Genomic DNA, 115,343 nt, shown 5'->3' with positions numbered 1-115,343 from the left:
GTGATTACTACGGCCCTGGTGGCTTTCTGGAGATTGGCGGCAAACCGGCTAAAGCCAGGATCAACAAAGTGGCTAAAGATAGTGAGCTGGCCAAGCAGCTATGGCAGAAATCGGAAGCGATGACCGATGTGAGCTTTTTAAGCGAAGCAAAATAGAACACCGGCAATGGATGAGAGCAGAGGTAGGCTATGCGCATTTTTTTAGTGGTTGTATTAATCATTCATGCAGTATTGGAGACGCTGATGGGAGGATTGTTGGCGTTCTCTCCCAAGCTGATTAACGCCGCCGCCAGTGAGTTTGCTTTGCAGCAGTTAAACACCTTGGGCATGTTAGCCCTGGCATCGGTGGCCGTGGTGATTTTTCTGTGGCCAAACCGAACCGACAAAGCCGCGCTTTCGGTTGGCCTGGGTGCGCTGGCTGCGTTTCACAGTGCAGTGATTATTGCCAGTTTGATCTCCGGTGCCCTGCTGCAGGCCGCAGCAGGCTATACCCACCATATCTTGTTGGCGGTTAGCTTCTGGGTGCTTTGGTTCCAACGCGGTAAATTGATGGCCGCATAAATGAACAGCGGGGGCAGAGATGGTTACCAAACAGTGGATAAGGCTGACGGCCAGTGATGGATTCGACACCGATGCCTATCTGATCGAACCAGGTGCTAATGCCCAGGCTGCCATAATCCTTGCGCAGGAAGCCTTCGGATTAAACAGTCACATTTTAGCCCTTGCGGAGCAGTTCGCCGCGCAGGGTTATCTGGTGTTGGCGCCCGCCTTATACGATCGAATCGGGCGTAATTTAATCTACGCCTACGATGACGTTAGCAGTGCGGTGACGGCATTAACCGAAAACGGCTTCGATAACCCGATCAGTGATGTCATGGGTGCGATCGACTACCTGCAAGCGCGAGGTATTAAAAAGATTGGCATTATCGGCTACTGCTATGGGGGTGCCGTGGCCTGGTTGGCGGCGGCTAAAGTACCGGCGCTCAGTTGCGCCGTCAGCTACTACGGCACCGGTATTTTAAATTTTCCCGCAGTAAAACCCCTCTGCCCGACCATCGCCCACTGGGGGCAGCAAGACCCAACCACGCCAGCGGAGCGAGTGGCAGAGGTGGCCGAGAATAATCCCGAAGTCACCATGTACTGGTATGAGGCCAACCACGGTTTTAATTCCGACCGCCCTCAATTCGACCGCGCTGCCGCAGAGCTGGCTTTGCAAAGAACAGTTAAATTCTTTGCCGAGCATTTGGGCTGATTATTGCGAGTGGTTGTTTGCTCGGTTATTGGCGCGGGCCCTTGGCAAACAGCCGTTCGCTAAAGAAGCCCACACCTGGGTCGCTATTTTCCGGTAGGGTAACTTGAGTGGGCTGTTGTTGCCGAACATCGTAATTCACCACCCGCTGGGCAAAGCGCCAGCGGCCATCGGTGCAACGCTGGTATTTGTCCAGGTAGCGCACACACATAAAATCTTCAATTTGCCCACCCTTGCCGTCCGGCAAAATATGGTAGGCGAGGGCGTATATTTCGCCTTCCGCTGTATCGCCATTGACGGCGATCAGATGGTTACAAATATGGTGGCCGCTGTAGGTCATGTAGGGGAAGGCTTTTTCCAGGAAGTCGACATAAGCAGCAGCGCCGCCATCGAAGGTGTCACCGTGGGTGTCGGTGGCCTCTTCGGTGTAGAGGGTGCGCAACAGGTCGCCATCTTTGCGGTCGACACCACGGCAATAGAGCAGTGCCAACTCCCGAATAGACTCCTTGTCGATTAACTCCGCTAGATTTTTTTCCAGATCAGACATAAAAAACTCCTCAAGAAACTAACCAACGGTAATACCGTTGTCGATATTGATAACCGCTCCGTGATAACCCCGGGCAGCATCGCTGGCCAGGAAAGCGACCATCTCGGCAATATCGTCTATTTCGTTCAAGCCGCGCAGTGGCGCTATGCGGCTCAGTAAGCTTGGGTCTGGGTTTTCCAGGTTGCGCAAGCCGGCGGCTAAGGCAGTCATCATGCCGCCGGGAGCCACCGCATTAAAGCGAATCGGCTGATGCATATACTCCATGGCCAGGGACTTGGTGAGGTGCGTCAAGGCGGCCTTGGTGGACGAGTAGGCGGCCAGATAGGCCTGGCCCATATGCGCTGCGCAGGAGGTGACATTGACCACCGCCCCCTGGTTGCGAATCAGCTCCGGTATAGCGGCTCGTATTAATTTAAAGGGAGCCGTGTAATTGACGGCCAGGGTTCTCTCCCAATCGGCGTCGCTCATCTCTGTGGTGTGGCTGGGTATGAAAACCGCCGCGACATTGCAGAGCGCATCGAGTCGGCCGAGCTCGGTTATGGCGTTTTTGACGAGTGTTGCACATTGGCTGGTTTCAGCGAGGTCTGCCGCCTGTATTAACGCTCGGCGTCCGAGCGATTCTATCTCCCGGGCGGTGGCCTGGAGGCCGGCCAGGTTGATATCCACCAGGCAGATATCGGCTCCGGCACGGGCCAGGCAGAGCGCGGTCGCTTGGCCGAGCCCGGCTGCGGCGCCGGTGACCAGCGCCACCTTGCCACTCATGTCACTAATGGTTGGCATTGAATACTCTCCTAAACAGCAAAGGTGTAACCGCCATTGACCGGGTAGGTTTGCCCGGTAATCCAACTGGCGGCTTCTGAACATAAAAACAGTGTCATACCGGCAACGTCGTCGGGTTTACCAAAGCGGCGAATAACATAACGGGAGACATGCATTTTGGCGTGTTCGCTGGCTAGGAATTCAGATTTTTGTGGCTCCGGCAGGGGCGGTTCCAAGGTTGACAGTGAAATACTGTTACAGGTGATGCCGAAGCGGCCCGCCTCTTTCGCCAATGAGCGCATGAAACCATTAGCGCCGGCTTTGGCCGCGGAGTAGGTGGTGAGGCGGGCTTCACCAATACGGCCGGCATCGGAAACGATGGTCACCACCCGGCCGCGGCCGACCTTGACCATACTGGGCAGTGCCCGATGACAGCAGTTCATTACGCCGTAGAGGTTGGTTTGGAAGTAGCGCTCCCACTCATCGGGGGCGGTCTCCCAAAATAGCGGCGATGACTGCATGGTGGCGTTGGGACCGGCGTTACCGGCGTTATTGACTAAAATGGTGATTGGCCCCAGTGCCGCTTCGGCGCTATCCATGGCGGCTGTTACCGAGTTGATATCACTGACGTCGGCGGGTGTGGCCACTGCCGGTATGCCCAGGGCCTTAATCTCATCGGCAACGGCCTGGGCCCGCTCGGCAACAAAATCGTTTACGGCAACACCGCCGGCGTTGTGTTTGGCCAGGGCCAGGGCAATCGCCCGCCCGGCACCCTGTCCGGCACCGGTTACGAAGGCGATTTGGCCATCAAGATCAAGCAGGTCTTCACCTATCATTTTTTCTACCTCTAAAACTATGCTCACAAAATGGGTTACGGCGATTATTTATGGGGATTGCCAAACGAGGGGCAGGGATTCAATCGCCAGGATATTGCCACCGCGGTAGGTCACCGGTTGGTTGGGGTCTAATGCAAAACTGGGCAGCTGTTGCAGCACCGCCTGGTAGACCAGGGTTAATTCCAGGCGCGCCAGGTGCGACCCCAAACAGCGATGGGGGCCAACACCAAAGGCGATATGGCCGCTCTCTTTGCGCTTCAATTGGAACTCGGCGGGATTGTTAAATGCTTTGGGATCGAGATCAGCCGCCGGCAGGTAGAGGCAGAGCAGGTCACCCGCCTGCAATTGTTGCCCGCCCAACTCACACGCCTCGGTTACCCGGCGCATGGGAATGGTGAAGGTGTAGCGACGCAACAACTCTTCAACAGCGTCCGGAATCAACTCTGGCTGGGCACGCAACTGGCATTGCAGTGGCTGGTTACCGGCCAGGTGTTTGATGCCGTAGCCGATGCCGTTGATAACGGTATCCAGGCCGGCAATAAAGAGTAGGGTGCAGTAGTCCTCCATCAGCTCCAGGGTCATCGGTTGGCCGTCAATGGTTGCAGACCATAACAGGCTGATCAGGTCATCCTCGGGCTTGAACCGGCGCGCTTGGATTACCTCCGCCATGGCGTTGGCCACCATTCGCTGGCGGGCAAACACTTCCATGGGGTCATTCATGCCCGGAGCCAGGAATTTATGCACGATTTCGCGAAACTCACTCAAGCGCTCCAATGGTAACCCCATCATCTTCATAAAGATGGTGACGGGCAGTGGCTCGGCGATGGCGGAGATGAACTCGCACTGGCCCTTATCAACCACGGCCGCGATAAGCTGCTCGGCCAACTGGGTGATCTCCAACTTGCGCTCGGCTACAGCCTTGGGCGAAAAGGGCTTTAACAACGGGCTGCGCAGTTTGGTGTGCGCGGGTGGGTCAACATTGATGGGAATGGTCTGAATCAGCCGCCCGGAGCCTGGCGGTTGCATGGATTCCAGCACCGACATCATCTCGCTGGTCATTATTTCGCTGGAGAAACGCTGGGTATTTTGTGATGCGCTAAAAACGGCGTCGTGGCTTAGTACCACCCAATGCCCAAAATTGTGAGGCGTCCAGAAGACTGGGGGGTACTCCCGCAACATTTTCTCAACTTTTTGGTGGGGGTCGTGCAGCAGTTCCTGGTCGAGGTAGATATCAAATTCCACCACAGCGGAATCGGGTATGTGGGCAGGCTTGGCTACCGGTGGGATAGCGGCGGTCATTGTTAGCTCCTGATTGTCATTATTGTTGAGCTGATGAGTAGCATAATTTATAACCGGTTTATCGTATCGCCGATACTGGCCTTTATAATGTGGGCGAGTTGTCACGGCGGTTTCGTGATTGACCCTTACCTTTAATTTCACTATATTCGGTTTATGTCGAATATATCAAAACAAAAAACCACCACCGAGCAGCTGCGCTTTATCGATGATCTGTCGGCGGCACTGTTGCCTTGGGGGATGCCCACCGGGGTGGGTCGTCTGTACGGCTATCTGCTGTTGCAGGAGCAGCCGGTCAGCCTGGATGAGATGTGTGAAGAGCTCGAGATTGCAAAAAGTACGGCCAGCGTCTCAGCTCGCGAGCTGGAGCGAACCCAACTGGTGACCCGCCACAGTGTGCGCGGCAGCAAGCGCGTACTCTACAGTGTGAGTGAGGGCAACACCTCGCTGATGCACGATAAGGTGGCCATGCTCGGCTACCTGGCCAGCACACTGCTCAAACGCCAGAATGTCGCCACCAACACCACTGCGTCCACCCGGTTGAATGATATGGCCGGCTACTGCCTGGCATTGCAGAAGGTATTGGCCAACGCACTGGACGAGCTGGAAACGGATTGGAACTCTGTAGCGCGGCCGGATGATACCCCTAAAAAACAATAAGGCGCTCATATGAAAACCTTTCGTACCGATACCTATGGAGGTATCGATTCCTTAATTTTGCAGCACGCCGAGCCGCCCGGAGCGCTGGCCGCCGGCCAGGTGCGCGTTGGCATGCGTGCGGCTTCACTCAATTATCGGGATCTGATGGCGCTTGCGGGCCAACTGCGCGGGCCAAAGGAGGGGCTGATAGCGCTCTCCGATGGCGCTGGCGAGGTGCTGGAAGTTGCCCCGGATGTAACCCATATCGCCGTCGGCGACCGGGTAGCCCTGACCTTCAATACCGGTTGGCTGGGTGGTCCCTGGCGACCAGATCCAACCTGTTTGACCACCCGCTGTTGCCCGCTGCAAGGGGTGATGCAGGAGCAGATGGTGGTACAGCACAGCGAATTGGTGCTGCTGCCTGAGCAGCTGAGTTTTGCCGAAGGGGCCTGTTTGCCCTGCGCTGGGGTAACGGCGTGGCATGCGCTCTGTGGCGAGCGACCGCTCTTACCTGGCATGGTGGTTCTATTACAGGGGGCCGGGGGTGTGGCGACTCTGGGCCTGCAGCTGGCTAAATTATTCGGAGCCCGCGTCATTATGATCTCCTCCAGTGATGAGCGCTGCCAGCGCTTGCGGGCACTGGGTGCTGACGAAACCATCAATTATAAAACTGTGCCCGAATGGCAAGCCGCCGTGCGTGATCTGACCGGAGGCCGGGGTGTGGATCTGGCCATCGACCTGGGCGGTGCCGAGACCATCGACCGTTCTATTGCCGCTACGGCCATGGGAGGGCGGCTGGCGCCGGTTGGCTTGGTCACCGGTTGGCCCAACACTGTCTCCTCGATATTTACCGCCAGTGTTGATATCACGCCGGTGCGGGTTGGCAGCCGGGATGATTTTCAAAATCTGTTACGGGCGATGGCGTTCCACGGGGTGCAACCGGTGATCGACCGCCATTTCTCTTTTGAACAGCTGCCCGAAGCGCTGCGCTATTTGGAGAGCGGTAAGCACTTCGGCAAGATTGTTATCGATTTTTAATCTTTTCCACAATCACAATCGCTGTGCAGTAACCTCTACCTGGGTTCACCAACGGTTGGCTGGTGAAACCTACTTTCTGAAGCGAATGGCCCAAACCTAAAAGTCGCTTTTACGCGGCAGCCTATTGCAATTTCATCACGTAATTATCTGCTCTTGCCTTACCCATACGAGTTATCTCAGGCATTTTAGCGCTGGCTATCTGAGAGCGGCGGCCATCTACACTCTCCCATCCAATTTCTCGGCTTGGTCCCCGATCCGGAAACGGGTAGCTAAATACCGTTGGTACAGCCTAACTGGTTGGTCTGTTCACAATGCCGTTACTGGGGGTATCGATTACGTTGGTTGCAGAGCTGAATGGGAGCGCCTAGTATGTGCAAAATAATTAAATGTGCCGATAGATTAATAGGTTGTTAAATCTGTAAAACGCACAGGTAGGTTAGTTGTTTTCCTTCATTTATTGTATGTATCCGATCGCTTATTTCTTTTTCTAATTTAGTGTTGAGATTTATTTCAAGTGCTGCGCACTGTATTAACGCAATCGCTATTTTGGCCAGTGTTTGTGCGCAGCTTGAGCGTTGATTTAACTCTAGTCACAATCCTCACTAAGCCGTAGATAGTTACCTGCTTTTTACTGCCAATAATAAAAACCAGTACAGAGGGGATTTATCGGAATGGAAGACCTTTTCTCACAGGTGTTGGTTAGCTTAACGGTTGCTGCCGGAGGGTCGCTGCTTATTGAGCGCTTTCTGGAGATATTAAAACACGTTGTCGAAAATGTTGGTGCTGGAGCAAGTTCCACGGCGGCTAAACGGGTGCAACAGATTAAAGAGAGTGTCAAGCTTGCCAAAGCCACGCTCGATGCCTTTAAAAGTGCAGAGAATTCTGTCGATGAGTCTGCCAATGACCACACCTTGCAATTTGCCGAGGCCCTGAAATCAGCGTTGGATAATGCGCAGAGTTCCGATGACCAAGCATCGGCTATGAACAATAACCTAGCGCCTTCCGCCCGTGTCGAGCAGGATGACTCGGAGATGGATGAGCGGACCTTCGAGCACCACTCTCACATCGCCTTTAAATCCATGGCGGCAGTTGGCGATGAGGATAGAGGCTGGATAAACCTGCAACTCTTCTATCACCTTACTGCACTGGGCTTGGGTATTATTTTTGCCAGTAGCATGGATATTCATCTGCTCTCCCAGCTCTTTATGAAAACAGAGCTGCTTGCCGATGGGCAGAGCGTTCAGCTCTTTTTTGACGAGATATTCTCCGGTCTGGTGATCGCCGGTGGCAGCCAGCCGGTGCACATTCTGCTGCGTTTTATCACTACCCGCAAAGTGAGTGGCGACCTGTTGCCAGTGCCGGAAGATGATGCTGAAGAGAGTAAACCGCCGTCACCTATGTCGCCGTTGTTAACCACTGCGCCTTGCGAAGAACCAATGGCTACCCCGGCTGCGTCTGCTCCCGCAAGTGAAGTTCCACCACAGGCGCCGGTAGTGGCCAATGTGCCCATGGTAAAAAACCGTTGGCAACCCATCACCTATAAAGGGGGCGTTAATCCTGCGCAGTTGGAGCAGCGCAACCATCGCACTGGTAACCCCAATTTAATTGTTTTTCACCATACGGCAATGTCGAGTAATTTAGGCTTTCAGGCTGTGGTGGATGAGTTTCTCATTAATAAAGGTTGGTCTACGGGTTACCACTGCGTGATTATGCCCGATGGTGCCATCCGACCTTTTTGCCGTTGGGATAGGGTGGGTAATCACACCAAGGACTTTAACGACCGTAGTTTGGGGGTCGCCTTCCACGGTAATTTTCATCTCGACCCTACTGATAAATACTCCAACGCTTCCGGCCGTTATGGTATTCAGACTCCAACCAAAGAGCAGCTTGACGCCGGTGCGCGTTTGATCGCCTTATGGGTGCATCTATATGACGACATCGCGTTGGATTTCCATACCCATATTTTAGGGCATGGTGAAGTCAAACCCGGTTACACCGTCTGTCCTGGCTCCAACTTTCCCAAAGCAGTATTGCAACAACAGGTGAGTGATTACTTTCACGCCTGGCAGGAGTCGCCGATGGCGCAGGAGGCCCTGCGGGCATTCCGACAAAAATCATACCTCTATATTTAGGAGATTGAACAATGGATGGTAGCAATGCGGCGCTGTTGCTATTGGCTGGCGCAATTTTTATCTCTCTGATCATTGAACGATTTCTGGAAATTGTTAAATCGTGTTACGACGTTTTGGAAGCCAAATACAACTTCTATAAGTTTTGGAATCGTCAAGCGGCTAATTTGCAGGAAAATCTGGAAGCGTTAATTGAAAAGTCAACGGTACTGAATCTGGCCAATCAGTTGGGCGCGGACCGGGTAAAAATAAAAGAGGTGGCCTACGAGAAGTGCAGCTCTATCTCCGTGGCGCAGTTGCGAACGTTTGTCGTGAAGTATGCCGCTAAAGTGTTGGGTATTATTATCGGTATCGTCGTTGCTTGGGTTGCCAACATCGATATGTTTCTCTTGATCGATAACTTGATGAGCGGCGTGGAAAAATCAGCCAGCAGTTACCCCTGGTTGACCATTACCTTAACGGGTGTCTCCATGGGGATGGGTTCCGGCCCGTTACATAAAATCATAGCCAGTATGGAAAAAGCCAAACAGACGCGGGTCTCCCGTTCTGAATAGGAGCGAACAAAGATATGCCCGATTTTGATTTTATCCATTTTCTCACCACCTATGGTGGCGTCATTCTTGGGGCGATACTGCTGATAGGTGCCAGCCTGGTCTTGCCGGGAAGCGTACGCAAATATGTGCTCACGGCCGGTATTGCGGTTCTGCTCTATCGTGCGTATCAGTTGTGGACAAACAGGAAACGGTTGGCGGAGGCCGATGCCGAGCGCGATCAATTACGGAAGGTTAATGCCGAGCTTAATTCGCGCTTAACAGGGCTGCAGGCTGAATCAGAAGCTATGCGCCAGAAAAAAATCGCCATTGAGGCAGAGCAGGCTCGCTTAAAGGCCGAGAGCGATAAACTGGCAGTCAACAGTGCCGATACCATTGCCAAAAAAGCGGAGCTGGATCAGAAGGTCGGTGAATTACAAAGCGAGGGTGAACAGTTGCAGAACCGTCGGGATGCCTATGCCGCAGCCTTAAATAAAGCGGCTGAGCTTGGCAAAAAATACGCTATCGAGTAAGGAGTTGTTATGTACGCCAAATTATTTGGGGCCTGCGTACTATTTACGGCTACGCAGGTTGCTATGGCCGACTGTTTGGTGCCAGTCGATAAAGCAGCCATGGCAGTGCGTGCAGTGGAGGGCATGACGGTCTATATCGTAAAAAAAGAGTATGTCGATCAGCTCGACTGTTTGGATACCCGTTTGGTTGATGATCAAGCTGCGTATATCCAAAAATTGGAGCAGTCACTTAAGCAGTATCAAACGGTCGCCAATGAACTGGAAGAGAATTTAAAGCAATACCAGACGGTCACTTCCGATTTGAACAGCACCTTGGCCAATTCAACCTCGTTAACTGATCGTTATGATCAGCTGGTGATTAAATACGATCAACTGTCGGTCGACTACTCCGCCTTGGCTGACCGCTACGACGATCTGGCTGGTAAGTATCGCAGCATAGCGCTCGACAGCGGTGGTTTGTTCTCATTTGATACCGGAGTCGGTATTACCGATGATGGCGATTTTATGGGGCTTTTGGGCGTCGGCTTGAAACGTTACCGTTTGTGGGGCGTGGTGCAGGAAGAGAACACAGGCGTGGTTTTGGGAGTCTCCCTCCCATTTTAGTGCCGGTTGATCAATGTGCTCTTGACTTCCGGCGCCTGTTGTTTGCCGAGCGCTACAGCGCTCAACCAACGCCTGATAATCACCCCGTTGCACCGGGTTTTATTTAACGCAGTAATCGCGCTCGAAAATTCCGGCCTTTTAATTTTCCCTGGGTAATTTTTGCAAGCGCCTGCTTGGCGACCGCGCGGTAAACAGCCACAAACGCCTTGTTGGGGGTAATGTGAATTTTACCCAGCTGGTCACCACCTATCCCCTGCTCGCCGGTGAGGCCGCCAACAATATCCCCCGGCCTTAGTTTATCTTTTTTACCGCCATCAATTTGCAAGGTTTGCCATTTAGGTCGGGGCGGGGTGGTGCTCAGCAGCTGCTGTTGGGGGAGGGGGCTGAGGGTAGGCTGCTCGGAGAGCTGATCCTCAAGGCGATCCAATTTAAACTGCTCATTTTTATTGACCAGGCTACAGGCCAAGCCACTACTGCCGGCGCGCCCGGTTCGCCCAACCCGATGCACGTGCACCTCGCTGTCCCGGGCCAAGTGGTAGTTGATCACCAAGTCGACCGCTTCTATATCCAAACCGCGTGCCGCGACATCTGTGGCAACCAGCACCGTTAAGCTTTTATTGGCAAAGCGGACCAGCGTTTCGTCGCGCTCTTTCTGTTCCATGTCGCCGTGCAGGGCGGCGGCATAAAAGCCAGCGGCGTTTAGTTGGTCGCAAACGGCCTGGGTTTCACGCTTGGTGTTGGCGAAAACAATCGCGGATTCGGGGGCTTGCTCCAATAACAGTAATTCAGTGGCGGTTATCCGTTGGCTCTCATCATCAAGTAGAAAAAAGCGTTGTTGGATCAGATTGTTCACCGGTTCACTGGCGATCACGATTCGAACCGGATCCTGCAACACGCGGCCGGCAATTTGTTCTATCTCCTTGGGGTAGGTTGCACTAAAAAGCACGGTTTGGCGTTTGCTTGGCAGGTACTCAACTATCTCGTCCATTGCGCTTTGGAAACCCATGTCCAGCATGCGGTCGGCTTCGTCCAGTACAAAATAGTCTGTGGCGGAAAGATCAAGTGAGCCTTTCTGCAGATGCTCCAATAGTCGACCCGGTGTGCCCACCACAATATGGGCCCCATGCTGCAGTGAACCCAGCTGGGGGCCGAAGGGTTGCCCGCCGCACAGAGTCAACACCTTGATATTGTGCGTGCCGCGGCCCAGCCTGCGTATTTCGTTGGCCACCTGATCGGCCAGCTCCCGGGTGGGGCAGAGCACCAGCGACTGCACACAAAAGCGTTTTACCTCCAGGTGATGCAGCAGACCCAAGCCAAAGGCTGCGGTTTTGCCAGAGCCGGTTTTTGCCTGGGCAATGACATCGCGGCCATTGAGTATGGCCGGAAGACTCTCTGCTTGTATGGGGGTCATGGTTTGGTAACCCAGTTCTCCCAGGGTGACTAACAGCGATGGGGCAAGGGGCAGGGTGGAGAAAGCAGGCAAGCGGGAGTCCTCTCAGGGGTGTGGCCCGGCATTGTACCCTTAAGTTGGCACCAGCACGCGCTTTTATTGCTGTACGCCAACGCTTTGGGCGTTAATACTGGCGGCTGTTTGGGTAACCCTTGGGGTGGTTTTATCGTGGCAGAGCAATGGCATCTGTTTTGTCGGGTGGTGGATAACTTTGGCGATATCGGTACCTGCTGGCAGCTTGCCCGCACTTTGGTAAGCCACCACGGCAAAGCGGTGACGCTTTGGTTGGATGATCTACCCAGTTTGGCCGCCCTGTGGCCGGGGGTGGATACTGCTAATGCCCAACAGTCGTTAGAGGGGGTGAGCATTCGCCACTGGTGTGATCCTTTGCCTTTGGTAACCCCCGGTGATGTCGTCATTGAGGCCTACGGCTGTGAACTGCCGGCGCTGTATATCGAGTCGATGGCTGGCCATACGACTCATTGGCTTAACCTGGAATATTTAAGTGCAGAAACCTGGGTGGCCGATTTTCATTTGGGGCGATCACCTGTGCATGGGCTTAATAAAACTTTTTTCTTTCCCGGTTTTGATAATCATTCGGGTGGCCTGCTTTGGGAGCCGGAATTACTAGCCCTGTCTGAGCGGTTCCGAGAGCCCAGTGTGCGTAAGCAGTGGCGCCAGCAGATGGGCATTCCCGAAGTCGCCGATGTCGTTACCCTAAGCCTGTTTGCCTATGCCAACGTCGCCTTGCCTATACTGCTCGATAGTTTGAGTAAGGCACCCTTTGCCAGCCATCTGCTGGTCCCCGAAGGAAAGGTTTCCAAGCCCATCAGTAACTGGTTGGGGCAGAGTTTTGTTGCCAGCAACTCCTACAGTCGTGGCAATTTGCAGCTGACCGCGCTGCCCTTTTTAGCACAGGATCAATACGACCGTTTACTCGCCTACTGTGACTTTAACTTTGTCCGTGGTGAGGCGTCATTTATGCGGACGCAAATGCTGGGTAAACCATTTCTTTGGCAGATTTATCCTCAGGAGGAGGGGGCTCACTATATAAAGCTTAACGCTTTTCTGGAGCGCTATTTGGCAGGGGCCCCGACGGCGTTGGTCGAGCCGGCAAAGGCGTTACACGGTACCTGGAATGGCGCAGGAGGTGACGCTTTTCGGGCGGATTTATCACCGTTGCTGAGCACTTGGCAATCGCACTCTCTTAACTGGCAAAAAAAGATGATCTCTTTAGGGGATCTCGCATCAAATCTCGTGCTTTTTTGCGGCCTTCAGGTATAGTACCGCGCGCTCAAATCTCCCTCCATTTTTTGGATACCTAAACTATGAAAACCGCACAAGAGTTCCGCGCTGGCCAGGTCATCAATCTGGATGGCCAAGCCTGGATTGTTCTTAAAAGTGAATTTAACAAATCTGGCCGTAATGCTGCTGTCTGTAAAATGAAGTTAAAAAACCTGATCACCGGTGCCTCCCAAGAGCCGGTGTTTAAGGCCGATGATAAATTGGAGCCCATTATTCTGGATCGTAAAGAGGTAACCTACTCCTACTTTGCCGACCCTCTCTACGTTTTTATGGACGAAGAGTACAACCAGATTGAAGTTGAAGCAGAAAACCTGGGTAACACCCTCGACTTTATAGTGGATGGCATGCCCGAAGTATGTGCCGCGATATTTTATCAGGGCAAGGCCATATCGGTAGAGCTGCCAACCACCATTGTGCGTACTGTTGATTACACCGAACCCGCTGCCCGTGGTGATACCTCTGGCAAGGTGATGAAGTTGGCTAAGTTAGCCAACGGTTATGAACTGCAGGTAGCCGCCTTTATCGAGACCGGAGAGGCGATTGAAATCGATACCCGTACCGGTGACTTTAAAGGTCGAGCCAAGGCTTAATCCGATTCGCTTTTTCTATAGTTCTAATAACCACATCCCAAGCTCTGGAAATATCTCAGCTATATTCTTCAGAGCTTTTTGCGACTGCCATAGGCTATCACCGATGGTAGCACTCCTCCCCCTAATTACCCGCCCCATATTCTGAGTCTCCGCTACTGTGGCTTATGCTTGAAGCCATTGCGTGGGCTAGCGCGTGCCGGTTTAGGCTGCCGTTAAATATTACCGGCTGTACTAAGCGTTAAATAACGGTACAGTGTCTGTCCCTGTTAACGTTAATTGGTATAGCTGCAAGAACCGTTTTAGTTATGTTTATAAAAAGGCTCCCTGGCTTCTACTGGCTGGTGTCGCTGCTGATGGCACAGTCTCTGTTCGCCTATGCTCAGCCGTTGATGGTCAATCCCTGGTTGGCGCAAATAGAGTACTTTGAACAGCTGGATAGTGTGCATCCACCGCCAACCAATGCGGTGCTCTTTTTAGGCAGTTCCAGTATTCGGCTCTGGTCAAGCTTGCAGCTGGACTTTCCCAATGCGGTGGTCATCAATCGTGGTTTTGGTGGCTCGGAAATTAGCGATAGTGTCTTCTTCTTTGAGCAAATTGTGGCCCCTTACCAGCCCCGCTTAATTATCTTTTATGCCGGTGAAAACGACATTGCCCATGGCAAAACACCGCAACAGGTTTTGGATGATTTCAAAGCGCTGGTGCAGAAGGTGCAAACCGAGTTGCCCAACACTACACTGGCCTTTATCAGCATAAAACCAAGCCCGGCACGCGCAGGTGTTCGGCCGGCAGTGGCGTTGGCTAACCAGTTGATTGCTGAGTTTATAGAGACTCAAGAGCGGCTGGTTTATGTGGATGTGTTTACCCCTATGTTGGCTGCCGATGGCTCACCGCGTATCGAGTTGTTTATTGATGATGGTTTGCATATGAACTCGCTGGGTTATCAGCTGTGGGTAGAGCAGTTACGACCCTTATTTCAGTGATTAAAAAAATTGTTTCAGCAATCAGCTGTTGTGCATTTTAAAAATATAACGTCAAAGGTTTTTGGGCGTAATTAGGGAGAGCAATGCAATGGACGAAAATATCTACGCTACACCACAAGCAACACTGGCAAACGAAGAGGTGGTGTCGACTGAACGGGCCAGTCGTTGGGCCAGGTTGGCTGCATCGCTGGTCGACACCATACTCCTCTTTCCCGTGATGATTGCCTGCTATTTTGCGATTGTGGCTTACGCCGATGAAATAATCGGTGGGCTGAACAGGTTGTGGTTCGAGGTTGCCTATGTGGTGTTATCAATTGTTTACTTCTTTATTGTTAATGGCTGGCTGCTGGTTAAAAGAGGCCAAACGTTGGGGAAAAAGTTGTTGGGTATTAGAGCAATCAAGCTCAATGGCGATGCTATGGATATGCCAACGATTGCCAAACGCTATGCTTGGTATTGGTTAGTGCCGCAGGTGCCCTATATTGGTGGCGTGGTCGCTGTTATCGGCACCCTGATGATATTTGGCCGTGAAAAGCGATGCCTGCACGATCACATAGCCGATACCAAAGTGGTGAAGGTGGGTTAATGGGCAGTGCCAGGCGCCGGCGATGGTGGTATTCGGCGGCAATCAGCTCGGCCTAAGGTATGCCTGTAATTGCCACACAATTGGACTAAAATAGCACTTTCTTAAGGGGGCGATTAGATTACCATTCCCCCTTTTTGTGTGTTGCTCTCTTCACCAGTAATCCATTCAGCTCGCCGAGGAGTCTTTATGATCAGCAGCTTTCATCCTCCCGTTCGCACTCTCATGGGGCCCGGTCCCTCGGATGTTCACCCGCGCATTTTATCCGCCTTGGGGCGGCCAACCATCGGTCATCTGGACCCGGCGTTTATTCAGATGATGGATGAGGTGAAGGAGCTGCTGCAGTACGCCTTCCAAACCAAGAATCCACTGACGCTACCTATCTCTGCACCGGGCTCTGCCGGTATGGAAGCCTGCTTCGTCAATCTGATTGAGCCGGGCGATAAAGTGGTGGTGTGTGTGAACGGTGTCTTCGGTATTCGCATGCTGGAGAATGTCACCCGCACCGGCGGTGTCGCTGTCCGGGTCGATGATGAGTGGGGCAAACCTGTCGACCCGGCCAAGCTAGCCGCGGCGCTTGAGGCCAACCCGGATACCAAAATTATGGCGTTTGTCCACGCCGAAACCTCCACCGGTGTCTGCTCGGATGCCGCAACCCTTTGTGCACTGGGGCGTAAACACGATTGTCTGGTGATTATGGATACCGTCACCGGCCTGGGTGGAGTACCGGTTCTGGTGGACGAGTGGGGAGCCGATGCCGTCTATTCAGGCTCACAGAAGTGCCTCTCCTGTACGCCGGGCCTCTCTCCGGTCACCTTCAGCGAGCGCGCAGTCGAGGTGATACGCAACCGCAAAACTCCAGTACAGAGCTGGTTTTTGGATATGAACCTGGTGATGGGCTACTGGGGTGAAGGTGCTAAGCGCGCCTACCACCACACGGCGCCCATCAACGCCCTCTACGGGTTGCATGAATCCCTGGTGATGTTGCAGGAGGAGGGGCTATCTGCCGCCTTCGCCCGGCATCGCGTCATGCATGAGAAGCTCTACGCCGGCCTCACGGAGTTGGGCATTCGCTTTGTGGTTGACGAAGAGTACCGCCTACCCCAGCTCAATGCCGTTTGGATTCCGGAAGGCGTGGACGACGCCGTCGCGCGCACGCGTCTGTTGAATGAATTTAACCTGGAGATTGGTGCCGGCTTGGGTGCCTATGCTGGTAAGGTATGGCGCATTGGCTTAATGGGTTACTCCGCCAAGCAGGAGAATATCGATCTTTGCCTCAAGGCATTGTCTGCGGTTATTGCTCAATAAGTTCGGTCGGTTAAAAACAGAGGCAGTGGGCTAGGGAGTTCATATGGATGTCGATAGCGAGGCCACCATGTCAACCACTCGACCGGTGGTGAGTGGCTGGCGGCAAGGTACCGTTGCGGGTAATGGTGTTGATCTTGTTTATGAGGAGCGCGGTCCAGCCGATGGCCCGGTGGTGTTATTAATTACCGGTCTCTCCTGGCAACTGATCCATTGGCCAGAAGAGTTTTGCCAGCCACTGCTCGATGCCGGGTATCGGGTTATCCGCTTTGATAACCGCGATGCGGGCTTATCGTCCAAAATTCCCGGCCGGGTAAAGTTCGATGTTATGCAGTCGGCCATTATGCGCCATTTTGGCCTGCCTGCCAGTGCCGACTATACCCTGCACCACATGGTGGACGATGTAATCGCACTGCTCGATGGCTTGCAGGTCTCCCGGGCACATCTGGTGGGCGCCTCAATGGGGGGAATGATTGCCCAACTGTGCGCGGTGAAAGTGCCTGGGCGGGTGGCCAGCCTGACATCAATGATGTCGTCTACCAACCACCCGTCGCTACCTACCGCCGAACCCGAGGTGTTAAAAGCACTGTTTGCCAAGTCTGTGGAACATTCGACGGAGGCCATCGTTGAGCGCTCTTTTCTGTTTCATCAATTAATCGGTAGCCCCGCTTACCCGACGCCTGACTCTGAATTGCGTGAATTGTGCCGCACGGCGTTCGAGCGCTCCTATCGCCCGGGCGGGGTGATGCGGCAACTGCATGCCATCATTGCCACGGGCAGTTTTGAGCACAAACTGCTACGGGTAAAGGCGCCGACCCAAATTATTCATGGTGATGCCGACCGAATGGTGCCCCTTAAGTGTGGCCGGCGCACGGCGCGCGCTATCGATGGGGCGAAACTCGAGGTTATTCCCGGTATGGGGCACGATTTTCCGTCACAACTGCTGCCTAAATTAGCTGACTTATGCCTGCAAAATTTTCAGTGTGCCTGAAAGCAGTTTTTATGGCTGACCGAAGAGATTATTGGGGTTGGTTTTACCCCTTTATTTTGAGTGTTGGAATCTGTGGCCAGGTCGGGGCGGAAGAGTTAACGGCGGACGCATTGAAGGCAGAGGATATCTGTCTGTTAGAAGCGCTCAAGCAGGCCAGCGATGAGGCCAGTGTCGCTTCGGTGCGTGAGGCCTGCCATCTGTTATCGCTACCAGAGAAAATCGAGAAGGCGGCCGCCTCGGAAGAGGCGACTGTCGATGAAACTCTGGTCGGGGATCGCCCGGTCGACGCCTCTTTGGATGAGGCTTTAAGTGCGGCGGGCCGTCGTCGATTGCTGGAAGAGGCTGCTTACCAAAACCGGTTTGCCCTGGAACCTCACCGGCCCAACTATTTTTTACCTCTGGTCTTTTTGGCTGATGTTAACGATCAGCCGTTTATCAATGATTACGACGATAAACTGGATCGTTTTGAGATGCAGTTTCAGCTCAGCATTAAGGCGACCCTGGCCAAGGGCGTACTGTTCGACCACGGTACCCTCTACGCCGCATACACCAATCGCTCCTATTGGCAGGCCTATAATGCCGATGTGTCCCGGCCGTTTAGGGAGACCAATCACGAGCCTGAAATGTGGCTCGCTTTTGGCTCGCCCCTGCACGCCTTTGGTTGGCAGAATATTACCAACAGCCTCGGCGTTAACCATCAATCCAATGGCCGTGGTGGCGAAGCTTCACGTAGCTGGAACCGGGTCATCGCCAGCTCTGTGTGGTCGAAGGGCAATTTGGCGGTTGGTCTGCGTGCCTGGTATCGGCTGAGTGAAGATGAAAAAGAGTATGAGGGTGATCCGAGAGGGGATGACAACCCCGATATCGACGACTACCTGGGCTACTCTGACCTACAGTTGGCCTACACTCGCGACAAGCATACGGTTGGCCTCAATATTCGCAATTTTGTTACCGGTGCCAACCGGGGCTCCGTGGAGCTTACCTGGAGTTTTCCAATGGGCAAACGCTTTGGTGGCTACTTCAAATATTTTAACGGCTACGGCGAGAGCCTGATCGACTACAACGTGCAAACGGAAAGTGTGGGAATCGGCTTTCAGTTAAATGATTGGCTGTAAAATAATCCACTCAATTATTCCTCTTTTGCGCATATTCCTCCCTCCTCAGCTTTATTTGCGCATGGCCCACCAATTGCCCGCCAAAATTAATAGCAGTCCAAAACTGCCGGCTAAGGTCCATTGATACTCCTCAAACAGCGCCGATAGTTGCAGTGCAATGAAGGGAATCAGCATACTCATGTAGGCGGCTTTATCCGGCCCCAGGGTTTTGATCAGCCGTAGGTAACCGGCGAAGGTAATGATTGAGCCAAACAGCACCAGGTAGGCGAGGGCACCCAGGTAGGTGATACTGGTATCGAATTGCAACTGAGTGCCAAGTAACAGGGCGATAACAGCCATAGTTACAGTTCCGTAGCACATGGCCCAGGCGTTGATAGCCAATACAGAGAGCCCGGTATTGGTGTTGTGGGCAGCGGTGATATTCCCCAGCGAGGCGAGCAGGGTTGCGAAGAGGGCGAGCGCCAGGCCGGTAGTGGTAGTGTCTGCAAAAGTGAAATTTTGCAGCTCTTTGGCAAACAGCAGCAGCACGCCAACCAAGCCCAGGCAGCCACCGACGATGACCTGGCTTCGTATCGCCATTTTTAAGAAAATACGGCCGTTAAGCGCATTAAAAAAGACGATGGTGGAGAAGGTGGCGGCGATCAGGCCACTGGTGAGATGCTGGGTTGCCAAATACAAAATCCAGTAGTTGAGGCCAAACAGAAAACTGCCTTGCACAATCATCAAGCCATGCTGTTTTAAACTTAATTTCAGGGGCTGGCCCCGGATAAAACACCAGGCAAACAGCAAGCTGCTCGCCAAAGCAAAGCGGTAAATCACTGAAGCCAGTGGGTCTACCGTGCCAAGTTGTAAGGTGATGACAATCCAGGTGGAGCCCCATATCAGGGCAACTAAAAGATAGAGAGCGGTTGTGGCTAACGGCATGGGTGTCCTTACTTTTATAATTTTTGCCGGGCTGGCTGAGTTGGCCGTCTGGCGCTGCGGCAGCATTATTGGCACCCCAGTGGGTTTGCGTCCATAAAAAATTAAAGGTGTTCCTGGTTATGCAACATAGAATTCGGGCAGCGGGTATTTTGGTGCGCGGTGAGACTATCCTGTTGGTACACCACATCGATGGCAATAGCGAATATTGGATTCCGCCGGGTGGTGGTTTTGAAGCGGGTGATGGCTCAACCCGGGAGACGGTGCGCCGGGAAATTTTTGAGGAGACCAACCTGCAGGCGGAAATCGGTGAGCTGGTTTATGTGCGTGAATTTTATGAACCCATTAAAGATACCTACCACGTCGAGCTTTTTTATTGGGTAGAGAATTGGAAGGGGGAGCTCAGTACCGATAACCTGGCGGGCTTGGGGGGCGATGAGCATCTTATTCAGACGGTGCGTTGGGTACACCGCAGTGAACTGGAGCACCTAAAAATTTACCCCGATGAACTGCTCGATGATGTCTGGTTGTTAGCCTCAGCACCTATTCGCAATGCCCGGCATCTCGGGAGTTTTCGCTAACGATTTTCTTCCGCGTTTAATTGGCGTCGACAATGGCCTGCACGGTACCGGCTAACCATTCGTTTACACTCCTGCCTTTATGCTCACTTTTGCCAATGACCGGTATCTGCCGGGAATACATAACAAAACTGGTGGCCAGCATAAAAATCTCGGTGGCTCGTGCGACTTTATCCGTACCGTCCAGCCACTCGGCCACCGGTTGAATCACATACTCACTGACCACGCGTGTGGCGATCTCCTGAGCATCCGGGTGGCCCACGGAGAGGGCAATGATCGCCGGTGGTGTGATATTGATTTCGGAATCGGTGAAGAGCATCGCCAGGCGTTCGCCAAAGCCCGCTTTGGTGGGGGTTAATACTGTTTCAATGCGTACGGCATCAATCAGGGCGGCTTCAAACAGTCCGGCCTTGGAGCCAAAGTAGCGCATAAGCAGCGGTGAGCTGATGCCCGCCCGGGCGGCGATATCGCGAATACCGGTCTGGCTGAAACCCTGTTCGGCAAACAGTTGTTGTGCGGCCAGCAAAATGCTGGCCTTGGTTTTCTCGGCGTTACGTCGTTTCGGTTCTGGGCTCATGGCGCGTGCGTTTGTATTTTTTGGCAAGACTAACCAGCGTTTGACAAAAGGGCAATCCAGGCATAAGTTACCAGGTGATAACTTATAATAAAAGGCGGAGAAAATATGGCTACATTTGTATTGGTGCATGGCGGCGGGCATGGTGGTTGGTGTTATCAGCTGGTGGCGAAAATTCTGCGTGCCGGAGGCCATGAGGTTTACTGTCCCACTCTCACTGGCCTGGCGGAGCGGGAACATCTGCTGAGTGACCAGGTGAATCTCGATTTGCATATCACCGATGTGGTGAAGCTGCTGCAGTTTGAGGATTTGTCTCAAGTTATTCTGGTCGGCCACAGCTATGGCGGCATGGTGATTACCGGTGTTGCCGACCGTGCTACCGACCGCATTGGCAATGTGGTTTACCTGGATGCCGCTTATCCAATGAACAATCAATCCCTGGCCGATGTGGCGGAACCGCTAATGACCGCCGCTCATCGGGACGCGGAGGTGGTGGATGGGGTTGAGCTGGTGCTCTTCCCGGGTAAATTCCCCATGACGGAAAGCGACTACTACGGCGTCACCGATCCAGAATTGATAGCCTGGATGAAACCCAAATTAACACCGCACCCCTGGGCCTGTTTTACTCAAAAACTGGCGCTCTCTAACGAAGAGGCGATGCGCAAGCTGCCACAGTCGTTCATCGTCTGCAGTGCCAATGTGCAGGAGGAGTATCGGGAAATTCTCAACAGCCTCTGTGAGGGACGGTTTTGGGAGATTGATACCGGCCATGATCTGATGATCACCGAGCCGGAATTTGTCGCCGGGGCACTACAGCAGATCGCTGATCAGCTGTAGTACCGTCAGTAGTGTCTGGGTAAGTAGCAAATAAGCGCCCCGTGTTTTGGGGCGTTGACGTAGACGATTAAAGTGATTGGCAACCCCACTTATTAGCTGAAAAGTGCTTTTACCGCCGGACGGTGCACTTTAAAAGAGGGGGTTTTGGGCAGGGCATCGACAAAGCGCCAATGCACTGGCACGTGGGTGGCAAGTAATCGATCGCGAATATGTTTTTCGAGCGCTTCTATACTCGGTTGTTGGTGGCCTGAACGCACCTGAATGGCCGCACCGGGAACCTCAGTTAAACGCTGGTCGGGTATGCCCACGACACTGACAGCAGCGATATCGGGGTGTTGCAGCAGCGCCTTCTCAATGGTTTCGGGCAGTACCTTAAAGCCGCCGCGCATGATGGCGCCGTCGGCCCGGCCGCAGATAAACAGAAAGCCATCGGCGTCGATCAGACCAATATCCGAGGTGCGAATCCAGTGCTCGCCAATGCGCGGCGAGACCACCTCCAACAACCCCTCCTCGCCGATAGGCAGTTCATCGTAGCTCTCTGGGTGCACGACGCGGATCTTAAAGCCGCCGGGCAGCACTCGCCCGACACTGCCAAATTTGCTCTTGCCAAACTCTTCGTACAGGGCCCCGGTCATCGCGGTCACCGGGCCGGCAAACTCGGTGGCGCCGTAAGAGAGCAGAATGGGAATCTGGTAGCGTTCCTCAAAGTTGCGCTGCACGGTTGGGTCCAGTGGCGCGGCACCCACGCCCATGGTTTTCAGTGAGGCCAGATCCTCTTTGGGAATTTTTGCATCCAGCAGCATCTGCAACGCGGCTGGCGCCATACCGCCGGCACTGGGGCGGTAACGCACCACATAGTCGTGCCAGCGCTCAAGGTTGAAGCGGTCGAGCAGGACAATACGTTGATCTTTCACCAGCGCCGGTACCGTTGTGTAGATACCGGTGATATTGCCAATGGGAAAGAACAGGATTGTCGGTGTGTCATCGGCTTTATCGAAAATCTGGCCCGACAACAGGTTTTCACCCACCATCCATTTGCCAATCAGGGCGTAGGTGATGGGGAACTGTTTGGGGGTTCCGGTGGTGCCGCTGGTGAGGATCTGGATGTAGGGCTCATCGCCCTTGCTGTGGCTGGTGATTGTGCTGCGCTCACACTTGTCCACTGGTTGTGCCTGCATCTCGTCAATGGCGATGCCGGCAATGCCCAGCCGCTGTAGGGTTTCGGTGACCTCTGGCGAAAAGTCGTTAGTGCCCGCCACCACCACTGCTGGTTTTTGCTCTTCAATCTGCCGTGCCAGGCTGGCCGGTGATTGAAAGGCATAGAGCATATGGATATTGCGGCCTTTGGACATTAACGCCATCAGGGCCGCCAGTGCCGATGGCCGGTTGCGGGGCACAAAGGTGACCGGGGCATCGTCGGGCACGCCACTATCGGTCAGCAGTGCCAGCAGTTGCTCGCTAACCTTACGCATCTCGCCCCAGGTAAACCAGTTGCCTTCAAATTCAACGACAGGACGGTTGACGTCCCGCAGCAAGGTTTCGGCGCACAATTGTTGCAGTGTTTTCATCGTTTTTATTTCACTATAACCGTTGTTTTTCCAACGAGCGGGGCTCGCGCTTTTGTATCTGAAGGCAAATTGTCGGGGCGAACTAGGGTTCGGTCGAATTGCCGTGGTCGATACTTGGTTTTGGCAAGGGTTAAATTCCCACTGGCTATAGCCGTTTTAGGATAAAGTGCTTTAGACTGGACAACATTACCGTAATCTTATCCAAATATCTTGGTCTATCTTCCAGCTAGTCCGGACATTCTTTGTTGCTTTCGTCCAACTCTCGGCCCATGGAAAGCAGATCACTCGGGGGCTAGAATACACCGCTTGTTATCATTTGTTAACTGCTGTTATCATCCGGTTACATTTGGATCAGTTGATCACATTGGGCCAGCGGGGGCCTCTCGGTGACCAACGGGTACCTCTGTAATCAGCGCGCAACATTTGAAAGAAAATATGGATGAACAGGCCATAACCAATTTGATCTATCGCTGTGCCAGCCTCCAGGATCAGGGTGAATGGGGGGCCGCGGCAGAGCTCTTCGCCAACGCTCAGGTGGCGCTTTCAGCTGGTGGTCAGCCTTTGGATGCCGGTCAGTTGATCGCACTTTGGCGCAGCGAGGCGACGGGTCTAACTCAAGCTGGCGGTAGGCAGCGGTTGATCACCAATCCGGTGGTGGCGGTTGATCAAACAACACGAACCGCCAAGTGCCGGAGTTGTTACACCTTGCTAGAACAGGCTGGCTCGGCGCCGCCACATATGCTCGCTACTGGTGTGTATGAAGATGAATTTGAGTATGTCGCTGGTCAGTGGCGTTTTTCCCGCCGTCAGCGTCTGCCGCTGGCGGAGGCTAAGCGGGTAACAGATGAGCAGGCAGCCGCACCGACTTTAGATGTTACCGAGGATATGTCGCCCACCAAGCGCAGGATATTGGCGGCGGCACAACAGGTCTTCTCCACGGTGGGTTACTCCGAGGCAGGCATTCGCCGAATTGCTGAGTTGGTGGGGCTGTCACCCACTATACTCTTCCGCCATTTTGGTACTAAAGCAGCGCTTTTTGAGGCTGCCATGATTGATGCGATTGTCAAACCCAGGGCGCCGGTGGAGCGTACAAAATTTGGCGAACACATTGCGAGCTTGTTGTCTGACCCCTACCTGGAGAACTGCCCCCACGCCATGACGGTGCTTGCCACCGGCAATGAGGAGTCGCGGGAAATTGCCATTCGGGTTTTGGAGCAGTACGCCATTGGCCCCATGGTTGAGTGGTTGGGTGCGCCCAATAGTATCAGCCGGGCGCGGGAGATTATGGCGTTGTGTGCAGGCTTTGCTCTGTACCACTCGCAATTGAATGCGACCCAACCCAGGCAGGTCGACTCGCATATGGTGAAGTGGCTGGCGCGGAGTATTCAAGCCGTGGTCGACGGGGCCGAGTGAGTTTAATTTAACAGCTGCAGTGCGGCTTTAGTGAATAAAAATACGCGTATGCGAATAATGAAAGTGGGGTGAGGTGATGATTTCTCATATCAATCTGGGTAGCAACGATCTGCCACGGGCAGAGGCGTTCTATAACGAATTTCTCAAACTCTATAGTGGCCAACTGGGGTTTAAGAATGAGCGCACACTGTTCTACCTGCTCGGTGATGGCAGTGGCGCCAAGCTGGCGATCAACCTACCCTTTAATGGTGAACCCGCAACTGTTGGTAATGGCACTATGGTGGCGTTGGCGGCTGCCAATCCCGAGGAAGTGAAAGCCGTTTACAGCAAAGCGATGGCGTTAGGGGCGAGTTGTGATGGCGAGCCGGGGGAGCGTATGGATGGCGCCCTTTATGCGGCTTACTTCCGGGATTTGGACGGCAACAAATTCGGTGTCTTTTGCCAAATGGTTTCCTAGTTAAATCGGTTTGCTGACCGTTTGCACCGACGACAGATGACGCAGGAAGAGGGCCAGTAAACGCAGTTTCTGCAATATGGCTGGCAATAAAGGCCAATTCTGTCAGAATGCGGGGTTTGGCACTTTTTGTCATATGGGCACCGCTGGCCTATGAGTTTGAAAACTACAACAACATTAAATGCTGTTAAGAAATTCTAATTAGAGAGGAGATAAATAATGGCAGCTGACATCAAGTCAATTGATCCAGGCACGCTCACGGAGATCTACCGCCAGATGTCGCGGATTCGTGAGGTGGATAAAGCCATCCAGGCGGGGCTGTCCAGTGGTAAATTTATGTTCACCTATTGGCCCATGACCGGCCAGGAAGCCATTCCCGCGTCAATCGCTCCTCTGATCTCCAGCAAAGACCACATGGTGACTATTTATCGTGGTATCCACGACCAGGTTGCCAAGGGTGTGCCGCTGAAAGGTCTGTTTGCTGAAGCGCTGGGCCGAGAAGGCGGTGTTAACAAGGGTAAGGGTGGTTCACCGCATATCTCCGATCCAAGTTCCGGCTCCATGCTTACCACCGCCATTGTTGGCGCGGGCGCGCCTATTGCCAACGGTTTGGCGCTAGCCGAGAAGATGCGCGGCACCGACGCGGTAACCATTGTTAACTTTGGTGATGGTGCCACCAGTATCGGTGCGGTACACGAAGCCATGAACCTGGCCGGTGTTTGGAAACTGCCAGTAATCTTCCTCTGCCAAAACAACCAGATTGGTGAGTACACTGCCATCCCTGACTACACCGCCAGCGAGGGCTTCACCGCCCGGGCAGAGGCGCTTGGCTTCCGCGGCGTTACCCTGGATGGCAACGATCCAGTTGCCTTCCACAATGGCATGAAAGAGATTATCGACAGTGTCCGTAGCGGTAAGGGCCCGGTATTTGTTGAGGCCATGACTCTGCGTCTTGGGCCCCACGCCGGTGTCGGCTGGAGCCACCTGCTGAAAGGCGACGAGCTGGCGGCTGCGAAAGAGGCCTGGCCAGTACCGGCAACCCGTAAGGCGTTGTTGGAAGCGGGTATCTGCACCGAGGAGCAGCTGGCCGCCATCGACTCAGAAGCCGTAGCCGAAGTGTCCGACGCCGTTGAGTGGGCCATGAACAGCAAGGTCACCGGCGAAGACGAAATGCTGCTTGACGTCTACGGCGACCCAGATACTGTGCCGCGTCGAGGTCAGCGTGTGAAGCGTGAGGCGGAGCCAGCGTTCACCGGTGAAACCAAAGAGATGGCTATGTTCGAAGCGGTGCAGGATGCACTGGACCTCTCCATGCAGCTGGACGATCAGGTCTACTGTTTGGGTGAAGACATCGGCGACGACCCAGGTGGTGTATTCAAATGTTTTAAAGGTATGCAGACCAAGTGGGGTGAGCGTATCCGCCCAACGCCGATCGCCGAGCAGGCCATTATTGGTTGTGCCACCGGTTCGGCGCTGGTGGGCATGCGTCCGGTTGCGGAAATTATGTTTGCCGATTTTATTGGCGTCTGTATGGATCAGCTGACCAACCACGCGGCCAAGCAGCGCTATATGTCTGGTGCGACCACCAACGTCCCCATGACCGTGCGTATGATTGCCGGTGGTGGCATCGGCGGCTTTGGTGCCCAGCACTCACAATCCACCGAGGCGATGCTGTTGCATCAACCCGGTTTGAAAGTGGTCTACCCAAGTACCCCAACCGAAGCCAAAGGTTTGTTGATGAGCTGTATCTTCGACGACGACCCCTGTATTCAGTTGGAATCGATGATGCTTACCTACGCATTGAAAGAGCAGGTGCCGGTAGGGGACTACCGTATTCCGTTAGGCGTGGCTAAAGTTAAACGCGAAGGCACCGACATTACCCTGGTCACCTATGGTTGGCAGGTCATGCAGTGTTTGCTGGCTGCGGAGGAGCTCGCCAAAGAGGGAATCAACGCCGAGGTGCTCGATCTGCGTACCTTGCTGCCGTTGGATTATGATCGTATTCTCTCCTCCGTCGAGAAAACCGGCAGAGCTTTGGTTGTACATGCTGCTGTGGAATTCTGTGGCCTGGGCTCAGAGATTGCGACCACCATCAATGAGGAGCTGTTTACCAAGTTGAAGGGGCCTGCTACCAGATTTGGTGCAGCTTACGCTCCGATAGCGTATTCAAAAACCATTGAAACCGCGCAAGTGCCCAACGTTGCCAGCATCGTTACACGCGTTCGCGAAATGTTTAAATAAAAGAAAGTAAGGGGATCTTAATGTCAACATCATTAACCATACCAAAGCTTCAGATGTCCAGCACTGAAGGAACCTTAGCTGAGTGGCTGGTAGAGGACGGTGCAACTGTTGAAGAGGGGCAGGCCATCTACTCCTTGGAAACCGATAAATCCGTGCAAGAGATCGAAGCCCCTGCTTCGGGTAAGCTGGTGCAGAAGATGGCGGCCGGTGAAACCTACCCAGTGGGAACCGAGATTGGCGAAATCGTTTAAGCTTGTCGCCAAACTCAGGTAAGTCAAATAACTGGCCCTAAATGGGCCAGTTATTTTTTGGGTGTCAGACCGCCTTTTTCAGCAGTTCCTCTGTTCTATACAAATAGCTTTGTTTTGCAAAGTTACTCTTCCGCTTCCCCTCCGTGCAATACACCACAAACTGCCTGATTTTCGATGGCAAAATCATATCTATCTGAAATATAAGAATATTTTAAAATTTTACGAGGAGATTGGTGTCAGCTTTCCAACAGGGGTGTTGAGTTGATGTTTAACACCACTGTTGTATACTTCCCGCTCCCGTTAGCCACTCTTCAAGGGTGTTGGGGCTCGGCATCTAGCGCTCGGGCGACGGATCATTCGCCACCGATTTACGGGGTAACACGCCACGGAAAATGACGCGCTGCCGAAAACGAATCGCACAGTCGAAAGCGAATAGTGGCGTTGTTTAATGGGCGGTCGAGTGGCGAGCTGAGCCTATGGCTAAGCGCCAGAGAAGTGATTGACGGGTGACGGGAAGGGGTATTCCCACTGCTACTCAAGCTGGACAAGGTTAAGCAGGCCCGAATACCTGTGCGGGCCGGTTGCAAACAATAACGATTAAAAACTATTAAAACTTGAAAGATGCGTTCGCCGGGAGCAGGAGATATGTCCAATACAGATACGGAATGGCCAGAGAGTTGGCAAGTGTATGCCCATGGTTTGGCCACTGGGCGTTATACCGACCCGGCTTTTTCACAGCTGGAGTTCGATAAGCTCTGGAATCAGGTATGGCAGGTCGCCTGCCGCCTCGACGAAATCCCCACTGCCGGTGACTACACCACCTACGACATCGGGCGCCAGTCGGCCACAGTAGTGCGGGTCGATGACAATACCGTCAAAGCCTACTTCAATGCCTGCCCACACCGGGGCACCGCTCTGTCAGAAGGGTGCGGCGCCTTTGAGCAGAACCGTATCATGTGCCCTTTTCATGGTTGGAAGTGGGATCTTAACGGCAACAACTTCTTCATCATGGAGCCCCAGGAGTTCAAGGACGGTAAGTTAACCTCTGAGGACGTGCCCCTGAAAGAGGTTCATAGCCGGGTCTATGCCGGGTTTGTCTTCATCAGCTTTGCGCCAACCCCGGAAGATTTCGACGAGTTTATCGCACCGGTAAAAGGCTTCCTTGAGGACCTCGCCGTTGGCGATATGCGCCACTACTGGTGGCGCCGAATTGAGGGCGACTGCAACTGGAAAGTTGCGCAGGAGGCCTTCTTCGAGACCTACCACGTACCCTGCACCCATCCCCAGTTGGACCCGTTGGGCAAAAAGGTGATCTACGAAGATCTCCACAACCCCGGCGCACCTCTGCAGCACGCCCATGTGCAGTACGAGGGGTTGGAGCAGGGCCACGGCCGCTTCTACGCTGGCGAAAAGCCCATGTCCAGTAGCGACACCACGGCCAAGCCGGAGCAGCTGGAATACATGATCGAACACATGCAACACCTGGTCGACGAGATGGATGCCATGGTGCTGCAGCGGGATGTGGATGTGGCGGTCGGCTTGCGTGGCAAACCGGTTGCGGAGGGCTCCTCCTACGGTGCCGAGTTCATTAAAGCTATCTATGCCGATGCGGCAGGAGAGCAGCGGCCAATGCCGGTGCCCAAGCCGGAGACCGCCGCCATGTGGGGTGGTGAAGTGTTTATCTTCCCCAACCTACTGATATTGCCAAATTTGGGTAATGTGATGATGTATCGCATCCGCCCGAATGGCGACGACCCCAATAAATGTATTTTCGAGATCTTCTCTACCACCACCTACTCACCCGCTACCGACGTGCCGCGGGCGGAGCCAATGATTGTGACCGATGCCACCGACCCGGAACAGCTCTTGCTGATACCGCGGCAGGATTTTGGCAATGTTGCTAGAATCCAGCGCGGACTACACTCATTAGGGTTGAAGAAGATCTGGCTAGCGAAGCACCACGAGGTGATGATTCTTAACATGCACCGATGGTTGGACAAATACCTCGGCGCGCCAGAAGCTTAAAAAACAAGGTAATCTTATGGATTTGAATGGAAAGGTCATTGTAGTAACCGGCGGTTTGGGTACCCTGGGCCGGGCAGCCACCGCCGCCGCAGTTGCCGCCGGAGCCACCACCGTGTGTGTTGACTTTGTTGACGGCACCCCTGCCGATGGCGTTATTGCGACCCCGGCGGTTGATCTGGGTAATGCCGAAGCTGCTAAAGCTGCGTTGGCGGCGATCGCGGAAAAATATGGCAAAATTGACGGCCTGGTTAACATCGCCGGCGGTTTCGCCTGGGAGACAGTTACCGATGGCGCCATCGATACCTGGGACAGCATGTACCAGATGAACGTACGCACCGCTGTTAACGCCTGTAAAGGTGCTATACCCTTCTTCCCGGAAGCGGGAGGACGCATTATTAATATCAGTGCTGCCGGCTCTATCAAGGCCGATATGGGTATGGGTGCTTACGCTGCTTCCAAAGCGGGTGTCGCTAAATTGACCGAAGCACTGGCACAAGAACTAAAAGCACGTAATATTACGGTCAACGCTCTGCTGCCGAGTATCATTGATACCAAACCCAACCGGGACTCCATGCCCGATGCGGATGTCTCTACCTGGGTTAGCCCGGCAGCACTGGCTGATGTGATCCTATTCTTACTTAGCAAAGCCTCCGAACCTGTCACTGGTGCTCTGATACCAGTCATGGGTCGGGTTTAAATTTTCAAGGGAGTTAGTACCTAGATGCCAAAAGTTGTATATATCGACCACCAGGACAACGAGTACGTGGTAGAAGTCGAGAACGGTGAGAGTTTAATGCAAGCCGCACTGGACAATGATGTACCAAGTATTTTGGGTGACTGCGGCGGCGCCTGTGCCTGTGCCACTTGCCATGTCTATGTCGATCCAAGTTGGATGGAGAAAGCCGGTGAGCCCAGCGAGACCGAAACTGAAATGCTGGATGGTCTGATTGATCCGCAGCCCACCAGCCGCTTGTGTTGTCAGATCTTCATGAGCGACGAGCTGGACGGTATCACCGTCCGTCTGCCGGAATCTCAGTTCTAAATCTCCTCCCAAAGCCCGGCAGACGCTGGGCTTTACCCTTCTGCGCCCCGGTTTTTCCGCACTTTTCCCATATCGGCACTCCTGTCTGAAGTGCGACCTTGGCAAAGCGTATACTTATGGCCCACCACCCCAGCCAGCCGCCATCCTCCAGCCAGCCAATGGTCACGCCGTGGCAATACGCCAGTTCGCTGATGAAAAGTCTACCGCGCCAGGCACCGCTGCTTAGCCGGGATGAGCGGTCAGCGGCGGTACTTTGGGCGGGCTCGGGTGCTATGTGGTTAACCGGCCATCCGGGACAGGAGTGCGGCCAACGGTCGTTACCGCTGGCCGCCTGTGCCGTCGGTGCCTGGCAGGCCCTGGATGCTCTCAGTGGCGGGCGTTTGGGTGGTGGTGAGCAGGCGCATCAACTGTTGGGTGAGCGGGCAGCTATCGCCGGCCTCTCCCGCCAGGGGCGGGTCTCTGCCGGCGGTGCTTGTCATTTACTCGACTGCCGCGATGGCGTACTGGCCGTCAATCTGGCGCGCAGCGATGACTGGGAGTTGCTGCCCGCCTGGCTGGAGAGTGATGTCCATGATCTGCCTGCACTTAGCGGGCGGGTGGCAGAGCTTGCGCTCGACTACCTGGTTGAGCGCGCCCGGTTGCTGGGCCTGGCCGTAGCAGCCGTTGTGCCGCCCACGCCCCGCAACCACTGGTTCAACTGTCAACGCCTGCATACGCCCTCCACAACACCCACGCGGCCACCGTTGGTTATCGACTTGAGCGCGCTCTGGGCCGGCCCTCTCTGTGGCAGTCTGTTGGCTCAAACGGGTGCGCGCGTCATTAAGGTGGAGAGCAGTCATCGCCCGGATGGAGCCCGGCGGGGGCCCAAGGCGTTCTATGACCTGCTCAACAGTGGTAAACAGAGCGTATGTCTGGACTTCCGCAGTGAGCAGGGACGGTCGCAGTTGCGGCGGTTGTTATCGGCGGCGGATATCGTTATTGAGGCGGCCCGGCCGAGAGCGCTGCGCCAATTGGGAATCGACGCGGAACAGCTGATCGCCGAGCAGCCGGGTAAGGTGTGGCTCAGTATTACCGGTTATGGCCGCCCCGAGCCTCAGGGGCACTGGATAGCCTATGGCGATGACGCCGGCGTGGCCGCTGGGCTGAGCTGGCTGTGCGGCGGTGATAGCGGCGACCCGGTCTTTTGTGGCGATGCCATTGCCGATCCGCTCACCGGCCTCCATTCGGCGCTGCTGGCCTTGGCCTATTGGCAGGCCGGGGGCGGCGTGCTGTTGGATGTCGCTTTAAGTGAGGTGGTAGGCTACTGTATAACGGCCGGTAATCGGCAATCGAGCGAGCTGCTGGCAGCGCTTACGGTCAGCCCCCCATCGGCCAGAACGCTTTCGGCTGGAACCCCTTTGGCTGGAACCCCTTTGGTTAGTACTCCTTTGGCTAGAACAACAGCGACAACGGCAGCCGATCTGGGCGCTGATACAGAACAGGTTTTAAGGGAATTGACGTGAATCAGGGAGAATCGGCACCAGTGGTGCAATCACAGGCTACCCTTTTGCGGCGGGTCGAACTGCTGGAGCGGGGCGTCTTTGACCTGCGCATCCGCGCGGGGTTGATTGCCGATATCGCCCCGGTGTTAGCGGAAGAGAATACCGACCGTGTGCTTGATGGCGGCGGTAATCTGCTGCTGCCCAGTCTGCACGAACACCATATGCACCTGTTTGCCACGGCGGCGGCGAAGAGTTCTGTTGAGTGCGGCCCGCCCAAGGTGAACAACGCCCGCGAGTTGGCAGCGGCACTGGTTGCGGCCACGCCCGGCGCTGGTGGCTGGATCCGGGGTACCGGCTTTTACGATTCGGTTTACCCGGAACTCGATCGCCACTGGCTCGACTCGGTATGCCCCAATACACCGGTGCGCATTCAGCATCGAACCGGCATGCTGTGGGTCTTCAATAGCGCCGGTTTGGCATTGCTGTCGCACACAGGTCAGGAGCCCGAAGGTGCGGAACGGGACCGACAGGGCCGATTGACGGGGCGCTTTTACAATCTGGATCAGTGGTTGGCGGCGCGGCTGCCATCGCGCTGGCCTGATCTGACCGAGCTTTCGGCCAATTTGGCGGCCTGCGGCATTACCCATGTCACCGATACCGGTGTCAATAACGACGAGCAGGTGTGGCAGGCCTTGCACGCCGCGGTTGCGCAACGGGCGCTGCGCCAGTCGGTGCTGGTCATGGGCCAGGCTAGCCTGGCCGAGGCCAGCTTACCCGCCAGTACCCGGTTGAGCCTCGGGCCGCTCAAACTCTATCTGCGGGAGGTCGCACTACCCGAACTGGAGGCTTTTAGCGGCCAGATTGCCAACTCCCATACCCGGCAACGCCCGGTGGCGATTCACTGCGCCACGCTGGTGGAGTTGCACTTTGCGCTGGCCGCTTTTGAGATGGCTGGAAGTATTACTGGTGACCGTGTTGAGCACGCCTCGGTGGCCGATGACGCCGCTATCGAAAAACTGGCTGGTCTGGGTATTACCGTGGTCACCCAGCCCAACTTTATCGCCGAGCGTGGCGATTACTACTTGCGTGAGGTCGAGCCCATCGACCAACCCTGGCTCTATCGCGGCCAATCCTTTCTGAAGGCGGGGGTACCCTTGGCGCTGGGCAGTGATGCCCCCTACGGCGAGATCGACCCCTGGGCGGCGATGCAGGCCGCAGTGGAGCGAACCACCCTGGGCGGCCAGGTAATTGGTGAGGGTGAACAGCTAACGCCGCATCAGGCGCTCAATCTAGTGGGAGGCTCTCCACTTGCCCCGGGCAGCGGCTTGCGCGATCTGGCGGTTGGCCAGATGGCCGACCTGGTGCTGTTGGATCTGCCCTGGCGTCAGCTGCGCCGCCAGTTTAGTCGCCGCCATGTGCGGCTGACCTTCAGCGCCGGTGAATTTATCTATCAACGACGGTAACCATTAGCTCCATTACCGGCTTTAAACTTAACCAATCCGTGGGCCGAGCATGCCAACAGCCTCTGATGTTCAGATCCTAGCGGTCGCAGATCTACCGGCCGAGCCAGAGTGGTTGGCTCTGCAATCCACACCCGTTGTTGCCTATGGCGATCAAGCGCACATTAATGCCGATGTGATTGTGGCCGATGAACAGGCCGCTGTTGGCCTGGCCGAGAAGATTGCCACCCAGCCCCAGGCGTCACTGGTGCTGGTACAGGTGTTGCGCGCCGGTGAGCATCTATCGGCCAACTTGGCGTTGGACCTGGAGTCCTTGGCTTTCGCCACGCTGCAAGGGGGTGGTGAGTTTGCCGCCTGGTTGGCTGGCCGTAACGAAGCGCCTGCCCAAGTGCGCGGTGAAGGGCCAGCGGTGCTACTGGCGCGCAGCAACAATGAGCTCTTTGCCTGCCTAAATCGCCCGCAGCTGCGCAACTCCATCACGGTGGAGATGCGTGAAGCGCTGGTGGAGGCGCTGGAGCTGCTCCTGCTGGATGACTCCCTCACCAAGATGATTCTCTCAGGCCTTGGCGACTGCTTCAGCGTGGGTGGTGAATTGCGGGAGTTTGGCACCGCGCTGGACCCAGCTACGGCCCACTGGGTGCGCACGGTGCAAAGCCCGGCCCGCTTGCTGGCGCGCGCCAGTGAGCGTCTGGAGTGCTGGCTGCACGGTGCCTGTATCGGCTCCGGGCTGGAGCTGCCGGCTTTTGCCAAGCGGGTAGTGGCCCACCCCAAAACCTTTTTCCAACTGCCGGAATTGCAGTTGGGCTTGATTCCGGGCGCAGGGGGAACGGTTAGTATCAGCCGCCGTATCGGCCGCCAACGCACCGCCTGGATGGCGCTGAGTGGTCGCCGGGTGAATGCCAAAACCGCGCTGGCGTGGGGGCTGGTCGATGAGTTGACTAGCCCGGATTGGGTGCCACCTGCACCTTAGTCTCCCGATGGGGGCGGCGCAGTAGGGCAAAGGTGGCAGGCAGGTCATCCAGGCCGACCACCTTGCTGATCAACAATTTTGGGTCGACATGGCCGTTATCCATGGTACGGGCGACATGCTCAAAATCGCGCAGGGTATAGCCCACGGGAAATAACAGCGAGACCCCTTTCATACCAGCAATAGCCGGGATAAAACTGTCTGGTGCGGTGCAAAATCCCAGGGAGACCAGTTTGCCCAGTGGTCGCACCAGTGCCAAGCCATGGGCCAGAAAACCCTCGGCCCCCACACACTCCAGGACGATATCCGCCGGCCCGCCCAGTGCCTGTGCAATACGCTCGGCTTCATGCTCGCCGCTGCAGACAAAGCCATCACCGCCCATCTGGCCCACCAGCTCTGCCCGTCGGGGGGAGCGGGAAACCGCGACAATGCGCCCGGCACCCAGCCGCTTGGCCCAGTAGATGGCACACAAGGCGACAGTGCCAGCGCCTAACACCACCACCCGGTCACCCACCTGCATGCCTGACTGCTGAATGCCGTATAAACCGACCGCCATGGGCTCGATCAGGGCACCGTCGGCCTGACTGAGGGTGTTGGGCAGTTTCACGGCCACCGCGGCCGGGACTCGCAGCAGTTCGGCAAAACCACCCACCACACCAGGTGCAGCTCGACAGAGGGTGAGGTTACCCTCGCGGCAGGCGGGGCAATTTACCTGGCCACAACCGGTGGAGGGGAGGGCGGTTATCAGGTCGCCAATTTTGAAGTTGGTGACGGCACTGCCCACGGCCACCACTTCACCGGCGTACTCGTGGCCGAGCACCGAGTTGGCGGGAAAGTCGAAGTGGTGGCCGGAGGTGAGGTGCAGGTCGGTGCCGCAGATACCACAACGGTGGACTCGAATAATCAGGTCGGTGGCGCCGGGGGTTGGGTCTGGCAGGTTTTGTATGGTGATCGTCTGGCCTTGGCCTGGGTAGACAGCTGCTCGCATAGGGGTGTACCGCTCTTCTTTGGTTCTTCTTTTTGTTGTTTAGTAGCCGGTGCCGGAGTTCGTTATCAGCGATCCGAACCGTGGCCACAGCCTTCGCTGCTATCAAACAGTGGCAGCAGTCGCTCAACCGTCGACGGCGAAGCCTCTAGTTAGCTGGAACCTTAGCAAAATAGGCCAGGCCCGCCGCCTCGGGCCAGATAAACTCCAGGTAGTGGCCAAGTGGTGGGATATCGACAAAGCAGTGGCGCATAAAGCCGTGATCTATGTTCTCCGACAGCAGCGGCCAACCCTGCTTGGCAACCGTTGTTTGCAACGTCAGCCATTGTGCCTTGGTGTAAATCAGGAAGCCCAGATGGTGTAAGCGAAAAGCAAAGTCGGCGTCTGGCAGGGCTTTCATATAGAGGTCCGACCCCGGCCCCTCGGCCGTGATCAGTTCATAGAGGGTGTTGCCCATCCAGGCCAGCTCTACCCGGATATAACCACCGGCCGCCATTTTGCCCTCCAGTCGCCGAATCTGGTGGATGCCCAGTTCCTTAAACTGAGCGAGCGCGCGTTCGATATCGTTGGTGGCATAGGCGATTTGGAAGTGGTCGTTGGTCAGTAGTCCCTGGGCGTTGGTGAGGTTCAGTTCGGGCCGGCGTATTCTGCTGGTCATGGTCGTGCTTACAGAGCTGCGGCGCACCGCGTTGGTGGCGTCATTATTATTCCCTTAATTGATAGTAGAAACGATTTTTTAGAGTCGCAACTTCTGGGGGAGGCGAGTGGTGATGGGGGGGTAGCGGCGACTAACGATCGCTAGCTGTGATCAGCGGTAGCGTTCGAGCACGGGTTCGTTGATTTCTATTGCATTTTGGCTTGGGATTTAAGATAGTGAGCGCTATCTATATTGGTCAGTCCATATATTGTTGGCCTCCTACGTGAACTGCTAGGGCGCTAGCTGATTGGTTGATCCGATGGTCAGGAGTAATTAAAAAGTTTTTTGTGGCGTTTGTGCGCCAGCAATTTTGCTGGCGTTTTTTTTCGCCCCAGCTTCTGTATAGGGAACACGCTGCTAGCTCCCGGGGTTGATGTCACACCTTGCCGAGGTGGTAAGTTAGCCTGTGTTGGTGTGGCTGGGTATCATGCAACCAACGTGATTGAAGCCGTTGGAGAGATAGAGATGGCAAAGGATTCCACCCGTAGCGGCACTACTTCCCGGACAGCCGGCGAAGCGCTACCAACAGGCCGACGAAAACGCCGCACACCGGAAGAGATTATGGAGCGGCTGCTGTCGGCGGCGAGCGAAGAGTTTATGCAATTTGGTTTTGCCGGTGCCACCACCGCAGCCATTGCCCGAAGGGCAGATGTCACCGAAGCGCAGCTGTTTCGTTACTTTAACTCCAAGGGGGATATCTTTCAGGCGGCCATCTTTGCCCCGCTGGGCAGGCTTCTGGAATCCTTTACCGAGCGCTACGCGGTGCATATTAAACCGACGGACAACATTCGTAGTGTGGTGCGCAGTTACATCATGGATCTGCTCGCGTTTATTCGGCAGCACTCCAAAATGTTTTTGTCGTTAATCGTCGCGGAGGCCTACGCCTCGGATAAGGCCCAGGGGGTGAGTGGCCTACAGGGGTTGCACCTCTATTTCGAGCGCGGCGCCAAAGCGATGGAGTCGCGTTTGGGGGAGCAGACCCCGGTCAATGCCCAGCTGATGGTACGCGTCTCGTTTGCGGCAGTGCTGGCTTGTGTGCTGTTTAAGGATTGGATATTTCCGGAAAATTTAGCCACTGCCGAGCAGATTGATAACGCCATCATCGCTTTTGTGATCGATGGTATTAACGCCAACCCAGACCCGGGTTTAAGTGAGCTATAGCGGTGTCCGGTTTACGCTCGTTGAGTGCGGTTAAGCACAACAATCTATGAACAACTCGATAAAGGTTGGCCTGCTGAACGACCTGGCCAGCACTCCGCCCAGCCCATCCGACCTGGAAAGCTGGCTACAGCGAGTGGCCGATGACTATTGGGCTGCGGGTCGTCTGCCGGCACCGGTGCAGTTTATCAATGGTTGGGGGCTGGGCTTGCCCGAGGGCTCCGCCGCTAACGTACTGGCGGCTTATCAGCAGTTGGTTGCAGAGCCGGTGGTGATGGTAGTGGGGCCGGCCATTGGTGATAACGCCCTGGCAGTGACGCCACTGGTAACTGAATTGCAGGTGCCGACCATCAACTGGGCCGGTTCCGAGCGAGCCCGCAGTGAGTGGATGTTCCAGTTGCAGATTGGCTCCCACGAAGATGAATCAATCCTGTTGGCGCGCTTTCTCGAGCAACAACAGGCCCGCTCGGTGGCAGTGGTTTACGACCAGTCGCCGATTGGTGATGGTTATCGACACTTTTTTCTGGCCGAGGCGAATCGTCTGGGGTGCTCCCCAAGATTGCAACTGGGGGTGCCGCCGGTAGCGGAGGCGCTGGCTGAGGATGCCTTTGTGGCGCTCGCCAGCACGCCGGTTGATGCCGTGGTCTATCTGGGCCTCGGCCATGTGTTGCCGACCCTGGCGCTGGCCTTGGCCGGGGCTCAGTTCAGCGGTTTGACGCTGGCTACCAGTGCCGGTATTCGCGGCTATCAGCCTGGCGTCGGCGCGGCACTGGAGGGGTGGATCTACGCCGACCTGGTCAGCGAACACAACAGCACGCTTGTGGCTTATCGCCAACGGCTGAATCTGCCGGCCCGGCAAAGCTTGGCGGCGGCCAAGGGTTACGATATGGGGCGCCTGGTGATGGAGGGGCTGGCCAGGGCACCGGCTCTCACTCCGGCCGGTGTGCGCCAGGGGTTGGAGCTGATCAAATGGCTGCCAGCGAGCCTGGGGGAAGAGGGCACCCTGTTGGGTTTTGGGCAATGGCAGCGGGGCGCTTTGCAGGGCCGATACCTGGTGTTGCGCCAGTGGTTGGCGGGAGACTCCTGTTTGCTTAAATACTCCTCTGGTAATTGACCAGGCTCCGCCTGAGATGTACTCTGCATTGCAAAGTGAAATCTCTGCCTGAGTTCGATAACAATAATTTAAGAGGCTAACGGCCGTGAAAGATGTCGATCAAGCGTTACTACAAATCGCCAACATTCGAGCACAGTTGGCGGCCAATACCCGTTTTTTGGGAATCTCCCCCGAATTCAATCTGGTCATGGCGGGCCTCGCCGCAGTGATTGCCATGACTCAACACCAGTTCCTCTCCGCCGGTGACGACCTGGGAATCATCACCCTCTGGGCGACCGTGCTGTTGGCCTCCGGTGGCATAGTCTCCGTCGATGCACTCACCCGGGCCAAGCGCCTGCACGGTCGCTGGGGCAACACCATGTTGGCGGCACTGCTATTGAAAATTCTGCCCTTTCTGGTGGCGGCGGTGGTGTTTACCACGGTAATCGTCAACTACCTGCCGGAGCAGATATGGTTGGTGCCGGGTATGTGGCAGCTGTTAATCGGGTTGACCGGCTTTGCCGTGTTGGCCAGCGTGCCGCGGGCCATGATTGTGGTGGCGGCCTGGTTTTTTTTGATGGGAAGTTTTGTCCTGGTGGCCGCGGCTGAACAGCAGAGCCTTTCACCCTGGATGATGGGTGTCCCTTTTACTTTAGGGCAGTTGGCGGTGGCCTATATTCTTTTTCAAGCAAGGGAGCGTGGTTGTGAGTAATGAGAAAGCGGATGCGCCATTTGCGTATCATGGGTTGGATCGTGTTTTTCATGAAAAAGCTCGACTTGGCATTGTCAGTTCCCTGGTTACCCAGGCTAAGGGGCTGGCATTTTCCGAATTGAAAGCATTGGTTGGTTTAACCGATGGCAATTTGAGCCGGCACCTGCAAGTGTTGGAAGAGGCGGGGTTTATTGCTATCCAGAAGGGATTCGAAGGCAAGCGTCCGGTGACTCACTGCACCCTGACCGCCCTGGGTCGCAATCAGTTTTTGGATTATCTGGATGTGTTGGAAGAGGTGCTGCGCACAGCGTCTGTTGCCCGCGAAGTCACGCCCGATTCCATTCCCTAGAATCAGCCCGTGAGGGTTGATTTTTTTTGGCAATTAGCTTTGCAATGTAAAGTAAAAATAATAACAAACAGGCCCACCGTACAGTGATAGCGAGTCGGGTCTTAATCTGAGCATCAAAGAGGTTTCAGTCAATGACACAATCCCAGCAGGCAGAGCAGCCTATTCCCGATCACGTGCCCGAGGAGTTGTTCAGAGATTTTAATATCGATGACTACACCCACGAATTGGATGACCCTTATCTGGCCGGCGCCAGACTGTTGGATGGGCCGGATATTTTTTGGGCCACCACCGCTTGTAACGGCCACCCGGGTTGGGTGTTAACCCGCCACCAGCTGGTGGCGGAGGCCTACGCTGATCCTGAGCACTTCTCCAGCGAACGGGCCGACTTGGCCGCCATGGGGGTGACCTGGAAATTAAATCCGCTGGAATACGATCCACCTGTGCACCAAACCTACCGCCGGCTGCTTAACCCCATGTTTACCCCCAAGGCAGTAATGGCGATGGGCGAGCCGGTGAGCCAGGTTTGTAACGAGCTGCTGGATGCCATTGCCGAGCGTGGTCAATGTGAATTTATCGCTGATTTTGCCGAGAAATTTCCCTCCTATATTTTTCTGGATCTGATGGGCATGCCGCGTGAAATGCTCAATCAATTTATGGAGTGGGAGCGCCTGATTTTACGCGCGCAAGACCCACGCCATAAGGCCGGCGCGTTGCTGAGTGTGATTGCCTATCTGGATGGCTTTGTCGATCAGCAGATGCAAGATCCCACTTCGGAGGTGATGAAGGGCATAGTCAACGCCCAGTACGAAGGCGAGCGCTGCCTCAACAAAGGCGAAATTATGGGTATGGTCACACTGCTCTATATCGGTGGCCTGGATACCGTCTACAGCACGTTGGGTTGGATATTTCAGCACCTGGCGCGCGACCAGGCGCTGCAGGAGCGGCTGCGCAATAATCTCGATCTGGTCCCCCAGGCGGTGGATGAATTTCTGCGCGCCTATCCGGTGGCTATGCCGCATCGCAAGGTGAAACAGGATTTCGAATTCCACGGTGTACAGATGCGCAAAGGCGACCATGTGTTAATGGCCACCTTTGCCGCCCATCGCGACCCCCAGGCCTACGCCAATCCCCATCAGGTGGATATCGATCGCAAGCCCCGGCACATGGCCTTTGCCGCCGGGCCACACAACTGTTTGGGTATGCACTTGGCCAAGCGCGAATTGCGCACCGTGGTCGAGGCGGTGGTCTCCCGCTTTAAAAATATCCGCTTGCCGGAGGGCGAAAAGCCTGAATTCCATACCGGTGGTACCTGGGGACTGGATCGCCTGGTGCTGGCCTGGGACAAGATTTAATTCAACCTACATTGCTGCGCAGATAATTTTAATAAGCAGAGGTTAAGCGCGTGTCTGAAATACGTTTTGATAATCAAGTGGTGGTGGTGACCGGCGCCGGCGGCGGTTTGGGGCGCGGTTATGCCTTGGAGATAGCCCGCCGCGGTGGCCAGGTGGTCGTCAATGATTTGGGCGGCGCGGTGGAAGGTGGTCGTGGTAGCTCGACCATGGCCGATCAGGTGGTTGCGGAAATTATTGCCGCCGGCGGCAAAGCGGTGGCCAGTTACGACTCGGTGGCCTCCGAGAGCGGTGCCCAAAATATTATTGCCACGGCACTAAACACCTTCGGCCGGGTAGATGCCCTGATCAATAACGCCGGCAATATGCGCATGGGCTTGTTGGTCGATTCGAAAGTGGAAGATCTGCAAGCGCTGCTGAATGTGCACCTGCTGGGCAGTTACCACACCAGCAAAGCGGCCTGGCAGGTGATGCAGCAACAGGGTTACGGCCGAATTGTCTTTACCGCCTCCAGTGCCGGTATTTTTGGCAATCCCACCCAGGGCTGTTACGGCGCTGCCAAGGCCGGGGTTTTCGGTTTAATGAATACCTTGGCCCACGAAGGCCGCGAGTTGGGCATCCTGTGTAATGCGGTAATGCCGGTGGCCTTCAGCCGGATGACCGACAAAGCCAGTGAAGCCATTGATGAAAAAGTATTGGCCAAGGCTGCGGAATTTTTAAAGCGCGCAGAGAACGCCATGCAGCCGGAGTTTGTCAGCGGCTTGGTGACTTATCTGGCGAGTAATCAATGCCAGGTAAGCCACAGTGTCTACTCCTCCTGTGCCGGTCGGGTGGCGCGGGTGTTTGTCGGTGTGGCCAGCGGCTGGCAGGGGTCGCGCTCAACACCGCCCAGCGCCGAGCAGATTGCCGATAACTTCGCACAAATTAACGACTTGAGTAGCGGCTACTCGACACCCTCAACCCCTACCGAAGAGTTGGGCACTGTGCTCGGTGCCAGTTGAAATTTATTACCTGCTTTTTTCCGTTTTCTCAAAAGTAAGGAAGCGCCTGCTGATCTTTACTTAGCGGTAGGCGGGCGATGATTACCGAAGCCTCCGACATTTGAGGTTTTCACACTACATAACTATAAAAATTGAGGTTTTCAGATGTCACACAAACAATTCGTTGACCCTATTCAACGTCCACCGGTGGCGGCCGCCAGTGCCGCTTTAATGGCTGGTTTCGCTTTAGCGCAACTGCCCTCGGCCATGGCTGAGGAGGCATTTGTTATGGAGGAGATTGTGGTTACGGCGCAACGCCGCGAAGAGAGTTTGCAAGAGGTGCCGATTTCGGTGGTGGCCATGTCGCAAGCGGCATTGGATAACGCCGGTATCCGTTCCACTCGGGAGTTATCGGCGGTGGTACCCAGTATTCAGATGGCGGTCTCTGGGCCATCGGCGATTTTCTTTGTGCGCGGGGTCGGTAATACCAGCGCCGGTACCGGAGAAGAGGGCACCAACGCCTTTTATGTGGATGGTGTCTTTATGCCATCACTGAAACAGGTGGCGATGAAGTTCAACAATATTGAGCGCATCGAGGTGCTGAAAGGGCCCCAGGGTACTCTGTTTGGCCGTAACTCCAGTGGCGGTTTGGTGAACATCATTACCCGCGAACCGGGGCAGGAGTTCACCGGCAACGTTAAACTCGGCTACGACAACTACGACACCTCCCTGGCCCAAGCCTATTTGGCGGGACCACTTACCGATACCTTGGCGGCCGATATTGCACTGACCTCCAGCTCCCAGGAGAAAGGCTGGGGTGAGAATCTCGCCACCGGTGACGAAATCGGCAGAGGTTGGGATTGGGGTGCGCGCAGTAAATGGGTCTGGACGCCTAGCGATAAAGCCAAATTTACGCTCGCCGGTGAATATGCCAAATCGTCGGATACCTACTCCCTTGGGTTCCGCCTGGATCAGGACTCCATTGGCCTGCTCGGTACGCAACCACTGGACGACCCCTACGATATCAACACCACATCGCGGCCGTACATTAATCTGCAGAGTTACGGCGTAAATTTAACCGCTGACATTGACCTCGACTGGGCCACGTTAACCAGCATCACTGGCCATCGTCACGGCGAAAACGACAGCTATTTCGATACCGATTTAACGCCGTTGGATCTATTTAATATTCGGGTGGAAGATACCGAAGAGTCCTATCAGCAGGAGTTTCGTCTGGCCTCCAACAGTAGCGGTCGTTTGAACTGGCAGACCGGTATTTTCCTGCTGCGTTTAAACGCTGATCTGGATCCGCAATCGCACACCGGTTTGGCCTTGGGCGGTGCCGATTACGCCGTCTACTCCAAACTGGAAACCACCTCTTACGCACTGTTTGGTGAAGCCTCTTACGATATCACCGAAAAAACCATTCTCACCCTGGGCGGGCGCTACACGCGTGATAAGTTGGATTTTGAAGGACGCCAGGCACTCATCGCCAACGACTTTACCCTGGCCACCGCAGATGAATCGGTGAAAGAGAATGAGCCCACTTATCGGTTGTCGCTGCGCCAGATTATTAACGACAACGTGAATGTCTACGCCTCTTACAATCGTGGCTATAAGGCGGGTACCTTTTCCATGTCGGCCATAACCCAGGCGCCGGTAAAACCACAAACCATCGATGCCTTCGAAGTGGGTGTGAAGTCGGAGCTGTTTGAACGGCGACTGCGTTTTAACGCCTCTCTGTTCCATTATGAGATCAGTGATTATCAAGTCCGTTCGGCGGCCGGTGATAACCCGGTGCCGACTTTGCTCAACGCAGCCGCGGTGGATTTGGATGGCCTGGAGGTGGAATTTGAAGCGGTGCCCACCAATAACCTGCGGTTGTTTGGTGCGCTCTCCTGGTTGGATTCGGAATTTACCGATTTCCCCTATGCCCCCATCACCTCGTTAAACCCGAACTTCCCTTTCGGTGCCAGCGAAACCTTGGCTGATGCCTCGGGCAATAAAACACCACTGGCCCCGGAATTTGCCGGTAACCTGGGGGTGAATTATTCCCTGCCGTTGAGAGACAGCTCCGTCATCGATCTGACAGTGGTCTACAGCTACAACGATGGTTATTTCTTTGAGCCGGATAATCGCCTGGAGCAGCCATCCTTTGAGCTGTTGAACTCCTCCATCACCTATCGGGCGGCTGAGCAGTGGCGGGTGGAGTTGTGGGGGCGCAACCTGTTGGATGAGGAGTATTACACACAGAAACTGACCGTTGGCCCATTTGCCGATAACGCCATTCCAGCGGCGCCACGCAGTTATGGTGTTACCATTGCGTTCGATTTTTAATTAAACTTTCCAATCGGAGCGACACGGCACCACGTCAGTGGTGCCGAATTATTTCGGGCTTTGGATAAAAATAATATGAACAATTTTGATGAGGTTTTCGACTTTGTAGTGGTGGGCAGTGGCGCTGGCGGCATGAGCGCGGCACTGTTTGCCGCCACTCGCAATAGCCAAGTGGTTATGTTGGAAAAGTCGGATTTGATTGGTGGGTCAACCGCCCGCTCTGGCGGTGTGATGTGGATTCCCAATAACCGCTTCCTGAAACGTGATGGCATCGAAGAGAGCTACGATAAAGCCAAAACCTACCTCGATAATCTCACGGCTGCAAACTACGACACCCCGGGTTCCACTGAAATCCGCAAACAGACCTACCTCCAGGAGGCGCCCCAGATGCTCGATTTTCTGGTCGAGCAGGGCATTAAGATTGACCGCTATAAATATTGGCCGGACTACTACGATGAGCGCCCCGGCGGGCTTGAGTGTGGCCGCAGTGTCGGTGCGGAACTGTTTAATATTAATGAGCTGGGTGAGTGGAAAGCGAAGATGCGCCCCGGTTTTCTCGATCTGCCGGCCAGAGTGGATGAGGCGTTACTGCTACCTAACTTTAAACGCTGCTGGCTGTCGTTCAGCTTGCTGTTAAAGGTAATGGCGCGGGCCATTGGTGCAAAGTTAACGGGCAAGGAGTATGTCGGTGCGGGCGCGGCGCTGCAGGCGCGCATGCTGCAAGCCAACCTTAAGGCGGGGGTCGATGTTCGCACCGAGAGCCCGGTAACCGAGTTGATTATTGAAGAGCAGAAAGTGGTTGGTGTGGTCACCACCAAAGATGGCCAACCCTGGCGTATCGCTGGCAAAAAAGGGGTGCTGATTAATGCCGGCGGTTTTGCGCACAATCAGGCCATGCGTGACCAATATCTGCCAGGCACCCAGGAGTTATGGACCAGTGCCGCCCCCACCGATACCGGTGAGATGTTGCAGGAGATGGTGCAAAAGGGGGCGGCTATCGCGCAGATGGATGAGATGGTCGGCAACCAGTGCACGCTACCTCCCGGCAGCCGTAACGGTGATATCCGTGTCTCCATACAGAGTTCAGTGGCCAAGCCACACGCAATTTTGGTGGACCAGTCGGGCCTGCGCTATATGAATGAGGGTGGCTCCTACATGGCCTTCTGCAAAGGCATGCTGGAGCGCAATAAAAGCGTGCCGGCGGTACCGAGCTGGATGATTTTCGATAGCCAATACATGAAAAAATATATGTTGGCCGGCACCATGCCCGGCTCGAAAAAACCCCAGCAGTGGTACGACAGTGGCTATTTGCAAAAGGCGGAAAGCCTTGAGCAGTTGGCGCAACTACTGGAGGTGGATGCCACTAACCTGCAGTTGACGGTTGAACGTTTTAACGGCTTTGTACACAACAACGACGATAAAGACTTCCAGCGCGGTCAGCGCGCCTATGACCGCTGGTTGGGTGATTTTCTGCACAAGCCCAACGGTACCCTGGGCACCATTGAAAAAGGGCCATTCTACGCCATCCCGGTGGTGCCGGGGGATGTGAGTACCTACGGTGGCGTGGTAACCGATGAGCACGCGCGGGTGTTGCGTGGCGATGGCTCAGTCATTGAAGGGCTGTACGCCTCCGGGGTATCGACCGCTTCGGTAATGGGGCGTGTCTACCCCGGTGCTGGTGCCAGTATCGGCCCGGCCTACACCTTCGGCTACCTGGCGGCAAAACATGCCCTTACCGGTGCTTAAACTTTCCTCTAGCGGCGTTTGAGCAATCTCGCCATTGGCTTGCCGCCGCTTTCTTCATAAAGTCCTCCTGCCTAATCGCCTCGCTTCAATTTCGGAGCGGGTCGCTCGTTACCGGCGTTGTTTAGTCAACCGACTTTCTTCCGCCGGTACGAGCTTGCCACTGGTCGTTACTGCTCGGTAACGGCCAGTTTTTTCATAATAAAAACGATAAAAAACGACAGAAACGCCACTCTGAAAAAGCACGCAAAGTTCCGATAACAATAATTTTCTGTGTTGCCATTGAGAGTCCCAACCTATGACCAGCTATGTAAAATCGGCCGTCGCGGTTTTAGCCGCTGCTGCCAGCGTCACCACTCTGCCCGTACACGCACAGGGCAATGAATTAGAAGAGATTGTGGTTACCGCCCGTAAGCGGGCCGAATCGATAATGAAAGTTCCGGTCGTGGCTACCGTTCTCAGCCAGGAGCAAATATCCCGTTTTGCCACTAACGACATTCAAGCCATCTCCGACCGTGTTCCGGGCCTGGTAACCGGTTCAGCCACCTTGAGCTTTGGTTCGCAGTTGTCGCTGCGTGGCGTGGGCACCAGTACCCTCAATGCCACTATTGATCAGTCGGTATCACTCAACATCGACGGTATGCAGATGACCCAGGGGCTGGCCTACAAGGCCGGTCTATTCGACATGGCGCAGGTGGAGGTGTTTAAAGGGCCCCAGGCACTCTTCTACGGTAAGGCCAGCCCCGGCGGTGTTATCGCCATTACCACCGCCGGCCCCAGCGATGAGTTCGAGTTGTTGTTGCGCCAGGGGCGGGAGTTTGAAGCCGAGCAGGACGTCACCGATTTTATTGTCTCCGGGCCAATTACCGATACCTTCGGCGTGCGCCTGGCCACCACCTATAGTGAGCGTCAGGGCTACTTCCGCAATGAGGCAGAGGCCTTTGCCGGTTTTGATACCGGGGCTCAGAACCCTCAAGAGCGGGATTTCGCTCCCCAACGGGAGTGGTTGGTGCGCGGTACTGCCAAATGGCAGCCCAGTGCAGTGCTCTCCGCCCAGTTAAAGGTGAACATCGCCGAGGCCCATACCGAGGGCGACGCCGGCGCGCTGCAGTTGGCCTCCTGCCCGGATGGCTTGGCGGCACCGCAGCCTTTGCCGATTCCGTTTATCGGCGGTGGTGACGACTGCCGGATCGATGACACCGTGCACATTGTCGATGTCAGCCCTAACGCCTTTATCGGTGTGCGCAACAATGGCGTGCAGTTTTTTGATCAGCAGCAGAACTTCGGCACCCTGGAGTTGAATTACGATTTGCACGAGGCGCTGACGCTCACCTCGGTATCGGGTTACTACGATCTGCAGCAGGAGTCGATGATCAACGGCACTGCTACCACGTCGGCGGCACCGGCGCTGGTGGCCGACCCAGACTTCGACCGCACCGATTTCACTCAGGAGATTCGTCTCACCTCCGACTACAGCAGCGCGCCGCTCAACTATCTGTTGGGGGCTTTCTACCACGACGGCGAGATGTTCTATCGCAACAACGTTATCGGTAACACCTTTTACGGCCTGCCGCCGGCGCTTAACCGGGGGGAGCAGACCATCGATATTGAATCCATCTCACTCTTTGGTCAGCTGATTTGGGCGGTCTCGCCCAGCGTCGAGGTGGCGATTGGTGCCCGCTGGACCGACGAGGAGCGCAGCATTGATATCCTCAACACCATCACCGGCACGCCGACGCCGGTGGCGGTCGCCCGGCCGAAGCTCTCTTCGGATAACGTATCGCCGGAGTTGAGTGTCAGCTATTTTGCCAGCGACGATCTGACCCTGTTTGGCTCGGTGAAACAGGCCTATAAGTCGGGCTCGTTCGATACGGTGACCATCCCCACTGCCGGTGAAGATCCCTCTTTTGACGATGAAAAGGTCACCGGCTACGAGTTGGGTCTGAAGTCGCAGCTGCTGGAGCGTCATTTAAGCCTCAATCTGGCCGCCTACTACAACCAGTACCAAGATATGCAGGTGGGGGCCAATGAGAACCGCAACGGCGAGATTGTTATTCGTACCCTTAATGCCGCTTCGGCCGATATCTACGGGATCGATTTCGACTTCAACTATCTGCCGGCGGCGCTGGCTGGGGTGAGCGTTTACGGGGGCTTCAACTACAACCAGGCGGAGTACGATAAGTTTGATAACGCCAACTGCTGGGGTGGCCAGATGATCTCCGAAGGGTGTAACCGGGGCTTCGATGCCAATACCGGCCTCTACACCGCCCAGGATCTCTCCGGTGGCGATCTGGTGCGGGCGCCGGACCTGACCGCCAACCTCGGTGTCGATTACGAGCTGGCATTTAACAACGGTTTGTCCCTGACGCTGGGCGTGAATGGCTCCTACTCGGACGACTACTACACCAACCTGCTGCTGCGCGATGACATGATTCAGGATGCTTACACCAAGCTTAATGTCAGTGCCATTCTGGCTGGCCGAGACAACAGCTGGGAGGTGGCGTTGATTGGCAAAAACGTCACCGACGAGCTGGTCAGCGGTAACTGCGTTAACGCCAACCTGGCCAATGCGGCGGTGTTCAGCGGCGTGATTACCGGCGGTGACAGCCGTGGTCCGGCGGGGATAGATGAGTTGGGCTGTAATGTTGAACCGGGGCGGGAGGTGATTCTGCGCTTAAACGTCCGCCTGGATAGCTTCCTCTAATTTTCACATCACCACTGCCACACCCTGTGGGTGAGTGAGAGCCGCCTGCTAAGTCAGCCGGCTCTTGCACAGTCAACTCAGCACTGTTGCAGCCGCTCAATTTCGGCCAGGCACTGCCGGGCCAGCGCTTTTCTATCGTCAACGGTTTTCATGACGGTGGCGGTCGCCAGGCAGCGCCGGTCGCCGGCCACCAGCTCGGCATCGGCGTTATCCACCAGAGTGAGGTCGACAAAGTCGTGGTAGAGCTCGGCGATGGTGTTGGCCTTGGGCTCGACACCCAGCTCGGCCATGATTTTTGCAGCCGGACCCTTCAAAGCCATTCCGGCCACGATGGGGGAGACGGCAACTACCGGTACCGTTAACGTCTGCAGCCGCTCTTTAAGCTCGGCCACGGCCAGCATCGGCATAATACTGAGGTAGGGGTTGGAGGGGCAGAGGATCACGCCGGCAAGGCCGGGGTGGGTTAGCGCCTCGCGAACACCCGGTGCCAGCTGGGCCTGTTGGGCACCTTTAAACTGCAGGCTCTGCAGGGTGGGCTCTGCCCGGCGACCAACAAAGTAGCGCTGAAACTCCAGCCACCCCTCGTCGGTTTCGACCAGGGTGCGCAGGGGGTCGTTGCTGACCGGCAACACCCGCTGGTGTATACCCAGACGCTTGGCCAGGCTTTGCGCGACGGTGCTGGCATCTAACCCCTGGTCGAGCAGATGGCGGCGCGCCAGGTGCAGGGCGATATCTTTGTCGCCCAGTAAAAACCAACTGGGGCCGGCCAGCTGTTTAAGCTCGTCCAGTACCTGCCAGCTCTCATCGGCCCGGCCCCAACCCTGATCAGGGTTGGCGATACCGGCCAGGGTGTAGAGGACGGTGTCGAGGTCGGGCCAGATAGGCAGCCCCAGGTGCTCGAAGTCATCGCCCACATTCACGGCGATGGTGAGCTGCTCCGGGGCCAATACTTGGGCGAGACCATGGGCCAGTTTGGCGCCGCCGACACCGCCGGAGAGTGCCAGATAGTGTTTGTCGCTCATCGGAACAGATCCTGTGCCACTGGCCGAATCAGATCGGTGGCCCGGCCATCTGCCGCCAGGTAGCGTGGATCGAGGCCACGGATCAAAACGATGGGCGTGCCCTCGTCGGCTTCACCGCCCACCAGGGTGGCGGTGGCGCAGAGCTGGTCGGCCACCGCTTGTTGCGTGACCACCATCTCCCGGCCTTCGCGGTCGCAGGCGCCGCGCAGGTCAAACAGGGCCGAGAGACCAGCGGCGCCAATGCAGGTGCCACACACGCCCATGCGCCAGGGGCGGCCAAAGCTGTCGGCGATCATGACCGCACAGTCTATGTCGGTGCGCCGCTGCAGCTGCTCGCGCAGCTGAGTCGCGGAGTGGTCGGGTTCTTTTGGCAGCAGCAGTGCCTGGCCGCTGCCGGGCACGTTGGATTGATCGATTCCGGCGTTGGCCAGCACAAAGCCCAACCGGTGGCGGACGATCAGCACACCCGGTACGGCGCGCACCACCTCACTCGCCTCCGACAAAATCAGCGCCACCAGGCGGGCGTCTTTCTGGCAGATTTCGGCGTACTCCAGGGCCTGGGGAGTGGGGGTGATCTCGGCCAGGGCGACGCTGCGACCCTCGGCCTTGGAGACGATCTTCTGCGCCAGCACCAGCACGTCGCCCGCCTGCAGTGACAAGCCGCTGGCCGCTAAGCCCTGCAGACAGTGGCCGGCCAGGTCGTCGCCGCTAACGACCTCGGGAATTCCCTGCAAGGGGTGAAAACTCAAACTCAAAGGGGTAACTCCGATTCCGGTTGAGCAGCTGCGGCGTGGGGGCGCTGTCTGCGCAAGGGGGTGTGGCTGGTGGCGATGAGCTCCGCCGCCTGCAGCGCCCGTTGCTGGTCTGCCTCTGCCACCGTTTGGTAGAGGGTGTTGCGCTGCCTGGGGCTGCGGCCCAGGGCGTCGATCAGCTCGATCATGGCGGCGGGGGGGAGCTCCTGGCCGTAACTGGCGCCGGCGGCGCGGCTGATCGACTCGTTCATCAGCGTGCCGCCCAGGTCGTTGACGCCGAGCTGCAAACAGCGCTGGGCCCACTGTGGGCCAAGTTTCACCCAGGAGACCTGGATATTGGTGATGAGAGGGTGCAATACCAGGCGGGCGATGGCGTGCATTAATAGGGTTTCGCGCAGGGTGGGGCCGCGGCGGGCTCTGCCGCGCAGGTACATGGGCGCCTCCATGTGCACAAAGGGTAGGGGGACAAACTCGGTAAAGCCGCCGGTTTCGGCCTGCAGGGTGCGAATTTTCTGCAGATGCCTGGCCCAGTGCTGGTAGCCGTCGATATGGCCAAACATGATGGTGGCGGTGGTGCAGAGCCCCAGTTGGTGCGCCTGGCGGACGATCGCCAGCCACTCGTCGGTGGGCATCTTATCCGGCGCCAGCAGGCTGCGGACCTGGTCGTCGAGAATCTCGGCCGCGGTGCCGGGCAGGGAGCCGAGGCCCGCCGCTTTCAGTTCGCGCAGATAGTCGCCCACGCTTAAGCCCAGGGTTTGCGCGCCGTGGGCCACCTCTAGCGGCGAGAACGCGTGCACGTGGATCTCGGGCACCGCCGCCTTGGCGGCGCGACAGATCTCCAGGTAGGTGTTGCCGTCGAAGTCGGGGTGGATGCCGCCCTGCATGCAGACTTCGGTGGCGCCCCGGTCCCAGGCTTCGCGCACCCGGCGGGCAATTTCATCCAACTCCACCCGGTAGGGTTCGCCGCGCAGGTTTTCGTGGGCGCGCCCCTTGGAGAAGGCACAGAAGCGGCACTGGTACTGGCAGATATTGGTGTAGTTGATGTTGCGCACCACGGCGAAGCTGACGCTAGCGCCCACGCTCTGTTGGCGCAGGTTATCGGCGGCCTGGCAGATACGGGTGAAATCCTCGCCGCGGGCAGTGAACAGCTCGGCGATTTCGGCCTCACTGAGTGCCTCGCCCTGTTGCAGGCGTGCCAGCAGCTGGGGGATGGCCGTGCCGCCCGGTGCCCGGCCCGAGATATCGGCTAGGTCATCGCTATTGGCGCTCTGCTCGCTGCCCGGTGACCACTGGCCGACCCGGGCCCAGCCGCCGCCGTCGGACAGGCGCAGTACCGCCGGTTGCACCGATTCGGCCAGCCAGGTGGTGGGATTCTGGACAAAGCGGGGGTAGGCGGTGAGCCGCTCCACCAGTACCGCACCGGCGCGTTCGGTCTCCTCTGCCAGGTGGGCTAAGTGGGGCCAGGGGGCTTCGGGGTTGACGTGGTCGGGGGTGACCGGTGAAACGCCACCCCAGTCGTTAATGCCGGCGGCAATCAGTTCGGTAAGATCGCCCTGGTAGAGGTTGGGTGGTGCCTGGATGCTCACCTCTGGCGGCAGAATCAAGCGCGCGCAGGCGATGGTCCAGCAGAGATCGTCCATGCCGGGCTCGGCGGCTGCGGCCATTTTGGTGCCCGGTTTGGCGCGGAAGTTTTGTACGATCACCTCCTGCAGGTGGCCATACTGTTCGGCCAATTCGCGCAGCTGCCAGAGCGATTCCAGCCGCTCCCGGCGGGTTTCGCCAATGCCGATCAATATGCCGCTGGTCATGGGTACCTTGGCTTCTCCGGCCAGGCGCAGGCTCTGTAAGCGACGCTCGGGCAGTTTATCGGGAGAGCCGTAGTGTGGCCCGCCTTTCTGGCAGAGCCGCTCTGATCCGGATTCCAACATGATACCCATGGAGGGGGCGACCGACTTTAGCTTTTGGAAATCCTCCGCACTCATCAACCCCGGGTTGAGATGGGGCAGCAGCCCGGTTTCGTCCAATACCAACTGGGCAACGTGGGCGAGATAGGCCAGAGTGTTTTCAAAGCCCATCTCCTCGAGCGCCTCGCGGGCCACCCGGTAGCGGGCCTCGGGCTGGTCGCCCAGGGTAAAGAGTGCCTCTTTGCAGCCCTGCGCCTGGCCTGCGCGGGCAATATCGAGCACTTCCTCGGGAGTGAGGTAGGCTCGGGCCAGCGCATTGGGTGTGTGGGCAAAGGTGCAGTAGTGGCAGACATCCCGGCAGAGCTGGGTGAGTGGAATGAATACCTTGCGTGAATAGCTCACCCGGTTGCCCCAGGTTTGGTTGCGAACGACTTGCGCTTGAGGGGCTAGAGCGCGCCAGTCGGTGATCTGTTCCAGGGCAAACGCCTCGGCACGGCTAAGACAAGAGCGGGACATTAAGCGACCTCAATATTGGCTTCGGCAGACCAGTTGTGGGGCAGGTTGGCCAGGTCCTGGGGGGTATCCAGGTCAAAGCTGAGCTTGGACGGGTGCATGGTGTAACACTCCAGATTGAGATGCTCGGCCTGCTGCAGATGCAGGTTCAGGCTGTTGGGGCCAAAGGCGGGTTCGATCAATCTGGGCGGGGAGCAGAGCAGGGCATTGGTGCCGCAGCGGTGGTGGTCGGGTACCAGTACCAGCGGTTCTGGCCGCTCCAGCAGCTGGCTGATGGCCTGTTCGTCGCAGAAGGGCAGGTCGGCGGCGATCAGCAGGGCCCGCTGGGCGCTGGCGGGCAGTTGCCGCAGGCCGTGGGCACAAGCCGCCGCGGTGCCGCGATCGGTGGACTCATGGCAGATGGTCGCCCCCAGGGCGATGGCCAATTCGGCCATGACCGGGCAGCGGGTGACCGCCACCAGCCGAGTGACGGCCGGGCAGCTGGCCAGGCTTTGCAGTACCCGACTGGCCAATCTCTGGTAGAGCGCCTGGCGTTCGCGCTCGGTGAGCGTGCCGGCCAGCCGGGTTTTGGCCTGGCTGACCGTTTTCAGTGGAACTATGGCCCAGGTTTCCAAGTGATCCTCACGCAAAGGCAGTACGCAGCTTAGGCACCACCTGCTCGCCAAACAGCTTCAGGAAGCGCGCCTGATCGGGCCCGGGGGCGTGGAATACCAGGTGGCTAAAGCCCATCTCCACATAGGGGCGCACACGCTCCACTACCTCGTCGGCATCGCTGCTGACAATCCAGCGGGAAGCGGCCCGTTCGATAGGCAGGGCATCGGCCAGTTTTTCCATCTCCAGAGGGTCTTCGACGTTCATTTTTTCTTCTGGTTTGAGCGCCAGCGCCCCCCAGAAACGGGTGTCTTGCAGGGCCTGGTCGCGATCGTTGTCAAAGGAGAGCTTTATTTCAATCATGCGATCGACATCTTCGGCGTTACGCCCGGATTTTTCCACCCCGGCGGCGACATTAGGCAACAGTTTGTCTTGATATAGATCCCACGCCTTGCCACTGGTACAGATAAACCCTTCGCCAATCTCACCGGCAAATTTGGCCATTACCGGGCCGGCACCGGCAATATAAATGGGTACTGGCGTCTCGGGCCGGTCGTAGATGGTGGCGCACTGGGTGCGGAAGTAGTCACCCTGGAAGTCCAGTCGCTCTTCGGCCCAGAGCTGCTTGATCAATTTGATGGCCTCTTTCAGGCGCAGGGTGCGCTCCCGTTGTTCGGGCCACTCCAAGCCGCTGGCGGGTACCTCGTTGAGTGATTCTCCGGTGCCAACCCCCAGGGCCAGGCGCCCGGGAAAGAGGCAGGCCATGGTAGCGAAGGATTGGGCTATGACCGACGGATGGTAACGGAAGCTTGGGGTGAGCACGCTGGTGCCCAATATCACTCGCTCGGTTTTGGCGCCGAGGGCACCCATCCAGGAGAGTGAGAAGGGGGCGTGGCCACCGGTGTGGCGCCAGGGTTGGAAGTGGTCACTGATCCAGACCGAGTCCAACCCAACCTGTTCGGCCATAACACCGTAGTTGAGCAGTTCAGTAGGGGCGAACTGCTCGGAGGAGGCCTTGTAACCAATTTTTAAATGTTGACTCATACTACTGGCTCCTAAATCTTGGCAAGAACATCTTCAGCGAAGCGGCGGGCATCGTCGCTCCATTCAGCTCGGGTGTCACCTTTCACGGCGTAGCAACAGCCGATCACGCCCAGCTCTTTTAACTCGCCCAGGCGGTCGATATAACCCTGACTGCTCAGGTTCTCACCGGGAATGCTCAGACTACCGGTCATAACGAAAGGCGGTGTTTCCCGGCCGATCTTTTCGCAGTGGTTGTGCAGGTACTCTATACCCTTGGCCAGCTCTTCCATACTGGCGATGGAGAAGGTGCGGGCGGTGGCGGAGAGGGTCGGGTGGGTGAAAAACGGGTACCAGCCATCGCCCAGTTCGGCGGCCCGGCGGATGGCGCGTGGCGCGTTGCCACCCACCAGCAGTGGGGGGTGTGGCCGCTGTACAGTGGTGGGGCGAATACGGCAGTTGCGGGCCGAGTAGCCGCTCCCCTCAAAGCTGAAGTCCTCGCCAGTGAAGGCCGCTTTCAGGGCCTGCAGGTATTCATCAAAGAGCTCGTTGCGGCGTTCGAAATCGACCCCCAGCGCGTAGTATTCCCCTTTCATGTAACCGGCACCCATACCGAGTACCACCCGGCCCCGAGAGAAGTGATCCAGCGTGGCCACCGAGCGTGCGGTGATAAACGGGTTGCGGTAGGGCAGCACCAGAATGCCGGTTTGCAGCTTCAGGGTTGTGGTGGCCGCAGCCACGAAGGAGAGCATAACAAACGGGTCCTGGGCGTAGTGGCCACCGTTGTCGAGCCACTTGCCGGAGGGGCAGGGGTGGTCGGTGACGTTGCCTCCGTCGTAGCCCAACTGCTCAACCAATTGGGCGATCTCGACCACCGCCTCCGGGGTGACGAACTCCTCTGGCGCGTGCAGGTGGTCGAAGGGCAGAATTGCGTTGACTTTCATAGTGATTAATCTCGTTGTCGATTCGCTGAATCAGATCTCTGGGGTAAGCGTCCATTTGCCCTTTTTGTTGCGCGCCCAGCCGGATGAGGCCCAGCTGCCACCGTCGACCCGCAGCACGGTGCCGGAGACATAACTGGCCATATTAGACGCCAGAAACAGTGCCGCATCGCCACACTCACTGGCTTCACCGGTGCGCCCGGCGGGAATACGCCGGCGCGAGGCATCCTCCTGTTCGGCCGGAGGGGTGTACCACTGGCTTGGGTCGACCGGGCCTTTGATGTTGCCGCGCAGACCCGGGGTAACCGTGTAGTCCGGCGCCAGGCAGTTCATTCGAATATTGTGCTCGGCCAGCTCCAGCGCCATGGTGCGGGTGAAGTTCTCCACGGCGGCCTTACTGGCGGCGTAGACGGCGGCATAGGGGGCGGCCCGCGAGGCTTCGATACTGGTGACGTTGATGATGGCACCACCGCATCCGCCGGCAATCATGATGGGTACCACCGCCTGGGTGGCGGCCAGCACGCTGACGAAGTTGATATCGATATGGCGGTGCCAGGAGCGCTCGGACTGGTCCATAAAGGGCTTCAGGCTGACGCCACCGGCGTTGTTGACCAGTATATCGATGCGGCCAAAGTGGGCGGCGCTCTTATCCACCATGGCGCGAATCTGGTCGCTGTTGGTGACGTCGGTGGGTACTGCCAGGGCTTCACCGCCACTGGCGCTAATGGCGCCGCACACCTCATCGCAGCGTACCGGTTCGATATCGGCGATCACCAGTTTGGCGCCAGCAGCGGCAAAGGCGAGGGCGATGGCCCGGCCAATACCGGCACCGCCACCGGTCACAATGGCTACTCGATCACTTAGGCTGAGAGAGCTATCAATCATTTGGATGTTCCTTTGCACAGGGTTCCGGCCGAACCGTGGGGCTGTCACGGCCAAGTGTTGCTTAGAGGCTTAGCGTTTGGTCCAAACGGCGGCCTTGCGGGTGTACTCGGCAAACAGGGGCCGCACCGCTTCTAAGTCGAGGCCATAAGTGGCTGGGTCTGGTTTGGCCAGCACCTCGCGGTTTTCGGCATTGTTTGCCCACCAGTTCCGCATGCCGGTTTCGAAGGCTTCGCTGACCGGCTCCCCCAGCCATTGGTAAAGGGCTTTCACCTCGCCGATGGGGTCCTGCTGCATGGTGCGGAAGTCGATATCGAAAAAGCGGTGGTCATTGCCGTTAGCGCGGAAGGCCATGGCCCGGCGAATGCCCTCAGACCAGGTCTCGATATTGAGCCGGGCCGGGTAGTGCAGGTCGATATCGTCACTCAGCTTGCTGTTGTAGTCGGCGTAGAGGTGCACCACCGACAGCATGACGTCGGTAGGGTCGCGGTGGGTCATCACAAACTTGGCATCGGGGAAGGCCGCATTCAGGTGCTCCATATAGAGCAGATGGGACGGTGCTTTTAACCGCCAGGGCATGGTCGGATAACCCCACTGCAGCAGTTTCAATACCCGCTTCTCATACTCATAGGTGGAGGTGAGGTCGGCGTTTTGCAGCCAGGCGGCGTAGCTGGGTATCTGGGCAAAGGCCAGATAGATCTGGCTTTTGAAATCCAGAGCCATCAGCTCCTGACACTCGGCCGGGCCGGTTACCGAGGAGGGTACATGGGCCTGGGCGCCTTTGGGACGGCTGTGTTCGATGCCCAGGCGCGGGTCGACACCTTTAACGGTGCTGGGCGGCGGGCAGGGTTGCGCTGACTCCCACGAGCGCAGCGAGCGGGCGTTGGGGTCTTCGGCCAGCAAAAAGGAGAGTGCCGTGGAGCCGGTTCTCGGTAAGCTGATGCCAATCAATGGCGCTTTGATTATCTCCTGGTCAATTTCCGGGTGACGCTTATACCAATCCTCCACCTGCAGGCGGGTTTTCAGGCTGCTGACGATGCGGCCGGTGAGCAGGTGCTCGCCGGTGGCATTTAACTTGGCCTCGTTCTGTAAGGCGCTGGCCAGGATCTGCAACCCCTCCATAAAGGATTGGTCACCAAAATCTGACAAGCCGGTTTCGTTCTGGGCGGTACTCAGCAATGCGCGGTAGGCATCCATATCCCGCTCCCTCCTATTTTTAGGTTGTTTTGGGGATTTGCTACTTGCATTGTGGCGAAGAGTGGCTGCCGCTGAAGGCGACAACTTTTTATTAATTTATAGTTATGTGCACACGACGGTGCGGGTACTTCGGGTGCCTGAAGGCAGGCAAACAGTAACAGCCCCACCATAACGGAGGGGCTGTTGCTGGGTGTTGCTAGGGTTTAGGAGACGCGAATACCAATGGCTTTGACTTCGAGGAACTCCTCGATACCTTCAACGCCCCACTCACGGCCCATACCACTCTGTTTGTAACCACCGAAGGGGAGGTCACCGGTGATGCTCATGCCGCCGTTAACGCTCAGCGCGCCGGCGCGGACCTGTTTGGCGACCGCCAGGGCGCGCTCGGTGGAACCGAACACCGCACCACCCAAACCGTAGATGCTGTCGTTGGCGATACGCACGGCATCGGCGTCGTCTTCGTAAGGAATTACCACCAGCACTGGGCCGAAGATCTCTTCCTGGGCGATACGCATGTCGTTGCTGACGTCGACAAAGCAGGTGGGCTCAATGAAGTAGCCTGTGCCCTTGTCGGGGCGGGCGTTCCCACCAGCCAGTAGGCGGGCGCCTTCCTGCTTACCAGTTTCGATGTAGCTGAGCACGCGGTCCATCTGCTTCTTGGAGATCACCGGGCCCATGATGCAGGTGGGTTCTTCGAAGTTGCCCCACTTGTCGGCGAAGCCGGCGTAGGCCATCTCCAACATTTTAACGGACTCTTCATAACGGCTTTTGGGCACCAGAAGGCGGGTAGGGTAGGCGCAACCTTGGCCGGCGTGGAAGACCACCATGGAGCTCATCACCACTCGCGCAAATTCGGGGGCGTCGTCGAGTACGATATAGGCAGATTTGCCACCCAGCTCGAGGAATACGCGCTTCAGGGATTCTGCGCCGTTTTTCATGATCAACTTGCCGACGGCGGTGGAACCGGTGAAGGAGATCAGATCCACGCGTGGATCTGTGGTGAGCATTTCACCGGCCATGGCCGGATCGGAAGAGGTGATCACATTGAATACACCGGCAGGCAGGCCGGCCTCAATGGCCAGTTCGCCCATGATGGAGCCCATCAATGGGGTATCGGGCGCAGGTTTCAGAATAACGGTACAACCGGCCAGCAGGGCGGCAACAACCTTACCGACGTTTACATACAAAGGTACGTTCCAGGGGGTGATGGCACCAACCACGCCCATGGCTTCGTGTTGAACGATACGTTTGGTGTCGAAACCCATCTCGTTTTTAACGCCGCGGTCGAGTTCCCACTTAACCTCTTTGTAACACACCAACAGATCTTTGGCGCCATTGAGGGCGCCATCGATTTGTGCGCGGGCGGCAGCGCCAATGGCGGCACCGGCTTCCAGACGGGAGATTTCTACCAGTTTTTCGCGATTGGCGAGCATTACTTCAACAAACTTGCAGACCTTGGCGTAGCGCTCATCGTGGCTGGTTGCCCAGTCGGTTTCGTCGAAGGTTTTACGGGCACAGGCGATTGCCTCTTCGACGTCGGCGGCGGTGGCATCTGCTGCTTTACCACAGGATTCCCCGGTCCAGGGATTGGTGTTATCAAAATACTTGTTGTCGCTGGCAGGGCGCATTTCACCATTGATATACAACAAGGCGTCGGAAAGATTGGACATTAGTTGTCTCCTACTTAGTAATCGCGCTGTCTGCACGCGAAGGCGGTTAATCTTGAATTCTGTTTTGTCACTGCTTAGTTGCCAGCAGCTGTGGTGAGTGCGTGTTTCGCGGCGATGTAACCCCAGGTGATTGATGGCCCGATACTGGCCCCGGCGCCCGGTGCTTTGCCACCCATGACCGACGCAGTGGTCACGCCCGTGGCGTAAAGGCCGTCGATGACGGAGCCATCTTCGCGTAACACGCGAGCGCGCACATCGGTTACCAGGCCGCCATAGGTGCTGACGTCGCCTGGGTAGATGGGTACGGCATAGAAGGGCGCTTGCTCAATGGCGCCCAAGGTGTGCGACCCTTGGGCCAGGTTGTCGCCCAGCCAGTTGTCGTAGATATGGTCGCCACGGCCGAAATCTTCATCTTTTCCCTGAGCCACAAAACCGTTGAAGCGCTCGACAGTGGCAGTGAGGGCGCTGGCATCGAGGCCACAGGCGGCGGCTAGTTCTGCCAGGGTTTGGCCCTGTTTCAAAAAGCCGGCCTCACTCCACTCTTTGGGTTTTTTCGTGCCGGGTGTGGTGCCGGCCAGCCAGTAGGTGGTGATGTATTGGCTGTCGAAAATCATCCAGCTGGGAATGGCGGCGGCACCTTTGGCGTGCTGCAGTTGGCCTTTAGAGAGCTGCATGTAGGAGGCCGCCTCCTTCATGTAGCGCTGGGCGGATTGGTCTACCAGTATGGCGTGGGGTTTGGCCAGGTCGCCCTGCATAAAGGTGGGGGTATTGGGTTTGTTGGGCAGCACGGTGACTGGGTAGCCGATGCGCTCTTCCATTTGCGCCACGGAGGCGCCGATGCGCATCCCCTCCATAATCATGTCGCCGGTGTCGCTCTCGATAACCCCGGACCACTCGGCTTTGGCACCGGTGACATACTGGTCGAGCATGCGCTGATTCTTGGCGAAACCGCCGGCATTTAACAACACGCCAAGTTTGGCGGTAAGGGTTTGCTTTGCTCCGGTTTGATCACACACCACGCCAACCACACGCCCTTGGTCTACCACCAACTGCTCGACTGGGGCGCCGGTACGAATCTCTACCCCGGCTTTGGTGGCGGCTAACAATAGTTGCCCCTGCAGTGCCTGGCCGGCGGTGGCGTAGTGCTTGCCGGTTAACCGGGTGCCCAGGGTGCGGCCAATAATCTTGAGCAGGGTTTTAAAGCTTTTCCAGGAGCGCTTCATGTTGGGCAGCTCCATGGCCTCTTCCAGGTAGGCGGGTAGGGGCAGGAAGCCCGGACGGGTTTTTGCCTGCCATTCGCCTAACTCTTTCAGGTTGAACAGTTCCGACACCACGGTGCGACCAGCTTCCGACTCGCCTTCTGCTGGGTAGTAGTCAGGCCAGGTGGGTACCCGGCGAAAGGTAAGTCCTTTGCCAATGAGGTACTCCAGCATTTGTGGTGCCTCTTCAACGTAGGCCTGGCGGCGCTCCTGGGTGGCACCGGGGCCGTCGTCATCGCTGTGGATGGCATTGAGGTAGGCCATGGCCTGTTCCGGGCTGTCGGCAATGCCGTCGGCTTTCATGTAGCGGTTATTGGGGATCCACATAACACCGCCAGAGACAGCCGTGGTGCCGCCCACCAGGTCGGTCTTTTCCAGAACCAGTACACTTTTGCCCGCGTCGCGCATCAGCAGTGCGGCGCACAGAGAACCGGCGCCACTGCCAACCACGATAAAATCGTAAGTTTCACTCATAGTGCGGTTTGCGCCTCGTTAAACGGGTCTGCGGGCGTGCAGATGCACACCGACGGTGTGTAGGTCTGCGGGCAGGTTGACCAGCGTTTGTATCAGCTGAGTGACAGAGTCGAACTGGGTGATGGGGCGCTCGCGCAGGTTGAAACCCCGCTCCATGGCGGCCTTGCCGAAGGCCATTTGGTCTTCGGGATTGGCTTCCCAAGTTTTACCCTCTTCATACATGGCACCGGCACGCACATAGGTGGCGCGGATACCGCTGCTTTCCAGCTCCAGATGCAAGCTTTTGGTCAGCCGTTCAACACCGGCTTTGGTCGCCTGGTATACCGACAGGTGCGGCAGTTCCACCTCAACGGATTCACTGGTGATATTGATGATGTGGGCGCCGCCACTCATAAGGGGAATGGCGGCACGGATGCAGAACATGGGGCCGGCGACATTGGTGTTGAGGGCGCTGAAGATCTGTTGGTCGGTGGCGTTTTGCAGTAGGAACGGCTCGAACACAGCGGCGTTATTGATCAGTACATCAACCTTGCCGTGGCGCTCAGCAATGGCGGCAAAGGCTTGGTTGACGCTTTCCGGGTCGCCGACATCGCACTGCAGGGCCATGGCGGCATCACCAATCTCGGCGGCGGCATTTTCAACTTTGGAGAAGGTTCGCCCCAGTAACACGACCTGGTCGCCACCGCCGGCAAACAGTTTGGCGATGGCTCGACCCAGGCCAACGCCTGCACCGGTGATGACAATTACCTTAGACATGGATTTGGTTCTCCCTTAGGGGCAGCTTGCAACAGAGCCAGTGGTTACTGGCAAGCGCTGTTAGTTCGGTTTTGATCTTATTTTTTTTCGTCGTAGGCGCTGAGGTCACCACCGTAGGCAATGCCACCGGGCCAGAACTTGTCGCCGCTGGACTTTTTGAAGTAGTGCACTGTGCGTGCGAATGAGCCGGACTGTGAGCGCGGTTCCATAGCGATACCGCTGGGGCTGACACCGCGGGCGCGGGCGCTGAAGTCCCGTAGGGTGAACATCAGGTTATCGGTCTGCTGGGCACACAGCACTAGCTGGTCGCCGGGGCAGTAGTGGCGCGGCTCTAGTTGAATGTCGCACAGCTCGCCGCGTTTCATGCCGACATGGCCGGGAACATTGATAACCTCGACACTGTGCACGTTTTCATACCAATCCTGGTATTCGTCATAACGGCCGGCAACATAGTTGCCCAAAATCAGGCTCATGCCAGACAAGGGTTGCTCTGCTTGATAGTTGGGGCTGTATTTCCAGTCGCCTAACAGCTTGTAGGTGTAAATTCGCTCTGCGGTGTCGGTGGCGATAAGCCCTTGGTCGCGGACATTGGCCAGCAGTGGTGCCAGCGCCGGGAGGTCGATCTCTGGGGTGTTGGTGTCGAAGTCGTAGACAGTCATGTAGCGCCATGGTTGGGGAATATCCGGCATGATCTGTTCGGGGGTAACTTCAAATCGCTCAGATTTGACGAACCCGCGCAGCTTGGCGAGCTCAGCCTGGTGAGCCCCATCAAACCAGTCGCCATAAGCCGCTTCACTGCCGCTGCTGACATTGTGCAAATGTAGGGTAGTGTAAAGTGCCATCTTGTTATTGTTCCTCCGTCTGAAGCAGGGCGGTGTGACTAGGTTAGCCCCTTTTATTGGCCGTTTTAACCAAATAATTGGCTGTCGCCCTAAGTCCGCATTTTTCTATTTTTACGCGTGGGTAGGGTATGGGGCAAACCTGCTAACCCCCAGTAATCATGCGGGTTAGAACGGTGTTCTCATAATGATACATGCCGTGGCCTGTTATTGCTATTGAACAGCATTGATGTATAATAAATCAAAATCTGCCCGGTTGACCAGCGTCCCGCAGATCTTAGTGCTACTCAATAATAAATCGGAGGAAAATAATGAAAATCCGAATTGATAAGGACCGCTGTGTTGGCAATGCCCGTTGTGCAGCAATCTCTGAAACGCTCTTTGAGCTGGACGACGACGGCTACATCGCAGTGACCGAAATCGATGTTCCTCCCGGCATGGAGGCTTTGGCCCGACGCGGTGCAAGAGCCTGTCCCGAAAAAATTATTGAAATAATAGAAGAATAAATCGCACGCCTGCGCTCTTCGAAGCAGGTATCTCAATTACAAATTACATTGCGTAAGCAAACAGAGGATAAAAGATGGACTTCCTAGGCTATAAGGGTAAGCGCGTTATTGTTAGTGGTTGTTTCTCCGGTATGGGTGAAGCCACTGCTCGAATCCTGGTAGAGCAGGGTGCAGAAGTGCACGGTCTGGATTTTAAAGAAACCGCTCTGGAGTTGGCTTCCTTTACTCAGGTGGATCTGCGTGATCCCGCTACCATCGATGCTGCTGTTGCCAAGATTGGTGGCAAGGTCGATGCGTTGTTTAACTGTGCGGGCCTGCCGCAAACAGCGCCAGCGCTGGACGTAATGCGTGTGAATTTTGCTGGTACCCGTTACGTTACCGAAGCGGTACTGCCGTTAATGGCCGAAGGCAGTTCTATCGTTAGTATCTCTTCCAATGGTGGAATGGGCTGGAGTCGTCGAGTGCCAGTGATCATGGAATTAATTCAGCAGAAAGGGTACGACGAAGCCATTCAATGGTGTGAAGCACACATGGATGAAGTGAAAGAGGGTTACGCCTTCTCAAAAGAAGTGATTATCGTCTGGACCATGCTCAATGCTGCGCATTTGATCAAAAAAGGCATCCGCATGAACTGCACCATGCCTGGGCCTACCGAAACCCCCATGATGAGTCACTTCAAGCAAGCTTCCGGCGAAAAAGTTATCGATGCCGCGATGCAGCCAATTGGTCGTCCCTCCACGCCGAAAGAGCAGGCTACCGCGCTGGTCTTTTTGAACAGTGACGCAGCCAGTTACATCAATGGTGTTGCTCTGCCCGTTGATGGTGGCTTTATCGGTGGTGTCGCCACCGGTCAGGTAGATCTGACGGCCATGATGGCAAACGCGAAGTAGTTATTTCGTAATAGCTTGCTTGTTAAATCATCGGAATAGAGTGAAAGAATTTAATGAGCACAATAAGGCCAGCGCTTGCGCTGGCCGATATATAAGAAGGAGCAATCCATGACTCAACCGACTTTAACTCCCGCCGTGCCTAAGCCTGAGCATGTGGCCGATTCCCTGGTTTATGATTTCGATTATTTTGCCGACGAGGCGATGACTCAAAACGCTCACAATCGAGCCTTGGATATTGCCAAAAATGCGCCTGGCGTATTCTGGACGCCGCGCCAAGGCGGTCATTGGATTTTGGCCAGCCACAGCGCTATTTTTGAAGCTTCACGTGATACTGATCACTTCAGTAACTCACCTATCTCCTACGATGACCTGCAAAAGATTTTAGCCTCTTTGCCTGAGGGCGCTGTAAAGCCATTTATTCCCGCGCCCATTACGTTTGATCCGCCCCAGCATGCAATTTATCGCAACCCGTTGCAGAAGGCCTTCTCTCCCAAAGCCATGAATGAGTTGAAGGGCAAAATTCGCGAATTGGCGGCTTCGTTAATTGATGCGGTTAAAGATAAAGGCGAGTGTGCATTTGTTGATGCGATTTCCGAGCCGTTGCCGGTAACCGTTTTCCTGGAAATGTTCGGTTTGCCGGTTGAGCGCCAGCGCGAATACCGGGACCTGGTGAAAGAACATTTTTCCAGTCTTGATCGCGACTCCGCAGCTATTACTGCGCGCTTACGCAAGGTCGCCGATGTGATGCACGATACTATCGTCGAACGCCGAGACAACCCAAAAAATGACTTGATTTCCATGTTATGGCAATCAGAATTTAACGGCGAAAAAGCCACCATGTACGATATCGAGAACTACGCTGTTATGTTGTTTACGGCGGGGCTGGATACCGTGGTTAATGGTATGGCGTTGGGTGCTGTTCATTTAGCGACCCACCCAGAATTGCAGGCTGAATTGCGTGCCCATCCAGAAAAAATTTCCGCAACCACTGAAGAGATGCTGCGTCGTTACACCTTCACCTTGCCACCTCGTTTCTTGGCTGAAGATTACGAATTCCAGGGTGCCAAAATGAAAAAAGGTGAGATGGCTCTGCTTTTCTTACCCGCGGCCGACTTGGATGCCAGTGAGTATCCAAACCCTGAAAATTTTGATGCCGATCGTGAAGGTAAAGCGCACATTGCCTTTGGTGCTGGCCCGCACCGCTGTTTGGGTTCTCACTTGGCTCGTATCGAACTTAATATCCTCTATGAAGAGTTGATGGCTCGTCTGCCGGAGTTCCGTTTGGACCCTGATAAACCGCTTGTTTACCATGGCGGCCACGTTTGGGGGCCGGAAGAAGTTTATCTGAAGTGGGATGTGTAACTGATGTCCATCTTACCTCTTCCGCGGCTGGACTCTTCGAATCGCGCCTTCTGGACAGGCGGCGCTGAGGGTAAACTTTTTATTCATCGCTGCCAGGATTGTCAGGGGTTTGTTCACCCACCGAGGCCAGTCTGCCGCCACTGTCTATCTGAAAACGTAGTGCCAGAGGCAGTTGCAGGTACCGGTGTAGTAGAGACCTTTACCGTAAATTATCAAAAGTGGCATCCACAGGCGGAGGTGCCTTACGCCATCGCCCGAATTAAGCTCGACGGTGTTCCGGGGGTTTATCTCACATCCAATATTATTGGCTGTGACCCGGAGACGGTTGATGTGGGTGATCGTGTGCGTGTTGTTTTTGAGCAGCGCGATGATGTCTACGTGCCGTTATTTGAAAAAGTTGAATAAATAAAATAAGAGATCGCTGTGAACGAAGCTTATATCACTGGTATTGGTCAGTCTGAAGTTGGTGTCAGATTAGAACGGCATCCGTTGCTGTTAACGGTAGATGCGGTTAAAGAGGCTCTGGCGGATGCGGGGCTGTCGATATCACAAATTGATGGCGTTTCCACCTACCCAGGGCGGGCCTCCGCCATGCTAGGCTTTTCTCCGGTAGGTGCAGACGATTTAATTGATGCGCTGGGTATAAAAGCGACTTGGTATGCCGGCGGTGGTGAGATCACCTCTCAGCTGGGTGCGGTGGTTGCTGCGGCAGCGGCTGTTAAAGCCGGTTTGGCTCGCCATGTTATCTGCTATCGCACGGTGTATGAGGCGGCGGCATTTACCAAGCCTGACGAATACCCTATGCCTAAGCGCGATAGAGTCGATAGTTATTCGCAGTGGTTCGCGCCCTTTGGTGCTATGTCGGCAGCCAACTGGACCGCACAGTATGCGATGCGCCACGTAAAAAAATATGGCCTAACTCGCGAGCAGTTAGCACAAATCTCCTTGACCGATCGCGCTAACGCCGCACTTAACCCTAAAGCGTTGGTGCGTGAGCCGTTAACTTTAGATGAGTACATGTCGGCGCGCATGATTTCTTCGCCGCTCTGCCTATTTGACTGCGACCGATACACCGATGCCTCCACCGTTATCATTGTTTCGGCGGGTGAGGCTTTGGATGAAATTAAGTGCACTCCTGTGCGTTTGGCCGCAATGGCGGGTAGTGTGCATCGCCACAGCTGGGATCAAGCCGAGTGGATGGCTTCCTATGCCACTGGCCCGGATCTATGGAAACAGACCGACTACCAGCCAAAGGATGTCGACACTGTTCAGTTTTACGATGGCTTCAGTTTCCTGGCACTCACCTGGCTGGAAGCGTTGGGCTTTTGTGAAATTGGCGAGGGCGGTAAATTTATTGAAGGTGGCAAGCGTATCGCCTTGGATGGCGAACTGCCCTTGAATACCTTTGGTGGCCAAATTGGCGCTGGGCGGTTGCACGGCTTTGGTTTTGCCCATGAAGCTGTTGTGCAGTTGCGAGGCTTGGGGGGTGCCCGGCAAATTAAGGGTGACCCGAAGGTGGCTATCGCAACCTCCGGCGGCGGTCCTCTGGCCACTGCGTTGTTGTTAGCCCGCGATTAATGCCTTTTTCATTGGAGACGCCGGTAGCTTCGGTATCCGGATTTCGCCGGCGTTTTTCCATAGAGCCTGATGAATTGTCGATTCGTGTGGCAGTGGAAGATGATTTTCACTGCATGAAATTGTTCATTGAACATAAAGATGGCGTTGCGCAAACGGTAACGGCTGAAATAATCAGAGCTCCATGGACTACCTGCCCAGGTGCGCAGCAGAAAGCGACTGAAACATTTATCGGGCAGAGCCTTACGGATTTTGATCGTCTGGGTAGTAAGAAGCAGAACTGCACGCATTTGTACGATTTGGCTTTGTTGGCCGGCAACCATTACATAGCGGCTAGTTCATTTATTTACGATATCCTAATCTCTGACCCAGATGAAACGGGGTTGAGTCTTGGGGAAGTTCACCGTGATGGTGAACTTTTGTTACGTTGGCATGTGCGAAGCTTTGTTGTTGAGCTACCCGAAGAGGCAATGAAGGGCCGTTTGGATCGGTTGACGCCGTGGATTGAAAGTCTGGAAAGCGAGCTAAAAGAGCCCGCTAAATTGTTGCGCTGGGCGTTCATGATCGCGCACGGCAGAACTATTCCAATGGCTGATCAGTCGGATGCTACAGCCATGCCGCCGAACTGTTATACCTTTCAACCTGAACGTGCTGTAACTGCTGTAAGAATTGGCGAAATAATCGATTTCAGCGTAGAAAATTTAGAACCTCTCGCTGCTTTGGTTATCGCAAATGATAATGAAAACAAATCAACTCGATAGTTGAATTATCACTCACAAGCCAGAATAATCTGGTACCTGACATACCGCCGAATGAGGAAGATAGTATGGAAATGAATGATCTTGTGATCATCAGCGTAGATGACCATATCACCGAACCCCCAGACATGTTTGACAAGCACCTGTCCAAAGAGCATTTGGCAACAGCTCCAAAATTTGGCGTGGACGAGAACGGTAAAAACTTCTGGACTTACCAAGGCATGTTCATGCCATCGGTTGGTCTGAATGCCGTTGTTGGTCGTCCACTGGAAGAGTATGGAATGGAGCCAAACTCTCTGGAAGAGATGCGTCAAGGCGTATACAACGTTGATGCCCGTGTCGGCGACATGAACGTCAACGGCATTGCTGCTTCACTCAACTTCGGTACCGTAGTTGGTTTTGACGGTGGTCGCTTCCATAAAGCTCCCGATAAAGCCTTGGCTTTAATTCACCTGCGTGCTTACAACGATTGGCACATTGATGAGTGGTGCGGTGCGCATCCTGGCCGTTTTATTCCCTGTGGCATTCTGCCCACTTGGGATATGGACGCAACGGTAGCTGAATTGAAGCGAATTGCGGCCAAAGGTTGTACTGCGGTTTCTTTGAATGAAAACCCAACGACTCAAGGTTTACCCAGTATTCACAACGCTTATTGGGAACCACTGTGGAAAGCCGTAGCAGATTTGGATATTACTATCTGTTTGCACATTGGTGCAGGTAACCCGGCCCCTCATGCTTCTGCGGAAACCCCCATTGAAGCATGGATTACCACCATGCCGATGTCTTGCAGTGTTGGTGCCGCTGACTGGCTGCAGTTGTCCGCCTTTGAACGTTATCCTTCAATGAAAATCTGCCTGTCTGAATCTGGTATTGGTTGGATTCCTTACTTCATGGAACGTGCCGATTTCAGCCACTCACGGCACAAAGCCTGGACCCACTCCAGCTTCCAAGGCAAGAAACCAAGCGATATCTTCAAGAAGCATTTCATGAGCTGTTTCATTGATGATGCATTTGGTCTGGATAACCTCAAATATCTGAACGAAGACCTAATCGCTTACGAGTGCGACTATCCGCACTCCGATACTTTGTGGCCCGAGGTTCCCGAATTCTTGTGGAAAACCTTGAAAGGTTTGACCGATGTGCAAATCGACAAAATCACTCACCTTAATGCGATGAACTATTTCAACTTTGATCTGTTCAAGCACAATAAACGTGAGGATTTAACGGTTGCTGCATTGCGTGCACAGGCTGCTGCGGCCGGTGTTGATACCACACCAAAATCAGCCGGTGGCGAATCGCCTTTGGCTGCCGGTGAAGAGCCGCGGCGAATTACCTCTGGTGACTTGATGAAGATGTTTGCCCACCACGCGGAAAAAGCCAAAGCAGCAGGTTAACTTACCGCTTTCTCAAATTTGATAAAAATTTGACCTTAGGCCTATGGTTACAGCAATTTATTTGTTCCCATAGGCCTTCTTATTAGGTAATCTTATAAGGCTGTGATATTCAGTCTTGCCCGGATTAGCGAAAAGCGGGACAACTTTTTAGGTATAAGAAATATAATTTCTATATCACTTTAATTCAGCAATAACCTATCACAACAATAACTCCGCTGTGGCCTTACTCGGCACGCAGGTCAATTATGTTCTTCAGATAGTTGGCTTTCGTGCGTGTAAAGAGCGGGCATCTCTCTTGTTATGCAAGCGCAAGCCACACGGATGTCCAAAAATCTTTGGAGAGAGATAATTATAATGAAAGCTGTTTCATTTCAGTTGCCAAACACCACATTTCAACGTTCATTAATCTGCATTGCCCTGGCATCAGCCTCTTTTGGTTATGTTGCTAATGTTGCAGCGCAACAAGAACTGCGAGTTCTTGAAGAGATCGTAGTGACTGCTCGCCGACGTGAGGAGAACCTGCAAGAAGTACCTGTGGCCGTTACGGCTATGGGGGAGGATTACCTGCGTAACCAAAACATTACCGAGCTGAATGATTTGGGGACTCAAGTGCCGTCGTTACGTGTATCCAACGGTGGTACCTCCACCAACGAACCGGTTATTTCGATTCGTGGCCAGCGCCCCACCGATTCAACTCTCGGTTTGGATGCCGCTATTCCCATCTATTTTGCCGATATCGTAATGACCCCGTCATTCGGTACTAACTTGGGTATGTATGACCTATCCAACGTACAGGTATTGAAAGGTCCGCAAGGTACTCTATTTGGTCGTAACAGTACCGGTGGTGCGCTGTTAATTACACCAAAGCGACCCGGTACCGAGCTGGGCGGTTATTTCGAAGGCAAGGTAGGCGATTTTAATCTGGTGAGTGCCGAAGGAGCTGTTGATATTCCCGTAAATGATAACCTCCAATTTCGTCTGTCTGGCCGTAAGGTCACCCGTGATGGTTATCAGGAAAACGTTCGTTCAGATCTGGTTAATGAAGATTTTTGGGATGAAGATTCCGAAGCGCTGCGTTTGGGTGTTAATTTTGAAACTGACGGTTTCAGTAACCTGCTGACCCTGGATTGGGGACAGAATGATATGTTCTCCCGGGTTCCTGTTCCCGCAGCCTATAACAGCAGTACAAATCTTGGATTTTTGATCGGTGCCTTCTACACACAGGATGGTGTAAACCTTGCCCAACAGGCCGTTGATGAACAAGCAGCCCGGGATGATGCGTTTAAAATCGCTACCGATGTTCTTGGTAAAGATAAGATTGAGAACACTGTTGTTGCGAATGTAACCGAGGTTGAGCTTACCGCTGATCTCAGCTTTAAAAATATTTTCGGCTACCGTAATGTCGAATGGAATCGTGCGAACGATGCTGATGGTACTGCTTTGCCAATGTTTGGTAGCGAAACCGGCGGCTTGGTACCCACGTTTAATCCCGATGAAATAAGCAGTGAGTCAGAACAGTTCAGTGACGAAATTCAGTTGGTTGGATCTGCCTTTGACTACGCCATGGACTGGATTGTTGGTGGTTACGTTTATGAGATGAAAGGTTCTCAAACCGGGTTGGTGCAAATTATAGCTGCGCCAAGTCCAAGCACCTTTTCCATTTTCCAGTCAGCTCCGGAGGGTGATGTTAAAAATACTGCTGCTGGTCTGTTTGGTGAAGGTACCTATAACTTTTCCGATCAATTGTCTTGGACAGTAGGTTTGCGTTACAGCTCTGATAAGCGGGAAGTTACCACTAAATACCGGACTGCGATTGGTAATATAGCGGCATTAACTTGTGCTGTGTCTGATGAGAACGGTGTTCTACTGCCGGATGATAACTGCGCTCGTACAGAGAGCGAAACCTACAGCAGCCCCACTTGGCGGACCTCGCTAAACTACAAGCCCGCCGAAGGCCATCTGTTGTACGGCAGTATTTCTACCGGTTATCGGGCTGGTGGTATCAATCTCCGTGGTTTTGATAACGAAACTCTGCAGCCCTTTGACGAAGAGACCGTTATCACCTATGAGATTGGCCACAAAGCCGATTGGCGTATTGCTACCGTGCCGGTTCGATCTAACCTTGCTATCTACTGGCAGGATTACAAAGATATCCAGAAGAGCCAATCCACAACTGCCGGTACCGGCTTTGGAGTCGTAACGGTTAATGCGGCAAAAGCCACTATTGCTGGCCTCGAGTTTGATATCGTGGCGTCAGTAACTGATAACCTGACGATGAGCTTTGCTTACTCGTATGTCGATGCTGGTTACGACGAGTGGATTTCTGACCAAGGTTGGGACAAGGAAGTTGATCTGTCTGACAGTGACTTTGTCTATATCCCAGAGCAAACTGCTACTGTGTCAGTTAACTACTATCTGCCAATCGATCCCAGCTTCGGTGATCTATCACTGTCAGCCAGTGGCTATTGGCAAACCGAAATGACCACTGATGAAACAGCAGTCGTCTATGACGAGCAGGCTGCTGTTCAGAACTGGACTGCCGAGAACCTGGCGATTGCCAAGAGCGTTTCTGAAGTTGATGGTTATACCGTATTCAACTTGAGAGCGGATTGGCGTAGTGTTATGGGCTCAGCGTTTGATGTTGCCCTTTACGCGAACAACGTTACCGACGAAGAGTACGTGGCCGGTGGCTTGAACGTGATTGATTCACTGGGCTGGACGGCGTTCACCTATGGTGCTCCCCGTACGGTTGGTGCATCAGTTCGTTACAGTTTCTAAAAGTGAAGGCCATTGTGTTATCACTGTAAAATAGAAGCAGGCAAGAACGGGAAGCAATGCTTCCCGTTTTTGTTTATAGCTAGTGCGAAGCTCGTGTACCAGCATGTTCATACCTGCCTTGCCATACCCACCTTGCCATACCCACCTTGCCATACCCACCGATTGCTGTAGTGACATTGCGCCTCGGCTAGTCTGATTTATCTGTCTGCTCCACTATTACCGCCTGGCGGGGATATTGTTCTGCCTCATTGCTCAAGTTTGTTGAACAAATGCGTTGTCTATTCGCTAGAAGGTGACTGTATTGTTAGCCTGCGTTATTTTTAATCGAGTGTCTCTATTCAAAATTTCAGTTATTATCTAAGCGTTTTTAATAAAAATTGTATTTGTCGTCGGTAGCACAATCCGCATCGGGTCGATCATTTAAGTATTTGCTTGCCTCAGTAATTAACCTACTGCCCTTTGATCGTTAGGCCTATGGTCGTATTGACGGTTACCTAGGGTTGTATTTGTATTCGTAATTTGTAAGGGACGGTTCACTTATTTTGAATAATGGGTGAATCAATTAAAATTGCTGTTTATTAAGTGGTCGTATTAGCCGCGTTAAACGAGAACTTCATATTAATTAATGACCTTGTTCGCTTTAGTAGTTAGTGCTCCGGCTATTTATAATCAGGTAGATAATAAGCATAAATATAAGGTGATATTGTGGCTGAATTTAAAGATGTTCTTGTCGTCAAGCCAAGCAGCTCCCTTGCGATTGTAAAGCTCAATCGTCCGGCTGCGCGCAATGCAATGACGATTACAATGGCTCGAGAATTAGAGGTGGTATTGAACGAGATCGCCTCCGACAACGCCTGTCGTGTTGTTATTCTAGCCGGCGAAGGCGCTGCATTCTGCGCGGGGCTCGATCTAAAAGCCAATCAGCAGCGTCAGCTTGAGAATCCCGGAATCAGTGCGAATATAGCGTTGCAGGAGCAATTCTCAGGTTTGATTACGCAGATACGATCCATGCCGCAACCGGTTATTTGTGCAATGCAAGGTGCCGTTGCCGGTGCGGGGTTGGGGTTAGCCCTGGCATGCGATGTCCGGATTGCCACCAGCACTCTCAAGTGCCTTGTTGGCGCGGTAAAAATAGGGTTAAGTGCGGGTGAATGTGGTATTAGTTACCATTTGCCGCGTGTGATTGGTGCATCCCGGGCTTTCGAAATTATGCTGACCGGGCGGCCGGTATTGGCGGAAGAGGCGAGTCAAATTGGCTTGGTAAGCCGGGTAGTGGAGCCGTCTGACCTCATGAATTGCTGCATGGAATTGGCTGATTCTATGTTGGAAGTTAGTCCATATTCTTTACAATCTACGAAAAAGATTATGTGGCAAAATTTAGATTCCCCAAGTATACAGGCTGCCATTCTGCTGGAAAACCAGACTCAAATTGTCGGGCTGGCCACCAGTGATTTCGCTGAAGCCTGTTCTGCATTTCTTGAAAAACGAGCACCAAAGTTCCAAGGTGACTAGGCAATCATTACTCTGATTGACTGTCTAACATTGCTTCAATTTATAATAATTAGGTGTTTCATGATCTATGTGTCTATTACTCGTTCTTTCACGCTACCAGCGGATCAGGTTTGGTCGTTGCTCTCTAATTGGGGCGATACTCAATGGTTAACGAAGGAGTTGACCCCCGAGGTTTTTACCTCGGAAGAGGGGGTGGTCCGGCGTTTTCATAATCCTGGGATGCCGCCATTGGATGAAACTCTGCTCTCTGCTGATACTGAAAGTCGTACTCTACTGTACAAAATTGCGCAGTCTCCGCTTATGCCTCTTGCGAACTATAATGGTCGTGTAGTGGTTAAGCCGGTCGATGATGGCTGTGAAGTGGAGTGGAGTTGTACATTTAGCCGAGGGGGGTTGGAGGTGAGTGAAGCGGAAGCAAAGGCATCTGCTAATATAGATAAGTTATTAAATTGTATGGAAACATTTTTAATGCAATAACATGTTTAAGTTGTTAGGCGGAGTTAGTAACTTATCGGCTATTTTATGTAACTGGGATTTTCCCGTGCCGGTTATTGTTTTGTAACCTGGTTAGCATTATTGGCTTATGGCCAGTGGCAAAAGGAGTGTTTACTTGGCAATACTCCGCCGCGGTACACATTTCTTATTCTCTAGATTAACAAGACAACAACTCTCAACAACTCTCGGTAACAGAGATGGCTACGGCTTTAGCGTTTGATATCTACGGTACATTAATCGACACCCACGGCGTTGTTGCCAGGCTGCAATTGTTGGTGGGTGAACAGGCGGCACAGTTTTCCCGTGTTTGGCGAGAGAAGCAACTGGAATACAGCTTTCGCCGTGGTTTAATGCAATGCTATGAAAATTTTGACGTCTGCACACAGCAGGCATTGGAGTATACTTGCCAATTGTTAAAATTTTCGCTCTCAGCGGAAGTGAAGTCCGAACTAATGGCGCTCTATCGCAAGCTGCCGGCATTCGATGATGTGGCAACTGGCTTGGAAATGGCGAAAGGTTTTGGCTTTTATCGATATGCTTTTTCCAACGGACTAAAAAGCAGTGTGGAGGCCTTGTTAGTAAACGCCGGTATCATTCATCAATTTGACGCGGTTGTCAGTGTCGACCAGCAGCAAACCTTTAAGCCGAATCCCTTGGTTTATAAGGCGTTGGCCGGTAATATGCCGCAGCCCGGGGGTTCAATCTGGCTGGTATCCAGTAACCCCTTTGATGTTATCGGGGCAATTTCAGCTGGGCTCAAGGCCGCCTGGATTCAACGGCAGGCTGATGCGGTATTTGATCCCTGGGGTATTGAGCCTACACTCGTCGCTTCAACTCTTCCGAATGCTATTCAAGCTATAAACAAAAGCCAGTAGCTGGAAACCAATCTCGCTTTAATTCTTCGTTGGCTGTGTCTTACTGAGTGGATTTTGGCTCCGCTATTAATGGGAAGTGAGAACGCACATCGCTTAGGTCTTCGAATGGTGTAGCTCCATTCGTACGTTTTTTACGTCGATAATTTTCATGGTGTTGGTCCCGCCATGAACATCTTTATGGTCTCCTTTGGAGACGATCACTGTGTCGTTGGGGAAAACAATTTCACGCTCGAGTAGCTGTGTAATAGCCCGATCAATTAGGTCATCTGATGAGTCGGGTAAATCTGCTAATTTAATTGGGTTAACACCGCGGTATAGCACTACCCAGCGTTCTGTTTTCTTCGTGCGCGTAAAGGCGAATATTGGAATAGATGTGCTGACCCGGGACATCAACAGCGGTGTGTGGCCGGTTTCAGTAAGGCAGATGATGGCGCGTACGCTCGGCATGCCATTGGCGGTATGGATGCAGGCCATGGCTATCGCTTCATCGGCGCGGTTGTAATCAAATGGCGAAAGCTGGTTGGCTGTTTGCGCTTGTGGATAACGTTCCGCACCAACAATGATGCGATGCATTGCTGCAACCGTCTCTACCGGAAAATTTCCCGCTGCGGTCTCGGCTGAGAGCATAACTGCATCGGTGCCATCCAATACTGCGTTGGCGACATCGAATACCTCAGCACGAGTCGGCAGGGAGTTGCTGATCATCGACTCCATCATCTGAGTGGCGGTGATGACACTTTTATTGAATCGTCGCGCTTGGCGGATCATCGATTTCTGTACCGCCATCAACTCGGCATCACCAATTTCCACACCCAGGTCACCACGGGCAACCATAATCGCGTCGCTAGTACGGATGATCTTTTCTAGCACGCTGTTATCACTCACCGCTTCGGCGCGTTCAATTTTGGCAACAACACCAGCGCTGCCGCCAGCCTGCTGTAACAGCGCTCTGGCCTGTTCGATATCGTCGGCACTACGTACAAAAGAGACCGCCAGATAGTCGACGTCGATCTCTGCGGCCAGTTCTATATCGCGTAGATCTTTGTCGGTGAGTGCTGCTGCAGAGAGGCCACCGCCTTCACGGTTGATCCCTTTGTTGTTAGAAAGAGTACCGGCGACCTGTACTTGGGTAACGATACGGGCACCCTCTATTTTTATTACCTGTAAAACCACTCGGCCATCGTCGAGCAACAAGCGGTCGCCGGGGTTAACCTCTTCAGGCAGTTGCTTGTAGTCGATGCCTACGTGGGTTTGATCACCCACGTTCTGGTCCAGCATTGCATCCAGAATAAACTGGTCGCCTATCGCTAATTGAACGGGGCCGGTGGCAAAGCGTGCGATACGAATTTTAGGGCCTTGAAGATCACCCAGTATAGCTACGGTGCGTTGTAATTTTTCGGATATTTCCCGCACCAATGATGCCCGTTGCCGGTGGTCTTCCGGGTGGCCATGAGAGAAGTTAAGTCTCACCACATTGACACCGGCTCGAATTAACTGCTCCAGTTGCACGGGGTTATCGGTGGCGGGACCTAGAGTGGCGACAATTTTCGTACGGCGAATATTCACGAATATCTCTCTGTGTGCTTGCGACTGTTATGGGTCATTTGATGGCCGATCTAGTTGCTTACGGCAGTGCGCCAGCGTTGTTGATAATCTTCTAGGTTTTGTATCTGGGTGGCCTTTGCCCGCTGATACGCTTGGCCTATATTCGCTTGCTGCCATCGCGTTAATACCCAGCAACCAATAATAGAACCGGCTTCCTGGCCGGAGAGCAGTATCGGCTGCTGCGGTCGTAACTGTGCCAGCAGTCGGCAGAGCAGGGGGTTTTTTAAGGAGGTGCTGCCGAATAAAATCGGTCCTTTGGCAGACAGTAGCTCCAGCTCCAGGTCAATCATTAATGCCAGGTAAAGAGTCGCCAGCGCTTTGCCGTTGTGAGGCCGGCCTTCTATTGCGGCGGCGCGGTCATTATATGGGCCGCTATTACCGGCAAAATTAGGCAGGGCGAATACCTGTTCATCCACTAGTTGTTGAATGTCATCTGCGGCGACAGCATCGTCGGCCGAAGCGTGGGTCTCTGCGCAGATCGCTTCAAATTCGCGGCCACCCATAAAGCGGGCACAGGCTACCAGCTGACCCAGTACGCTAACATTGGCGAGCATATCGCGGCTCTCCTGCAAGCGTCGGCAGTCGGTACCCATGGCCATGGTGATTACCCAAGTGCCGGCGGAGACCACCGTCAGTTCTTGTGCACCATCGATTAGGTTGCCGGCGTTATGGAGGTGCCACGCGAGACTGGCGTTGGAGTCGTGCACGCCGGGAAATACCTGGCAATCCTGAGTCAGGCCGGTAGCGGCAGCCACTTCCGCAGTAATTGGCCCGAGCGGCTGCCAGTTGCTTATCGGGGGCGGTAGGGTATGGGTAAGTTGCAGACTGTTCAGCAATTTAGACGGCGCATCGGCCTCCGGTAGCCACAAATCAGTGTGGCAGCCCAGAGAAGTTCTTTCCGAGGCGGCAATACCAGACAGGCGCCAGGCCCAATACTGGGGGTAGAGCAGAAGTTGCCTGGTTTGGGCAAATTGCTCGGGGAAGTGCACCTTCTGCCACCAGAGCTGGCGGCCCAGGTTTAGGCCGAGTGGCAGGCGCGGCGAGAGGGTGTCGGCAAACGAAGGCCGCACTTGATCGTAGCCATCGGCAATCGCATCCAGCTCTTCATATTCATAATCCATTGCCGGCAGCGTTGGCGTGCCGGTTTCATCCAGCAGCACCGCGCAGGCGCCGTGGGTGCTGATATTGATTGCTGCCACCGGGAATTGGTCGGCCACCTGGCGCAGGCATTCGAGTAGCCATTGCCAGATGCCCTCTAAATCAATATGCGGGTAGGGCGCAGCGGTATTTGCCACGTTGGCTCTGCTCTCCGCCCAGAGCAGATCGCCGTTGCTCCCGATCAATTGGCACTTCAGGTTGGTTTTTCCTAGGTCGACAATAAAGCTGTTCATGGCTTAGGCAGGGTTGGTCTCTTCGGAACTGCCGGCACGGGCAAGCTGCTGATCGCGCCGATTTTGCTCCCATAACCACAGCAGGGCGGCGGCAAAGTAGGAAAAGGTGGCCCAGGCCAAGTAGCGGTGAAAGTGATTGAAATCGATACTGTGTGAGAAGGTGAGTAGTGCCAGCGCTAGGCAGAGCAGTAGCAGCGCCATGGAGGCAAAGCCGAACAGATTACGGCCGCTGTCGGCGGGTGTGTGCTGGTGTTGTTTAAGGTGGGCCAGGTAGTTAGCTTCCCTCTGTTTACGCCCCGCTTCAGCCGCTTGCCCGCCCAGCATTGCCGCTGAGTGTTTCACTTTGGCGCCGAAGGCCCGTGCCAGCAGCGTGTAGGCGAGCATGGTAAACGCCCAGGCCGGCAGTAGAAGGAAGAAGAGGTGCACGCCAGCCTGGTTAAGGGCAAAGGCAAACAGCAGCGCAGCCAGCCAGGTGATCAGTGCCGGCCAGTTAATAAAACGCTGGCTGTAACTTGTCCAGTAACGGGTGAGGCCTATACATGGGAAGAGCCAGTGCTCGGTGACAATAATGGCGCCTACAGGGGCAAGGGTGAGGCCCATCAAGCCGACAAAGTCGAGCAGCTTGGTAAAGACAAAGGGGAAGCAGGCGATGAGCGTGGTGATCACGCCGGTAACTGCAGTGACCTTCTCGCGCGAGAGGCTTGGCTTCAGTGATTGGAAAGCGAGGCCTGCGCGATAGATGGTGGGGTTGGCGGTGGTCCAGCCGGCGATAATCACCGCCAGAATGCCGGCCGCCCCCAGCGCTTGGAAGGCTACCGCGCCGGCGTCCAACTGGTTAATGGGCGTGGTCAGCAGCAGGGCCGCGCCGGCGCCCATAATGCCCGCACAGACCCAGGCCATAAAATGGCCGATGAACATACCCAGGGCAGAGAAGTAACCATATTGCGATTTGCGGGCAAACCTCAGTATGGTCATATCGGCCAAGCCGCCGTGCATGGCCAGATTGCAAATCCACGCAAATGCCGTCACATGCCAGAAGCCGAGCTCCCCCTGGCTATCCCGCCAGATATGGGTATCGGCGATGCGGCGGAAATCCGCCCAGCTGCCGACGCCATCGACGCCCGGAGTTGCCTCAGCCAGCAGTGGCAGTAGGGCGATACCCCCCACCAGAAACATCAACACCATCCAGGGGGCGCAAACCTCGGCAAATTTGGCCACCAATGTGAAGCCTTTGGTGGCCACGGCAGCTACCACCAGGCCAACAGCCACTGCCACCAGCACAAAGCCCGCGCTGGTGGGGTACCAGTGCACCTGGGCGGGCAGATCAAACAGAATCCGTACTGCCGAGGCCGATACGGTAATCATGGCGCCAGCCAAGACACAGAACATCACGCCATTAACCAGTGCATAGAGGCGCACCATGCCTTTGCCGGCGATCTTCTCCAGGTAAGCGTAAAGCGTCAGCCGGGTATCGACCGCAATGGGTGCGCAGATTAATGCCCAGGAGAGTACCGCCAATAGATTGCCGAGCAGCAGCCCCCAGAGGATATCCATGGTGCCCACGCCCCAGGCGACGAAGGTGGCGCCAATAACAAATTCGGTACCGGCGGCGTGTTCTCCGGCATAGCTGGCGGCAAAGTGACGGGCGGGTTGCAGATGTGATGGCGGGACCGGTGCTCGGTCAAATTCAGATGTACTCATTTGATTATTCTTGTTTGTAATGTATGGATTTGAGCGTGTTTCTCTGCTCGGATAATACCAGTCATTATCGTATATGCAATATAATGATTGTAAATGATTGATTGTGATTGTAGAGTCACCCTTATTGGTTGGTGGCGTTTGCCCTTAACAAGAAGCATCAACGCTCGCACAACGCCGCCGACGCCGTTCATCTAAGCATAACTCCCATCAGGAAACCTATGAGCCAAGAACAAAGCCGCCACGTTAACTACCTGTGGTGCGATGATGAATCTGCCGGCCTCGACCCAGTCGCGTCGTTAATCTATCGCTCTAATCGCCTGGGCGATGACCTGCGCATCACCAATACCGGCGGTGGCAACACCTCGGCCAAGGTGGTCGAGGTCGACCCGCTTACCGGCGAGGAGGTGACGGTGCTGTGGGTGAAGGGCTCCGGCGGTGATCTGCGCACCTCCACCCGTGATAATTTCGCTTCGCTCTACCAGGATAAACTGCTGTCTCTGGAGGGGCTCTATTGCCGTGCCGACGTTATCGGCCCGAAAACGGATATCGAAGATGCCATGGTGGCCATGTACCCACACGCCACTTTCAACCTGAACGCCCGTGCCCCCTCCATCGACACGCCACTGCACGCTTACATTCCACATCCGCACGTCGACCATATGCACCCCAACGCGGTGATCGCTGTAGCCGCCAGCGCCAACGGTAAAGCCCTTACCGAAGAGATCTGGGGTGGTGATCTGGTATGGACCGATTGGCAGCGGCCAGGTTTTGATCTGGGGTTGGTGTTGCGCGATGTCTGCGTTAAATACCCGGATGCCAAAGGTGTGCTACTGGGCGGCCACGGGGTGATTAACTGGGGCGACAGTAGCAAAGCCTGCTACGACAAAACCCTGGAGATCATTAACAAGGCGGCGGCTTATATCGACGCTCACGACCGCGGTGAGCAAACCTTTAATGGCCAGCGCTACGCAGCGCTCGATGATCACACCCGCGAGGCGGTATTGGCGGAAGTGCTGCCGCATCTGCGTGGTTTGGTCAGTGGCGAGAAAAAGATGATTGCCACCGTGCAGTGGGATGAGTCTATCCAGCGTTTTGTTAATTCAGCCGATGCGCCGCGCCTGGCAGAGTTGGGCACCTCCTGCCCGGATCACTTTCTGCGCACCAAGATCAAACCCCTGTACGTGGCGTGGGACCCGGCCTCCGGCGATATCGCCGCCTTAAAGGCGCTGCTGAGTGAAGGGGTGGAGCGCTACAGTGAGGACTACCGCCGCTATTACGAAAATTGCCGGCACAGCAACTCGCCCGTTCTGCGCCCAGCGAGCCCGACAGTCTGTTTGATCCCCGGTATCGGTATGATCGCCTGGGGCAAGAACAAGAGTGAATCGCGGGTAACCGCCGAGTTCTACAACTGCGCCGTGGAAGTGATGCGCGGCGCCGAAGCCATCGGTGGTTACGTGGCGCTAGCGCAACAAGAGGCGTTCGATATTGAATATTGGCTGTTGGAAGAGGCCAAGCTGCAGCGCATGCCGAAAGAGAAAGCCCTAGCCCGCGACGTGGTCGTGGTCATCGGTGCCGGCGATGGTATTGGCAAGGCCACGGCCCTGCGTATGGCCGCCGATGGTGCCCATGTGGTCTGTGCTGATTTGCGTGCGGAGGCCGCCACTGCCACCGCCAATGCGATTACTGAGTGTTATGGCCAGGGTATCGGCGTTGCCGGCAGTGACATCTCTGCCTGTGGGCCGGCAATAGGACTGGCGGTGGATATCACCCAGCGTGAGAGCGTACAGCAGCTGTTTTGCCAGGTACTGCTGGCCTATGGCGGTATCGACAAAGTCGTGGTTACCGCCGGGGTGTTTTTAGCCCCTGGGCAGTCGGGCATGAGCAATGAGCAGATGTTCGATCTCAGTTTTGCGGTGAATGTGAAAGGTGGCTATATCGTCGCCAGCGAAGCGGCGCCCATTTGGCAGGCGCAAGGGTTACGCGGGGCATTGGTGTTAACCACCAGCGTTAACGCCGCCGTGGCCAAAAAGGGCTCCCTCGCCTACGACACCAGCAAAGCGGCCGCTAACCACCTGGTGCGTGAGCTGGCTTTGGAGCTGTCGCCCCTGGTGACGGTCAATGGCTTGGCGCCGGCGACCGTGGTGAAAGGCAGTACCATGTTTCCACGCGACCGGGTGATGGCGTCGCTCAGCAAATACGCCATCGGCTTTCTGGACACGGAGAGCGATGATCAGCTGCGTGAAAAACTGGCGGAGTTCTATGCCCAGCGTACGCTCACCAAACAGGCGATCACGCCGGAGGATCAGGCCGAGGCGGTGTATGCATTGATCTCAGGCCAGCTCAGTAAAACCACCGGCCAGATTATCTCGGTGGATGGCGGCCTGCACGAGGCGTTCCTGCGCTAGCTCAGTTCCAGAAAAACGTTTCCGTTGGCGGAGCTTTGCCTGCGCCAACTTCTCCATACAATGACGGTATCTGCCCTAAGCTAAAAGAAAAAGGTGGGCAGAACAGAGGTTAAGCCATGACAAAGTTAATCAATAGCGACCTGGTCGCCGCCCAAAACGACAAACAACTGCAAGCGCTGCAAGCCGATTACGATCACCTGGCCGTACAGTTGGCCAGGCGCGGGGTTGATATCGTAGCAATTACCGAGCGTGCCAAGGTATTTCAGGTGGCGGTGCCGAGTTGGGGTACCGGTACCGGCGGCACCCGCTTTGCCCGCTTTCCCGGCATTGGCGAACCGCGCAATATTTTTGAAAAGTTGCAAGACTGCTCGGTGATCAACCAATTGGTCTGTTGCACCGGTTCAGTCTCACCCCATTTTCCCTGGGATAAGGTCGATGACTTCAGCGAATTGCGAGAAGCGGCCGATGATTTGGGGCTCGCCTTCGATGCCATCAACTCCAACACCTTTCAAGATCAACCCAGCCAGCCGCTCTCTTACAAATACGGCAGCCTTACCCACACCAGCGAAGCGGTGCGCGCACAGGCGGTGGCCCACAATCTGGAGTGCATTGAGTGGGGCAAAGCCCTGGGCTCTACTGCGTTAACCGTGTGGATTGGCGATGGTTCGAACTTCGCTGGCCAAAGCCATTTCCAACGGCAACTGGAGCGCTACCTGGAGAGCGCGCGCACCATCTATGCGGCCCTGCCGGATGAGTGGAGTCTGTTCCTGGAGCACAAAATGTTTGAGCCCGCCTTCTACTCCACGGTTATTCAGGATTGGGGCACCAGCGTGCTCTGCGCCATGGAGCTGGGCGAGAAGGCCAAATCATTGGTCGACCTTGGTCACCACGCACCGAATGTGAATATCGAAATGATCGTTGCGCGCCTGATTCAGTTCGGCAAACTGGCCGGCTTCCACTTTAACGACAGTAAATATGGTGACGATGATCTCGACAGCGGCTCGCTGCACCCCTACCAACAATTTCTGATTTTTAATGAGTTGGTGGATGCCGAGTACCGCCAGCAGCCCGGATTTAATCCGGCCTATATGCTGGATCAATCGCACAATGTTACCGATCCTATCGAAAGCCTGATCAACTCTGCCGAAGAGGTACAGCGCTCCTATGTAAAAGCGCTGTTGATCGACCGCGAAGCCCTGTACGGCTTTCAGGAGAGCAACGACGCACTCATGGCTACCAACACCCTGAAGGCGGCATTTAATATCGACGTGTCGCCAATTCTGGCCATGGCTCGACTGCAATTGGGGGGTGCCATTGCGCCCCTCACCAGCTACCGCGCCAGCGGCTATCGTCAGTCGGTGGCCCAGCAGCGGCCATCTACAGGAGAGAGCGGATCTGGTATCGTTTAGCAGACTCGAATCACTGATTGCGAGGACGATCCATGAAAAGTGTCGGCTTTTTTGCCAGCTGCCCGGTCGATCTGTTTCGACCGAGCGTGGGCTTTGCCAGTGTTGAACTGCTTGAACAGGCGGGCTTCACCGTACATGTGCCGCCGCAAAGCTGCTGCGGCCAGGTTAACTTTAACAACGGCGTTTCCTCCCAGGCCCGCCAGTTGGCCTGGAATTTAATAACCACCTTTGAACCCTTCGATTACACCGTTATTCCCTCCGGCTCCTGCGGCGGTATGATCAAACACCACTACCCAGAGCTTTTTCAAGACGACCCGCGGCTGCCGCGGGTGCTCACCTTTTGCGAAAAAGTTTTTGAGCTCACCGATTTTTTGGTAACCGTGGCGGAGCAGGATTTAACACAGCGGCTGGTGTTTCCCAATGCCCAATCGTCGGCTACGCGATCGTCTGCAAATCCGTTGTCAGAAAAATCAGCGGTTATCACCTATCACGACAGTTGCGCGGGCCTGCGTGAAATGGGCATCAAACAGCAGCCCCGCAAATTGTTAAAGGCGTGTGGTGTTGCTGTCAGTGAAATGGTGGATACCGAGGTCTGTTGTGGCTTTGGTGGTACCTTCTGCGTAAAACACGCCCAGGTCTCCGCGCGCATGGCCGATAACAAAATCGACAACGCGCTGGCCGTTAACGCTGATCTGGTCATTGGTGGCGATCTCTCCTGCCTGCTGAATCTTGCCGGTCGCGCCAAGCGGCGGGGGGCCAATCTTAATTTTCGCCACGTGGCCGAGGTGTTGGTGGGGGATTGGCAAACACCTGCCATTGGCGAAGCCGACGAGCAGGGCTAGCTATGAGTAATCATTTTGTAGTGCGTACACAAGCGGCGTTGGCCAACCAGCAACTGCAATCGGCGCTGGCCAAGGCGGGCGGCGGTTTTGTCGCCCGTCGTCAGGCGGCCATCGATGCCGTGGACGATTTCGAGCTGATGCGCGATCAGGCGCAGGCGGTGCGCAAAAAATCCCTGGCCGATCTGGAAATTTATCTCGCCTACTTTGAACAACAGGTGGAGGCCGCCGGCGGCCGGGTGCACTGGGCGGAGACCACCGAGGATCTGCGTCGTATTGTCATTGAGTTGTGTCAGCAGGCTAACGCCAAAACCATCGCCAAAGGCAAATCGATGGTGGGCGAAGAGGCGCATCTGAATCAGGCGCTGGAGGCGGCGGGTATGACCCCTTGGGAGACCGATCTCGGCGAATATATTTTGCAACTGGCGCATGAGCCGCCAAGTCATATCGTTGCCCCGGCGTTACATAAAACCAAAGCTGAAATCGAGCAGCTCTTTAAACAGGCGCACACTTTGGGAGAGCGGGATCTAAGTGCAGTAAAAGCCATTGTCGATGAGGCGCGAGCGGTAATTCGTGAGCGCTTTTTAAAGGCGGATGTCGGCATCACCGGCGCCAATATGTTAATTGCCGAAACCGGTACAGCGGTGTTGGTCACCAACGAAGGCAATGGCGATCTGAGCGCCTGTTTACCGAGAACTCACATTATTACCTCCACCTTTGACCGGGTAATTCCCACCTGGGAGGATGCCTCCAAAATTATTCGGGTGTTGGCTCGCAGTGCCACCGGGCAACCCATTACCTCCTACACCAGCTTTTTTTCCGGGCCAAAAACGGCAAAAGATCACGACGGCCCGGAAGCCTTTCACGTTGTGTTGCTTGATAATCGTCGTTCAGAAATTCTGGGTAGTGACTACCGCGAGATGCTGCACTGTATTCGCTGTGGCGCCTGTATGAATCACTGCCCGGTCTATCAAACTGTGGGTGGCCATGCCTACGACAGCGTTTATCCAGGGCCCATGGGGGCGGTTTTATCGCCCTTGCTGCGCGGTTATAACCAGGATTACGAACTGGCCAGTGCTTCGTCGTTTTGTGGTCGCTGCGAGGCGGTCTGCCCGGTGCGTATCCCATTGCCGAAATTAATGCGCAAGCTGCGGGAACAGGAGCAAAGCGTGGTACCACCGGGCCTATTGCAGAAATTCGCGCTGGCGGGTTTCACCTGGCTTGCTAATAAACCTGGTCTCTACCGGCGGTTAACCGGGCTGGCGTCGGCTTGTTTGCATCGCCTGGCCGGTGGGCGTGGACGCTTGCACCGCTTGCCTTTGGCCAGTGGCTGGACCAGTGTGCGCGACCTGCCGGCACCGCAAGGCGGCAGTTTTCAAAGCCAATATCGGCGTGCCGGTTCAGCAAAGAAAAGTGCGGGAAAATAGGGGAGGCAATAATGGATTCGCAATCGGATTTTCGTACGCGCCTGTTTGCCAAAATTGCCCAGGCTAATGGCAAGCAATCTCTGCCAGAGAATTTAACCGCCAGTTTTCAGCAATTAATAAATGGCACTAAAGGTCAGCAATCCGGACTGGCCCCAATCGCCGACTGCCTGGCGGCCTTTAAGGAGAATGCCCGGCTGGCGGCGTGTGAACTGTTTGAGGTCATTTCCCTGTCAGAGATAAACACGCTGCTCAGTGAGCGCATGCCGGCCGGTGCCAATTTGATGGTGTCACCGCAGCCGGCACTGCAGCCGTGTGAGTGGTCGGTGGCTACAACCGACAACGCCCGCGAGGCGCAGTGGGGCCTCGCCCTGGCGGAGATAGCCATTGCCGAGACGGGCAGTGTCTGCCTGCATAGTGAGGCAGTGGCTACTGGACTACTCTATCTGGTGGAGACTCTAATCGTTGTCGTGCAGCAATCTCAAATCGTCGCGCGTCAGGAAGAGGCCTGGCAACAAATGCATATTGGCACTGGCCAGCGTCCGAGAGCGCTGCATATGATCACCGGCCCGTCGCGCACGGCAGATGTTGAGCAGATGTTGCAGTTGGGCGCACACGGCCCGAGGGAGGTACTGATATTTATTTTGGCCAACTGATGGTTCAGCTTTAAGAGTGTGTTAGTTTATTGCAGACCACGGATTTAATAATTTAAATAATTTACCGCTCGGCCTGTGGAGTAATCAGCTGATGTCAAAACTGCCCCCCTATGCAGATATCCCCGGTACCACTATTTTCGATGCCGATATGGCTCGTATCGGTTTTCCCCTTAATCAATTCTGTATGTCGTTAATGAGCGCCAATAATCGCACCCGTTTCCTGGCAGAGGAACGGTTGTATCTGGATGAGTGGCCAATGCTGGCTGAACAGAAAGAGGCGGTATTGAAACGCGACTACAATGCCATGCTCGATTTAGGCGGTAATATCTTTTTTCTGGCAAAAATTTTCGCCACCGACGGCCTTACTTTTCAGCAGATAGCGGCGCTCATGACGGGGATGCCTGCACGCGCCTATGCCGATATGATGCTCGCCGGCGGCCGCTCCCCGGCGGGTAACTGCTATTTGGCGGTGCCTGATGGCGATCACTGTTTACCAACGGAGTCAGCAGTATGAAAACTCGAACAATCGGTTCTTCCGTGGTGCCCGCCATCGGTTTGGGCTGTATGAATCTCAGTCATGCCTACGGCCACCCACCAACCCCCGAGCTGGCAACACAATTACTACACAAAGCCTTCGAGCTCGGGGTTCGCCATTTTGATACCGCCGCACTTTACGGCTTTGGTGCCAACGAAACGCTGGTGGGTGAAGCGTTAAAACCCTATCGCGCCGAAATACACTTGGCCAGTAAATGTGGTATGACCGGTGTCGATGGTAAGCGCGTGATTGACGGCCGGCCAGAAACATTAATACGCACGTTGGATGCGGCTTTGGACCGCCTGCAAACCGATCATATCGACCTCTACTACCTGCATCGCTGGGATAAGAGCGTGCCCATTGAAGAGAGTGTGGGTGCTTTGCAGCGCATGGTGGCGGCGGGCAAGATTGGCGCCATTGGGCTGTCGGAAGTGGGGGCGGAGACCTTACGCCGGGCGCATGGGGTGCACCCGATTGCCGCGGTACAAACCGAATATTCCCTCTGGACGCGCAACGCTGAGATCGCCGTGCTCGAGGCCTGTCGTGAGCTCAACGCCACCTTTGTTGCCTTCTCACCGGTCGCGCGCGGCTTTCTGGCCGGTGGCGTCAGCAGTCCGCAGGCGCTGGTGGAGAAAGATATTCGCCGTACCATGCCCCGTTTTCAGGAGCCCCATTTTACGGCCAACAGCGTTTGGCTAGGGCAGTTTGCCCAGTTGGCAGCTGAGGCTGGTTGTACCATGGCGCAGTTGTCTCTGGCTTGGTTGCTACACCAGGGAGAGCATATTCTGCCTATTCCCGGTACCACCTCAATTGCCCATCTGCAGGAGAATTTCGCGGTGGTGGAGCTTGAAGTCAGCGAAGCCATATTGGCGAAAGCGTCGGCACTGATCAACCAGGCCTCGGTGAGTGGAGCCCGCTACCCGGCGGCGACTCAAACCGAGATCGATACCGAAGAGTTTTAGCAGAAACCGCTTCACACCCGTTACAAGCGGGCGGCTGCCGACTGAATTTTATGCCTTACCCAACTGTGTAGCGGGTCGTTCTCCAGGGCGCGATGCCACTGAATGTGTTCGCGCATAACCGGTAGTTCTACTGGTGTCGGCAGTATGCGAATTGGCAGGTATTGGGCGTAGTATTCGGCGAGGCGTTTGTGCATGGTGGCAATGCGGTTCGTGCCCAACACCAGTTGCGGCAGCGTGTTGAAATCGTTGCTGATCACTTCAATACGCCGTTTGACATCGTACTGCTTCATAAACCAATCTTCGATGCTCAACTGACGGCTGCCGAAGCCTACCGAAACGTGGCCCATCTCGATATATTGCTCAAAGGAGATGGTGTCGCCCACCAGTGGGTTGTTAGCGCACACCACACAGACGTGTTCCTCTTCAAATAACAGTTCCGATGGGTGCCCCTCAACAGTGTAGCGCTGAGGTACCAGTACGAAATCGACTTCGCCGCGTTCCACAGTTAACAGAAAGGGCGTCATAATTTCGAAGGTAAGCCCCGGAGCCTCACTTTGGATCTCCCGCAGAACATCCTGTAGTAGTACGGTGATAATGAAATCGGCACTGGCGATACGAAAGTGGCGAACTGCCGTGGCTGGGTCAAAGGTGCGTTTGTTGATGATGTTGGAGCGTATTTTCAGCATCACTTCACGCACCGGCTTCTGCAGCTGCAGGGCGTAGGGTGTGGGTTGCATCTTGCGGCCAACCTGCACCAGGAGGTCATCTTCAAAAAATAGTCGCAGGCGCCGCAGTACACCGCTGGTGGCGGACTGAGTCATGTTAAGACGTTCGGCTGCGCGGGTGATATTGCACTCGTCCAACAGCACATCCAGGGCGACCAGTAAATTGAGGTCCAGGTGTTCAAAACGCATAGGGCTACCCACTTTTATTAGCTTGCCCTAGTGGAAGGGCTGCCAATTATTATTTTCGCCAATACATTCACCGCAATGCATCCGCTTGTCAACTAAGAGATAGGTATCTCACAAAGTGATAGGTGGCATTGTAATAAGTGATTTTTAAAACAGATTTCCGAAGCGTACTCTTTCCGTCATATCCCGAACAGTCTCGGTCATAACAATAACGTCTGGTGAGCCAATACGGGCAACCAGGGGATAAAACGGAAAACGCCATGAAATTTGCCTCTTTAAAGGCCGACACTCCCGATGGGCGCCTGGTCCTGGTCTCACGCGATCTGACAAAGGCTTTTGATATCGCCCACCTAGCAGCTACTTTGCAATACGCCATAGAGAACTGGCAGGCTCTGGAGCGCGAGCTGCAACACTGCTATCAACAACTCAATGACGGCCAGTTGGCCGATGCTTTCGCCTTCGACGTTAACCAGGCAGCTGCACCTATGCCGCGTACCTGGCAGTGGTTGGATGGCTCGCTCTTTTTAAGCCACGGCGAACTGATGCAAAAGGCCTTCAACATGGCGCCCATTGACGGCGCCGAGAAAATTCCACTGGTGTATCAGGGTGCGGGCGATGATTTTTATGGCCCCACTGATGACCTGCTGTTGCCGAGCGAAGCCCACGGTATCGACTTCGAGGGCGAGTTTGCCGTGATAGTCGATGAGGTGCCCATGGGCACCACTGCCGAGCAGGCACTCGACCATGTGCGCCTGATTACCATCGTCAACGATGTCAGCTTGCGTGCTCTGGCCCCGCGCGAGATGGCCACCGGCTTTGGCTTTTTGCAGGCTAAACCTTCCACCGCATTTGGCCCGGTAGCCATCACTCCCGATGAGTTGGGGCAACACTGGCGCGATGGCCGAGTGCATCTGCCACTGCATATCAGTTGGAACGGGCAGTGGTTTGGCAATCCCAACGGCAGCGATATGCATTTTGGTTTCCACGACTTGATCGCTCACACGGCTCTCACGCGCCGGCTATCGGCCGGCACTGTGCTCGGTTCGGGCACCGTTTCCAATCACAATCGCAGCGTGGGTTCCGCCTGTATTTCCGAGCGCCGGGCGCTGGATGTCATTGAATTTGGTGAGATAAGAACACCGTTTATGAAATTTGGTGACCGGGTGCGTATTGCCGCAGCCATGCCTGATGGCAGCACACCATTTGGCGTGATCGAACAACAGGTGGTTAGCGCCTAACTGGCGCCGGCAGCCAAACAACGGAAAGAGAAAAGTCATGGCCTTAAATAAGCGCAAATTAATCGATCTGTCGGTAACACTGGACAACAACCCCTACACCGATCCACCACCCCTGTTGCCGAAAATCGACTACGCCGATCACCAACAGGGGTGGCCGGAAATGGCCGCCATGTTCCCGGGCTTAAATATTGATGATCTGCCAGGCAAAGAGGCGTGGGCCGCTGAACGGCTGGACGTTACCACCCACAGTGGTACCCACATGGACGCTCCCTGGCATTACGCGTCGACCACCGACGAGGCCAGTGGTGGTAGGCCCGCCTACGGTATTGATGAACTGCCGTTGGAGTGGTGTCTGCAACCCGGCGTCAAGTTCGACTTTCGGCATCTGCCTGATGGCCACGTAGTCACTGCAGACGAAGTGGAAGCGGAGCTGAAACGCATTAATCACGAACTGCAACCGCTCGATATTGTACTGGTGAACACCAGTGCCGGAGCACTGTTTGGCCAACCCGGTTATTTAGGCGCTGGGGTTGGTATGGGGCGTGAAGCAACGCTCTATCTGCTGGAGCGCGGTGTGCGCGTGGTAGGCACCGACGCCTGGAGCTGGGATGCACCTTTTGGCTTTACCCGTGAACGCTTCGAATCCAGTGGTGACGCCTCGATTATTTGGGAAGGACACAAGGCCGGGCGTGATATCGGCTATGGCCAGATGGAAAAGTTGGCCAATTTAGAGAGCCTGCCCGATCACGGATTTTTAGTCTCTTGCTTCCCCTACAAAATTAAACACGCTTCGGCCGGCTTTGTGCGAGCCGTAGCGATTCTTGAAGATTAATTTGCAAAGGCAATGTGAGGAGCTCTGATGTTCAGATTTTTTCCTACCAACTATGTCTGGGATCTATCGGTCAACCTGGCGATTGAGATGGGTGCCCGGATTGGCGAAATTCAGGAGATGTGCGCGCCGTTACTGGAGGCCGCCAAAAAGCCTGACGCCGAAGGTACGCAAGCATTTCGTGATACCTGGCAAAAAATGGCCGACAAACTTTGTAGTCTGGCAGAGGAAGATGAAGCCCGTGGCCGACTCTTCTCAGCCGGTGAAAAATATTCCCGCGCAGCGATCTATCTGATCACCTGCGAGCGTCTGCAAGCGCATGGTGCAGAGGGGCGTTTAGAGCTTTATCAGCGCTCTCTGGAGTGTTTTCACAAAGGTAATCAGTTAGCACAAGAGAAGTGCGAGCGTGTGGAGATTCCCTACGAAGACAAACATCTATCGGCACTGTATGTACCCGCAGAGGGGGTTACTGGTCCGCAGCCGATCTTGGTTCAGGTCAACGGTTTGGATTCCACCAAAGAGATGAAGTACAAGGTGGGTTTGCCGGCCTGGTTGGCCAAGCGCGGTGTGGCTTCGTTAATTGTTGATCAGCCAGGCACCGGCGAGGCCATTCGTCTGCAGGATTTGCGTGCTCGTTACGACAGCGAACACTGGGCCAGCCGTGTGGTGGACTACCTGGAAACCCGCGCCGACGTCGACAGTAAGCGCATCGGTATGGAAGGGGTCTCTCTGGGTGGTTACTACTGCCCGCGGGCAGTAGCCTTTGAACCCCGCTTTGCCTGTGGTGTGGTATGGGGTGCGAACCACGACTGGCGCGATGTACAGAAACGGCGCCTGGAAAAAGAGGGCAACTTCCCTGTGCCGCACTACTGGAAACATGTCTGCTGGGTGTGGGGCGCAAAAGATATGGATGACTTTTTCGAGATTGCTGAAAAAGTGCATCTGGACGGCGTGGTTGAAAAAATCAAAGTGCCATTCCTGGTTACCCACGGCGAAAAAGATAGCCAGATTCCCTTGAAGTGGGCGCATCGTACTTATGAACAATTGATCAACAGCCCCAAACGAGAACTGAAAATATTTACCGAGCGCGAGGGTGGGGTTCAACACTCCAGCTTTGACAATAGCGTCAACGCCGGCCACTACATTGCCGACTGGGTGGCGGAACAGTTGGGCGGTCGCTTGGGCTGATTAGTCTGTTTGCCAATTCATCAATTATTACAAATTAATCAAAATCATAAATCGGTAGAAATATTATGAATATTATTGGTCCAGATACATTGGTGTTTGGTGTCGACGACATCGAAGGCACTACGCAATTTTTGCTCGACTATGGCTTGCAAGATGCCGGTAATGGCCGTTTTGAGGCCTTGGATGGCACCGGTGTGGTAATTGCGCCGAAAGACGAGCCATCACTACCGCCCGCACTGCCCTCCGGCAATATGTTACGGAAAACCATTTATGGTGTTGCCGACCAGGCAACCGTGGCCGCTATCGCCGCAGAGCTGGGTAAAGACCGCGAGGTAAAAACCCTGGCCGATGGTTCGATCGAGGCTGTGGACGATCATGGCTTTACTCTGGGCTTCCAGGTAACCATTCGTCAACCGTTGGATCTGCCCGCAGAAACCGTCAATGCACCTGGCGCAAAACCACAGCGTGGCGCCAACGTGGTGGGCGTAGAAAAGGTGGCCTCACCCAAACCCCGTTCACTGTCACATGTGGTCTATTTCGTTCCGGATTTTGCCAAGGCGGAAGCATTTTACGCAGAGCGTTTAGGCTTTGTGACTACCGACCGCTTCGTCGGCGTCGGGCCGTTTATGCGCCCGGCCGGTACCAACGATCACCACACCATATTTTTTATTCAAACACCGCCCCACATTCAGGGCTGTGAACACTTCACTTTCCACATGGGTGGTCCAACCGACGTTATGCACGCCGGTACCAACATGGTTAATAAAGGCTACCAAAGTTTTTGGGGGCCTGGTCGCCATCTGTTTGGCTCCAACTGGTTTTGGTATTTCAAAAGTCCTTTGGGATGCAATATGGAATACGACGCCGACATGGATCTGCACGACGACGAGTGGACCGCGCGCGAAGCACCTCCAGGTGCCGATACCTCGCAAGCCTTTTTGCTGCAGTATCGCGAAAAATGGTCGCCTATGGGGCCTCCGCCGGGTGCTAAACCCTAATTAGTTACTGCCGTGACGACTGTGGTGTTAGGTAAGTTGACCGATATTCCCGAACCGGGCGCAAAGGGATTTGATCCTTGGGGAGTCGGGCAGGATACCCTTTTGGTGGTGCGTTCTGGTGGTGGCATTTATGCCTACCGGGATTTATGCCCCCACTATGGCGATACCCGCTTACCATGGAAAAAGGATAAATACCTATCGCCCCAGGCGACGACAATTGTCTGTGCCGCTCACGGTGCACAATTTGAAATAACCACCGGCCGCTGTATCTCTGGCCCGTGTCTCAATCAATATCTAAGTAAAGTCCCTGTGCAGGTGCTGGCCAATGGCGATCTGCTAGCCACGTTAAGTGAGTCTGACTAGGAAGGAGTGTCTTCGTGAATAAAACAATAAACAAAGTGCTGATTATCGGCGGTGGATTTTCTGGCATGTCGGCCGCAATCGAATTGCGCAAACACGATATAGAAACCCATCTGGTGGAGCTCGCCCCGGACTGGCAGGCGGATGGTGCCGGCATTAGCATCGGTGGTGCGACACTGCGAGCCTTCGACCATATGGGGGTTTTGCAAGAGTTTTTAGAGCAGGGCAGTGGTCACGATGGTTTGGATCTGCACACGCCCACGGGCCACCACATTCAACATATTCCCACGCCCCGCTTTGCCAGCCCGGATATTCCAGGCGCCGGTGCCATCATGCGCCCGGTGCTGGCGCGTATTCTGGCCGATAAGGTCGTCGCCGCCGGCGCTCAGGTTCGGCTCGGACAGAGCTACGAACAGCTGGAGATGAGCGATAGTGGTGTGACGGTAACCTTTACCGATGGCTCGGTTGACCAATTTGATTTGGTGATTGCCGCAGATGGCCTCTACTCCAAAACCCGTAAATTATTGATGCCGGAGGCCGCTGCTCCCGCCTACAGTGGTCAAGGCGTATGGCGAGCGGTACTGCCCCGGCCAGCCGATTGCAGAGGCACCATGATGTGGGTCGGTCCCAATTTAAAAGCCGGCATCAATCCCATGTCGAAAGATTCCGTTTATCTCTTTTTAACTGTGGATAGCAAAGAGCGACAACGTTTCGACCCGGAAGAAGAGGCCTATGTATTAAAACAGTTGTTGCTGGAAAATTTCAGCGCGCCGGCGGTACAGGCTCTGGCGGAGCAGATCACTAAAGATTCGAAAGTGGTCTTCCGACCTCTGGACGGGCTGCTCGTACCTCTGCCCTGGTACCGGGATAGAGTGGTATTTATTGGCGATACTGTGCACGCCACCACGCCCCATCTGGCATCGGGCGCTTGTATCGGTATTGAAGATGCCATTGTTCTGGCTGAAGAGCTTAGTAAGCAGTCCGATTGGCGCAGTGCATTGGAAAAATTCCAATCCCGTCGCTGGGAGCGCTGCCGTATGGTGGTGGAGAACTCCGGCCGCTTGGGTGAAATTGAAATTAATGGTGGTGATAAAGCCGAGCATGCGGCGATTATGCGCGACTCCATGATGAAATTAATGGAGCCCATTTAAACCACCTGCCGTCGCCCAGATACAAGTCAAAAAATAAGAACAATAATCTATAAACCATAAATGGTATTGAGGTGCTGGTGATAAAACTCTATCACAACGATATGTCGGTCTGTGCGCAGAAGGTTCGCCTGGTATTGGACTACAAAAAGATCGATTGGCAAAGCCAGCATCTTAACTTGCGAGCGGGCGACCAGTTTAACCCGGATTTCTTGCGGGTTAATCCAAAGGCGGTGGTACCCGTTCTACAACACAACCAGATAATCGTTACCGAATCCAATGCCATTGTGGAATACCTGGAGGAGGTCTCTGCAGATTTTCCGCTAATGCCCGAAGCGCCTGCATTACGAGCCGAGGTGCGCAATTGGCTACGAAAATTCGATGCCGGTTTACATGAACAGGTGGCCGTTATCAGTTTCTGTATCGCCTTTCGTTTCCAGTTGCTGCAGCGCTATCCATCGGCTGAAGCCTTAAGCGCTTATATCGGCTCTGTTAAAGATCCCGGCCGCGCTGAATTTCTACGCGATGTACTGGCCAATGGTTTGGCGTCGGACCGCTTACAGGTGGCTTTATACAGCTATCAAAAATTGCTCGAAGAGATGGCAGTGGCATTGGCACAAAGTGATTGGTTGGTTGGCAATCAGTTATCGCTGGCAGACTTTGCCCTACTGCCTTATATCGAGCGCTTGGAACAGTTGCAATTGGGAGATTGGTGGCAGGGGTTGCCAGTTATAAGCGATTGGTTGACTCAATTGCGCGCTATGGATGCCTATCGCACTGCGATCAACGATTGGTTTAATCAGCCCTATATTGAGCTGATGGCGGCAAAGGGTAGGGAGGCCTGGCCAGCTCTGCAATTGCAAATAGCGGCGTTAGGGAACAAGCGCTGATGTATTGCACAAAACGTTAGTTGCTATTACAAAAATCACTTTTTTAAATAGATCAAAAATAGTTAATTTAATTGACAGCTCAACGCACTCAGTAATCGAGATTGGCTGTTCAGATTAAAACACTATAAAAGCCTGAGCCCATAACCAATCCTGCGAGTGTGCAGAAAATAGCCGAATACGACTGCTGCGCAACGTATCAGTTATTACAAATAAAAAATATAAACAACGACGGAGTTCCCTATGAGACTTTCTCCATTACTTGTCCCTCTGTTTGGAGTTGCCTGCCTTCCTACGATTGCTGCGGCTCAATCCAGTAGTTCTTCAGTCCTTCTGGAAGAGGTGGTGGTTACGGCCCAACGGCGTGAGCAGAGCCTGCAGGACGTGGGCCTGGCTGTTAACGTGTTAACCGGCTCCAATATGCTTGAAAACGGCGTTACCACTGCCGAAGATATGAGTGCACAGGTGCCGGCGCTGGAGGTTGGCGGTGGTGGCGGTGCCAATACCACTTTTTTTGTTCGCGGTGTCGGTAATTTTACCGTCAATGGCTATAGCGATCCGGCTACGGCGTTCAACTACGACGACGTCTACCTAGCTCGTCCTACCTCTGCAAAAAATATGTTTTTCGATATTGGTCGGGTGGAAGTGCTTAAAGGCCCACAGGGTACTCTCTATGGCCGTAATGCCACAGCCGGTGCTATTAACGTTATTCCCGCGCGCCCGGAGATTGGTGTGGTGGACGGCTATGTCTCTGGTAGCCTCGGCAACTACAGCTCGCACAATGTACAAGGCGCCGTGAATCTCCCTATCGGGGACTCCTCGGCTCTGCGTATTTCCGGGCTATCGGCCCAACACGATGGTTATATGACCGATGACACCTCCGATGAAGATATTCAGGCTGCACGTATACAGTTTTTAACCGATCTCAGTGACAGCCTGACCATTCGCTTGGCCGCGGATTATTCGAATTCTGGTGGTAAGGGATCTGGAGCCAGTTACGATGGCCACTATGCGTTGAATTTCCAAACCGGTGAGTATACCTACGTGCCGTCCGGTTTGGACGACGATGTAGGCATGTTTGATCCGGAGGCACAAGCCTATCGCTCACAACAATTCTTTGGGCTTTCTGGCCGAACCGCAGATCCATTGAGCGATAAGATCTACCTCGATGATACCTATTACGGTGCAAATGCAGAGATCACTTACACAACGGCAGCCGGCACTTTAACCGTAATTCCCGCTTACCGAAAATCTGAATTGGATAACCTGTTTGCCTCACCTGCTTTTTACGGTTTTATCCAGGAAGATGACGAACAGACCAGCTTAGAGGTGCGTTTTGCCAGTGAACGGATTGGACTGTTTGATCTTATTCTCGGTGGTCACTATTTTGATGAAACCGTCGATGGTAACTACACCTTCAGCCAACAGGCCTTGGCGGCCTATCAGGATTTTGAATCGGATACTGAGTCAACCGCTTTCTTTGTGGACGCCACAGCCAATATTACAGAGTCTTTCCGTGCGATTGCTGGTGTGCGCTATACCAGTGACAAAAAGAATATGGATGGCCAGGCGGATGTCTATTTAGTGCAGTGTACCAACTTCACCATGTTTGGCCCAAGCTGCCCGGATGCCACCTTGTTGCCGCTCACCGATAGCGCCGATCAACTGGGTAGCCCATTTATTGTGCCAACCATTCCTGGCCCTTTTGGCGCCACCCCTGTGGGAACCTCGGATGCGGTATTAACCTGGGCACCAACGCCGAACCATAGCTCACGAAAAAGTGAAGAGGTTACCTGGCGTGCCGGCATTGAGTTCGATATAACGCAAGATGCCATGCTCTATGCAACCTATTCCACCGGTTATCGCTCAGGCGGATTTTCACTGGCCTATGGCTTTGAAACTTTCGAACCTGAATACCTGGACGCCATGACTTTAGGTTTAAAAAGCAGGCTTCTGGATAATCGCCTGCAGCTAAACCTGGAGGCCTTCTATTGGGAGTACACCGATCAGCAGATCGCGCACACTGGTGTTGATGGCCGCGGTAATCAGGGCCTCTTTGTGGAGAATATTGGTGAATCCACCAACCAGGGTCTGGAAGCGGAAATGGTCTTTCTGCCAACCACCACCACTCGCGTTAATGCCGTCGTGCAATATCTCGATGCGACCTACGATAAATTTGTCTTCACGCAACCCATCGGTGCCACGCCGCCTTTAACCGGTTGTGACGCTGCCATTACCGGTAGTGTTTATAGCATTGATTGCTCAGGCCAGGACGCATTCCAATCACCAGAGTGGGTGGTTAACTTGGGCGTAGAGCAGGTAATACCCATGGGTGACTTTGAGTGGGTGGCGAAGCTAGACACACAATATAAAGATGAGCGTGTGATTGGCTTTGAATACCTGGAGCACGACATGGCCGACTCCTTCTGGCGCACCAATGCCAGCCTGAGTTTTGCCCCTACCGCCGATAGCTGGTCAATAACCGCCTGGGTTCACAATATCGAAGATGAGCGTCAACCCAATACTGCGCCAGTCAACACCGGTTTGGCCCTGGGCAACGTGGTGTATGAGGCACCGCGCACCTATGGCTTACGCTTTGATATGAATTTCTAGTAAGGAGCCCATTATGAAGTTCTACAAACTGTTAAGCGCACTACTCTTATCCGCGCTTACTTGGGGCAGCTGGGCGGAGGCGGCTCAGCCCTCATCCCAGCCTCCGGCAAATCAATGGATCACCTTGGGAACGATGGCTGGGCCACTGCCCAATCCGGTTCATTCACAACCGGCCAATGCACTGTTGGTTAATGGTAAAACCTATTTGGTGGACGCTGGTGATGGTGCCGTCGGCCGGTTAACAACAGCCGGGCTGCATATGCACAGTGTTAAAGCCGTATTTATCAGCCATCTGCATTTCGACCATACCGGTGGTTTACCGGCATTAATTAGTTTGCGCTGGCAAACCACCGCTCCGGGTACGCTCACAATTTACGGCCCTCCCGGTATTAAAGAGACAGTAGCCGGTATTTTTGAATTTATGGCTTACGGTGCAGAAGGTCATTATGGAGTGCCAGGGCATAGGCCATTGCCAGCTGACCACGGTGTCGAGGTGGTTGAACTAAAAGATGGTGATCAGGTTAAATTTGATGATTTTACGGTTACGGCTGCACGCAACTCGCACTATAGCTGGCCCAAAGGCAGTGATGAGCGGAATAAATTTGTCTCCTTTGCCTATCGCTTTGATATGGCTGATCGCTCTATTGTTTATACCGGTGATACCGGCCCCAGTGAAGCAGTAGAGAAGCTTGCCAAGAATGCAGATTTACTGGTCAGTGAAATGATGGATATCGAGCACACTATCGCCTTGGTAACCAAGGTCAATCCCACTGTTAATGGAAAAGAGCTGGCGGGCCTTAAAGCGCATCTGTCCAACCATCATCTATCGCCAGAGCAGGTGGGCATGCTCGCCAAACGTGCCAATGTTAAAAAGGTGGTGGTTACCCATATGGCCCCCGGCCTGATCGAGCCTTCAAAAATTGCCTATTATACCAAACGTGTAAATAGTGAATATGATGGCGATGTAGCTATCGCTTTTGATCTGGATCGATTCTGATTTCACCACTGAGCCAATCGGCGTCGATTGGCTATCATTGCAACCAAGCAGATGTTGGTACTTATGAGTTACAAAAAAATCATCCTCATAGAGACTTTGATAAGTGCTGTAATCAACGGTGTGATCAGTGCAGCGATTACCCTGGCGATGTTCTCTTCACTGAGTGTCGTGCCCATTGTTGAGGTGATCAAGGATTCGATACCTCAAACCTTTTTTGTCTCCTTTTTTAGTGTGGCGATACCCACATTTATAATCCGTGCCCGCCTAAAATCCGGTCGCGTGCTACCTGTGGCTCACCGACCTAATCGTTGGCCGCAGGCCACTATCCTTCGGGCCATCGTGATAGCGCTATTGCTGACGTTATTGCTCGCCACAGTGCACTTTTTAGCCTTCTCTCCGATGCGAGAGCTAACCGTTGGTTTTACCAGTTTGCTTGCCTTTAAAGTCGTTTACGGTCTGCTACTGAGTGCTTTTGTTACCCCTTGGGCTTTGTGGTTGGCACTGTCGGAATATCAAGCTAAATCAGCCGTATAAGAGGGACGTTGTGCGTGTTTTGATCATCGGTGCTTCTGGCTTTATCGGCAGGCTTCTGGCTGAATCCTTAATTAAAGATATGACACTTAACGGCAAGCCAGTGGAACAACTGCTTTTGCTTGACCGCTCCCTACCGGATTTCCCTGCAAGCAAGGCAATAAAGTGTTATAGCGGAGACTACAGTGAGCCCACATTGCTGCGCAGAATTTTAGCGGATGCCATTGATGTTGTTTTTCACCTTGCCAGTATGCCGGGCGTAATGGCCGAGCAGGATTATGAACTGGGTTATCGAGTTAATCTGCAGGCTTCATTGGAGTTGCTAGCGCAGCTGCGTAGTAAAGCGAATTGCCCGACACTGATATACGCCAGTAGCATTGCTGTCTATGGCAATAATCTACCTGCCGGCATGGATGAAGGTTACGTACCTCGTCCAGTACTCTCTTATGGCGTGCATAAATTGATTATTGAGCAACAACTTAATGATCTGACTCGGCGCGGCGAGATAAACGGCCATGCCTTGCGCCTGCCAGTTGTTGTCGCCCGGTCGGAGCAATCGGAAGGACTGGAATCCGCTTTTATGAGCGATATTCTGCGCTCGCTGGCTACAGGTAAACACTATCGGTGTCCTGTGTCTGCGCAGGCGACAGCCTGGTGGATGTCGAGTCCATGCTGTGTAGAGAACCTAAAACATGCGGCAAGTTTAGATGCCGCTACCAGTCAAAGTATTTGGCAGCTGCCGGTGCTGCGTCAGAGTGTGGCCGAGGTTGTTTCGGTTGCGAGCGAGCTCTACCAGCAGGACGCATCGTTAGTGACCTATGCGCCGGAGCCCAACCTTGAGGCGCAATTTGGTCGTTTCCCGGCGATTAATACCCAGGCTGCACAGCAGGCGGGATTTCGTCATGATGGTGATTTGCATAAATTGATTAGCAATGCACTGCTAACCGAGAGGGAGAACGGCTGTGTCTGAAATTATTCTGTTTATGGCCCCAGGAACCTGTGCTCGAGTAACGGCGATAGCTCTGGAAGAGTTGGGTCTGTCTTTCGAAAGCCGCGTTATCCGCTTTATGAAAGGAGAGCACAAATCTCCCCATTTCTTGCAACTGAACCCCAAGGGTAAGGTACCTTGCCTGATCTACCAAGATCAGCCATTAACCGAAAATGTGGCTATTTTAACCTTTCTGAATAATTGCTATGGTGGCTTATTGCCCGCTACCGACTCCGCTTGGCAGCAGGCCCAGCAATTGGCTGATCTCTGTTTTTGTGCATCAACACTGCACCCACTGGTCACCCGTATTCGGATGCCGCATTTTTTTGTCGGCGAAGAGAATGCACAACTGGTGTGGCAACGGGCTTGCCAGGCCATGGATGAATATTTCCAATTGATTGAACAGCGGTTACAAAATCACTCCTGGTGGTACGGTGATCAATGGTCAATAGTGGATGCTTATCTCTATTGGTGTTTTTGGCGAGTTAGTGGAGCCAATTATGATGTCAGCCGTTTCCCAGGTTTTGTTGAGCATGCGGCGAGGTTGGAGGAGAGACCATCAGTGCAGCGAGCCTTGAGTCGTGAGTTGGTCGCGGAAAAGCAATTAATAGAGGAGGGGCTACGCTTTACCCCACCAAGCTACAGCTAATGCTCTACAGGAGCGTTACACCACTCCTAAAATCCGGTTTGTTGATTTTCCCTGAATAGCAGAGCAGATTCTGACCCATGGCGTAGCCGTTAGGGCGAGAGTTTTTTCTTTGGCCGGATAAACCATTGCTACTTGTTGCTTTGTATGGCGCGATAGGCTGAAGGGGTAAAACCCAAACGTTTTTTAAAAACCTTGGCAAAATAGAGCTGGTCTTCATAACCAACCATGGCGGCAATCTGACCTATGTTGTATTGACTGTACGTCAACAGCTGACACGCCTTTTCCAATCGAATCTCATTGCGCCAGATTATGGGTGATACACCAAGATACTCCTTGAATATATGAGAGAGTCGTTTTGAGTTGCCCTCGTCTATGTCTGAGGTGCTTCAACAGCAGTCAGATAAACCAGCGGACAGCGCCAATCCCCTATTTCCACTGCATTTCCACACCGATTATTAGACTTGCAGCCGGCCCGAAAAGAGCATTTAGTTCTAACTAAGAAGCTGTTTAAACTAATCTCCGATGGGTGTAACAATATGGTTGATATATCAACTAAGTCTGTAAAAATGGTTGATATATCAACTATAATTGCAGCGCTTAAATAATAAGTAGCGAGAGGAGAATAATAATGAGCGTCCAGATGCATATACCTGGTGTGAGTGATTTAACCACCCAAGACAAGAGCCCATTCGCCTTGGACCAGTGGTACGTTGCCGCGTTAAGCTCCGAGTGTGCAGATAAACCCCTGGCAAGAACGCTGTTAAATCATCCTATCGTTATGTTTCGTGATGGTGCGGGCGTTGTCCATGCATTGGAAGACCGTTGTTGTCACCGGTCGCTACCGCTATCTGCCGGTACCATTGAAGAGCAGGGCATTCGCTGCGGCTATCACGGAATGTTGTTTAATGGTGAGGGGCGCTGTCTTGAAGTCCCCGGCCAGAGCACCGTACCACCACGTGCTAAGGTTAAAAATTTTCCGGTGCAGGAACGGGATGGCATAGTCTGGATCTGGTTTGGCTATGACCAACAGGCTGCTCCCAATGGCGATGCGCCCAGTTACCCGGTTCATACCAGTGGTGAATACGTTTGGGGTGGTGATGCCTTCCATTACGATGCACCTTACCAATTGATTCACGATAATCTGCTGGATCTTAGTCATCTTGGCTATGTGCATCTGCAAACCATTGGTGGCGATGCCAGGGTGCATATGAATGCCGAGATGAATACCACCACCGATGGCGATAATGTGTTGGTGGTTCGCCATATGCACGGTGTAACGCCACCGCCCACCTACACCGCCGCCTACCCGTTTGAGGGCAAAATAGATCGATGGCAAGAGATCGATTTTCGGGTTTCACACATTCGCATATGGACCGGTGGCGTGGATGCCGGTACCGACGATTTAAGAGATCCTAACCGGGGTGGGTTTCATATGCGTGGCTTCCACGGCGTAACGCCAGAGACCGAAACCTCTGCCCACTATATCTGGACTATTGCCACCAACCCCAAAGCTAACCACGAAGAGACACTGAAAAAGGTGATGGCTCAGACCGCCTTTACCTTTGAGGAAGATAAAGTCGTAATTGAAAACCAATATCAAAACATGATCAGGTTTGGCAACCAGCCGCTGATGAGCATTCATGTGGATGTTGGTGCAAACCGCGCCCGTTTCATTATGGAAAAGTTGCGTACTATCCGCCGTTGATATCTGGTAAATTTGCTCCGTCTACAAATTATGGAGTGTGCGGAGCAGGTTATGGCAAAGCGGAAGAGTGGTGAAGTCGCAGCTGAGTGTATCGATTTGGAACGCTACGTACCCGCCTTAATGACATGGGTGGCGAATAAATTATCGCGCAGCGCCTCTTCGCTGTATCTTAAACATTTTGATGTTGGCGTAGAGGGGTGGCGCTGCTTGGTTTTGCTGGCCAAGGGCGAGCCGATCTCCGCGCAGTATATTTCTCAAACCATCGGTTTGGATAAGGCTTCGGTCAGCCGTTGTTTTAAGGTGATGAGTGCCGATGGCTTGATCACCCTGGGTGACGATGAGCACGATAAACGCCTGCGCCTGGCGACAATTACCGCCAAGGGCCGGGCTAAACACGACCAGATTATTGGGTTAGCGTTAACCCGCGAACAGGCGCTATTGTCGAAATTGAGTGCGCAGGAGGTCGATTCGTTGATTCAAATATTGCACAAGCTGCATAGCAGCTTGCCGGAGGTTGAGTCGGCCAGTAAAGCCTATATTAAAGCGCACTTGCCTGGCTAATATGGGGTTGGATTATTCACTTATGCAGTGTAGCAAGCTGCAGTTGCAGCTCTTAGCTGCTACCTCCTTTCTGCTATCTCGGTTCACCGATGAACCACAAGGCCGAAGCGCCTGCGTTGTGGTTGCCCGCTTCTCTTCACGATGAAAACAGAAAGCCAAATTGCGGTGTTAGTTCATACGATAGGGCAAGTATGCCTGCCAGCTCAGTCTAACCATCGATAATTTTTTCTTGGTGTTGCTTCTATTCGGCTGCCTCTGTGAAAGTGTAGCGGCCAAGGCAACTCAAGCTGGCGGATGGAGAATTGGCATGGTCAGAGCAATAACAGCGCGCAGTGCTAGTCGATTTGATCCACCAAATGTATTTCGATATTGTGTTTTGCAAAGAGCGCCAGTAGTTTTGGGTCGGCACCGCTATCGGTGATAATCACATCCACCGTATCGAGCCCGGTAAAGATCAGGTTGCTGCGTTTGCCCAGTTTGGAGCTGTCGGCCAGAATAACTAATTGATCGGCCTGTTTTAACAGCTTCTGTTCGGCACGAATCAGTAGTGGGTCAGACTCCATTACCCCAAATTCACCAATGCCGGGTGTGCCCATAAACATCTTGGTGCCGTGGTAGTGCTGGATGGTATCGTTTTCAAAAGCGCTCAGTACTATCCCCTGGCGGCGATAGATTTCACCACCCGGCAGTGTTACCTGATTACTGCCGTTGCTAACTAGATCCTGGGCGAGGTAGAAAGAGTTGGTCAGGATGGATAGATTCCGTTGTACCAAAAACTCACTCATCATATAGGTGGAGCTGCCGCCATTAACGATGATCGCTTCGCCATCGTCACAGATGGAAACCGCCTTTTGTGCAATAGCCCGCTTTGTTGCCGGGCGAATTTCCCGGTCGATTAAAAAGTTCGAAGCCTGTAACGATTGCGGCGTTTTACCGCTTTCAACGTCTTTCAGAGCTTGAGCGCCACCTCGTATCTTCTCAATTTTATTCAACTCGCCCAGCTTGATCAGGTCGCGGCGGATAGTCGCTTCAGAGGCATTTAGTTGATCGGAGAGGTAGGTGACACTGGCAAAGCCCTTCTCGGCAAGGATATCGAGAATGACCTGCTGACGTTGTTTCTCAAGCACGTATTGAGCCTTAATTATTCATAAATGACTGGTAATGATCGATTATGACAGAAGTGTGTTGTTTGAGAAACAGTAATTTGACTGGACTGATCCGGATTTTAGCTATGATTCTCTGGTTCGAGCCGCCCTCACTGTTCTGTTATTGCTGCAGGCTCAGGCTGGTTGCCGCTGGTATGGCTGCATATTCGTTATTTATATAAATGATTGATAAGTAGATATACAGATAAACGATTTCACTGTGCGTTACCTTGGCAATATTGTACCGATCGAATGACCGCTGGGTGGTTATGGTTAATGATTCAGGTCGGCGTTACTATAAACGCTGCATTCAAATCTAAGGCCTGCGTCGTTCAGCTTTAATTGCACGTTAGAATCCAAGCAACAGCTATTAGAGTGATAAAGGGTATTGAGTATGCTATTGCCAAAACAGTACATGGGTTGGAAAGTGGATTTCACAACCCCTAAAGGCGAGCCGGCTTTACTAAGCCCAGACTCCGTCACCTGGCGGGTGATGAAAAACCCGGTTACCACTTTTATTGGTGGTGTGGCTGCCTTTCTGATGGAATTTGCCGACCCGCGCATACGCTCTGGTGTCAGTGATCATTCAACCTATTTAAAAGACCCGATAGGCCGGGCCACGCGTACCGGCTTGGCGGCCGCACTGGGTACCTATGGGCCGGCCAGCGCCGCCAGGCAGGTTATTGCCGGTATCACTAAAATGCACGAAAAGGTCCAGGGTACGACACCGGGTGGCTTGGAGTACAGTGCTATGGATACTCAACTGCTGGATTGGGTTGCTGCGACTGCGAACTTTGGCTTTGTGACCGCCTACCACCGTTACGCCAAAAAATTATCCCCCAAAGAGATTCACCGCTACTACCAGGAAGGGCACGTGGTGGCAAAGCTGTACGGTGTGGAGCGTACCCTCAACGATGAGTACGACTTCTACGATATGATGCATAAACTTAGTCCCATATTCGAGCCACATGAGATCAACACGGTATTCCTGGAAACCGCCGAAAATTCGGTTAGCTCACGCAATATCCCCCCATTTTTAAGTCACTATCTGGTGTGCGCAGCTGTGGATATGATTCCGGCCGAAATTCAGAATAAGTTGCAGTTAGGTGAGCAGTATAAGCTCTCCTCTTTAGGGTGTTTATGCGTTAAAAGCGTCGCTCAATCGGCCGAGTGGTTTGCCAATGAAAGATCAATGGCGGCGTCTGCGTGTGAGCGTTTGGGCCTGCCGAGAAAGTTCCTATGGCTTAGTCAGGCGAAACAGAAGCAGCTGCTTGCAGACTTGGGGCGGGCTGAGATGGGTTTTGCTCAAAAATAACAATCTACAACTTTGTATGGTATTGATAAAGCGGCTAGATGGTGTAAGCGGCCGTTACATTGACGGCAATCCCTGCCAACCAGTTTCGGTAAATAATTCCTCTAGATGCCCTGCAATACGGTGTGTATACGCTGACCCGTTACTGGCTGTTCGCTAATAAAAATCTACTTTTATTGAACCGTCCCGCACTGTAAATGGTCCTTCCGTTGTCCTTTCGATCAATAACCAGAAAGCTGCGCCATTATTTTATGGTATAGCTTTGTATTAAGTTTTCGTGATCGCTATCAATGGTCAGAATGCGGACTTCAAACCGCTATCCGCAATAGTGGTTATGGATGCTACCGTTTTACGGCCAGGTTCTTGGCGTGTGTCGGTAGATGGTTTTTAGCGTTTTGATTCGTTATCCCACAGTAATTGAGCCATGAAGGTTAATCTCCGATCTGTCGATTTGAATTTGCTTACGGTGTTTGTTGCTTTGGCGGAGGAGGGTAATCTCACCAAAGCTGCTGATAAGGTGGCAATGAGTCAACCTGCGGTGAGCTCGGCGTTGGCAAGGCTTCGTTTAACCCTTAACGATGAGTTGTTTGTGCGTACCCGCTCAGGTGTTACACCTACTCCCAGGGCCATGGCTATTTTGCCGAGGATAAAAGCGGCGTTGGACTCTATCGCCGAAGTTGTGGGTGAAGATCAAGGGTTCGATCCGGCAACCAGCGAGAGAGTCTTTACCCTGCTGGCTGATAATTACCTGGAGATGGTGGCTTTAGGGCCAATGCTGGCAAGGCTGGCCGATATTGGCCCCAATTTAGGGCTGCAGAATATCCTGCCGGAAACATTAGACTACGTCACCGCTATGCGCGACATGAAAGTAGATGCCGCGCTCTATTTTAAACTGCCTAAATTCGACAAAATCGACAAGAAACTGATAGGGCATGCACGAGTCTGTGTGGTTTGCCGGGAGGGTCACCCGCGAATCAAAGAGGCTATTACTCAGGCACAATATAAGGCAGAGAAGCATGTTTTTTTAGAGGATTCATCTACAGGTCCATCGCTCTTGGAGCAGGGAATGGATATTGCAATTAGTCCTGCCAAAATTAAACTGTTTGTGCATAACTTTACGGCGATGGCCTCTGTGGTAAAGCATACGGATCTGTTGGGTACTATGCCGTTGGAAATTGCTCGTCTGTTCCAACAGGCTATGGGGTTGCGCATTTTGTCTTTCCCTTTCAAAAATAGCCAGGTTCCCATCTGGCTCTTTTGGCCCAGTGCATTGAATAACGACCCAGGGCATGGCTGGTTTATACAATTTTTAATTGAGGCAAATAACGGCAGCCAATCAGCCAATCAATAAAATCCACTGCCTTTTAGTGAAATCCACTCCAGCGGCCGGTGATTCCTCCTCAACCGGGCTATTGGTAGGTGAATCAGACAGTAGCATAGGGTATAGCATCCTCCGGCTTTCTAGGCTGTGCAGTTTCCTGGTTTAGTATCATTGCTGCTGCCTTTTCGCCAATCATAGTACAGGCTGCGTTGGTATTACCGCTAACGAGGTTTGGCATGATAGAGGCATCGGCCACCCGCAGCTTATCGATACCCCAAACGCGTAATTGTGAATCAACCACGGCCAGTGGGTCTGTCGCCACGCCCATTTTGCAGGTGCAGGCCGGGTGGTACACCGTTTCGGCGTTGTTGCGTACCCACTCCGTCAATTGCTCATCCGATTGGAGCGCGTCGCCCGGGGATATTTCGCACTCTCTGTGGTCGTCGAAGGCCGGTTGGGCGAGTATTTTCCGAGCTTCTCTTACGCCTTGGACGAGTTGCTGAACATCGCGTTCGTCGCTTAAGTAATTCGGGTCTATCCTGGGTGCATCCGTGATGGAGGAACTCTGTAACGTCAGACTGCCACGGGAGTGGGGCCGGTTATCGTTAAAGATTAAGGAGTAGCCGTAGTGTTTCTTGAGGTTGCTTAGATCCAAGCCGTGGTGGGCGCCAAATGAGGGTAGAAAATGGAATTGTAGATCCGGTGTTATTTGGTTTGGATTGCACTTAATAAAGCCGCCGGCTTCCAATAAGTTGCTGGTCAATTCGCCTTTTGTGAACAGAGCATATTTCAAACATTCGCGGGTATAGCGCAGCCAGGAACTCGAGTGGAACGACATGCCGACGCGGCTTTTTGACCGGGTTTCTACGTAAAGATTTAGGTGGTCCTGCAGGTTCTGGCCAACGCCGGGTAAATGTAATTTTAATGGTATATCGTGCTTTTTGAGTTCGGTTTCCGGGCCAATACCCGAAATCATCAGCAGTTGTGGTGAATTGAACGCACCGGCACTAAGGATGACCTCTTCTGAGCAGTACAGCTTTTGGGAATGGCTGTTTTGGCTATATTCCACCCCCTCTACCTGGCCTTGGCTGATAATCAGCCTGTGTACTTGGGCGTTGGTTATAATCTGTAAATTTGCGCGCGGTCGAGCTGGGTCTAAATAGGCACGGGCGTTATTACAGCGTTGCCCATCGCGATTGTAACTGTAGAGGATGCCAATTCCTTCCTGGCAGGCCCCGTTATGATCATCGTTACGAGCGTGGCCGGCTTGCTCGGCGGCTTTCAGAAAAGCCTCAGTAAGCGGATTAATAAACTCCCTGTTACTAATGGTTAACGGGCCACCTCTGTTGTGGTATCTACTGTTTGCTGGGCTTGTATCCGGTTGAAAATCTTCCATTTTCAGAAAGTAGGGTAGTACTTCGGAATAGGACCAGCCCTCACAACCTAATTGTGACCACCCGTTGTAGTCTTCAGCATTGCCTCGTACATATACCTGCGCATTAATACTGCTGCAGCCTCCCAATACCTTGCCCCTGGGTTGATAAAGACGGCGGTTGTGCAGATGGCGTTGCGGTTCACTCCAATATTTCCAATTGCAGTAGGTGCCATTTACCAGGGGTATTAAGCCGGATGGCAGGCGTATCCAAGGGTTGCTGTCGCGTGGGCCCGCCTCAATCAGTGTGACTTTTGTGGCTGGGTCTTCGCTTAGTCGATTAGCCAGGACGCACCCTGCGGAGCCGCCACCAATAATTATATAATCCGCTGTGTTGCCGCTATTTTTAGTCATTAATCTGCTTCCCAACGCTCACTACAGTAATGGCTTTCGCTGAATGATACTTTTTCCGTGCACCAGGGCTTCGACTGTATCGACCATGGCCAGGGTCTCGTTTTCCAAATTGGTTTGCAAAGGGTCTTTACGCCATTTTTGAAAAACTTCAATCGTGCCATAGGTCAGCATACTCGATACCAGGCATGGCTCCAGATCGCGATCGATATCCATACCATTTTCGTCGGCAAAAAATCGCGCTAATAATTTACCCTTTTCCAGCTCGTACTCCAGCCAGATCACCGTGGCGACCGGGTCTTCCCATAGAAATATGCCCGCAGGGCCATCCGCTGGATCGTAAACCTTGTGGTTGCCAGATTGGGCTCTGGAGTTTTTTATACTCAACTCACGCACGAATGGAAAGAACAGTTTTTTGCCGATCGCGTTTTCTATATCCGCACGCATGTATTCCTGATTCGTGCGAATTATCTCCTCCAATATGTCTGATTTATTGGAGAAATGGTTAAAGACGGTGGTGATATGGATATTGGCGCGTTCAGCAATCATTTGGATCGTTGTGTTTTTGTATCCATGCTCCTGAAATAACCGGGCAGCAACAGAAATAATAGTGGCATGGGTCTTTTTCCTTCTTGAGGTTCGCAGTGGGTATTTTGTCTCTTCTGTTTGCTCTTTTGTCATCATCTATAATGTTAATTCGTTTGCCAGGACGCTATTTTTTGTGAGCTGAATTTCGTACGTATTGCTATATTGTGTTTACTTTGGTTGCATGTACCTGCTGGTTCAGCGGGATAGAAAATTATTGCTAGTTAATCGCTTGCTGCCCTCGTTATAGGTTTTGGCGTGTGTCCGATTGGGGTGGGAGTGCTCGACTGGCGTGATATTTTTAGCTGTTAAATTTATCCCGGAAAATTTGCCTATCAGGTGTAGTGATCAGGGTGTCGCTAAGTGGCTAGGCTCCCAAATAGCCGCCGGCTGAGTTCCCCTCGCTGTCATCTGGTCGGTGGTGACAGTGTTTGCTGCGTGCCGCAGCACAAGGTCGCAGCTGGTCTTAATCCCAAACTTTCTCTGCTTATGATACTTCTATTCGTGGCTACGCAAAGAGGCTCCAAGGGGGGAACAGGGTACAATGGCCTCAGGTCAGTGCGTCTAGCGACAATAGGTAGTTTTCAAAGACAAACGATGATTCAACAGCCAACCTTATAATTCATACAGCCTTCACTGTTGCTGATTGTAGGAGCAACGCCATATCGGCCATAGATATCGGCCTTAGATAAAGCCTCTCGAATATAAATTTAACAAGCGAGACAAACATGAATCAGAAACCCAGCTCTCTTTTCATTCGCAAAAATATAATGGCGCTTGCCGTAGTGGCTGTAAGTAGCCCAGCGTTTGCGGCTGAAGATAGTGGCAAGAGCTTGATACTGGAAGAGATAGTGGTAACCGCTCAGCGGCGTGAGGCATCGAATCAGGATGTTGCGGTTGCGGTCACGGCGGTAAACGAGCAGGAACTGGAATTAACCAGGGTTGATAGTGCTGTAAGCCTGCAGGCGCTCTCGCCGAGTATCAGCTATACCCAGAGTAATAGCGTGGCCAATACCGCGAACATTGTCATTCGTGGTATCGGTACTGTGGGTAACTCCCGCTCCTTTGAGGGGGCGGTTGGGGTCTTTATTGACGGAGTCTATCGTACCCGCGCCGGTCAAGCGGTGACCAACTGGCTGGATATTGGCTCTGTACAGATCCTCAGAGGGCCCCAGGGAACGCTGTTTGGGAAAAATACTTCCGCAGGGGCTTTGCTGATTACCTCTGTCGCCCCGGATATAAGCGAATCTGGAGGTTCTGTTCAAGTTACCATGGGTGATTACGATAAGACTTTGGTGAAGGCACGCTATAACCAGGTCTTGTCAGATAGCTCTGCCCTCAGGGTGGCGGGCTTGTGGGGCGAGGAAGATGGCTTTATCTCCGATCCCAATGGCGGTACCTATAATGACAGCGCTCCTCGCGCTTTAAAAGCGCAATACCTGTTTGAACCCAGCGATACTTTCTCCCTGCATGTTATTGCCGATTGGACTGAGCAGAAAGATGTCAATTGCTGTTATGGTCAGGTCGATGATGAGCAGGGGCCCAGCACCGCGATTGTCGATGCCTTTACCTTGGCACAGGGTAAAAAGACACCCTCCAACGATTTTGAAGATTATGAAGCCGTACTGAGTAATAAAACTGATCAGGACATTACCGACCAGGGTGTCTCCATGCATATTAAATGGGGCATGGAAGGGGGGATGGAACTCAACTCTATCACCGCTTATCGCGACTGGTCTTCTTCCCAAATTGGTATGGATGCCGATTTTGGTGCTGCCAATATTTTAACGATCAACGAAACCTTTGATACCAAGGTTTTTTCGCAGGAGTTTACTCTCTCTGGAGAATTCGAAGAGGGTTTTGGTCCTATCAAGCGGGCAGATTATATTGTCGGTGCCTATTTCGCTGATGAAGATATTGATGCAACACACCAACTGTTGTGGGGCAATCAGGCTCAGGCCTTTTGGGATATAGTCGGCGCTGGCTTCTCGCTGCCACCGGGTACAATTCACGCCGCCGAAGGGCTGTGGGCCGATCATCTACTGCCGGCGGATAGTCGAACCACCGCACTTTTTACCCACTGGAATTTGGATTTGACCGACGACTTCTCCGTGGGGGCCGGTTTACGCTACTCAAAAGATAAGAAGAGCGGGGCACTGCAGCGAGTCTATTTCTCGCCCGATCCCTTTGAAGCCTTCCGTTTGCTGGGCATTCAGCCCGCACCCACCTATGACGAAACTTTTGACGATTCGGCGGTAACTGGTTCTTTAGCTGTGCAGTACCATTTCGCGGACAATGTGATGGGCTATCTCTCTTATAGCCGGGGCTACAAATCCGGTGGCATTAACTTTGATAACACCGCGGCGGGCACGGTTAACGATAACCCCAATGAACCCACCTGTGGAATTACCACACCCGTAAAGCCAGCCGGCGACTGTACGCCTAACGATCCAAGTTACGAATCGGAAACCATCAATGGGTATGAGATGGGCTTGAAGTCGGAGTTGTGGGGTGGGCGCGCACGCGTCAATGTTACAACCTTCTACAACGAGATCAAAAACCTGCAAATCGCCACCTTCGACGGCCTGCAGTTTTTGATTCTCAATGGCCCCTTGGGTGAAAGTTATGGTGCCGAGTTGGAAACGCTGTTTAACCTCAATAGTGTTTTCACCATGAATTTTGATGCAACCTGGCTGGGCAAATATCGCTACGATGAATCCGATGATCCGGCGTTGGCTGACTATTCTGATGAAGATTTTGCCCGTGCAGCCGAGTGGAATGCCAATTTTGGGTTAACCGCGCACAAGGATCTTGGCAGCAGTTGGTCGCTGGTCGGTAAATTTTCCACCCAGTATTTGGGTGAAATTATCACTTCACCGGGCACCACCAAAACGCGAGAAGATTTAACGCTCTATAACCTGAATGTTGGCTTCCAGTCTGCCGAATATGGTTTGGATGTGATGCTCTGGTGCCAGAACTGTAGCGATGAGCGCTATTACGATCAGTTCTTTAAGGCACCACTGCGCGGTGACAGTACCAAGGGTTATGTGGGGGCCCCTCGCATGTATGGCCTAACGGTCAGCAAGCAATTCTGATTGGTAATCAGTCGTGCACTTACCAAGATCCGGCCCTGGGCCGGATCTTTATTTTGGGGCCTGTTGTTTCTGATCCGGGCTGATTTAGCTGTAAGTGTTGGTCAACTGGCTTCATCAACTACGCCGTGACAATACGCCTGCTTGTAACTGCTGGGTGTGCAGCCTGTCCAGCGCCGGAATGAGCGAATAAAAGCGCTTGGCTCGGAAAAGCCCAACTGATAGGCGATGGTTTTTATATCGGCGTCACTGGTTTGCAGCTGGCTGATTGCCAGGTCTCTTAGTAATTCGTTTTTGATCTGGCGAAAGTCGGCACCTTCGCAGGCCAGGCGCCGGCGCAGGGTTTGTGGGGTCAGGTTTAGTGACTCGGCAATTTCATCGTAGCCCGCATGTTGCGGCAGGGCATTTTTAAGGTAGCCGCGAATTTGGGTGGTGTAACTGCTATCGCGATTGGGTGCTTGTAGCAGTCGGTAGGGGAAGTGGTGCAGATAAGTTTCCAGGGAATCCTGTGTGCGGATTGTTGGCAGGGCAAGTAACTTGCGATCAAAGAGCATCTCAGTCCGCACTTGTTGGAAGCGGATCTCGCTGTGGAAGAGATAGTGGTACTCCTGTGAATGGGCGGGCTGTGGGTAGTGTAGGTTGACTCGAATTAAGGGGATCTGCACACCCAGCAGCCAACACAGGAAGCGATGGTTGACCATTAAATGCTGCTCGTAAACCCAAGTGCTGAGTGGGAATTGTGGGTCAGCTTGCATTTGGTAGTTGGCGTAGGCGCCGCTTTCGGTTAGGGCTAACTGAAAACCGGTGTCGAATAGATTGTAGAACTCGATATTACGCTCGATAGCCTCCTGCAAATTTTTGCCATCGCGTGTGTAGCGCGCCATGGTTACCAGGGCCTCTGGTTTTAGTCGGCTGCGAAAGTGGCCCATGGAAGCATCCTGAGTGGCCTCTGATACCAGTGAACATAAGCGGGCAAACTGGTCCGGGTGTACTCGGTATTTGCCGCCGTTAAGTACCGGCGGAGTGATTTCACAGCGCTTTAGAAATGACTTTTTTTGTTCATCGGGCAGATTGGATTTGTCCAGTACGGAAACCACAAAAGCGGCGCTGATGGTTCGGTGTTCTTCGGTTTTCAAGGTCTGATTCCGCTCTGCCTGAATGGTGTATCGATAGTTTTGTGTGGGGAAGTTCTGGTAAAAGACTGTAACAAAATGTCTATTTAATGTCATGGCTGGTCATTGTTGTTTGTCGTTATGGCCAGCATGCTTACCCCTCTCAAATAGAGCTGCCTGTGCGCGAGTATCCGTGCGCAGAGCAGGGTGTTCTACCCGTTGAAGCGAGAAATAACGATGAATAACAGCGCCTATATTTACGAGGCTGTGCGTACGCCGCGGTCCAAAGGCAAGCTGGGTGCAGCGCTCAGCCGAGTAAAACCTGTCGATCTGCTGGCCGGCTTGCTTGAAGGTTTACGCAGCCGTCACGATTTGGATACCAGCCTGGTTGACGATGTGGTGATGGGTTGTGTGATGCCCGTTGGCGAGCAGGGGGGCTGCATCACCAAAACCGCCGTTATGAAGGCGGGCTGGGCAAATTCGGTGGCCGGCGTACAACTGGATCGTTTCTGTGCCTCTGGCCTGGAGGCCGTCAATATCGCCGCTATGAAAATTGCTTCAGGTTGGGAAGATCTGGTCGTGGCCGGCGGCGTTGAGAGTATGTCCCGTATCCCAATGGGCAGCCAGGGTAGCGCCTGGGGTGAAGACCCACAGATCGCCTTCGATACTGGTTTTGTGCCACAGGGAATCAGTGCCGACCTGATTGCCGCGGTGGAGGGTTATAGCCGCCTGCAGTTGGATGAATTTGCGGTTCGCTCGCAGAGCTATGCAGCCGCCGCTCGCGATGCCGGTTACTTTTCCCGTTCGGTACTACCGGTGACGGATGTTAATGGTATTGAGATTCTGACGCAGGATGATTTTATCAAACCGGGCACCACGGTTGAGGCGCTTAGTGGCCTCAAGCCATCCTTTCAGATGATGGGTGAGCTGGGTTTCGACGATATCGCCATTAGTAGATACCCACAGATCAGTAAGGTTGAACATGTACATCACGCCGGAAACTCCTCGGGAGTGGTGGATGGTGCTTCGGCGGTTTTGGTTGGCAGTGAATCAGCCGGCCAAAAACTCGGTTTAAGACCGCGTGCGCGGGTAGTGGCCACCGCCGTTACCAGTACTGAGCCGACCATTATGCTCACCGGTCCCGGTCCCGCGACCTTTAAGGTATTGGCAAAAGCGGGCTTGGGTGTTGCGGATATTGATCTGGTCGAGGTCAATGAGGCATTTGCCTCGGTTGTTTTACGCTTTCAAAAAGAGACGCAGATTCCCTGGGGAAAAATCAATGTAAATGGCGGTGCTATTGCCATGGGACACCCATTGGGAGCCACCGGCGGCATGCTGGTCGGCACCTTGCTGGATGAGCTTGAACGCCGTGATCTAAAACGCGGCCTGGTAACACTGTGCGTTGGCGGCGGTATGGGTATCGCCACCATTATTGAACGTGTCTAGTGCGAATTACTGCGTCATACCAAATTTTGAGGTGTTCCCATGAGTGGATTATTTAATTACGAAAAAGATGCCGACGGCATTGTTACTGTGACCATGGACATGAGTGGCCCGGTCAATGCCATGAACGATGAGTATGTGGCCTTGATGGCAGAAACGTTGGCGTGCTTGCAGGCCGAGGCTGATAGTGTCAGCGGCGTTATCATAACGTCTGCCAAGAAAACCTTTTTTGCCGGTGGTGATATTAAAAGCATGCTGCAGGTTGAGAAGGGTGAAAGCGAGCGGGCGATGTTTGCTATGAACTTACAGATCAAGCAGCAGTTGCGCCAGCTTGAACAGTTGGGTAAACCGGTTGTGGCCGCCATTAATGGTGCTGCTCTGGGCGGCGGCTACGAAATCTGTCTGGCCTGTCATCATCGCATTGCACTGGACTCCCCCGCAGTACAGATCGGCCTGCCCGAGGTGACTTTGGGGTTATTGCCCGGCGGTGGCGGGGTGGTGCGTCTGGTCAGTAAATTGGGTGTTGAAAAAGCACTGATGCCACTGCTTGAAGGTGCCCGCTTTAAAGCGGCCAAAGCGCTCGAAGAAAACCTGATTGAGGAGTTGGCGGCAGACGCCGATGATCTGATTGCCAAAGCCAAAGCCTGGATTAAAGCCAA

The 115,343-nt window shown here is 54.2% G+C and carries 105 protein-coding genes and 2 pseudogenes (2 of these 107 only partly in view); 76 read left to right on the top strand and 31 right to left on the bottom strand.

Annotated elements, in window-relative coordinates; translation table 11 throughout:
* The 3 genes in view from SBL51_RS05170 to SBL51_RS05160 are tightly spaced (at most 33 nt apart) and all read left to right on the top strand, a layout consistent with a single transcriptional unit that may run on beyond the window.
* Positions 1 to 155 carry the end of an oxidoreductase gene (locus SBL51_RS05170; protein ID WP_317929681.1) on the top strand. The gene continues 754 nt to the left of window position 1, outside the view, so 155 of the gene's 909 nt are visible here — the last part of the coding sequence; the start codon falls outside the window, past its left edge; the stop codon is at positions 153 to 155.
* Between the two features lie 33 nt (positions 156 to 188).
* The gene (locus SBL51_RS05165) at positions 189 to 560 is read left to right on the top strand and encodes a hypothetical protein (protein ID WP_317929679.1); all 372 of its coding nucleotides are present in this window, start codon (positions 189 to 191) and stop codon (positions 558 to 560) included.
* 19 nt (positions 561 to 579) lie between these two features.
* Positions 580 to 1,251 carry a dienelactone hydrolase family protein gene (locus SBL51_RS05160; protein ID WP_317929678.1) on the top strand — a complete coding sequence of 224 codons (672 nt, stop codon included), beginning with the start codon at positions 580 to 582 and terminating at the stop codon, positions 1,249 to 1,251.
* Positions 1,252 to 1,276: 25 nt separating this feature from the next.
* On the opposite strand, the gene SBL51_RS05155 is transcribed toward SBL51_RS05160, so the two are convergent.
* The 4 genes from SBL51_RS05155 to SBL51_RS05140 are packed head-to-tail and all read right to left on the bottom strand — an operon-like array spanning position 1,277 to position 4,689.
* Positions 1,277 to 1,795 carry a nuclear transport factor 2 family protein gene (locus SBL51_RS05155; RefSeq protein WP_317929677.1) on the bottom strand — a complete coding sequence of 173 codons (519 nt, stop codon included), beginning with the start codon at positions 1,793 to 1,795 and terminating at the stop codon, positions 1,277 to 1,279.
* Positions 1,796 to 1,813: 18 nt separating this feature from the next.
* Positions 1,814 to 2,575: an SDR family oxidoreductase gene (locus SBL51_RS05150; RefSeq protein ID WP_317929676.1), complete on the bottom strand. Its 762-nt coding sequence runs from the start codon at positions 2,573 to 2,575 to the stop codon at positions 1,814 to 1,816.
* A gap of 11 nt (positions 2,576 to 2,586) precedes the next feature.
* The gene (locus tag SBL51_RS05145; protein WP_317929675.1) at positions 2,587 to 3,390 is read right to left on the bottom strand and encodes an SDR family NAD(P)-dependent oxidoreductase; all 804 of its coding nucleotides are present in this window, start codon (positions 3,388 to 3,390) and stop codon (positions 2,587 to 2,589) included.
* 48 nt (positions 3,391 to 3,438) lie between these two features.
* Entirely contained in the window at positions 3,439 to 4,689 is a 1,251-nt protein-coding gene (locus SBL51_RS05140) for a cytochrome P450 (RefSeq protein WP_317929674.1), read from the bottom strand.
* Between the two features lie 153 nt (positions 4,690 to 4,842).
* Here SBL51_RS05140 and SBL51_RS05135 point away from each other — a divergent pair, with 153 nt between their 5' ends.
* The 6 genes from SBL51_RS05135 to SBL51_RS05110 all read left to right on the top strand — a co-directional run bounded on the left by SBL51_RS05135 (position 4,843) and on the right by SBL51_RS05110 (position 10,158).
* On the top strand, positions 4,843 to 5,346 hold the full coding sequence (locus tag SBL51_RS05135; protein ID WP_317929673.1) for a hypothetical protein: 504 nt from the start codon (positions 4,843 to 4,845) through the stop codon (positions 5,344 to 5,346).
* Between the two features lie 9 nt (positions 5,347 to 5,355).
* The gene (locus SBL51_RS05130; protein ID WP_317929671.1) at positions 5,356 to 6,363 is read left to right on the top strand and encodes an NAD(P)-dependent alcohol dehydrogenase; all 1,008 of its coding nucleotides are present in this window, start codon (positions 5,356 to 5,358) and stop codon (positions 6,361 to 6,363) included.
* 671 nt (positions 6,364 to 7,034) lie between these two features.
* Positions 7,035 to 8,495 carry a peptidoglycan recognition family protein gene (locus tag SBL51_RS05125; RefSeq protein ID WP_317929669.1) on the top strand — a complete coding sequence of 487 codons (1,461 nt, stop codon included), beginning with the start codon at positions 7,035 to 7,037 and terminating at the stop codon, positions 8,493 to 8,495.
* A gap of 11 nt (positions 8,496 to 8,506) precedes the next feature.
* Positions 8,507 to 9,046 (top strand): hypothetical protein, encoded by a 540-nt coding sequence (locus tag SBL51_RS05120; protein ID WP_317929667.1) that lies wholly within the window; start codon positions 8,507 to 8,509, stop codon positions 9,044 to 9,046.
* A 14-nt stretch (positions 9,047 to 9,060) separates the two neighbouring features.
* Entirely contained in the window at positions 9,061 to 9,555 is a 495-nt protein-coding gene (locus tag SBL51_RS05115; protein WP_317929665.1) for a hypothetical protein, read from the top strand.
* A 9-nt stretch (positions 9,556 to 9,564) separates the two neighbouring features.
* Entirely contained in the window at positions 9,565 to 10,158 is a 594-nt protein-coding gene (locus SBL51_RS05110) for a hypothetical protein (RefSeq protein WP_317929663.1), read from the top strand.
* 103 nt (positions 10,159 to 10,261) lie between these two features.
* On the opposite strand, the gene dbpA is transcribed toward SBL51_RS05110, so the two are convergent.
* Positions 10,262 to 11,641 carry an ATP-dependent RNA helicase DbpA gene (gene dbpA / locus SBL51_RS05105; RefSeq protein ID WP_317929661.1) on the bottom strand — a complete coding sequence of 460 codons (1,380 nt, stop codon included), beginning with the start codon at positions 11,639 to 11,641 and terminating at the stop codon, positions 10,262 to 10,264.
* Positions 11,642 to 11,776: 135 nt separating this feature from the next.
* Between dbpA and earP the strand changes: the two genes are divergently transcribed.
* From earP to SBL51_RS05070, 7 genes are all read left to right on the top strand, one after another.
* A complete protein-coding gene (gene earP / locus SBL51_RS05100; RefSeq protein ID WP_317929659.1) occupies positions 11,777 to 12,892 on the top strand; it encodes an elongation factor P maturation arginine rhamnosyltransferase EarP in 1,116 nt (371 codons plus the stop codon).
* Positions 12,893 to 12,936: 44 nt separating this feature from the next.
* Positions 12,937 to 13,503, top strand: a complete 567-nt coding sequence (gene efp, locus SBL51_RS05095; protein WP_317929658.1) for an elongation factor P — start codon at positions 12,937 to 12,939, stop codon at positions 13,501 to 13,503.
* 305 nt (positions 13,504 to 13,808) lie between these two features.
* The gene (locus tag SBL51_RS05090) at positions 13,809 to 14,483 is read left to right on the top strand and encodes an SGNH/GDSL hydrolase family protein (RefSeq protein ID WP_317929657.1); all 675 of its coding nucleotides are present in this window, start codon (positions 13,809 to 13,811) and stop codon (positions 14,481 to 14,483) included.
* An 88-nt stretch (positions 14,484 to 14,571) separates the two neighbouring features.
* Positions 14,572 to 15,069 carry an RDD family protein gene (locus tag SBL51_RS05085; RefSeq protein WP_317929656.1) on the top strand — a complete coding sequence of 166 codons (498 nt, stop codon included), beginning with the start codon at positions 14,572 to 14,574 and terminating at the stop codon, positions 15,067 to 15,069.
* 186 nt (positions 15,070 to 15,255) lie between these two features.
* A complete protein-coding gene (locus tag SBL51_RS05080; RefSeq protein WP_317929655.1) occupies positions 15,256 to 16,374 on the top strand; it encodes an alanine--glyoxylate aminotransferase family protein in 1,119 nt (372 codons plus the stop codon).
* 43 nt (positions 16,375 to 16,417) lie between these two features.
* On the top strand, positions 16,418 to 17,362 hold the full coding sequence (locus tag SBL51_RS05075) for an alpha/beta hydrolase (RefSeq protein WP_317929654.1): 945 nt from the start codon (positions 16,418 to 16,420) through the stop codon (positions 17,360 to 17,362).
* Positions 17,363 to 17,373: 11 nt separating this feature from the next.
* Positions 17,374 to 18,477 (top strand): phospholipase A, encoded by a 1,104-nt coding sequence (locus tag SBL51_RS05070; RefSeq protein ID WP_317929653.1) that lies wholly within the window; start codon positions 17,374 to 17,376, stop codon positions 18,475 to 18,477.
* A gap of 51 nt (positions 18,478 to 18,528) precedes the next feature.
* On the opposite strand, the gene SBL51_RS05065 is transcribed toward SBL51_RS05070, so the two are convergent.
* On the bottom strand, positions 18,529 to 19,401 hold the full coding sequence (locus SBL51_RS05065; RefSeq protein WP_317929652.1) for a DMT family transporter: 873 nt from the start codon (positions 19,399 to 19,401) through the stop codon (positions 18,529 to 18,531).
* A 119-nt stretch (positions 19,402 to 19,520) separates the two neighbouring features.
* Here SBL51_RS05065 and SBL51_RS05060 point away from each other — a divergent pair, with 119 nt between their 5' ends.
* Positions 19,521 to 19,979 (top strand): NUDIX domain-containing protein, encoded by a 459-nt coding sequence (locus SBL51_RS05060; protein WP_317929650.1) that lies wholly within the window; start codon positions 19,521 to 19,523, stop codon positions 19,977 to 19,979.
* A gap of 16 nt (positions 19,980 to 19,995) precedes the next feature.
* On the opposite strand, the gene SBL51_RS05055 is transcribed toward SBL51_RS05060, so the two are convergent.
* The gene (locus SBL51_RS05055; protein ID WP_317929649.1) at positions 19,996 to 20,553 is read right to left on the bottom strand and encodes a TetR family transcriptional regulator; all 558 of its coding nucleotides are present in this window, start codon (positions 20,551 to 20,553) and stop codon (positions 19,996 to 19,998) included.
* A gap of 105 nt (positions 20,554 to 20,658) precedes the next feature.
* On the opposite strand from SBL51_RS05055, the gene SBL51_RS05050 reads away from it, so the two are divergent.
* Complete coding sequence (locus SBL51_RS05050) at positions 20,659 to 21,387, top strand: alpha/beta hydrolase (protein WP_317929647.1); 729 nt, start codon at positions 20,659 to 20,661, stop codon at positions 21,385 to 21,387.
* 92 nt (positions 21,388 to 21,479) lie between these two features.
* On the opposite strand, the gene SBL51_RS05045 is transcribed toward SBL51_RS05050, so the two are convergent.
* A complete protein-coding gene (locus SBL51_RS05045; RefSeq protein WP_317929645.1) occupies positions 21,480 to 22,955 on the bottom strand; it encodes a fatty acid--CoA ligase family protein in 1,476 nt (491 codons plus the stop codon).
* A 435-nt stretch (positions 22,956 to 23,390) separates the two neighbouring features.
* Here SBL51_RS05045 and SBL51_RS05040 point away from each other — a divergent pair, with 435 nt between their 5' ends.
* The 10 genes from SBL51_RS05040 to SBL51_RS04995 all read left to right on the top strand — a co-directional run bounded on the left by SBL51_RS05040 (position 23,391) and on the right by SBL51_RS04995 (position 34,292).
* A complete protein-coding gene (locus tag SBL51_RS05040; protein ID WP_317929644.1) occupies positions 23,391 to 24,368 on the top strand; it encodes a nuclear transport factor 2 family protein in 978 nt (325 codons plus the stop codon).
* A 76-nt stretch (positions 24,369 to 24,444) separates the two neighbouring features.
* Positions 24,445 to 24,825: a VOC family protein gene (locus SBL51_RS05035; RefSeq protein WP_317929643.1), complete on the top strand. Its 381-nt coding sequence runs from the start codon at positions 24,445 to 24,447 to the stop codon at positions 24,823 to 24,825.
* 216 nt (positions 24,826 to 25,041) lie between these two features.
* The gene (locus tag SBL51_RS05030; protein ID WP_317929641.1) at positions 25,042 to 27,063 is read left to right on the top strand and encodes a thiamine pyrophosphate-dependent enzyme; all 2,022 of its coding nucleotides are present in this window, start codon (positions 25,042 to 25,044) and stop codon (positions 27,061 to 27,063) included.
* Positions 27,064 to 27,083: 20 nt separating this feature from the next.
* Positions 27,084 to 27,314 carry a lipoyl domain-containing protein gene (locus tag SBL51_RS05025; RefSeq protein ID WP_317929639.1) on the top strand — a complete coding sequence of 77 codons (231 nt, stop codon included), beginning with the start codon at positions 27,084 to 27,086 and terminating at the stop codon, positions 27,312 to 27,314.
* A 645-nt stretch (positions 27,315 to 27,959) separates the two neighbouring features.
* Positions 27,960 to 29,339, top strand: coding sequence for an aromatic ring-hydroxylating oxygenase subunit alpha (locus SBL51_RS05020; RefSeq protein ID WP_317929637.1), 1,380 nt, complete (start codon positions 27,960 to 27,962; stop codon positions 29,337 to 29,339).
* A gap of 16 nt (positions 29,340 to 29,355) precedes the next feature.
* Positions 29,356 to 30,036, top strand: coding sequence for an SDR family NAD(P)-dependent oxidoreductase (locus SBL51_RS05015; protein WP_317929635.1), 681 nt, complete (start codon positions 29,356 to 29,358; stop codon positions 30,034 to 30,036).
* A gap of 24 nt (positions 30,037 to 30,060) precedes the next feature.
* Positions 30,061 to 30,381: a 2Fe-2S iron-sulfur cluster-binding protein gene (locus SBL51_RS05010; protein WP_317929634.1), complete on the top strand. Its 321-nt coding sequence runs from the start codon at positions 30,061 to 30,063 to the stop codon at positions 30,379 to 30,381.
* A 98-nt stretch (positions 30,382 to 30,479) separates the two neighbouring features.
* A complete protein-coding gene (locus SBL51_RS05005) occupies positions 30,480 to 31,883 on the top strand; it encodes a CoA transferase (protein WP_317929630.1) in 1,404 nt (467 codons plus the stop codon).
* Positions 31,880 to 33,325, top strand: coding sequence for an amidohydrolase family protein (locus tag SBL51_RS05000; RefSeq protein ID WP_317929628.1), 1,446 nt, complete (start codon positions 31,880 to 31,882; stop codon positions 33,323 to 33,325). The genes SBL51_RS05005 and SBL51_RS05000 overlap by 4 nt, the downstream gene beginning before the upstream one ends.
* 49 nt (positions 33,326 to 33,374) lie before the next feature.
* Entirely contained in the window at positions 33,375 to 34,292 is a 918-nt protein-coding gene (locus SBL51_RS04995; RefSeq protein WP_317929627.1) for an enoyl-CoA hydratase/isomerase family protein, read from the top strand.
* Here the strand turns inward: SBL51_RS04995 and SBL51_RS04990 are convergent.
* Positions 34,261 to 35,277: a zinc-dependent alcohol dehydrogenase gene (locus SBL51_RS04990; protein ID WP_317929626.1), complete on the bottom strand. Its 1,017-nt coding sequence runs from the start codon at positions 35,275 to 35,277 to the stop codon at positions 34,261 to 34,263. The genes SBL51_RS04995 and SBL51_RS04990 overlap by 32 nt on opposite strands.
* A gap of 145 nt (positions 35,278 to 35,422) precedes the next feature.
* Entirely contained in the window at positions 35,423 to 35,932 is a 510-nt protein-coding gene (locus tag SBL51_RS04985; RefSeq protein ID WP_317929625.1) for a hypothetical protein, read from the bottom strand.
* Positions 35,933 to 36,436: 504 nt separating this feature from the next.
* Between SBL51_RS04985 and SBL51_RS04980 the strand changes: the two genes are divergently transcribed.
* The 9 genes from SBL51_RS04980 (at position 36,437) to SBL51_RS04940 (ending at position 48,396) form a co-directional block, all read left to right on the top strand.
* The gene (locus SBL51_RS04980; RefSeq protein WP_317929623.1) at positions 36,437 to 37,132 is read left to right on the top strand and encodes a TetR/AcrR family transcriptional regulator; all 696 of its coding nucleotides are present in this window, start codon (positions 36,437 to 36,439) and stop codon (positions 37,130 to 37,132) included.
* Positions 37,133 to 37,178: 46 nt separating this feature from the next.
* Positions 37,179 to 38,243: an ABC transporter substrate-binding protein gene (locus SBL51_RS04975; RefSeq protein ID WP_317929622.1), complete on the top strand. Its 1,065-nt coding sequence runs from the start codon at positions 37,179 to 37,181 to the stop codon at positions 38,241 to 38,243.
* An 85-nt stretch (positions 38,244 to 38,328) separates the two neighbouring features.
* Entirely contained in the window at positions 38,329 to 38,934 is a 606-nt protein-coding gene (locus SBL51_RS04970; RefSeq protein WP_317929620.1) for a hypothetical protein, read from the top strand.
* The gene (locus SBL51_RS04965; RefSeq protein WP_317929618.1) at positions 38,927 to 39,283 is read left to right on the top strand and encodes a transcriptional regulator; all 357 of its coding nucleotides are present in this window, start codon (positions 38,927 to 38,929) and stop codon (positions 39,281 to 39,283) included. Before SBL51_RS04970 ends, SBL51_RS04965 begins: the two co-directional genes overlap by 8 nt.
* A gap of 131 nt (positions 39,284 to 39,414) precedes the next feature.
* Entirely contained in the window at positions 39,415 to 40,635 is a 1,221-nt protein-coding gene (locus tag SBL51_RS04960; RefSeq protein ID WP_317929617.1) for a cytochrome P450, read from the top strand.
* Between the two features lie 50 nt (positions 40,636 to 40,685).
* Positions 40,686 to 41,633, top strand: a complete 948-nt coding sequence (locus tag SBL51_RS04955) for an SDR family NAD(P)-dependent oxidoreductase (RefSeq protein WP_317929616.1) — start codon at positions 40,686 to 40,688, stop codon at positions 41,631 to 41,633.
* A 144-nt stretch (positions 41,634 to 41,777) separates the two neighbouring features.
* Positions 41,778 to 43,949, top strand: a complete 2,172-nt coding sequence (locus SBL51_RS04950; protein ID WP_317929615.1) for a TonB-dependent receptor — start codon at positions 41,778 to 41,780, stop codon at positions 43,947 to 43,949.
* Positions 43,950 to 44,024: 75 nt separating this feature from the next.
* Positions 44,025 to 45,695: an FAD-dependent oxidoreductase gene (locus SBL51_RS04945; RefSeq protein WP_317929614.1), complete on the top strand. Its 1,671-nt coding sequence runs from the start codon at positions 44,025 to 44,027 to the stop codon at positions 45,693 to 45,695.
* A 295-nt stretch (positions 45,696 to 45,990) separates the two neighbouring features.
* Entirely contained in the window at positions 45,991 to 48,396 is a 2,406-nt protein-coding gene (locus SBL51_RS04940; protein WP_317929613.1) for a TonB-dependent receptor, read from the top strand.
* Positions 48,397 to 48,473: 77 nt separating this feature from the next.
* Here SBL51_RS04940 and cofD read toward each other — a convergent pair whose 3' ends face one another.
* The 12 genes from cofD to SBL51_RS04880 all read right to left on the bottom strand — a co-directional run bounded on the left by cofD (position 48,474) and on the right by SBL51_RS04880 (position 62,219).
* Positions 48,474 to 49,418 carry a 2-phospho-L-lactate transferase gene (gene cofD / locus SBL51_RS04935; RefSeq protein ID WP_317929612.1) on the bottom strand — a complete coding sequence of 315 codons (945 nt, stop codon included), beginning with the start codon at positions 49,416 to 49,418 and terminating at the stop codon, positions 48,474 to 48,476.
* A complete protein-coding gene (gene cofE / locus SBL51_RS04930) occupies positions 49,415 to 50,173 on the bottom strand; it encodes a coenzyme F420-0:L-glutamate ligase (RefSeq protein WP_317929610.1) in 759 nt (252 codons plus the stop codon). Before cofE ends, cofD begins: the two co-directional genes overlap by 4 nt.
* Positions 50,170 to 52,590, bottom strand: coding sequence for a 5-amino-6-(D-ribitylamino)uracil--L-tyrosine 4-hydroxyphenyl transferase CofH (gene cofH, locus SBL51_RS04925; protein ID WP_317929608.1), 2,421 nt, complete (start codon positions 52,588 to 52,590; stop codon positions 50,170 to 50,172). The genes cofE and cofH overlap by 4 nt, the downstream gene beginning before the upstream one ends.
* Positions 52,590 to 53,216 (bottom strand): 2-phospho-L-lactate guanylyltransferase, encoded by a 627-nt coding sequence (gene cofC, locus SBL51_RS04920; protein ID WP_317929607.1) that lies wholly within the window; start codon positions 53,214 to 53,216, stop codon positions 52,590 to 52,592. The genes cofH and cofC overlap by 1 nt, the downstream gene beginning before the upstream one ends.
* Positions 53,209 to 54,222 carry a glucose-6-phosphate dehydrogenase (coenzyme-F420) gene (gene fgd / locus SBL51_RS04915; RefSeq protein WP_317929606.1) on the bottom strand — a complete coding sequence of 338 codons (1,014 nt, stop codon included), beginning with the start codon at positions 54,220 to 54,222 and terminating at the stop codon, positions 53,209 to 53,211. Before fgd ends, cofC begins: the two co-directional genes overlap by 8 nt.
* A gap of 11 nt (positions 54,223 to 54,233) precedes the next feature.
* Positions 54,234 to 55,142, bottom strand: a complete 909-nt coding sequence (locus SBL51_RS04910) for an LLM class F420-dependent oxidoreductase (protein ID WP_317929605.1) — start codon at positions 55,140 to 55,142, stop codon at positions 54,234 to 54,236.
* Positions 55,143 to 55,172: 30 nt separating this feature from the next.
* Positions 55,173 to 56,024: an SDR family oxidoreductase gene (locus tag SBL51_RS04905; protein WP_317929604.1), complete on the bottom strand. Its 852-nt coding sequence runs from the start codon at positions 56,022 to 56,024 to the stop codon at positions 55,173 to 55,175.
* A gap of 69 nt (positions 56,025 to 56,093) precedes the next feature.
* Positions 56,094 to 57,218, bottom strand: coding sequence for a sulfotransferase (locus SBL51_RS04900; RefSeq protein ID WP_317929602.1), 1,125 nt, complete (start codon positions 57,216 to 57,218; stop codon positions 56,094 to 56,096).
* 203 nt (positions 57,219 to 57,421) lie between these two features.
* A complete protein-coding gene (locus tag SBL51_RS04895; protein ID WP_317929601.1) occupies positions 57,422 to 58,888 on the bottom strand; it encodes an aldehyde dehydrogenase family protein in 1,467 nt (488 codons plus the stop codon).
* A gap of 74 nt (positions 58,889 to 58,962) precedes the next feature.
* Positions 58,963 to 60,621 carry an FAD-dependent oxidoreductase gene (locus tag SBL51_RS04890; RefSeq protein ID WP_317929600.1) on the bottom strand — a complete coding sequence of 553 codons (1,659 nt, stop codon included), beginning with the start codon at positions 60,619 to 60,621 and terminating at the stop codon, positions 58,963 to 58,965.
* Positions 60,622 to 60,639: 18 nt separating this feature from the next.
* Entirely contained in the window at positions 60,640 to 61,377 is a 738-nt protein-coding gene (locus tag SBL51_RS04885; RefSeq protein WP_317929598.1) for an SDR family oxidoreductase, read from the bottom strand.
* 77 nt (positions 61,378 to 61,454) lie between these two features.
* Positions 61,455 to 62,219, bottom strand: a complete 765-nt coding sequence (locus SBL51_RS04880) for a hypothetical protein (protein ID WP_317929596.1) — start codon at positions 62,217 to 62,219, stop codon at positions 61,455 to 61,457.
* Positions 62,220 to 62,527: 308 nt separating this feature from the next.
* On the opposite strand from SBL51_RS04880, the gene SBL51_RS04875 reads away from it, so the two are divergent.
* The 12 genes and pseudogenes from SBL51_RS04875 (at position 62,528) to SBL51_RS04825 (ending at position 74,361) form a co-directional block, all read left to right on the top strand.
* Positions 62,528 to 62,722, top strand: a complete 195-nt coding sequence (locus SBL51_RS04875; protein WP_317929595.1) for a ferredoxin — start codon at positions 62,528 to 62,530, stop codon at positions 62,720 to 62,722.
* A 74-nt stretch (positions 62,723 to 62,796) separates the two neighbouring features.
* Positions 62,797 to 63,612 (top strand): coniferyl-alcohol dehydrogenase, encoded by an 816-nt coding sequence (locus SBL51_RS04870; protein WP_317929594.1) that lies wholly within the window; start codon positions 62,797 to 62,799, stop codon positions 63,610 to 63,612.
* Between the two features lie 153 nt (positions 63,613 to 63,765).
* Positions 63,766 to 64,974 carry a cytochrome P450 gene (locus SBL51_RS04865; protein ID WP_317929593.1) on the top strand — a complete coding sequence of 403 codons (1,209 nt, stop codon included), beginning with the start codon at positions 63,766 to 63,768 and terminating at the stop codon, positions 64,972 to 64,974.
* A 3-nt stretch (positions 64,975 to 64,977) separates the two neighbouring features.
* Positions 64,978 to 65,121 (top strand): annotated as a pseudogene (locus tag SBL51_RS23270) (zinc ribbon domain-containing protein); the annotation flags it as partial.
* Positions 65,122 to 65,133: 12 nt separating this feature from the next.
* A complete protein-coding gene (locus tag SBL51_RS04860; RefSeq protein WP_317929591.1) occupies positions 65,134 to 65,379 on the top strand; it encodes an OB-fold domain-containing protein in 246 nt (81 codons plus the stop codon).
* 18 nt (positions 65,380 to 65,397) lie between these two features.
* A complete protein-coding gene (locus SBL51_RS04855; protein ID WP_317929590.1) occupies positions 65,398 to 66,552 on the top strand; it encodes a thiolase family protein in 1,155 nt (384 codons plus the stop codon).
* Positions 66,552 to 67,310: a hypothetical protein gene (locus tag SBL51_RS04850; RefSeq protein WP_317929589.1), complete on the top strand. Its 759-nt coding sequence runs from the start codon at positions 66,552 to 66,554 to the stop codon at positions 67,308 to 67,310. Before SBL51_RS04855 ends, SBL51_RS04850 begins: the two co-directional genes overlap by 1 nt.
* A gap of 65 nt (positions 67,311 to 67,375) precedes the next feature.
* The gene (locus SBL51_RS04845) at positions 67,376 to 68,701 is read left to right on the top strand and encodes an amidohydrolase family protein (RefSeq protein ID WP_317929587.1); all 1,326 of its coding nucleotides are present in this window, start codon (positions 67,376 to 67,378) and stop codon (positions 68,699 to 68,701) included.
* 354 nt (positions 68,702 to 69,055) lie between these two features.
* On the top strand, positions 69,056 to 71,479 hold the full coding sequence (locus SBL51_RS04840) for a TonB-dependent receptor (protein WP_317929585.1): 2,424 nt from the start codon (positions 69,056 to 69,058) through the stop codon (positions 71,477 to 71,479).
* Between the two features lie 705 nt (positions 71,480 to 72,184).
* Positions 72,185 to 72,991 (top strand): enoyl-CoA hydratase/isomerase family protein, encoded by an 807-nt coding sequence (locus tag SBL51_RS04835; RefSeq protein WP_317929583.1) that lies wholly within the window; start codon positions 72,185 to 72,187, stop codon positions 72,989 to 72,991.
* Between the two features lie 60 nt (positions 72,992 to 73,051).
* Complete coding sequence (locus SBL51_RS04830) at positions 73,052 to 73,468, top strand: SRPBCC family protein (protein ID WP_317929581.1); 417 nt, start codon at positions 73,052 to 73,054, stop codon at positions 73,466 to 73,468.
* A gap of 215 nt (positions 73,469 to 73,683) precedes the next feature.
* On the top strand, positions 73,684 to 74,361 hold the full coding sequence (locus SBL51_RS04825; protein WP_317929579.1) for a haloacid dehalogenase type II: 678 nt from the start codon (positions 73,684 to 73,686) through the stop codon (positions 74,359 to 74,361).
* Between the two features lie 93 nt (positions 74,362 to 74,454).
* Here SBL51_RS04825 and pyk read toward each other — a convergent pair whose 3' ends face one another.
* The 3 genes from pyk to SBL51_RS04810 are packed head-to-tail and all read right to left on the bottom strand — an operon-like array spanning position 74,455 to position 79,058.
* Positions 74,455 to 75,927, bottom strand: a complete 1,473-nt coding sequence (gene pyk / locus SBL51_RS04820; RefSeq protein WP_317929578.1) for a pyruvate kinase — start codon at positions 75,925 to 75,927, stop codon at positions 74,455 to 74,457.
* Positions 75,928 to 75,977: 50 nt separating this feature from the next.
* Positions 75,978 to 77,357 (bottom strand): FGGY-family carbohydrate kinase, encoded by a 1,380-nt coding sequence (locus tag SBL51_RS04815; RefSeq protein WP_317929576.1) that lies wholly within the window; start codon positions 77,355 to 77,357, stop codon positions 75,978 to 75,980.
* Positions 77,358 to 77,360: 3 nt separating this feature from the next.
* Entirely contained in the window at positions 77,361 to 79,058 is a 1,698-nt protein-coding gene (locus SBL51_RS04810) for a nucleoside transporter (protein ID WP_317929575.1), read from the bottom strand.
* Positions 79,059 to 79,276: 218 nt separating this feature from the next.
* Here SBL51_RS04810 and SBL51_RS04805 point away from each other — a divergent pair, with 218 nt between their 5' ends.
* The 7 genes from SBL51_RS04805 to SBL51_RS04775 all read left to right on the top strand — a co-directional run bounded on the left by SBL51_RS04805 (position 79,277) and on the right by SBL51_RS04775 (position 87,288).
* Positions 79,277 to 81,463, top strand: coding sequence for a bifunctional rhamnulose-1-phosphate aldolase/short-chain dehydrogenase (locus SBL51_RS04805; protein WP_317929574.1), 2,187 nt, complete (start codon positions 79,277 to 79,279; stop codon positions 81,461 to 81,463).
* Positions 81,464 to 81,579: 116 nt separating this feature from the next.
* On the top strand, positions 81,580 to 82,872 hold the full coding sequence (gene rhaI, locus SBL51_RS04800; RefSeq protein WP_317929573.1) for an L-rhamnose catabolism isomerase: 1,293 nt from the start codon (positions 81,580 to 81,582) through the stop codon (positions 82,870 to 82,872).
* Between the two features lie 32 nt (positions 82,873 to 82,904).
* A complete protein-coding gene (locus SBL51_RS04795) occupies positions 82,905 to 83,714 on the top strand; it encodes a (Fe-S)-binding protein (RefSeq protein WP_317929571.1) in 810 nt (269 codons plus the stop codon).
* 2 nt (positions 83,715 to 83,716) lie between these two features.
* Entirely contained in the window at positions 83,717 to 85,138 is a 1,422-nt protein-coding gene (locus SBL51_RS04790) for a LutB/LldF family L-lactate oxidation iron-sulfur protein (RefSeq protein ID WP_317929569.1), read from the top strand.
* Positions 85,139 to 85,149: 11 nt separating this feature from the next.
* Positions 85,150 to 85,791: a lactate utilization protein C gene (locus SBL51_RS04785; RefSeq protein ID WP_317929567.1), complete on the top strand. Its 642-nt coding sequence runs from the start codon at positions 85,150 to 85,152 to the stop codon at positions 85,789 to 85,791.
* A 91-nt stretch (positions 85,792 to 85,882) separates the two neighbouring features.
* Complete coding sequence (ligA, locus tag SBL51_RS04780; protein WP_317929565.1) at positions 85,883 to 86,305, top strand: protocatechuate 4,5-dioxygenase subunit alpha; 423 nt, start codon at positions 85,883 to 85,885, stop codon at positions 86,303 to 86,305.
* On the top strand, positions 86,302 to 87,288 hold the full coding sequence (locus tag SBL51_RS04775; RefSeq protein ID WP_317929563.1) for an aldo/keto reductase: 987 nt from the start codon (positions 86,302 to 86,304) through the stop codon (positions 87,286 to 87,288). Before ligA ends, SBL51_RS04775 begins: the two co-directional genes overlap by 4 nt.
* A gap of 20 nt (positions 87,289 to 87,308) precedes the next feature.
* Here SBL51_RS04775 and SBL51_RS04770 read toward each other — a convergent pair whose 3' ends face one another.
* Positions 87,309 to 88,202, bottom strand: a complete 894-nt coding sequence (locus SBL51_RS04770) for a LysR family transcriptional regulator (RefSeq protein ID WP_317929561.1) — start codon at positions 88,200 to 88,202, stop codon at positions 87,309 to 87,311.
* Between the two features lie 257 nt (positions 88,203 to 88,459).
* On the opposite strand from SBL51_RS04770, the gene SBL51_RS04765 reads away from it, so the two are divergent.
* The 12 genes from SBL51_RS04765 (at position 88,460) to SBL51_RS04710 (ending at position 100,625) form a co-directional block, all read left to right on the top strand.
* Complete coding sequence (locus tag SBL51_RS04765) at positions 88,460 to 89,437, top strand: fumarylacetoacetate hydrolase family protein (RefSeq protein ID WP_317929560.1); 978 nt, start codon at positions 88,460 to 88,462, stop codon at positions 89,435 to 89,437.
* A 37-nt stretch (positions 89,438 to 89,474) separates the two neighbouring features.
* Positions 89,475 to 90,269, top strand: coding sequence for a cyclase family protein (locus SBL51_RS04760; protein ID WP_317929558.1), 795 nt, complete (start codon positions 89,475 to 89,477; stop codon positions 90,267 to 90,269).
* A gap of 27 nt (positions 90,270 to 90,296) precedes the next feature.
* Positions 90,297 to 91,454, top strand: a complete 1,158-nt coding sequence (locus tag SBL51_RS04755; protein WP_317929556.1) for an alpha/beta hydrolase family protein — start codon at positions 90,297 to 90,299, stop codon at positions 91,452 to 91,454.
* 65 nt (positions 91,455 to 91,519) lie between these two features.
* On the top strand, positions 91,520 to 92,452 hold the full coding sequence (locus tag SBL51_RS04750) for a VOC family protein (protein ID WP_317929554.1): 933 nt from the start codon (positions 91,520 to 91,522) through the stop codon (positions 92,450 to 92,452).
* Positions 92,453 to 92,464: 12 nt separating this feature from the next.
* Positions 92,465 to 92,815: a Rieske (2Fe-2S) protein gene (locus SBL51_RS04745; protein ID WP_317929553.1), complete on the top strand. Its 351-nt coding sequence runs from the start codon at positions 92,465 to 92,467 to the stop codon at positions 92,813 to 92,815.
* Positions 92,816 to 92,829: 14 nt separating this feature from the next.
* Positions 92,830 to 93,963, top strand: coding sequence for an FAD-dependent oxidoreductase (locus SBL51_RS04740; RefSeq protein WP_317929552.1), 1,134 nt, complete (start codon positions 92,830 to 92,832; stop codon positions 93,961 to 93,963).
* Positions 93,964 to 94,034: 71 nt separating this feature from the next.
* On the top strand, positions 94,035 to 94,850 hold the full coding sequence (locus SBL51_RS04735; protein WP_317929551.1) for a glutathione S-transferase family protein: 816 nt from the start codon (positions 94,035 to 94,037) through the stop codon (positions 94,848 to 94,850).
* 240 nt (positions 94,851 to 95,090) lie between these two features.
* Positions 95,091 to 97,460, top strand: a complete 2,370-nt coding sequence (locus SBL51_RS04730; RefSeq protein WP_317929550.1) for a TonB-dependent receptor — start codon at positions 95,091 to 95,093, stop codon at positions 97,458 to 97,460.
* A 13-nt stretch (positions 97,461 to 97,473) separates the two neighbouring features.
* Entirely contained in the window at positions 97,474 to 98,457 is a 984-nt protein-coding gene (locus SBL51_RS04725) for an MBL fold metallo-hydrolase (protein WP_317929548.1), read from the top strand.
* 63 nt (positions 98,458 to 98,520) lie between these two features.
* The gene (locus SBL51_RS04720) at positions 98,521 to 98,991 is read left to right on the top strand and encodes a hypothetical protein (RefSeq protein ID WP_317929547.1); all 471 of its coding nucleotides are present in this window, start codon (positions 98,521 to 98,523) and stop codon (positions 98,989 to 98,991) included.
* 10 nt (positions 98,992 to 99,001) lie between these two features.
* Positions 99,002 to 99,958, top strand: coding sequence for an NAD-dependent epimerase/dehydratase family protein (locus SBL51_RS04715; RefSeq protein ID WP_317929546.1), 957 nt, complete (start codon positions 99,002 to 99,004; stop codon positions 99,956 to 99,958).
* The gene (locus tag SBL51_RS04710) at positions 99,951 to 100,625 is read left to right on the top strand and encodes a glutathione S-transferase family protein (RefSeq protein WP_317929545.1); all 675 of its coding nucleotides are present in this window, start codon (positions 99,951 to 99,953) and stop codon (positions 100,623 to 100,625) included. Before SBL51_RS04715 ends, SBL51_RS04710 begins: the two co-directional genes overlap by 8 nt.
* A gap of 128 nt (positions 100,626 to 100,753) precedes the next feature.
* On the opposite strand, the gene SBL51_RS04705 is transcribed toward SBL51_RS04710, so the two are convergent.
* The gene (locus SBL51_RS04705) at positions 100,754 to 100,999 is read right to left on the bottom strand and encodes a helix-turn-helix transcriptional regulator (protein ID WP_317929939.1); all 246 of its coding nucleotides are present in this window, start codon (positions 100,997 to 100,999) and stop codon (positions 100,754 to 100,756) included.
* Positions 101,000 to 101,253: 254 nt separating this feature from the next.
* Here SBL51_RS04705 and SBL51_RS04700 point away from each other — a divergent pair, with 254 nt between their 5' ends.
* The gene (locus SBL51_RS04700; RefSeq protein ID WP_317929544.1) at positions 101,254 to 102,330 is read left to right on the top strand and encodes an aromatic ring-hydroxylating dioxygenase subunit alpha; all 1,077 of its coding nucleotides are present in this window, start codon (positions 101,254 to 101,256) and stop codon (positions 102,328 to 102,330) included.
* A gap of 51 nt (positions 102,331 to 102,381) precedes the next feature.
* Entirely contained in the window at positions 102,382 to 102,891 is a 510-nt protein-coding gene (locus SBL51_RS04695; RefSeq protein ID WP_317929542.1) for a MarR family winged helix-turn-helix transcriptional regulator, read from the top strand.
* A gap of 335 nt (positions 102,892 to 103,226) precedes the next feature.
* Here SBL51_RS04695 and SBL51_RS04690 read toward each other — a convergent pair whose 3' ends face one another.
* Positions 103,227 to 104,018 (bottom strand): DeoR/GlpR family DNA-binding transcription regulator, encoded by a 792-nt coding sequence (locus SBL51_RS04690; protein WP_317929540.1) that lies wholly within the window; start codon positions 104,016 to 104,018, stop codon positions 103,227 to 103,229.
* Positions 104,019 to 104,430: 412 nt separating this feature from the next.
* On the opposite strand from SBL51_RS04690, the gene SBL51_RS04685 reads away from it, so the two are divergent.
* The 3 genes and pseudogenes from SBL51_RS04685 to SBL51_RS04680 all read left to right on the top strand — a co-directional run bounded on the left by SBL51_RS04685 (position 104,431) and on the right by SBL51_RS04680 (position 106,699).
* On the top strand, positions 104,431 to 105,351 hold the full coding sequence (locus tag SBL51_RS04685) for an oxygenase MpaB family protein (RefSeq protein WP_317929538.1): 921 nt from the start codon (positions 104,431 to 104,433) through the stop codon (positions 105,349 to 105,351).
* A 421-nt stretch (positions 105,352 to 105,772) separates the two neighbouring features.
* Positions 105,773 to 105,964: pseudogene (locus SBL51_RS23265) on the top strand (LysR family transcriptional regulator); the annotation flags it as partial.
* Between the two features lie 42 nt (positions 105,965 to 106,006).
* Positions 106,007 to 106,699, top strand: coding sequence for a LysR substrate-binding domain-containing protein (locus tag SBL51_RS04680; protein WP_317929537.1), 693 nt, complete (start codon positions 106,007 to 106,009; stop codon positions 106,697 to 106,699).
* A 73-nt stretch (positions 106,700 to 106,772) separates the two neighbouring features.
* Here the strand turns inward: SBL51_RS04680 and SBL51_RS04675 are convergent, their stop codons facing one another.
* The gene (locus SBL51_RS04675; RefSeq protein ID WP_317929536.1) at positions 106,773 to 108,455 is read right to left on the bottom strand and encodes a choline dehydrogenase; all 1,683 of its coding nucleotides are present in this window, start codon (positions 108,453 to 108,455) and stop codon (positions 106,773 to 106,775) included.
* Between the two features lie 21 nt (positions 108,456 to 108,476).
* Positions 108,477 to 109,136 carry a TetR/AcrR family transcriptional regulator gene (locus SBL51_RS04670; protein WP_317929535.1) on the bottom strand — a complete coding sequence of 220 codons (660 nt, stop codon included), beginning with the start codon at positions 109,134 to 109,136 and terminating at the stop codon, positions 108,477 to 108,479.
* A gap of 629 nt (positions 109,137 to 109,765) precedes the next feature.
* On the opposite strand from SBL51_RS04670, the gene SBL51_RS04665 reads away from it, so the two are divergent.
* On the top strand, positions 109,766 to 112,132 hold the full coding sequence (locus tag SBL51_RS04665; protein WP_317929534.1) for a TonB-dependent receptor: 2,367 nt from the start codon (positions 109,766 to 109,768) through the stop codon (positions 112,130 to 112,132).
* Between the two features lie 101 nt (positions 112,133 to 112,233).
* On the opposite strand, the gene SBL51_RS04660 is transcribed toward SBL51_RS04665, so the two are convergent.
* Positions 112,234 to 113,358 carry an AraC family transcriptional regulator gene (locus SBL51_RS04660; protein WP_317929533.1) on the bottom strand — a complete coding sequence of 375 codons (1,125 nt, stop codon included), beginning with the start codon at positions 113,356 to 113,358 and terminating at the stop codon, positions 112,234 to 112,236.
* A gap of 120 nt (positions 113,359 to 113,478) precedes the next feature.
* Here SBL51_RS04660 and SBL51_RS04655 point away from each other — a divergent pair, with 120 nt between their 5' ends.
* Positions 113,479 to 114,687: an acetyl-CoA C-acetyltransferase gene (locus SBL51_RS04655; RefSeq protein ID WP_317929532.1), complete on the top strand. Its 1,209-nt coding sequence runs from the start codon at positions 113,479 to 113,481 to the stop codon at positions 114,685 to 114,687.
* Positions 114,688 to 114,726: 39 nt separating this feature from the next.
* Positions 114,727 to 115,343 carry the 5' end (the start) of a 3-hydroxyacyl-CoA dehydrogenase NAD-binding domain-containing protein gene (locus SBL51_RS04650; RefSeq protein WP_317929531.1) on the top strand. Its footprint extends 1,525 nt past the window's final position, so 617 of the gene's 2,142 nt are visible here — the first part of the coding sequence; it begins with the start codon at positions 114,727 to 114,729; the stop codon falls past the right edge of the window.

It is taken from the genome of Halioxenophilus sp. WMMB6 (genome assembly GCF_033283405.1).
Classification (GTDB): Bacteria; Pseudomonadota; Gammaproteobacteria; order Pseudomonadales; family Cellvibrionaceae; genus Halioxenophilus.
Note: the sequence above shows the minus strand (reverse complement) of the source record. Positions and strands in the feature narration are given on the sequence as shown.

Coding starts and splice junctions, on each gene's coding strand:
- SBL51_RS05165 (WP_317929679.1), top strand. CDS start 189: ATGCGCATTTTTTTAGTGGTTGTATTAATCATTCATGCAGTATTGGAG.
- SBL51_RS05160 (WP_317929678.1), top strand. CDS start 580: ATGGTTACCAAACAGTGGATAAGGCTGACGGCCAGTGATGGATTCGAC.
- SBL51_RS05155 (WP_317929677.1), bottom strand. CDS start 1,795: ATGTCTGATCTGGAAAAAAATCTAGCGGAGTTAATCGACAAGGAGTCT.
- SBL51_RS05150 (WP_317929676.1), bottom strand. CDS start 2,575: ATGCCAACCATTAGTGACATGAGTGGCAAGGTGGCGCTGGTCACCGGC.
- SBL51_RS05145 (WP_317929675.1), bottom strand. CDS start 3,390: ATGATAGGTGAAGACCTGCTTGATCTTGATGGCCAAATCGCCTTCGTA.
- SBL51_RS05140 (WP_317929674.1), bottom strand. CDS start 4,689: ATGACCGCCGCTATCCCACCGGTAGCCAAGCCTGCCCACATACCCGAT.
- SBL51_RS05135 (WP_317929673.1), top strand. CDS start 4,843: ATGTCGAATATATCAAAACAAAAAACCACCACCGAGCAGCTGCGCTTT.
- SBL51_RS05130 (WP_317929671.1), top strand. CDS start 5,356: ATGAAAACCTTTCGTACCGATACCTATGGAGGTATCGATTCCTTAATT.
- SBL51_RS05125 (WP_317929669.1), top strand. CDS start 7,035: ATGGAAGACCTTTTCTCACAGGTGTTGGTTAGCTTAACGGTTGCTGCC.
- SBL51_RS05120 (WP_317929667.1), top strand. CDS start 8,507: ATGGATGGTAGCAATGCGGCGCTGTTGCTATTGGCTGGCGCAATTTTT.
- SBL51_RS05115 (WP_317929665.1), top strand. CDS start 9,061: ATGCCCGATTTTGATTTTATCCATTTTCTCACCACCTATGGTGGCGTC.
- SBL51_RS05110 (WP_317929663.1), top strand. CDS start 9,565: ATGTACGCCAAATTATTTGGGGCCTGCGTACTATTTACGGCTACGCAG.
- efp (WP_317929658.1), top strand. CDS start 12,937: ATGAAAACCGCACAAGAGTTCCGCGCTGGCCAGGTCATCAATCTGGAT.
- SBL51_RS05090 (WP_317929657.1), top strand. CDS start 13,809: ATGTTTATAAAAAGGCTCCCTGGCTTCTACTGGCTGGTGTCGCTGCTG.
- SBL51_RS05085 (WP_317929656.1), top strand. CDS start 14,572: ATGGACGAAAATATCTACGCTACACCACAAGCAACACTGGCAAACGAA.
- SBL51_RS05080 (WP_317929655.1), top strand. CDS start 15,256: ATGATCAGCAGCTTTCATCCTCCCGTTCGCACTCTCATGGGGCCCGGT.
- SBL51_RS05075 (WP_317929654.1), top strand. CDS start 16,418: ATGGATGTCGATAGCGAGGCCACCATGTCAACCACTCGACCGGTGGTG.
- SBL51_RS05070 (WP_317929653.1), top strand. CDS start 17,374: ATGGCTGACCGAAGAGATTATTGGGGTTGGTTTTACCCCTTTATTTTG.
- SBL51_RS05065 (WP_317929652.1), bottom strand. CDS start 19,401: ATGCCGTTAGCCACAACCGCTCTCTATCTTTTAGTTGCCCTGATATGG.
- SBL51_RS05060 (WP_317929650.1), top strand. CDS start 19,521: ATGCAACATAGAATTCGGGCAGCGGGTATTTTGGTGCGCGGTGAGACT.
- SBL51_RS05055 (WP_317929649.1), bottom strand. CDS start 20,553: ATGAGCCCAGAACCGAAACGACGTAACGCCGAGAAAACCAAGGCCAGC.
- SBL51_RS05050 (WP_317929647.1), top strand. CDS start 20,659: ATGGCTACATTTGTATTGGTGCATGGCGGCGGGCATGGTGGTTGGTGT.
- SBL51_RS05045 (WP_317929645.1), bottom strand. CDS start 22,955: ATGAAAACACTGCAACAATTGTGCGCCGAAACCTTGCTGCGGGACGTC.
- SBL51_RS05040 (WP_317929644.1), top strand. CDS start 23,391: ATGGATGAACAGGCCATAACCAATTTGATCTATCGCTGTGCCAGCCTC.
- SBL51_RS05035 (WP_317929643.1), top strand. CDS start 24,445: ATGATTTCTCATATCAATCTGGGTAGCAACGATCTGCCACGGGCAGAG.
- SBL51_RS05030 (WP_317929641.1), top strand. CDS start 25,042: ATGGCAGCTGACATCAAGTCAATTGATCCAGGCACGCTCACGGAGATC.
- SBL51_RS05025 (WP_317929639.1), top strand. CDS start 27,084: ATGTCAACATCATTAACCATACCAAAGCTTCAGATGTCCAGCACTGAA.
- SBL51_RS05020 (WP_317929637.1), top strand. CDS start 27,960: ATGTCCAATACAGATACGGAATGGCCAGAGAGTTGGCAAGTGTATGCC.
- SBL51_RS05015 (WP_317929635.1), top strand. CDS start 29,356: ATGGATTTGAATGGAAAGGTCATTGTAGTAACCGGCGGTTTGGGTACC.
- SBL51_RS05010 (WP_317929634.1), top strand. CDS start 30,061: ATGCCAAAAGTTGTATATATCGACCACCAGGACAACGAGTACGTGGTA.
- SBL51_RS04995 (WP_317929627.1), top strand. CDS start 33,375: ATGCCAACAGCCTCTGATGTTCAGATCCTAGCGGTCGCAGATCTACCG.
- SBL51_RS04990 (WP_317929626.1), bottom strand. CDS start 35,277: ATGCGAGCAGCTGTCTACCCAGGCCAAGGCCAGACGATCACCATACAA.
- SBL51_RS04985 (WP_317929625.1), bottom strand. CDS start 35,932: ATGACCAGCAGAATACGCCGGCCCGAACTGAACCTCACCAACGCCCAG.
- SBL51_RS04980 (WP_317929623.1), top strand. CDS start 36,437: ATGGCAAAGGATTCCACCCGTAGCGGCACTACTTCCCGGACAGCCGGC.
- SBL51_RS04975 (WP_317929622.1), top strand. CDS start 37,179: ATGAACAACTCGATAAAGGTTGGCCTGCTGAACGACCTGGCCAGCACT.
- SBL51_RS04960 (WP_317929617.1), top strand. CDS start 39,415: ATGACACAATCCCAGCAGGCAGAGCAGCCTATTCCCGATCACGTGCCC.
- SBL51_RS04950 (WP_317929615.1), top strand. CDS start 41,778: ATGTCACACAAACAATTCGTTGACCCTATTCAACGTCCACCGGTGGCG.
- SBL51_RS04945 (WP_317929614.1), top strand. CDS start 44,025: ATGAACAATTTTGATGAGGTTTTCGACTTTGTAGTGGTGGGCAGTGGC.
- SBL51_RS04940 (WP_317929613.1), top strand. CDS start 45,991: ATGACCAGCTATGTAAAATCGGCCGTCGCGGTTTTAGCCGCTGCTGCC.
- cofD (WP_317929612.1), bottom strand. CDS start 49,418: ATGAGCGACAAACACTATCTGGCACTCTCCGGCGGTGTCGGCGGCGCC.
- cofH (WP_317929608.1), bottom strand. CDS start 52,590: ATGTCCCGCTCTTGTCTTAGCCGTGCCGAGGCGTTTGCCCTGGAACAG.
- fgd (WP_317929606.1), bottom strand. CDS start 54,222: ATGAGTCAACATTTAAAAATTGGTTACAAGGCCTCCTCCGAGCAGTTC.
- SBL51_RS04910 (WP_317929605.1), bottom strand. CDS start 55,142: ATGAAAGTCAACGCAATTCTGCCCTTCGACCACCTGCACGCGCCAGAG.
- SBL51_RS04905 (WP_317929604.1), bottom strand. CDS start 56,024: ATGATTGATAGCTCTCTCAGCCTAAGTGATCGAGTAGCCATTGTGACC.
- SBL51_RS04900 (WP_317929602.1), bottom strand. CDS start 57,218: ATGGATGCCTACCGCGCATTGCTGAGTACCGCCCAGAACGAAACCGGC.
- SBL51_RS04895 (WP_317929601.1), bottom strand. CDS start 58,888: ATGTCCAATCTTTCCGACGCCTTGTTGTATATCAATGGTGAAATGCGC.
- SBL51_RS04890 (WP_317929600.1), bottom strand. CDS start 60,621: ATGAGTGAAACTTACGATTTTATCGTGGTTGGCAGTGGCGCCGGTTCT.
- SBL51_RS04885 (WP_317929598.1), bottom strand. CDS start 61,377: ATGTCTAAGGTAATTGTCATCACCGGTGCAGGCGTTGGCCTGGGTCGA.
- SBL51_RS04880 (WP_317929596.1), bottom strand. CDS start 62,219: ATGGCACTTTACACTACCCTACATTTGCACAATGTCAGCAGCGGCAGT.
- SBL51_RS04875 (WP_317929595.1), top strand. CDS start 62,528: ATGAAAATCCGAATTGATAAGGACCGCTGTGTTGGCAATGCCCGTTGT.
- SBL51_RS04870 (WP_317929594.1), top strand. CDS start 62,797: ATGGACTTCCTAGGCTATAAGGGTAAGCGCGTTATTGTTAGTGGTTGT.
- SBL51_RS04850 (WP_317929589.1), top strand. CDS start 66,552: ATGCCTTTTTCATTGGAGACGCCGGTAGCTTCGGTATCCGGATTTCGC.
- SBL51_RS04845 (WP_317929587.1), top strand. CDS start 67,376: ATGGAAATGAATGATCTTGTGATCATCAGCGTAGATGACCATATCACC.
- SBL51_RS04840 (WP_317929585.1), top strand. CDS start 69,056: ATGAAAGCTGTTTCATTTCAGTTGCCAAACACCACATTTCAACGTTCA.
- SBL51_RS04830 (WP_317929581.1), top strand. CDS start 73,052: ATGATCTATGTGTCTATTACTCGTTCTTTCACGCTACCAGCGGATCAG.
- SBL51_RS04825 (WP_317929579.1), top strand. CDS start 73,684: ATGGCTACGGCTTTAGCGTTTGATATCTACGGTACATTAATCGACACC.
- SBL51_RS04815 (WP_317929576.1), bottom strand. CDS start 77,357: ATGAACAGCTTTATTGTCGACCTAGGAAAAACCAACCTGAAGTGCCAA.
- SBL51_RS04810 (WP_317929575.1), bottom strand. CDS start 79,058: ATGAGTACATCTGAATTTGACCGAGCACCGGTCCCGCCATCACATCTG.
- SBL51_RS04805 (WP_317929574.1), top strand. CDS start 79,277: ATGAGCCAAGAACAAAGCCGCCACGTTAACTACCTGTGGTGCGATGAT.
- rhaI (WP_317929573.1), top strand. CDS start 81,580: ATGACAAAGTTAATCAATAGCGACCTGGTCGCCGCCCAAAACGACAAA.
- SBL51_RS04795 (WP_317929571.1), top strand. CDS start 82,905: ATGAAAAGTGTCGGCTTTTTTGCCAGCTGCCCGGTCGATCTGTTTCGA.
- SBL51_RS04790 (WP_317929569.1), top strand. CDS start 83,717: ATGAGTAATCATTTTGTAGTGCGTACACAAGCGGCGTTGGCCAACCAG.
- SBL51_RS04785 (WP_317929567.1), top strand. CDS start 85,150: ATGGATTCGCAATCGGATTTTCGTACGCGCCTGTTTGCCAAAATTGCC.
- ligA (WP_317929565.1), top strand. CDS start 85,883: ATGTCAAAACTGCCCCCCTATGCAGATATCCCCGGTACCACTATTTTC.
- SBL51_RS04775 (WP_317929563.1), top strand. CDS start 86,302: ATGAAAACTCGAACAATCGGTTCTTCCGTGGTGCCCGCCATCGGTTTG.
- SBL51_RS04770 (WP_317929561.1), bottom strand. CDS start 88,202: ATGCGTTTTGAACACCTGGACCTCAATTTACTGGTCGCCCTGGATGTG.
- SBL51_RS04765 (WP_317929560.1), top strand. CDS start 88,460: ATGAAATTTGCCTCTTTAAAGGCCGACACTCCCGATGGGCGCCTGGTC.
- SBL51_RS04760 (WP_317929558.1), top strand. CDS start 89,475: ATGGCCTTAAATAAGCGCAAATTAATCGATCTGTCGGTAACACTGGAC.
- SBL51_RS04755 (WP_317929556.1), top strand. CDS start 90,297: ATGTTCAGATTTTTTCCTACCAACTATGTCTGGGATCTATCGGTCAAC.
- SBL51_RS04750 (WP_317929554.1), top strand. CDS start 91,520: ATGAATATTATTGGTCCAGATACATTGGTGTTTGGTGTCGACGACATC.
- SBL51_RS04730 (WP_317929550.1), top strand. CDS start 95,091: ATGAGACTTTCTCCATTACTTGTCCCTCTGTTTGGAGTTGCCTGCCTT.
- SBL51_RS04725 (WP_317929548.1), top strand. CDS start 97,474: ATGAAGTTCTACAAACTGTTAAGCGCACTACTCTTATCCGCGCTTACT.
- SBL51_RS04720 (WP_317929547.1), top strand. CDS start 98,521: ATGAGTTACAAAAAAATCATCCTCATAGAGACTTTGATAAGTGCTGTA.
- SBL51_RS04700 (WP_317929544.1), top strand. CDS start 101,254: ATGAGCGTCCAGATGCATATACCTGGTGTGAGTGATTTAACCACCCAA.
- SBL51_RS04695 (WP_317929542.1), top strand. CDS start 102,382: ATGGCAAAGCGGAAGAGTGGTGAAGTCGCAGCTGAGTGTATCGATTTG.
- SBL51_RS04685 (WP_317929538.1), top strand. CDS start 104,431: ATGCTATTGCCAAAACAGTACATGGGTTGGAAAGTGGATTTCACAACC.
- SBL51_RS04675 (WP_317929536.1), bottom strand. CDS start 108,455: ATGACTAAAAATAGCGGCAACACAGCGGATTATATAATTATTGGTGGC.
- SBL51_RS04670 (WP_317929535.1), bottom strand. CDS start 109,136: ATGATGACAAAAGAGCAAACAGAAGAGACAAAATACCCACTGCGAACC.
- SBL51_RS04665 (WP_317929534.1), top strand. CDS start 109,766: ATGAATCAGAAACCCAGCTCTCTTTTCATTCGCAAAAATATAATGGCG.
- SBL51_RS04660 (WP_317929533.1), bottom strand. CDS start 113,358: ATGACATTAAATAGACATTTTGTTACAGTCTTTTACCAGAACTTCCCC.
- SBL51_RS04655 (WP_317929532.1), top strand. CDS start 113,479: ATGAATAACAGCGCCTATATTTACGAGGCTGTGCGTACGCCGCGGTCC.